The following is a 112,001-nucleotide window of genomic DNA, read 5'->3' as shown; positions in this document are numbered from 1 at the left end:
GCGGACATTGCCGGCAAGGCAGGCAGCGGCGGCAAAGCCAGCGCCACCAAGGGCAGCAAGGTCGCGCCGAAATACCGCAATCAGGCCACCGGTGAAACCTGGACCGGCCGCGGCCGTCAACCGAAATGGGTGGAGCAGGCCTTGGCCTCCGGCAAAAGCCTCGACCAACTGGCGATCTGAGCCCATCTGCTGCAGCCGCAGCGGTGGTTAAATGCCCGCCCTGTGCGGGCATTTGCATTTCTGCGAACCGATCGCACCGGGTACCCCCTTGCCGCCACACCGCGCAACGCCGACCGATACCCGTGCACCGGTGCGAATAACGGAGAATCCACGCCGCTTTCGCAAGGAAATGTGTGAATAAGCGGAGTGGCGTTGCTGCAAATAACCGCCGCCGCGCCGCCGCGCCGGCCCTGCATGATGGCGCGTCGGCTGAGGCACAATCGCCCCCCATATGTCCTTGCGTTCCTGGTCCACCCGCTGCGCCTTCTGGGCTGTCGCCGCATCGTTGCTGCTGAAGGCAGCGGTGCCGCTGCTGGCGGCTGCAGCGGCGCAGGTCCAGGGGCGCACGCTGGTCGAGATCTGTACCGTCTACGGCGTCAGGACGGTCGTGCAGGGGGAAGAGGCCGCCGCGCTCGATGCCGACGACGGCCAGGGCCATGACACCCGCACGCTGCACGGAGACAGCCACTGCGTCCTGACCGGCCTGCTCGCGCTGGCAGGCGCAACATCAGCAGAGGCGGCACTCGATGCGCCAGCGGCGGCCTCGCGGCCACGGCTGCCGGTGCTCGGGCCCCCGCTGGCCACGCTCGACAAGAATCTTCGATGGGTGATGCGGCTCAAACACGGCCCGCCAGCGCGCGCGTGAACGGCGCCACGTAGCCGCGCGCGTTCTGCCCCGCGTGTGCCGAGACTGCCTGCGTCTTGCGCCTGGCCTCCCCTGAACACCCTTGTCGCGTGCCTTCGCGCACGCCGCTCATACCGAATTCATCGCCGCACCCGACAGCCGCGCGCCCGGCTGCCCGATGCGACCCCGCTCATTTCGAAAGGATTTCCCCATGTCCCGCTTCTCTGCCCTGCTCGCCACCTCGCTTGCGGCCGTCGTCCTGCCCGTCGCCGCGCACAGCTACAAGGTCGGCGACCTGCACATCGGCCATCCATGGGCGCGCCCGACCGTCGCCGGGCAGACTGCCGGCGGTGCCTTCCTGAAGATCGAGAACCGCGGCCGGGCTGCCGACAAGCTGCTGTCGGCACGCTCGGACGTGGCCGCGTCCACCGAACTGCACAGCATGACGATGGACGGCCATGTGATGCGCATGCGCGAGATGGACGAGCTGCCGCTGCCGGCCGGCCAGACGGTCGAGCTGAAACCGGGCGGCCTGCACATCATGTTCACCGGCCTGAAGGCGCCGCTGAAGACCGGCGACCGTGTGCCGCTGATCCTGAAGTTCGAACGCGCCGGCGAGGTGACCGTCGAGGTGAAGGTCGAAACCCCGGCCGCACCGGCCGCCACGCCGGCACCCACCCCCGCCGGCCACGAGCACCACTGAGCCCTCAGCGCAGCAAGCCGTCGATGAAGCGGTCGACCTGCTCGGTGTAGCGCCCGGGCAGGCCGAGCTGCTGGTTGATCTCGCGGTGCGTCAAAGGCTGCTCCAAGACCACCGCTACGCCGCCCTGTGCGCGCAGCTTGCCGGCATGGTCGCGCGCCTGCGGACACACTTGCTCGCGGCGCGACGAGCACACCAGCAGCATCGGCCGCGGCGTGGCCTTCGACGCCGGCAGACGATGCGCCGGCGATGTCGCGATCCAGAAGTCGCGGTCGGTGCCGAAGGCCTCGTCGTACAGCTTCGGGTGCCGCCCTTCCATCGTTGCCACCACATCGAGCGCCGCACTGTCGAGCGAGACGGTGCCGAGCCACTCCTGCGCACCTTCGCCGCGCGGCAGCGCCGGGTCGGACGCGAGCAGCGCCACCAGATGGGCGCCCGCCGAATGCCCCATCACCACGAAGCGGCCGGCGTCGCCACCCCATGAGGCAGCTTGCCGCTGGGCGAACGCCAGCGCTCGCGCCACGTCGCGCGCCTGCTGCAGCGGGTCGGCTTCGGGCAGCATGCGGTAGTTGGTCGAGACGACCACGTGGCCGCGGGCTGTCCAATGTTCCACCTTGTGCTGCACCACCGCGGCGTGCGCCTTGTCGCCATGCCGCCAGCCGCCCCCATGCACGAGAAACAGCACCGGCGCCCCCTGCACGCCTGCGGGCACATAGGCGTCGATGCGCTGCGCCTTGTCCGGGCCGTAAGACAGGTCGCGGTGCAGCGTCACGCCGGTCGGCAAGGCGATGCCCTCGGCGTCCGCATGGCGGGCGGCCTCGCGCCGTTGCGCCAGGCGCTCGCGCAGCGGCCCGGCCGCAGCCGGCAGGCTGGTGGTGATCGCCAGCAGCACGACGGCGCAGGCTCTGAGTGTCCGGGAATTCATCGTGGCTCCTTCGCCGTTCTATCGACCGGCGTGCAGCGATTCTCGGCAGCGGTCTGCAAACCGACGCGGCCGCAACGTAAAGAAGCTCGAAGCAGGTGTTGCAAACGCCGTCCGCGGCCCGCGCGCAGCGCCTGGTTCCAAGCACAACCCGCCTGAACGGCACCTAAAAATTCGACCCTCCTACGTAGTTCCGCGAGCAGGACTATTCCTCTGGGGCGCAGCGGCACGCCTGCCTAGAATTTTTCCAGGCGCTGCGGCGCAGCGCCCGCGATGCTTCGCTCGCATCGACCACACCAACCACAGAGGAACACAGTACCCATGGAACGTCGCTCCTTCATTCGCAGTACCGGCCTGGCCGGCGTGCTCGCCGCTGGCGTCGCGCCCGCGGTGGTGCATGCGCAGGCCAGCCTGCGCTGGCGCATCGCCTCCAGCTTCCCGAAGACGCTCGACACCATCTACGGCGGCGCCGAGGTGTTCGCGCAGAAGGTCAACGAGATGAGCGGGGGCAAGTTCCAGATCACGGTGCATGCCGCCGGTGAGCTGATGCCCCCGTTCGGCGTCGTCGACGGCGTGCAGAACGGCACCGTCGAGATCGCCCACACGGCGCCCTACTACTTCTTCGGCAAGGACGACACCTTCGCGATCGGCGGCGCCATCCCCTTCGGCATGAATTCGCGCCAGATGACGGCCTGGATGCACGAAGGCAACGGCATGAAGCTGATGCGCGAGTTCTACGCGCAGTACAACATCATCAACTTCTCCGGCGGCAACACCGGTGCGCAGATGGGCGGCTGGTTCCGCAAGGAGATCAAGACGCTGGCCGACATGAAGGGCCTGAAGTTCCGCGTCGGCGGCTTCGCCGGCAAGGTGATCGAGCGCCTGGGTGGCGTGCCGCAGAACATTCCCGGCGGCGAGATCTACCAGGCGCTGGAAAAGGGCACCATCGACGCGGCCGAGTGGATCGGCCCGTACGACGACCTCAAGCTCGGCTTCTTCAAGGTTGCGCCCTACTACTACTACCCGGGCTGGTGGGAAGGCGGCCTGGAGCTCGCGTTCTACGTCAACACCAAGGCCCACGCCGGCCTGTCTGCCGAGTACAAGGCCATCATCGAAGCTGCGTCCTCTCATGCCCACCTCGACATGCAGGCCAAGTACGACGGCCGCAATCCGCAGGCGCTGAAGCAGCTGGTGGCGCAGAAGGTCAAGCTCACGGCCTTCCCGAAGGATGCGATGGATGCGGCCTTCAAGGAGTCGATGGCGCTGTACTCGGAGCTGTCCGCGAAGAACCCGTCGTGGAAGAAGATCTACAGCGACTACGCGGCCTTCCGCCGCGACCAGAACCTCTGGTTCCGCTTCACCGAAGCCCAGTTCGACCGCTACATGCAGGCAGCCCGCCTGTGATGCGGGCCGGTGCAGGTCGTCACTGACCGACGACCTCGCCGATCTCCACCTGCACCCCGCTCGCGCCCACCGCCACGGTGGGCGCTTTGCCTTGCAGGTCGCCCGCGCGCGGCATGGCGTCGCCGCTGCGCGAGATGCGAGCGCCGATCACCACGCGCGCCACGTTCGACAGACGGACCTCGGGCGACATCGCATGCCGGTCGTCGAGCGTGAACTGCAATGGCAGGTCCCGGACCTGCTTGCGCAGGACGGCCACCGGTGCGCCCGGCGGTCCGTCGACCGCGCGCGCATGGACGAACAGCGTGTCGTCGGGAGCGACCCGAGCGCGCAGCCCGGGCGCCAGTGTCACGACTCCGCTCACGTGCGCGCCGGTCGCGCCCCCGCCTGCGGCCCGCTGCTTCGCCTGCTCGACGCGCGCACGCACCTGCTGCGCGAGCACCGTGTCGTGCTGCTGCACGTCGGCCAGGCGCTCCCAGTGCCGGGCGGCGAGCTCGAACGCACCCCGGTCGAAAGCCGCCGCCCCGGCCAGTGCCAGCGCCTTGGGGTGATCCGGGTCGATCGCCAGCGCGCGCTCGAGCAGCCGGGTCGGCTCGCCGGCCAGGCTCGGCCCCTGCAGGCGCGCGATGAAGTCCGCGTGATCGGCCAACAGGCCGGCGTCCTGCGGGCGCAGCGCGGCCGCGCGCTCCAGCGCCTCGGCTGCCGGTCCTCCGCGGCCGAGCGCTGCCTGCGCGCGCGCCAGCAGCGCCCAGGTGCCGGCGTCGTCCGGGCGCTGCGCCAGCTGGCGTTGCAGGTCCTGGGCCGTCGCTTCCAGCTGCTCGCCGACCGGGCGCGCCTGCGCCGCCGCCGGTGCAGGCGCGGTGGCCACCAGCTGCGCGGGCGAGCCGATGGCGAGATAGCCGCCGACCGCGAGAGCGGTCACCGCCGCCCCCAGGCCGCAGAGCAGCAAGGCCGAGGGCCGCTCGGCCGGCACCGCCGACCAGCGCGGCCGCGCGAGCCCGCCGAGGGTCAGCAGGCCGAGCGCCACCGCTGCGACGATAAAACCCGTCATGGCGCTGCCCCCCGATCGTCGTCGGCCGGATCCGGCTCGAAGTGCTCGTCGCCCAGGCCTGCGCGCCGCTTCAGCATCGCGTACAGGCACCACCCGCCGCCGAACAGCAACACGAAGGGGCCGCACCACAGCACCAGCGTGCTCGCCTTCAACGGCGGACGATAGAGCACGAAATCGCCATAGCGCTCGGTCATGTACTGCACGATGTCCTCTTCGCTGCGGCCTTCGGCCAGCATGCGCCGCACCTGGGCGCGCAGATCCTGCGCAAGATCGGCACTCGACTCGGCGATCGACTCGTTCTGGCAGACCAGGCAGCGCAGTTGCGAGGCGATCTGCTTCACGCGCACCTCCACCGCAACGTCGCCGGCCACCGATGCGGCGTCGACAGCGCGCGCCGGCCCCGCCAGGCAAGCCGCAACGAGCAGCGCGACGCCCGGCCACCGTTCAAACATCGAGCTCTTTCAGCAGCGGCACGATGCGCGTGCGCAGCAACTCGGCCGTCAACGGGCCGACATGCTTGAAGCGGACCCGCCCTTCGCGGTCGATCACGAAGGTTTCGGGCACGCCGTAGACGCCGAAATCGATGCCGACGCGGCCGTCGGCATCGAACAGCGAGGCCTGGTACGGATTGCCGTGCCGACCCAGCCACGCCAGCGCCTCGCTGCGCCGGTCCTTGTAGTTCAGGCCGATCAGCGGCGCGCCGTTCATGCGCGAGAACTCGACCAGCAAGGCGTGCTCGCGCAGGCACTCCACGCACCACGAGGCCCACACGTTGAGCACCCACACGCGCCCGTGCAGGTCGTCGCGCCGCAGCGTCTGCGACGCATCGTCGAGCCGCGGCAACGTGAACGCCGGGGCCGGCCGGCCGATCAGCGGCGACGCCACGGCACGTGGGTCGAGTGCCAGGCCGCGCCACAAGAACACGGCCAGCAGCGCGAACAGCACCAGCGGCAGCACGAAGCGCAGCCGCTTCATGCGCCCGCCCCTTGCGTCGCCGCGAGGTCCTTGCGGCGCCGGTAGCGCCGGTCGCTCGCCGCCACGGCCCCCCCCAGCGCCATCAGCACGCAGCCGGCCCAGATCCAGTTGACGAACGGCTTGATGTAGATGCGCACGATCCACGCGGCGCCACCGTCGACCGGCTCGCCGAGCGAGACGTAAAGGTCGCGCGTGACGCCGCGGTCGATCGCCGCTTCGGTCATCGGACTGCGCTGCACGCGATAGACGCGTTTTTCGGGGGTCAGCTGCGCTTCGAGCCGGCCGCGGCGCGTGACGTCGATCAGTGCCTGCACGGCGCGGTAGTTCGGCCCGTGCACTTCGCGCACGCCGCGGAAGGTGAACACGTGGCCCGCGAGATCGGCGCTGTCGTCCATGCCGAGCCTGACGTCACGCTCCAGCTGGTAGGTCGAGACCGCAGACACACCGAAGGCGAACACCGCAACGCCAAGGTGCGCGAGCAGCATGCCGACCGTTGCGCGCGGCAGCTGCCGCCACGCGCCCGGCGAGCCGCCCAGCCGTTCCCACAGGTCGGTCGAGATCGACGCGACGATCCAGAAGCTCATCGTGAAGCCCAGCGTTGCGCCGAGCGTGACGAGCCCCGCGAGCCAGCCCGCCGCCAGGGCCGCGCCGACGCTCAGCGCCGCGGCCCAGCGCAGGCGCTGCAGCAGCTGCGGCAGGCTCGATTGTTTCCAGCGGGCCAGCGGCCCCAGGCCCAGCAGCAGCACGACCGGCACCATCAGCGGCACGAATACCGCCTCGAAGTACGGCGGCCCGACCGAGATCCTGCCCAGGCCCAGGGCGTCGAGCAACAGCGGGTACAGCGTGCCGAGCAGCACCGTCAGCGTCGCGACGACGAACAGCACGTTGTTGGCCAGCAGCATCGATTCGCGCGAGACGATGCCGAAGCGCGCCCCGAGCCCGACCCTCGGTGCGCGCCACGCATACAGGGCCAGAGAACCGCCGACCACCAGCACCAGGAAGCCCAGGATGAACAGCCCCCGCTCGGGGTCGGTCGCGAAGGCATGCACCGAAGACAGCACACCGGAGCGGACCAGGAAGGTGCCGAGCAAGGACAGCGAAAACACGAGGATCGCGAGCAGCACCGTCCACGCCTTGAACGCACCGCGCTTTTCTGTGACGGCCAGCGAGTGGATCAATGCCGTGCCGGCCAGCCACGGCATGAAAGACGCGTTCTCGACCGGGTCCCAGAACCACCAGCCGCCCCAGCCGAGCACGTAGTAGGCCCACATGCTGCCGGCCATGATGCCCAGCGTCAGGAAACACCAGGCCGCCGTCGTCCACGGCCGCGCCCAGCGGGCCCAGGCCGCGTCGAGCTGCCCGCCGAGCAGCGCCGCGACCGCAAACGCGAACGCCACCGAGTAGCCGACGTAGCCCATGTACAGCAGCGGCGGATGGACCACCATGCCGGGGTCCTGCAGCAGCGGGTTCAGGTCCTGCCCGTCGGCGGGCACCGGCGACAAGCGCTCGAACGGGTTGGAGGTCAGCAGCATGAACAGCAGGAAACCCGTACTGATCCACGCCATCACCGCGAGCAGGCGCGCGACCAGCAAGGGCGGCAGGTGGCGGCTGAAGCGCGCCACCGCGAAGGTCCACAGCGCCAGCATCAGTACCCACAACAGCAGCGAGCCTTCGTGGCCGCCCCAGGCGCCTGCCACCCGATAGGCCACCGGCAAGGCGCTGTTGGAGTGGTCCGCGACATAGGCCACCGAGAAATCGTTGCGCACGAAGGAAGCGACCAGGCAGCCGAACGCAACGGTGACCATCGCGCACTGCACGTCGGCCGCCGGGCGCGCCAGCGACATCCAGTCGCGCCGGCCGCGCCATGCACCAGCGAGCGGCAGGCTGCCCTGCACCAGCGCCACGGCGAGCGCGAGCAGCAGCGCCACCTGGCCGAGCTCGGGGATCATGGTTGCTCCTTCCCCGCACGCTGCAGCGCGTCGGCCGCTTCAGGCGGCATGTAGTTCTCGTCGTGCTTCGCCAGCACTTCCTGCGCCACGAAAACGCCGTCGGCTGCCAGGCGGCCCTGTGCGACCACACCCTTGCCTTCGCGGAACAGATCGGGCAGCAGGCCTTCGTAGCGCACCGGCAGCATCTGCACCGTGTCGGTGACCACGAAGCGCACCTGCAGGCCGTCGCGCCGCACGCTGCCCGGCGCCACCAGCCCGCCGACACGGAACGCCCGGCCGCCGGGCGCCTGCTGCGCGGCCACCTGCGACGGCGAATAGTAGAAGACCATGTTGCTGCGCAAGGCATCGATCACCAAGGCGGTCGCCGCGGCCAGCGCCGCCACGATGCCGAGCACGATCGCCACGCGACGCTGCCGGGGCGTCATCGCAGCCTTTCCTCGTCCTGCGCCTCGGTCGCCCGCCGCGCCGCCCGGCGGCGGCGACGCACCGCCAGCCAGGGCTCGACCGCCATCAGCACCACGGCCACGCCGTAGGCCCCCCAGACGTAGAGCCCATGGCCGTCCATGTCGAAGAACGCCGCTGCGCTGCCCCAGGTCATGCCCGTCCCTCCTTCGACAACGCGTCGCGCACCCACCCGGCGCGCGCCTCGCGTTCCAGCACGATGGCGCGTGCACGCGCCAGGGCCACCGCGATCGCGTAGGCCCAGAAGGCCGCCGTCATCAGCAGCATCGCGGCCAGCATCGTGGCCGCCATCTTCGGCGCCGCGTCGAAGCTGATGGTCGCGCCCTGGTGCAGCGTGTTCCACCACCGCACCGAAAAGTAGACGATGGGCACGTTGACGACGCCGACGATCGCCAGGATGGCACCCGCACGGTCACCGCGACGCGGGTCATCGTGTGCTTCGGTGAGCGCGATATAGCCGAGGTAGAGCAGCAACAGGATCAGCTCGGACGTGAGCCGCGCGTCCCAGACCCACCAGGTGCCCCAGGTCGGCTGGCCCCAGAACGCACCGGTCGCGAGCGCCAGCGCGGTGAACATCGCACCGGTGGGCGCCAACGCGCGCGCCAGCATGTCGGCCATGCGGGCATTCAGCATCCAGCCCACCGCGGCCCACCCCGCCATCACGACATAGATCAGCATCGACATCCAGGCCGCCGGCACGTGGATGAAGATGATGCGGTAGACCTCGCCCTGCTGAGCGTCGGTCGGCGCGACGAAAAAGCCGATGTACAGTCCCACGGCGCCGAGCACGGCGGCGGCGGCGCACAGCCAGGGCAGCAGTGCGCCGGCGAGCGCGTAGAAGCGCGGCGGTGCGGCAAAGGTGGACCAGCGCATGCGCGGTTACTCCATCGACAGCCGCAACGCTGCAGCGGTGGCAGGCACCGTCGTCAGCACAGCGGCGATCAGCAGCGCGCCCATCAGCGAGAAGTGCGCGCCGGGCGACTGCCCGCCGTCGGCGGCAGCGACGGCGCCCGTGCCGAACACCAGCGCCGGCACCGACAGCGGCAGCACCAGCAGCACCACCAGCAACGCCGCACCGCGCAGGCCCAGCGTCAGCGCGGCGGCAAGCGACCCCAGCAGACTCAGCACCGGGGTGCCGAGCAGCAGCGACAGCGCCAGCACCGGCAGCAGTTCGGCCGGCATGCCGAGCAGCCCCCCCACCAGCGGCGCCAGCAGCACCAGCGGCAGGCCGGCGACGCTCCAGTGCGCGGCCGCCTTTGCAGCGGCGATCACGGCCGCGCCCTGGCCGGCCAGCAGCATCTGCTCGAGCGAGCCGTCGGCATGGTCGCCGGCGTGCAGTTGCGTCACCGACAGCATGGAGGCCAGCAGCGCGCAGGCCCATACGACCCCGGGAGCCGTGCGCCGCAGCAGTTCCGGTTCGGGGCCGACGGCGAGCGGGAACAGGCTGGCCGCAGCCACCAGGAACACCAGCGGCAGCCCCAGGTCCGCGCGCCGGCGCAAGGCAAGGCGCAGGTCACGCAGGTACAGGGCGAGGAACAGCGCTCGCATCGGGTTCAGTGCAACCGGTAGGGCCTGTTAACACTACGCATCAGCCCTCCGTCGTGTTAACGGGCCCTAGATCGAGTTCGCGCGGCTGCAGGCGCTGGGTGTCCAGGCCCTGGTGGCCGGTCAGCAGGACGCTGCCGCCGCGTGCGCGATGCTGCAGGAGCAGGCCATTCAGCCGCTCGGCGCCCTCGACATCCAGTGCGTCGAACGGCTCGTCGAGCAGCCAGGGAGCCGGTTCCCGTTCAGCGGCGAGCCGCGCCAGCGCGACACGTCGGCGCTGCCCTTGCGACAAGCTGCGCACCGGCGCGTCGCGCCGGGCTGCCATGCCGAGGCGGTCGAGCGCCGCCTGCACGGCGCCGCTGTCGGCCGCAAGGCCGCGTAGTTGCAGCAGAAAGGCCAGCGCCTGCGCCACCGTGAGCTCGTCCTTCAGTGCGTTGGCATGGCCGACGAACACCAGCCGGCCGGCATGACGCCGCAGTTCGCCCGACTCGGGCGTGGCCAGGCCCGCTGCCAGCCGCAGCAGGCTGGTCTTGCCGCTGCCGTTGCGCCCACGCACCCAGATCAGTTCGCCGGCGCGCAGCTCGAAGTCGAGCGCGCCGAACAGCAGCCGCTGCCCGCGCCGGCATGCCAGCGCTCGCGCGCTCAGGTGCAGCTCGGGCGCGTTCGGCGGCGGCAGACCGGACATCACGACGGCAGGAAATCAACCGGCCAGGTGACCACCATCTGCTCGACGTCCTTCGCGCCGAAGTCGAACTGCCGCACGCGTGCGAGCAGCTTGCTTTCGAGTTCGGCGGCGTTCAGTTCGCTCGAGACGACGCGACAGTTCACCACCTCGCCGGCCGGCGAGATCGTCAGCTGCAGCACCACCTTGCCCTGCAGGCTTGGGTCTTCGCGCAGCGCGCGGTTGTAGATCGCGTAGATGGCGCCCTTGTGGCGCTCGAAGACCAGCTTGATCTCCTCGATCGAGCGCGAGGCCTTGCCGCTGCCGCTGCGCTGGACGGAGCCTCCGGCGCCACGGCCTGTGCCCGTGCCCGTACCGGTGCCGTCGCCTCGAACGCCGCCGACGCCCGGACCACCGCCGCCGCCGCCACCTGCCACGCCTTCCACCAGGGTCGTCGCGCGGCCCGCGAGGCCGCCGCCGCCGGTGTTGCGGCTGTAGGCCGCAGTGTTGATGCCGCCACTGCCGCCGGCCGCGTTGGAAGTGATCAGCGCGCGCGTCGGAACGCCCGGGTCGGTGCCGGCACCGACTCCGACTCCGACGCCTGTCCCCACGCCCTTGCCCGGCGTGATGTCCTGCTTCAGCTGCACCGCCACCGGTGCACCGCGCAGTTCAGCCAGATCGTTCTTCATCGCCAGCAGGCCGACCCCGGCCGCGCGACGACGCGCCTCGCCGACCTCACCCGGCGGCTTGCCGGCCTGCGGGTTGCGGGCCTCGACCACCGGGTTCTTCACGGTGGCGGGCTTGTTCGGCTCGGGCTTGCGGTCACGCGGCGCGGTGGTCGGCGCGGCCACCTCGGGTGCCGCGTCGCGCTTGGCGAGCGGCGGCGGAGGCGGCGGGGGAGCCAGCTCGCGCTCGAGCACCATCTTCGCGATGCGCGGCGGCAGGTCCTGCGGCTGCGTGCGGTCTTCCACCGGCCGCGGCCACAACAGGAACAGCAGGCACAGGATGGCACTGATGCCGAGCACGCTTTGCAGGATGCGGCGAAAGCGCGCCTGGTCCTCGGGCGAGATGGCCCAAGGCAGCACCGAGACGCGGAAGGACACGCTGGTGGCGGCGCTCATGATGCCTCGTACTTCTTGATCACCGCGAACGACACGTCGGTGAAGTCGGCGCGTGCGGCCGTGTACATCACCTTGCGCAGCAGGCGGTAGGGAATCTGCTTGTCGCCCATGATCGTGACGGCCTTGCTCAACGCCTCGTTCTCCTCGCGGATCACCTTGCGGCTGCTGCGCAGCACGTCCAGCTCGGCCTTCAGCGGCGCGATCAGGTCGCCTTCGGTGCCCATGACCTCGGACACGCCCGCGACGCGCCGGCCGTCGACCAGGATCTCGTCGGCACTGACCACGACGACGATGGTCTCGCGCGGCGCCGTCTCGGCGGTCGACTGCGGCAGTTTCACCGCCTTCGGGCTCGCCAGGATCTCGACGCCGGTGGCGCTGGACAGCAGGAAGAAGATCAGGATCGTGAAGATGTCGATCAGCGCGACCAGGTTCATGTCGACGTGCGACTGGTTGCGATCGCGCCGTTCGGCGCGCTTTTGCAGCGGTGTCAGTTTCATCGCGGCACCTATTTCCTCGAAACCGGTGCGTCGCCGATCGAGATGTCGGGGAACAGCTCCGTGGAGATCAGCTCCTTGCCCTGCGCCGTGTAGGCCGCGCGCGCTGCGTCCATCACCTGCACCAGCGCGTCATAGGGCGTGTCGGGGCCGGCCAGCACGGTGGCCGCCTTCGCGTCGGGAAAACGCTGCTTGATCTGCACCATCAGGCTGGACAAGGCTTGCACGTCGTAGCCGGTCTCGACATTGGGAATGCGCTGGATCAACCCGCCGATGCGGTCCCCCACCTCGAGCGCGTCGGGGCGGATCACGATCTCGAGCTTCAGGTCGTTGACCTTCAGCTGCTCGACGCCCGAAGACTGCGCGGGCAACGTGAGCTCGAGCACCGACAGCCGTGTGAAGACGGCCGTCGACAGCAGGAACGGCACCAGCACCACGATCAGGTTGATGAACGCGGTGACTTCCAGCGCGGCCGGGTGTTTGCGGAGGCGGCGAACGGCCATGGCAGTCACTTCGCCGGCGCGGTCTCGGCCTTGATGCGCTGCACGACGTTCAGGAAGCTGATCTTGGCCGCTTCGAGCCCGTCGACGATCTCGCTGGTGCGCGCCTGCAGGAAGGCATGGATCAGCAGGAACGGAATCGCCACCATCAGCGCGAAGGCGGTGTTGTTCATCGCGATCGAGATCGACGCCGACAGCATCTCGGCCTTCTCGGCCGGGTTGACCTGCGCCACCGCGGTGAAGCCCTTGATCAGGCCGACGATGGTGCCCAGCAGGCCGACCAGCGTGATGACGTTGGCGAAGGTGGCGATGTAGTGCGTGCGCTTCTCCAGCCGCGGCACGATCTCCATCATGCCCTCCTCCATGGCCGCATCGATGTCCTCACGGCGCGAGGGGCTCTGCATGCGCGACAACCCGTTGCTGACGATCTTGCCGATCGCCGCATCCGAGTCGGACGTCAGACTGTAGACGTCCTTGAACTTGCCGTTCTGCAGCATCGGCAGCACCTGTGTCCACAGTTTGCGGTTCTGGCTGCGCGCACGCTGCAGGAACACGTAGCGCTCGATCGCGATGGCCAGGCCCACCGCCATGATGAGGATACTGATGTAGATGAACATGCCGCTGTCCTGGACGAACTTGACGGCGAACTCGAAGACATTCATCGGCTACTCTCCTAAACGACGATGGTGTTGTGTTTACTTGATGGACGGGGACGGGGCTGCACTGCGGGCCCGGATCTGGGCGTCGTAGTGCACGTTGCGGCGGAACACGTCGCGGTCGACCGGCGCCAGCGCCTCGTCGAGCACGCTTTCGACCGGGCGCCCGGACAACTCGCCGGGCAGCGGCTTTTTCCAGGGCACGATGTAGAGCACCTTGGGCAGCTCGCGGTTGCCGATGATCTGGGTGCGGTCGATGTCGGCGCGGTCCTGCGCGGACACGGGCGCCGCCAGCAGCGGCAGCAGCATCAGCACGGCAGCGGGTCTCATTCCTTCTCCTTGCGGCTCACGGTGACCGGCGCCGGCTTGCGGTTCTTCAGTTCGACCACCCACTTCGCGACGGTGGCGTCGCCGCCCGACAGCGCCAGGTAGCGGTCGTACAGCTCCAGCGCCCGGGGGCCCTCGCCGAGGTACAGGTCGTGCAGGATGCCGAGGTTGAGGTGCGGGTCGGCATAGCCGGCGTTCAGCCCGATGGCCCGTTCGTAGGCTTCGCGTGCCTTGGCGAACGCGCCCTTGTGCCGGTAGGCGATGCCGAGCTGGTTGAAGTACACCGGCTGCTGCGGGCTCAGGCGCACGGCGGTTTCGAGTTCGGCCACCGCCTGGTCGAGCTTGCCGGCACGGCGGTAGATCAGGCCGAGATTCGCATGCGGGCCCCCCAGGTCGGGATGCGAACGGGTCAGCGCCCGGAAGCCCTGCTCGGCCTGCTCGGTGCGGCCGGCGGCCAGGGCACGGCGTGCTTCGTCGAACAGGCGCTGTGCCGCAGGGTCTGCCGCGGCGGGCTGAGCCTGCACGGTCGACGGGGCCGCCCCGGGAGCCGGCGAAGATGCCGCGGGTGCAGCGGGCGCCGCCGCCGGCTGCACCCCGGGTGTCCACATCGAGGCGCAACCCGACACGGCAGCCGCCCCCGCAAGCAGCAAGCCGACGAGTCGACGGTGTCCGACGCCATCAGCGGATCGCATCGATCACCCCTTCCGCGCGTTCGGCCTTGCCGTAGCGCACCGGTTGCAGTTGCGCCAGGGCCGTGAAGCTGCGCTGCACCCATTCGTCGTAGATGCCGGCCGCAGCGCGGCGGGCATTGACCTCGTGCAGCTCCATCGCCTTTTCCTCGAACGGATAGGCCTGTTCCTCGAGCATCACGTTGTATTGCTCCAGTTCGAGCTTGGACAAGCGCCTGGGCCGCTGCGACTTCAGCATGGCCTGGCCGAAGTCCTGGTAGATCGATGCGATGTGGAAGGTCGCGGCGGTGGTCACCTCCGCCACGCCGTAGTCGGCCGCCGCCGCATAGGCCTTCAGTGCCGTCTCCATCCTGGCCTTCTTCAGCTTGAGCTGCTTGGCCAGCGGCTCGACCAGCGCCACCTTGCGGTAGTCGTCGAAGGCCGGTTGCGCCAACGCGAGCGCCGCCATCGCACCGAGGGCTCGCGTGCGCGGCGTACGGGCCGCCCCGCCGTTCTGGTCGGCCTGCAACACCTCTTTCATCCACGACAGCTCGCGCGCGCCCTGCCCGTCGGCCTTGGCCAGTCGCGCCAGGCGCCAGCGTGCCTCGACGGCCGGCTCCAGCGGCTGAGGATGCTGCTTCAGGTAGCGCTCGTAGGCTTTGACGGCCCCGGCACGCGAGCCGGACTGCTCGGCCGCCTTCTCGTGCAGGCCGGCCGCCTGCCATTGCGCTTCGCGCGCAAGCGTCGCGTCCTTGTGGCTCGCGGCGATGCGCTCGAATTCGCCGGCCGCGGGTGCCCACTGCTGCTGCTCCAGATAGACCGCCGCCAGCTTGCCCGGCACGTCCGCCTGCAGCGGGTGATCGGGGTAGCGCCGGCGGAAGTCCTCCAGCGAACGTGCAGCGCCGCCCCAGTCCTTCAGCGCGATCAGCGACGCAGCCGCGTCGTACTGCGCCGTGGCCCGCACCGCCGATTCGGGCGCCACCGCGGCGATGCGCTCGAAGTGCGCCACGGCCTCGCGCGCCTGGCCGGCTTCGCGGGCCTGCTCGCCCTGCTTGTAGATCGCCGCGGCCTGGCGTTCGACCAGGTCCTTGCGTCCGGGCTCCTTGGCGGGCGTCAAGGCCAGCACCTGCGCATACGCCTGTTCGGCCACGCCGAAGCGCGAGCGCTCGAACGCGGTGTGCGCCACCACCGTCCAGGCGACGCGGCGCTGCGCGTCGGCCGCCGGCGGGTCGAGTGCCAGCACCTGTTGCGCAACTTCGGCGGCGCGCTCGCCGTCGTTCAGTGCATAGAGCTTCTCGGAAGCATCGGTCAGCACGACGCCGGTCCGCGTATCGGCCGGAAAAGCCTGGGCGAAACGCAGCGCGCTGTCGACGGCCGTGCGCTGCAGCGGCTGGCCTGCCGCTGCGCCGAGCTTCTTCTGCTGCGCGGCATAGCTGAGCAAGGCCGCGTAGCCGGCATCGGCGCTGCGTGCGTGGGACGGATAGTCGTAGGCGACCTTTTCGTACTCGACCGCCGCCTCGTCGTAGCGCGCATCTTCGTACAGCAGTTCGGCCAGCAGGAAATTGTTCTGCGGCGCATCGGGATCGGTCGGGAACGACGTCAGGTAGACGCGATACCACCGGATCGCCTCCTGGTAGTCGGCGCTGTTCTTGCTCTTCTGGGCACTCGCGTGGTAGTGGCGAGCCAGCTCGGAGAGATGCGTCTTCACCAGCGGCTGCGCCTTCTCCCAACCGGCCGGGTTGGCACGGCGGAACTCGCTGTCGACGCCGTAGTGGCCGACGTAGTCCTTCTTCGCTTCGAGCGCCAGGGTCGCGAAGCCGGTCTGCTCGTAGATGTCGATCACGCGCGCCTGCAGCACCGGCGCCTGCGCATGCAACGGGTGCCGCCGGGTGAACGCGCCCAGCGTATCGGCAGCGTCCTTGATGCGCTCCTGCCGAATGTAGAGCTCGCCGAGCTGCTGGTAGACGCGGAACTCGTACGAGCGCCGCGCGTCGGTGTCCATGTAGACAGGGATCGATTCGGCCCCCTGCAGGTTCTGCAGCGACAGGCTCGCCACGCGGAAGGTGTCTTCGACCAGTTCGCGGTCGGCGCGGCTCAGGCCTTCGACGCTTTCCAGTTCGACCTCGCCTTCGCGCCCGGCGATCTTCAGGTCGAGCACACCGAAGAACGACCGCAGCGACTCCTCGAGCTGGCCCTGCTTGAACAGCGACCAGCCATGCATGTAGAGCGCACGTTCACGATACGGCCCGTGCTCGTCGCCGGCCAGCACCGCCTGATAAGCAGTCTCCGCCTTCGGATAGGCACGCGCGGTGAACAGCAGCTCGCCGCGGCGGAAGTGGGCCTCGTCGCGGTAGGCCGTGTCGGGGTAGTCGGCCACCAGCCGGTCCAGTACCGCCAGCGCGGTCTCCAGCTCGCCGCTCTGCTCGTGGGCGCGGGCCAGTTGATACAGCACGCGGTCGTTGCCGGGGTCCTTCGGGTGGGCCTTGAGGTAGTCCTGGTAGCGCGCAACGGCGGCCCGATAGTCGGGTGCGCCTGTCGGCGTGGCCGCCTCGCCGGAGGCCGACCGGCTGTCGGCGAGGTCCATCTCCAGGTCACCGAGTCGCCGCATGGCCTCGGAGCGCTGGGGCGCATTCGGTGCCACTTCCAGGAACTTGCGATACGCGGCGATGGTCTGCTCTTCGTTCGCCTCTATGCCCGGGTCGGCGCCGATCTCGACCTGGCGCTCGGCCAGGCTCTTGAGCGTCGGCGCGTTGTCGGGCGTGCCCTTCTGGCGGCCGCCGAACGAGCAGGCGCCGAGCGTCAGCGCCGCGACCAGCAGCAGGCTACTTCCCGGCCGCATGATCGCCCTCCTGCTTGAGCTTGGCGTGGTCGTAGAGCTGCGCCACCGCGAAGCGCGCCTGTGTCGCGTAGGCCGCGAGCCTGTCCTTCTGGCGCGCCAGCTCGGCCACGGCCAGACCCTCGACGACCTGTTGCTGCTCCTGGGTCAGCGCCAGCACGCGCGGCGCCAGGGCGCGTATGCGCGCATCGAGCGTCGGGATGCGCGCCGCAAATTCGGCGAAGCGCTGCGGCTCGTCGCGCTGCGCCTGCGCCAGTGCGGCCTCGCGCTCGCGTGCCTGTTCGACCTGCGCAGCGATCTCGCGGAAGGCCTTCCTCGCCGCCCACAAGCGCGGCGTGAACTCCTGGGCCAGTTCCCAATCGAGCACCCCGGCAGCCAGGCGATAGCGCTCGCGCGCGGGCTGCGCTTCGGGCTCTGTTGCGAGACGATCAAGGGTTGCCCGCACGCGCTGCAGTCGCGCCAGCAGCTCCCGCTGCCGGGCATCGGCCAGCGCCCTGCCGTCGGCAGTGGTTTCCGCCTGCTGCAGCGCCGCCGCCAGCTCGTCATGCCGTTGCTGCAGCGCCTGCAGCCCGTTGCCAGTCTGCTGGGCACGCGCGAGGATCTGCGGCAGCCGCTCGGCATAGGCACGACTGCGGTGCTCGAGCATGTCGTGGAACACGCCGAGGTTGTCCTGCCAGGACTGCAGGTTGTTGGCCAGGAACTGCAGGTCGCGGTAGTTCTTGAAGGCTTCCTGGAAGTCGTGCTGCGCGAGCACCTGGGCCAGATGGCCGGCGTGCGGCATTTCGGGCAGTTCGCGCAGGCTCCAGAACCAGCCCATCTCTTCGCCGGGATTGTGTTCCATCAAGCCGTCGACCAGCTTGCCCGACCGGATCGCGGCGATCGATTCGTCCAGCGCAGCCGACTCGTGCTCGTAGGCCGCGATCGCCTCGTGGTAGCGCTGCAGCGCCTGGCCGTAAGCGCCGAGCTCGGCGTAGGCATACGGTACCGCGATCCTGGCTTCCAGCACCGCGGCGTCACTGCCATCGCGCCCCGCCAGTTCCGTCCACGGCACCAGCGCGAGCTTGGGCTCGTCCATCGCTGCCGCAGCCCAGCCGAAACCCAGCAGCGCCTTGTTGGCCTGGACGCTGTTCAGGCGCACACGCTCCAGGTAGGTCCGGGCCTGCTGCGGCCGGTTGTCCTGCAAGGCGGCGAAACCCAGCGCCACGTTCGCCCGGTCGCGCAGGCTGCGCATTTCCTCGTCGCGCGCAGGCGCCTTGCCCAGCGCATCGAGCCAGGCGCTGCCGGCGGCGGCGTCGCCGCCCTTGATCAGCGCCACGCCGAGGTTGTAGCGCGCGTACTCGCTGCCTTCGCGCCGCTGGCTCGCGCCGCGCAGCATCTCGGCGGCTCCGGCATGGTCAGCGCGCGCCATCTTCAGGTAGGCACCGAGCAGCACGCGGTCTTCCTCCAGCTCCGGCGGCAGGTGTTTCTCGACGCGGTCGAGCGCCTGTTGTGCGTCATCGATAAAGCCGCGCTGGTAGCGGATCTTCGCCAGGTAGTACCAGGCGCGGTCGCGCACCGCCGGCTGGGCGCCGCGCTCGATCAGTTGCTCGAAGATGCGGCCGGCCTCGCGGTGCAGGCCATACGACAGCAGCATGCCGCCGCGCAGGATCTCCGCCTCGTCTTCGTGGTGCGTGACGCGTTCGAAGTGCTGCGACACCATCAGCGTCGTCAGCGAGGTGAAGTAGCGGTCCTGGAAAAAGTAGAACACGCCGTCACCGTAGTGAGGCGCCTGAACCACCTTGGGCGGCGGTTGGTCCTTCGCGCACGCCGCCGTGCCGAGCAGGGCCGCGAGCGTTCCCACGGCCAGCCGGGTGGCCGCGAGACGTAGCAGTGGAGTCCTCCGGTGCATGTCCCGTCCGCGGCTACTGCCAGATCTTCACGTCGAACTCGGGCTGCAACTTGCCGGTCGAGTCCTTGATGCGCAGCTCGATGTACTTCGGCTCGTTGCCCTTCTCGAACCGGATCGTCGTGCCGCGCCGATAGTCGCGTTCATGCGGGCCGATGCCGGTGAAGAAGGCCACGATCTCGTGCTCGCCCGCCTTCAGGTTGCCGAGGTAGACGCGCTGCACGCCGCCGCGATGCAGCGCCGCCACCTCGGTCGGCGTGTAGAGGTAGTTGGTCACCACCTTGTCGTCGAGCTTCACCTGCACCGAGTCGAGCGCGAACATCTTGCCGACGTCCATCGACAGGAACACCGCCACCTGCGTGCTGGCGGGAAACAGCAGCTCTTCTTCCAGCACCAGCAGGTCGCGGTTGAGCTGGATGACGTCGTTCTTCAGGGCCTGGATGCGGTCGTCCAGGCCGCCCTGCTCGGGCGCCGCCGGTGCCGCGGCAGGAGCCGGCTCAGCGGGGATGGCCGCCACGGCGGTCGCCGGCGCGGCTGGCTCGCCGGCCGCTTGAGCAGCGGGCACCGCGACGTTGAAGAGCAGCATGGCAAGGGCAAGCGCCCGGCAGCATCGTGTGTACATGTAGATGCTTCCTCAATAGTTGGCCGACACGTAGATCTGGAAGATGTTCGCGTTGTGCGAATACTTCTTCCCGGTGCGGATGTCGGTGAAGTCGCTGAAGCTGAACCGCTTCAGTTCGTAGGCGGCGTGCGCCTTGACGTCGTACTTGCCCGGCTGGTGTGCGAAGCGGTACGAGACCTTCGCCCCCAGGCCCAGCGTGTTGAAGGTGCTGAGCTGCCGGTTGCGCGAGACGTAGGTGGACTCTTCGGTCGCGTTGTCGCTGTAGAACAGCGCCTTCGACTGCTTGTGGTAGCGCAGATACCAGTCGGCCAGCCACTTCTCGCCGAAGTAGCGGCTGTAGCCGAACTGCACCGTATGCGCCTTGATGTCCCAGTTGTCCCAGAAATAGCGATACTCGGCGTGCACCGAGCTGCCGGCCCACGGGGCGCCGACGACACGGAACTTCAGCGCGCGGCTGGAACGGGTGCGCGGGTTGCGTTCGGGCACCGCGGCGCCGAACACCCGTGCCACCCGGTACGGGTTGCCGAGATAGCCGCTGTCGGAGACCACCTCGACGTTGGCGCTCGCCAGCCAGGCCGGCGTCAGGATCTGTGTCGCGCCGAGCCGGTAGCGCCAGTGCTTGGCGTTGTCGAAAAAGCCGGTGTCGGAACGGCCCACTTCGTCGGAGCCGCGCGTGAAACCGAGATTGACCGTGGTCATGCCGCCGAACACGTCCTGCGAGACGTCGACGCTGAAGGCCTTGGCGACGTAGTCGGGTTCGCGGCTGTTGGACACCGAGACCGACATCAAGGTGTCGCGATAGACGTAGTCGGCACCGAAGCCGTATTCGTTGCGGCGCTCGTCGAACGGGCTGGCCGTGGTGACGACGTCGATGGACGCATTGCTGACCGCATCGACGTAGTAAGAGGCCGACAGCGAAACGCGATCGGCCATGCTCTTGCGCACCAGCAGGGCCGGGCCGGTCGCCTTGATGCCGCCGCCGTCGTACACGTGGTACAGCGCCTCGGCCTTGTCTTCGGGCAGGCTGACGGCATGAGCGCCGCCGGCCAGCATGCCGCCGACCACCCCCGCCATGCAGGCCGCGTGCGAGCGCAGCGGCCGCGCCGGCACCCACGCACCGGCGTGGCGCAAGGTGCGCAGCACACGCCGCCAGCGCAATGCCCACCCCGCGCGAGGCGTGTCGCAGCGATCAATTGCAGCCACAGCCGCCCCCCTGCACGCCGGTGGCTCCGCGAGCGCCTTCGCGCACGTCATGGATGTGTTCGAAGTGCTTGGCCGCGAGCGCATCGCGGTTGATGCTCATGATCGGGTCGGCCAGCCGTTCGCGCTCGTAGGGCTTGACCCACGGCTCGATCGCGCAGCCGGACAGCAGCGCCGCACCGGCGAGCGCCGGCAGCAGGCTTCGGGATACAGCACGCGGCATCGTTCTCATTCCTTCAGCAGCTCGCGGATCTGCTGGTCATAGGTGGTTTCGTAGCCGCTCAGATACCCGCGGTGCATGAACCGCACGCGGCCATCGCGGTCGATCAGCAGGGTCGAAGGCATGGCCTTCAGGTCGTACAGCTTGCTGACGGATTTTTCAGCGTCGAACAGCACCGGGAACCGGAGCCCGAGCTTGGAGGCCATCGTCATCGCGTTGCGCGCGTCGTCATCGATGTTGACGGCCAGCACGACGAAGCCCGACGAGCGGTACTTGTCGTACAGGCGGTTCAGGTGCGGCATCTCTTCGCGGCACGGCCCACACCAGGTGGCCCAGAAATTGACCATCACGACCTGGCCGCGCTGCTCTTTCAGGCGCAGGTTGGCGCCTTGCATCGTGCGCAGCGTGAAGTCGGGCGCAGACGACGCCGGCGTCAACGCTTCGCTGCGAAACGACGAGAACAACGCAGCCGCCAGGGCCGCCGCCACACAGAACGCTTTCAGGATCTTCATGCGGTACTCCTGCATGAGGTCAGAAGAAGAAGCTCAGGCCCATCGTCAGCTCGAGGTTGTGCGTGCTCTTGCGCTTGCCGAGCAGGTCGTACGAGAACATGTGGTCGCGCATGTCCACCTGCACCGACGCCCAGTCGGCCAGGAACACACGGGTGCCGAGCCCGAAGTTGATGGTCTGGTTGCTCTGGTCGGCGAGCTTGGTGCTGCCGATGCCGGCGATCAGGTACAGCGCCGAGGCCTTGGCCCGGTTGGCGCCGAGGAAGACCTCGCCGGGCAGGATGTTGTAGCCCACCGAGACGTTGTAGTAGGTCAGCGTCTCTTCCTCGCTGGTGAACACGCCACCGGGCAGGATCTGCCGGAACGACTCGTCGCTGACTTTGGTGCGCGCATAGGCCGCCTCGACGAAAAAGTCTTCGGTGATGTGATAGCCGACGCGCAAGCCGCCGACGATGCTGGAGCCGAAACTCTCGGTCGCGTAGACGCCGGTGAACAGTCCCACCACGAAATCGTTCGACGGGATGCGTGGCAGCTTGACGTCGCGGCGATCGATCTCCGGCACGACGACCTGCTCGTTGGCGGGTTTGGGCACCTGCTGCGCGACGGCGGCCAGCGGGGCTGCCACGCCGGCGGCGGTCAGCAGGGAAAGGACGTAGGACTTGAGGCGCATGGGGTGGACGTCGTCAGAAGAAGAAGGAGATGCCGGCGGTGACGGCGCGGTATTCGGTCGAGCGGGTGTCGGAGACGAACGCGGTGTAGATCGAGTAGTCGGCCGTCAGCATGAAGCGGTCGCTGAGGTAGTAGCGCACGCCCAGGCTGGCATTCGCCAGGTTGGCGTTGGTGCGGCGCGCACTGACGAGGCTGGCGTTCGGCACATTCTTGAAGCGGCCGACACCGACACCGAAGGTCGGCGACAGCCGCCGGTCGGACCACGGCTCGGAGACGATGTTCACGTGCCAGAAGTCGGTGCCCGAGAACACGCCCTGCACCTGGCCGATGGTGGCCTCGACACCCAGCACCGGCGAAAAGCGGTAGCCGCCCCACAGCTTGAGCATCGGCTCGCCGTCGAAACGTCCCCAGGCTCCACCCATCTGCACGCGGCGCTGCAGGTAGTCGTCGAGCAGCACGTCGCGGAAGGTCTTGTTGCCGCCGGCCGCGGTCAGCGTGGTCTCGAGCTGGCTTCGGTGCACCCAGCCGACCTTGCCGCCGGCCGTGCGCACCTTGAACCAGTCGGTGTGGCGCAGCAGGATCTCGACCCATTCGTGGCGCTCGGCGACGTGGAACACCGGGTAGCCGCGGCCGGCACCGGTGTGCATCTCGAGGTAGGGATCCGCGACCTGCACCCGCTCGAGCGGCTCGTCGTCGGCATGGGCGGGGTTCAGGGCCACCAGTCCCGCCAGCAAGGCGGCCTGGGCCAGGGCAAGCGCGCAACGTCCGCGCCGGGATACTGCAAGGGGCATCGGACGACTCATTCGGTATTGCAGGTGCCGGTCGCCGGGTCGGCGGGCGTGAACATGCTGTTGGCGGCCGCACTGAATTCGTCCTGATCGGCCGGCATCGGGCGGTTGATCCAGTACTCGATCAGCTTGACGTGCTCGTCCTCGGCGTCCTCGAAGATCAGACCGCCGCCGTGCAGCACGTTGAGCACCATCGGCTTGGTGAGCAGCCGGCTCTGGAACGGCGCGCCCGGCAGCACCTCGCCCTGTGCCGAATAGAAGTTCTTGTACATGTCGCTCTGGCGCACCACGTCGGGCGTGTTGGCCGGGTCGCTCAGGTCGACCTCCTGCGCATCGGGCTCGACGCGGAACGCACCGCCGGTGCCGCTGGTGTTGTCGTGGCAACCCGACCCGGCGCAGGTGTTGATGGACACCTCACCGTTCTGGTTGATCGGCAACTCGGCCAGGAAGATCGGGTTGATGCACTTCTGGAAGTAGACGTACGACAGCTTCCCGCCGGTGCCGCCGCCCGGGTTGCCGACCGGCGGCGGGTTGTCGAGCGGGTTGGAGCCCCCGCCCCCGCAGCCCGGGAGTGCCAGCAAGGCGGTGCAGGAGGCGGCGCCGAGGACCGCAAACACGCGGCGCCGCTTGGACACGATGCTCATGGGTTGCCGCAGCCTCCGGAGGCGATCCAGGCCGCGATCGCGTTGTAGCCGGCACTGCCCGCCTGCAGCACCGCGCCGGTGCCTGCACTCGGGTGCGGCGCCGTCGACGGGCGTGCCAGCAGCGGGTTGGCGGCAGGGTTGCACGTGTCGTTGATCATCGTCAGCGTGACGTTGAAGTCGCCTTCGGCATCGCCCGTCAGCACGTAGCGGTTGCCGCGGAAGTTGGTCCCTGTGGTCTGCCCCGCCTGGTGGCAGCCGGCGCAGTTGTTGAGCAGCGTCGGGTACACGTTCGCCTCGAAGGCCGCCAGGCTGAGCGTGGTGATCGTGCGCACACCGCTCGAAGCGTTGAACGGGTCGTTGTAGTACTGGCCGCCCAGGTCCATCCACTCGGCGAGCAGGCGCTTCTCGGCCGCGTTGAGCAGCGTCGAGTGGTCCGGCGCGCCCGCCGGTGGGTTCGGGTGGGCCTGCGTCGCCGCCGTGCCGGCGAGCAGCGTCTCGCCCCACAGGATTTCCGCGAGCCGGCTCTTGCGAGCAATACCCGCCGTGTTGGTCGAGCTCGAACTCGCGTTGACCAGCGGTGCATTGCGTTCGAGCATCGGCACGCCTTCGCGGATGCGGGTGACCGGTGCGCCGTTCGCGTCGAGCAGCGGATCACCGATCATCAGCTCTTCGTACGACGTCAGCCGCCCGGTGCCGCCGATGGTGGCGCGCAGGTCCAGGCGCGCGGTGTCGGTGTGGCAGTTCACGCAGGTGTTGGCACCGCGGTCGCGTGTCCACAGCGGCTGGACATGCTCGGGGTAGTTGATCACTCCATTGACCGGCACCGTGGTCGCCAGGTCGTCGGCGGGGTTGGCGTTGCCGGTGTAGCGCACCGTGATCGACGGCCGCGCCGTGATGCCGGTGCGCGAGGTGTCGGCCCACACGTCGCTGTACGACATGTCGGCCAGCAGCCTCAGCACGGTGGGGTCGAGCCGCGTGCGGGTCGAAGCCATGGTCTCGCCCGACAGATGCGCGCTCGACATGGCGGGGCGCAGCGCGGCCGGCATGGTGTCGACGATGGCGCCGGAGTTCAACGCACCACCACGGCGGGGGCTGTGGCAGCCGTCACAGGTGCGGCGTTCGCCGGGGCGCACCTGGATCCAGTTCGCGTGGGTCTGGAAGGCTCGGCCCTGGTTGTCGACGATGGCCAGCGCCAGCGGGATGTCGGCCGGCACCTGCAGCTTGAAAGAGCCGTCCGGTTCGATCGGCGCATAGCCCAGGATCTGCTGCTGCTCGAACTCGGTTTCGCCGATCGCCGAGCGCAGCCCCATCGTGCTCGACGGCGGCGGGATCGCCCGCGTGGCCCGCACGAAGCGCGCCGGCGCACAGTGGTAGGCGGGGTCGGCCGGATCCTTGATGCGCCGCAGGTCCGGCACCTGGGTGCGGGTGTCGCTGGCCTCGGTCGGCGTTGTCATCGCGATGACCGGGTTGCAGCCGTCGACGCGGTCAGCGGCGGTCATCATCATCTCGCCCATGCGGCCCAGGCCGTCGGTGTCGTAAACGCTGCGCACCTCGATCAGCGCCAGGCCTTGCGCTGCCAGCGTCGGGTCGACGTTGGTCGGTTCGGCCGCATGCGGCTGGGCGCGGGCCTGCAGCGGGATCGGGTCGGTATACATGAAGCCGCGCGGAGGTGTCGCGACGTTGCGCCAGGTCTGGTTCTGCGGGTTGAACATGTAGATCGCGTAGTTCGGCGGCACGTTGTCCTGCACCGAGTCGGCTGCCACATCCTCCATCGATCGCTCGCGGTCGCTCAGGCGCTCGATCTCGGCGGGGGTCAGCGTCGCACACGGCACCACGTCGCCGTCGCGCGTCACCTCGCAGGGCCGGTAGGCCACCAAAACGCGGTTGGTGCCGTCCCACAGCGGGTACGGGGTGGTCACGCGACCATGCAAAGACAGATCGCGATCGAGGCTCAGCTCATCGGCAGTCACCTGCCGCTGGCCGCCTTGCGCCGGCACCGTGCGGTTGGCCGGGGTGTTCTGTTCCGAGTAGTTGGCCGCGTCGATGAACATCAGTGCCCCGCCCTCGTCGGTGCCCGACAACGGCATCAGCGACGACGCCAGGTAGCCCGCATACCGCCCGTTCGGGTCCATGTCGCGCGGGTGCAGGAAGCTGTTGCCTGGGCTGTGCGCACCGTAGAACACGAACATGTCGGTGCCGTCGGGCTTGGTGCGGAAGATCGCGAAGCGGTTGCGGTCGCCCAGGTGCTCCCAGCGCGAGAACAGGATGTCGCCGTTCTGCCGCACCACCGGGTTGCGGTCGTGGCTCTGGTTGAACGTGATCTGCTGGATGTCGGTCCCGTCGGCCTTCATCGTGTGCAGGTTGAACACCCGTTCGCGCTCGTATTCGTCAAGCGCGTAGTAGGTGCGGCCCAACGCCTGGTTGATGCGCGACTTGGTCTGCCGGTTCGACGAAAACACGAAGCCGCGGCCGGCGGGCAGATAGGCCGGGTCGACGTCGTCGTCCTGCGTGGACTGCGTCAACCGCCGGAAGCTGCCCCCCGTGAGGCCGCCTGCGGTCATGTCGTATTCCCAGATGTTCCAGCGGCCGGTGCAGGCCGGCTGGCCGTCGACCGTCGCGGTGTTGGTCGTCGGGCAGCGCATCGCGAAGACGATCTTCTTGCCGTCATACGAGACCTCGGGGTCCGATGCATCGCCCTCGCCTTGCGTGAAGCGCGCCGTGAGGTTGTGTTCCCTGGCACTCGCCGACGAACGCTCGCGGACGAACAGGTCGCCACCGGCGGCGCTGGGGGCGCCGTTGGTGGGATTCATGTTCACCGAACTGGGGCGCATCACGTAGGCGATCGCCACGTCGCCTTCGACGGTGACCGTGTCTGAGCCGCTTTCGCTGCCGCTGCCGCAGGCGACCAGGCCCACGACCAACGCCGCACTCATGGCGGCGAGCCCGATGTTTCTCGTTCGTCTTGTCATCATCCCCTCCTGTGGGTGGCCCTGCTGCGGGCCCCGCTCAACTCACCGGTACTAGGCCGCCTCTTGCGACAGCAGGCCGGACGTGCAGTGCATAACTCCCTGTGCGTCGACCACCACCGCATCGACACCTGGCTGCGACTCGATCAGCCTCAGCCCCCGCTCGACCCCGAGCACGAACACCGTCTTCGACCAGCCTTCGCTGGTCAGCCCGTCGGGCGCGAGGATCGTCACGCTGCGCACCTCGCTGGGTGAGCGACCGCTGCGCGGGTCGATCAGGTGATGGAAACGCACGCCGTCGCGCTCGAAATACCGCTCGTAGTCGCCCGACGTCGAGATCGACACGTCTTCCAGCGGCAGCACGGCCACCACCTCGCCGGCCCGGCGTGGATGGCGGATCGCGATCGTCCAGGGCCGGCCGCGCCGGTCGCCCATCACGTGGCTGTCGCCACCCGCGCAGACCATCGCGTGGGCAAAGCCGCGGCGTTTGAGCAAGGCGATGCAGTTGTCGACGGCATGGCCCTTCGCGAAGCCGCCCAGGTCGATGCGCACGCCCTCGCGTGCGAAACGCACCGTGCGGTGCAGGCTGTCGAGCACCAGGTGGCGGTAGCCGACTGCGGCGCGTCCGCGCGCCAGCGCCTCCTCGTCAGGGCCGGTGCCGAGCCGGTAGTCATACAGGTGGCCGACGCTCGCGTAGGTGATGTCGAATGCCCCGTCCGAGAGCTCCGAGCAGGCCTGCGCCCGCTCGAGCAGCCGGAACATCTCTTCGCTCACGGGCACGGGCCGCGCGGCCGCTTCACGGTTGATGCGCGAGAGCTCCGAGCTTTCCTTGTAGGGGCTCATGGTCCGGTCGATGCGGTGCATCTCCGCCATCACTTCCGCCATCGCTTCTTCGGCGGCCGCACGGTCGGCGCTCCAGAGTTCGACGCGCACTGGCGTGCCCATGATGGGTTCCTGCCGCGCGTGCCAGCCGCTGGAAAGCGGTGCGCGCCGAGCCTCGTGGCGGAGGCCGGCGCGGGGTAAGGCTAGCTTGGTCAGGCCGATCGACATGCCCGTGTCCCGGTAATCATGGACGGGCTAGATGGCAAGGCCCATGCCACCGCGCGGCCGGTGCCAGAACGTTTCGAGCCGCATGCAGCGCCGTGCTCAGCGAAAACCCGTGGGCCGTATAGGGAAAAGGCCGTTCGAGGGAGCGCGTCCTGCTGTCGTTGCGGAAGCCGTTGCAGGACGTCGCCAGTCGGCGACGCATTTCATTCGGATACAAGTGCGACGCAGGTCGTAGCGAAACTGGGCAAGCTCGCTTTCAATTGGTCACAACCTCGACTGCAGATGTCGTCGAGGTTTGTAACAACAGCCCCTCTTGAACCGCCAAACGTACGCGCATCGGCCGGTTCAGCGCCCTCCGGAAGAAGGGTGATTTTCCCTTGCAAGTTTCGGGCGCACTTGTCTGCCGCTGAAGTGCAAAGGCTGCTTTACGCCATTCAGTCGCCGAGCCCGGTCGTCGAGGCAAAGCGATCTGGCTCGATGAACAACCGCAACGGTCTTGCGTTCGCGAGTGCGCAACGACGACTCCGCCGGCCGGCCTCCGCTTGAGCGCGGCCCTCCGAGGAATCCCGGTGCGCGCCATGATCCTGCGAACTCAGCGGCGACGGGCCGGTCCTCGGCCTGTACGGCTTTGGTGCGCCGGCGCAGTTCGCCGCGAACCCGGCCGGGCCACGCACGACGGCCGTCCGCAACGGCAGCCGGCGACCGCGGTCATGGGGTCCATGGCGCGGACGCGAAGGCAGCGGCGAAGCGATCGAGTGCCTGCCGCGGCAGCGCGTCGATGCCGCCGGCCCCGGCCCGGCCGGAGCCGCCAAAACGGGCACACAGCTCGGCCGCGCCTCCACGCGCCGTCAGCGGTGCTCGTACGCTCACGCGCAAGTCGCCGCGCGGCGTCGGCACGACGACGGCATGGGCCAGTCCCGGATGCCCCCGGGCGAGTTCATTGGCCAGGCACCCGCTGACGCGCCGAGCCCACGGTGCATCGGGCAGCAAGAAAATGCGGCCGGAGGCGTCGACCCGCCAAGCCGCCAGCGCACGTGCCTGCTGCAGGTCGGCCTCGCGACGCTCGTGCAGTTCGCGGCAGACCTTTTCGTGCGCCAGCAGCTCGAAGGGGTCCGCATAGGCCGCCAGCGTCCGGTACAGCTGCGCAGGAGGGACATGCACGTCGCGCTCGTCGTCCCCGTAGGCGTTGTAGTTGATCGATTCGCCGAGCGCGCGCAAGCGGTGCCGTTGCGGCAGCGACAGGCCCAACGCATCGGCCAGTTCGTCGGCCGGCTGCGCGAGGTTGTCGCCGAAGGCGCCTACCACGGCCCAGGCACGAAAGCGGCCGTGCAGGTGCCGGTCCATCAGCACACTGGTGCAGGCCCGAGGCGAAAGGTCGATGTGCACCTGCAGCCCGGGGTGCCGTGGCACCTCGCCGGTCGCGTGGTGGTCGAAGTAGCGCACGCGCACGCCGCAGGCCAGCAGGCGTTGCAACGCCGGCAGGTTGCGCTGCATCGAGACGTCGCATACCAGCACCTCGTCGCCCGCATCGGCCTGCAGCCGTCCCAGCAGATCGATCTCGCGCTTCAAACCGGTGACGAGGGTTGCCGGTTCCGGATGTGCAAGACGCCACTGCACCACCGCGCACAGGCCATCGGCGTCGCCGTTGCAGACATCGAAATACCGGGGCATCCGCCGCTGCCTTCCTGCGCTTGCTCAGCGCGCACGTTCTCAACCCTGGTCGAGCACCTCGCGCACCTTGCGCGCCAAATCGGCCAACCGGAACGGCTTGCCCAGCAGATGCACACCTCGGTCCAGGCGGCCATGATGGACGATGGCGTTTTCGGTGTAGCCCGACATATAGAGCACCTTGAGACCCGGCGAGCGCTGCCGCGCTTCACCCGCAACCTGCTTGCCCGACATGCCACCCGTCAGCACCATGTCGGTCAGCAACAGGTCGAACTGCGCCCCATTGTCCAGCAGCTCGAGCGCGGCACGGCCGCTGTCGCGTGCCGTGGCGGCATAGCCCAGCCGCTCCAGGCTGGCGACGGCCAGCATGCGGACGAACTCGTCATCCTCGACCACCAGCACGCGTTCGCTGCCGCCGACGACGGCACCCGGCTCGGGCCTGCGGTACTCGGCCTCGTCGGCTTCCTGATGCTCCCGAGGCAGGTACAGCTTCACCGTGGTGCCATGCTGCGGCTCGCTGTAGATCTTGGCGTGCCCGCCCGATTGCCGCACGAAGCCGTAGACCATCGACAATCCCAGCCCGGACCCCTTGCCGAGCGGCTTGGTCGTGAAGAATGGGTCGAAGGCCTTCGCCAGCGTCTCGCCGGACATGCCTTCCCCGGTGTCCGAGACGGCCACCAGGACGTACTGCCCCGGCGCCATCTGGTGCGCCAATCCGTAGGCATGATCCACCGACACGTTGGCCGTCTCGATCGTCAGGTGCCCGCCGTTCGGCATCGCGTCGCGCGCGTTGATCGCCAGATTCAGGATCGCGTTCTGCAGTTCATGCGGGTCGATCAGGGCCTTCCACAACCCGGCCCCGCGCACCAGTTCGACCTCGACCTGTTCGCCCAGCGTGCGGCGCAGCAGGTCCTCGAAGTCGGCCAGCAACTCGTTGACGTTGGTCAACCGCGGCTCGAGCGGCTGCTTGCGGGCGAACGCGAGCAATCGGTGCGTCAGCGCTGCGGCCCGCTCGCCGGCCTTGCGGATGATCTCGGCGTGTGCGCCGACCGCGCCGTCCTGCGCGCCCGCGTGTTCGACGATCTCGTCGGCCGCGCCGAGGATAACCGTCAGCAGGTTGTTGAAGTCATGCGCCACGCCGCCTGTCAGCTGCCCGATCGCGTCCATCTTCTGCGACTGCCGCAACCGCTCCTCGGTCTCGACGCGGGTGGTGATGTCGTGAAAGTAGACCGTGAGCCCGCCCTGTTCCTGAGGAAAGGCGCGCACCGAAAACCAGGACGCGAGCGGCGGGAAGAAGAACTCGAAGCTCACCGGCACCAGTTCGTCGCGGGCACGTCGGTAGTTCGGATAGAGCGCAGTGTCCTTCGCCCCGGGAAACTCGTCCCAGACGTTCTTGCCGAGCAGCTCGGCCTTCTTTCGCCCGAGCAGTCGCTGCGCTTGGTCGTTCAGGTAGACGAAGCGCCAGTCGCTGTCCAGCGCATAGACCGCATCCGAGATCGATGTGAACACTGTTTCGAGTTCTGCCTTCGCCCGGTTCGCCTCGGCCAGTGCCGCCTCGCGCTCGCGCAACGAGACCAGGTTTTCCAGCACCGCTGCAGCCACGCTGGCCAACTGGGTCGCCTCGCTGAGATCGTCCTCCGTGAACTGTCCGGACTGCTTGCCGCACAGCCTCAGCGAGCCCAGCGCGTGGCCGTCCTGGCTGCGCATCGGCACCGCGAGCCACTGGCGGGCGTCGCCTTGCGGTCCGTCGCGTTCCTGCAACCACTGCCATGCGGCATCCTGCTCGATCTGCGCCTGCGTCAGCAGCCATCGCCGGTCGCCCGGCGGCTGCGACCCGTGCATCGGGAGGCATCCCTGCGAGAAGCTGAGCGCGTGCAGCTCGCCGCCCGCCCCGCCGGTCCGGTGCAGCCGAGCGACGGCACCGTCGACCCCGAGCAGCTCGCGCGCAAGCTCGGCCGCACGCTGCAGCGCCCCTTCGACATCGGGAGACGAGACCAGTTCCGCTGACGCGCGCGCTCCCGCGCGCAGGCGCTGCGAGCGCTGTTCCTCCCACTGTCGCGTCTGGAGAAAGTGGCGCCAGACGATCCACGAAGCCACGGCGAGCAGTGCCATCGCCAGCAGGCCGATCGCCGACTGGAACAGCAAGCGCTTGCGCCACGGCGCCAGCATCTCGTCGGCGCCCAGCCCGACGTAGACCACCGCCTGCCGCTGCGCCACCCACTCGTGTGCCGACAGGCGCTGAATGCCGTCGGTGGCGTAGCTGCCCGCGAAGCGACCTTTCTCGGTGCGCCGGATCTGCCGCTCGAACCAGTCGGTGCCCGACATGTCGCGGCCGACGAAGGCCGCGTCGAACGGCGCGCGCACGATCAGCACGCCGTCACGGCTCATCAGCCCGAGCGCCCCCTCCTCGCCGATCGACAGCGCGCGATAGAAGTCGAGCAGGTAGTCCAACGACAGCGAGGCCGCCACGACGCCGCCGAAGCTGCCGTCCCCACGGTCGATGCGCCGGGTCAGATTGACGATCCACTTGTCTTCGGCGTAACCGACCCGGCCCTTGCGCGGAAAGCCGAGGAACAGCTCGACACCCGGCTGGCCATCGCGATGCACCGTGAACTCGGGATAGTCCGAAAGATCGACCCGCTGCGGTGACGGCACGCGCGAAGTCGCCAGCAGCCGGCCATGAGCGTCGAGCACGAAAAAAGCGAAGGTTGCCGTGGAGCCACGTTGACGGTTGGCCAGCACTTCGTGCAGCAGCGTCTGGTCGTGCGTGCTGGACGGGTCGCTGAGCCGCGCCGCTTCCACCACCGTGCGTAGGCCGAGGTCCAGGCCCTGCAGCGTCTGCCTCGTGTGCTCGGCGAGCACTTCGGTGAGGTTCTCGACATGCAGGTAGGCCGATTCGACGGTCGCGCGACGGTCGGAGGCTGCCTGTAGCCCGACGACGGTGGCGAGCACCAGCGCCATGACGACGTTGGCGGCGAGGATTGCGCTCTTCAGCCCGGCGGCCGAGCCGACGAGCGCCGACGTGCGACTGGCGTGAGTCGGGGCGTGCCGATCCCGTCGAAGAGGAGGTCTGTCGGTCAAGCCAGCCGTGTCCTGCGCTGATGCGGTTGCTGCAGATTACACGAGCCCGCCTGCCCGGCAAAGCGAGCGTACCTTGCCCTTGGCCATGGCTCGGAGTCGCGGCACGCCTCGGGCTTCACAGCTTTCGGTGATGCACAAAAGAAACACGGGCCACCGGGGCCCGTGTTCTTTGCGCTGTTGGCGGAGACGAAGGGATTCGAACCCTTGATGCAGCTCATCACCGCATACTCCCTTAGCAGGGGAGCACCTTCGGCCTCTCGGTCACGTCTCCATCCGTGAAATCGGCGGAAGCGGCATTCTAAACCGGAAATGTCCGCTTCCGATGAATGCTCAGCCCGCTTCCTGGTCCAGATCGAAAGACTTGTGCAGCGCGCGCACCGCGAGCTCCATGTACTTCTCGTCGATCACAACGCTGGTCTTGATCTCGCTGGTCGTGATCATCTGGATGTTGATGCCCTCTTCGCTCAGCGCGCGGAACATCGTCGCGGCCACGCCAGCATGCGAGCGCATGCCGATGCCGACGATCGAGACCTTGCAGATCTTGGTGTCGCCGACCAGCTTCTCGGCGCCCAGCGCTGGAATCACCTTGCTGTTGAGCAGATCGACGGTCTTCGCATAGTCGTTGCGGTGCACGGTGAACGAGAAGTCGGTCCTGCCGTCATGCGACACGTTCTGCAGGATCACGTCGACATCGATGTTCGCGTCCGCCACGGCGCCGAGGATCTGGTAGGCGATGCCGGGCTTGTCGGGGACGCCCATCACGGTGATCTTGGCTTCGTCGCGGTTGAAGGCGATGCCAGAGACAACGGCTTGTTCCATTTTCTCGTCTTCCTCAAAGGTGATCAGCGTTCCCGACTTGGCTTCCTCGTCGATCGGGATGTCCCAGGGCGTGAAGCTGGACAGCACACGCAGCGGCACGCGGTACTTGCCGGCGAATTCCACCGAGCGGATCTGCAGCACCTTGGAGCCCAGGCTCGCCATCTCGAGCATCTCTTCGAAGCTGATGGTGTGCAGGCGGCGCGCTTCGGGCACGATGCGCGGGTCGGTCGTGTAGACGCCGTCGACGTCGGTGTAGATCAGGCATTCGTCGGCTTTCATCGCGGCGGCGACCGCGACGGCCGAGGTGTCCGAACCGCCACGCCCCAGCGTCGTGATGTTGCCTGCCCCGTCGATGCCCTGGAAGCCGGTGATGATCACCACCTTGCCGGCCGCCAGGTCGGCACGCACCTTGACGTCGTCGATGCTTTCGATGCGGGCCTTCGTGTAGGCCGAATCGGTCTTGACCGGCACCTGCCAGCCGGCATAGCTGACGGCCTGCATGCCCTCGGCCTGCAGCGCGATCGACAGCAGGCCCACCGACACCTGTTCGCCGGTCGAGGCGATCATGTCGAGTTCGCGCGCGTACTCGTCGGTGTGGCTTGCAGGCGCCAGCTCTTTCGCAAGGCCGAGCAGGCGGTTGGTCTCGCCGCTCATGGCCGAGGGCACCACCACCATCTGGTGGCCGGCCCGCGCCCATTTGGCGACGCGTTTGGCGACGTTGCGGATACGCTCGGTGGAGCCCATCGAGGTGCCGCCGTATTTGTGAACGATCAGTGCCATCGGAGTTCGGTACTGGAGTTGGGTGCGCGGTGACGAATCAGGAAGTCGCGCCGCGGTCGCGAACCGGCGATTGTATCTCGCTGCAGCGCAGCATCCGGCGCCCGGCAGGGCTCAGCGGGGAACGTCCGGTTCCCAGCGCAGGCACCACTGCGGTTCGCCGGGTGCCGCGACCACGCGCGCATCGATGCCGAGCCCGGGCACGAAGACCAGGCGTTCACCGGCATAGAGCAGCGGGCCGCTGCGTGCCCAGGCCGGCAAGGCGGCATCCTGGAACTGCTTCTTCAGGCTGCGCGGCGGCCGTCCCGGCCCCCTCTGAAACTGCTCACCGCCCGCGCGAGGCACGGCGCGCAGGCTCTTCAGCAGTGCGGCCGGCGCGCCACCATTCGCGCAGCGCTCTACGTGAAGGACGCCGTCCCATCCGGGCGGCCGGTAACGCCCGGCACGCACGATCTTCAGCTCTGTCCCGGGCTGCGCGTTCGGGGCGGCGGTCGACACCGGCGCCGTCGCGTGACTCAGCACGCCGCGATAGCTGCGCAGTGTGCCGGACGGCATCTGCCACTGCGCCGAACGCCGCTGGGGCAGCTCGCTCCACAGCCGCTCCACCCAACTCGCCGGCAGTGGCTCACCGGCTGCGTCCCGGTACCAGGCGCGCAACGCATTGCGGGCCCGGGGCGCTCCCAGCGCCAGCCACGGCTCGAGCTTCAGCCCGGCCGGCGTCGCGACCGCGGCAAGGTCCAGAACGGCCAGCTCAGCCAGGCATGCGCTCGCATCACGAGCCCACGTACCGGCATCCGCCAATGCCGCCTCGGCGTGAGGGAACGCCTGCGCCAGCGCAGGCCAGACGGCCAGGCGCAGCCGGTTGCGGGCGAACCGTGCATCGTCGTTGCTGTCGTCGTCGATGTAGCGCAGGCGATGGCGGCGCACGTACGCCTCGACGGCTTCACGCGGGTGGTGCAACCAGGGGCGCATCCAGGTGATGCCATCGCGCACGACCGCCGCCGGCATGCCGGCCAGCCCTGCGACGCCGGCCCCCCGCAGCGCCTGCAGCAGAAAGGTTTCGGCTTGGTCGCGCCGGTGGTGGGCCAGCAGCACGACGTCTGCGCCATGCGCGGCGGCCAGGTCGTGCAAGGCGCGATATCGGGCCTTGCGGGCCACGGCCTCGACGCTCTCGCCCTTCTTCGGCCCCAGCGCCAGGCGGGTATGGGCCAGCTCGACCGGCCAACCCTTGCGCTGCCACGCCGCGCACTGCCGCTCGCAATGTGCCAGCCAGTCGTCTGCCTTGGCTTGCAGCCCGTGGTGAACATGCAGCGCCAGCACGCGCACGCCTTCATCGTGCGCGGCCTTCGCGGTGGCATGGAGCAGCGCGGTGGAGTCGCGCCCGCCGCTGTAGGCCACCGCCACGACCGGGCGAGCAGCCACCAGCGCAGGGCTCATCCGCGCTCTTTGGTGTCGGTGTAGCGGCCGTAGCTCTGCAGCCGCTCGTAGCGACGCTGCAGCAACTCCTTCGGCCGCAGATCGGACACCTGGCGCAATGCGTCGTTCAGCGCACGCTTGAGGTAGGCGGCCATCTGCTTGTGGTCGCGATGCGCCCCGCCGACCGGCTCGTTGACGATCTTGTCGACCAGGCTCAGCGCCTTCAGGCGATGGGCGGTGATGCCGAGCGCCTCGGCGGCCTCGGAGGCACGGTCGGCTGTCTTCCAGAGGATGGACGCGCAGCCTTCGGGCGAGATGACCGAATAGACCGAGTACTGCAGCATCAGCACCTGGTCGGCCACGCTGATCGCCAGTGCGCCGCCGGAGCCGCCTTCACCGATGATCGTCGTGACGATCGGCACTTCGAGCTGGGCCATCTCGAAGATGTTGCGACCGATGGCCTCGGACTGGCCGCGCTCTTCGGCACCGATGCCCGGATAGGCCCCCGGGGTATCGACGAAGGTGAACACCGGCAGGCCGAACTTCTCGGCCAGCTTCATCAGCCGCAGGGCCTTGCGATAGCCTTCCGGGCGCGACATGCCGAAATTGCGCGCGGCTCGCTCCTTCGTGTCGCGGCCCTTCTGGTGGCCGAGCACCATGCAGGCCTGCCCGTTGAAGCGCGCCAGGCCACCGACGATGGACTGGTCGTCGGAGAAATGGCGGTCGCCGTGCAGTTCCTGGAACTCGGTGAAGATCTCGTTGATGTAGTCCAGCGTGTAGGGACGCTGCGGGTGGCGCGCGATCTGCGTGACCTGCCAGGGCGTCAGGCTGGAGTAGATGTCCTTCGTGAGCTGCAGGCTCTTCTTGCCGAGCCGGTCGATCTCTTCGGAGATGTCGACCGCAGATTCGGTCTGTACGTAACGCAGCTCGTCGATCTTGGTTTCAAGCTCGGCAATAGGCTGCTCGAACTCGAGAAAGTGTCGTTTGCTCATCCCAAGTCACATCCGTCAAGTTGAGTCACGCGCCTCGGAGAATTGTTGTCAATATTCCACCGGAAGGGGGTCGAGGCTGCGCCAAATGTACCACGTGGCAACAGAGCGAAACGGCGCCCAGGCCTCGCTGACTTCGCGGGCTTCCGCCCTTGAAACGGGCTCCCCGCTGAAGTAGTTCACGCTGATGCCCTTCAGCAGTCCGAGGTCGTCCAGCGGCAGCACGTTGGGGCGCATCAGGTGGAAGATCAGGAACATCTCGGCGGTCCAGCGGCCGATGCCGCGGATGGCGATCAGCTCTTCGATGATGGCCTCGTCGTCCATCAACGCCCACTGACGCACGTGCACCGCGCCGCCATGGAAGTGGGCGGCCAGGTCGCGCAGGTACTCGACCTTGCGCGCCGACAAGCCGACGGCGCGCAACCCGTCTGCGGGCAATTCCAGCACCTCGGCCGGCGGAATGCGCGTCGACGGTCCGCTCACCATCTCGGCGAAGCGATCCCACACGGCTTGTGCCGCCTTCACCGAGATCTGCTGCCCGACGATGGAACGCGCCAGCGTCGTGAACGCATCGCCGCGGCTTTGCAGCCGCGCTTCGCCGAACTGGGGGATCAGCTTGCGCAACACGCGGTCGCGCTTGGACAGATGCTTGCAGGCATCGTCCCAGTAGTCAGGGGTGACGGACTTCGGCATCGCTCGCGCCGCCTTCAGGCCCTGACCCAGGTCGTGCCCTGCGGGGTGTCCTGCAGCACGATGCCTTGTTCGGCCAGCGCCTCGCGGATGCGATCGGCCTCTGCATAGTTCTTCGCCTTCTTGGCCGCGGCACGCGCGTCGATCTGCGCCTGGATGGCCGCTTCATCGAGCACGCTGCTGTGGCCGCCCTGCAGATATTCGCGCGGCGCCCCCTGCAACAGGCCCAGCGTGCCGCCCAGCGCCTTCAGCAGCCCGGCCACCTCGGCCGAGCGCGTGCGGTTCACCTCGGAAGCGAGTTCGAACAGCACCGCCACCGCTTCCGCGGTGTTGAAGTCGTCGTTCATCGCCGCACGGAACTTCGCGGCAGCCGGCTCGCTCCAGTCGATCGACACGTCGGCCGGCGCTACCGCGTCGAGCGCTGTGTACAGCCGGCGCAGCGAGTGGCGCGCATCTTCGAGATGTGCGTCGCTGTAGTTGAACTGGCTGCGATAGTGCGTGCGCAGCATGAAAAAGCGCAGCGTCTGCCCGTCGTAGCTCTTCAGCACGTCGCGGATCGTGAAGAAGTTGCCGAGCGATTTCGACATCTTTTCGTTGTCGACGTTCACGAAGCCGTTGTGCATCCAGACGTTGACGAACGGCTTGCCGGTCGCGCCTTCGCTTTGCGCGATCTCGTTCTCGTGATGAGGAAATTGCAGGTCCATGCCTCCGCCGTGGATGTCGAAATGCTCGCCGAGCAAGGCGCAGCTCATCGCCGAGCATTCGATATGCCAACCAGGCCGGCCCTTGCCGAAAGGCGCATCCCATTTCGCGTCGTCGGGCTCGCTCTCTTTCGCGGCCTTCCACAGCACGAAGTCGAGCGGATCTTCCTTGCCCTCAGAGACGGCAACGCGTTCGCCGGCGCGCAACTGGTCGAGCGACTTGCCGGACAGCTTGCCGTAGGCCGGGAAGCGTCGCACCGCATAGTTGACGTCGCCGCCGGCGGTGCGATAGGCCAGCCCCTTGTCTTCCAGCGCGTGGATCAGGCTCACCATCTGCGGCACGTACTCGGTCGCCCTCGGCTCCTGCGTCGGCGGCTCGATGCCGAGCGCGCCGATGTCTTCGTGCATCGCCTGCGCCATCTCCTCGGTCAGCTGACGGATCGTGATGCCGCGCTCCAGTGCGCGGCGGATGATCTTGTCGTCGATGTCGGTGATGTTGCGCACGTAGGTGACGCGATAGCCCAGCACCCTGAGCCAGCGCTGCACCACGTCGAAGGCCATCATCATCCGCGCATGCCCCACGTGGCAGTAGTCGTAGATCGTCATGCCGCACACATACATGCGCACATGATTCGGCTCGATCGGCGCGAACGGCTCCTGGCGTCGGGTCAGGGAGTTGTAGATGGACAGCGTCATGGGCGGGTCTGCGAATCGAATCGCCGGACTTCGGGGTGAGGGGTCAGCAAGCCGGAAGCCGGGCACCGGGGCCGAGGCCGGCGCGGCGACGCGTGATGGGTCGCGGGAATTTCAACACGGCGCCGAACCTTGAAGAAGGATGCAGGTTTGCAGAGATGGCCGCAGGGGGCACAGTAGAATCGGCCGAGTATAGCCGCAGCGTTGCAAGAGAATGTTCATGCGCCTTGGATTCCACCGCCGCCCGCTGCCCTGCCTGCTGCTGGCCCTCGCAGCCTTGGCCGGCCCTGCGTCAGCCGACGACGCCGGCCACGCGAAGGAGCTGTTGCGCGCCGGCAAGACGGCCGACGCGATGCTGAAGGTCGAACAGGCACTGGCGCGCCAACCTGCCGACCTGCAACTGCGTTTCCTGAAAGGGGTGGTGCTCGCCGAGCAGAAGAAGACCTCCGAAGCGATCGCCCAGTTCACCCGACTGATCCAGGACCACCCTTCACTGCCGGAGCCCTACAACAATCTCGCGGTGCTGTACTCCGAGCTGGGCCAGTACGACAAGGCGCGCGTCGCCCTCGAGATGGCGGTTCGTGCGCAGCCGAACTACGCGGCGGCCCACGAGAACCTCGGCGACGTGTACGCCAAGCTCGCGAGCGAGGCCTACGCCCGCGCGCTGCAGATCGACGCCGACAACCGGGCGGTGCCCCCGAAGCTCGCACTGATCCGCGAGCTGTTCGCCACACCGCCGGTTCGCTGAAAGCAGCGCTCGCCGCGGCAACCGCCCCGCCTGCAACACCGTTTCGTCCCTGGCGTCGATGCCGACGGGCGACGCATGACGCTGCCATCGAACGCGTTAGCAACGTGAAACCCGTCCATACGGCCAGGCACCCGGCGCGGGCCCCGGAAGGTGGACAATGGCAGATCTTCTACGAAGGAGCGATTGGATGACGATGAAGATGCGGACCGCTCTCGCGGCGCTTGCGCTCGCAGCCGGCCTCGGCACGACCGCCCAGGCGCAGACGGTCAAGATGACCACGTCGATGGGTGACATCGTGCTGCAACTCGATGCGGCTAAAGCGCCGAAAAGCGTCGAGAACTTTCTTCAGTATGTGAAGGAGGGCCACTACGACGGCACGGTCTTCCACCGCGTCATCGACGGCTTCATGATTCAGGGCGGCGGCTTCACGCCGGACATGAACCAGAAGCCCACGCGCGCGCCGATCCCGCTGGAGAGTCGCAACGGCCTGTCCAATCTGCGCGGCACCGTCGCGATGGCCCGCACGATGGATCCGAACTCCGCCACCGCGCAGTTCTTCATCAACCTCAAGGACAATGCCTTCCTCGACGCGGCCAACTCTCGCGACGGCAATGGCTATGCCGTGTTCGGCAAGGTCGTCGCCGGCATGGGCGTCGTCGACAAGATCAAGAGCGTGCCCACCACCAGCAAGGGCATGCACCAGAACGTCCCGGCCGAGCCGGTTCTCATCAAAAAAGTCACCGTGGAGAAATGAACATGGCCGTTGAACTGCACACCAATCATGGCGTCATCAAGATCGAACTCGATGCCGACAAGGCACCGAAGTCGGTCGAGAACTTTCTGTCCTACGTGCGCCAGGGCCACTACGACAACACCGTCTTCCACCGCGTGATCGACGGCTTCATGATCCAGGGCGGCGGCTTCGAGCCCGGCATGAACCAGAAGCCCACCGGCGAGCCGATCGAGAACGAGGCCAACAACGGACTGAAGAACGCCCGCTACACGCTGGCGATGGCACGCACGCAGGCGCCGCACTCGGCCACCGCCCAGTTCTTCATCAATGTGGCCGACAACGACTTCCTGAACTTCAAGTCCGAGAGCCTGCAAGGCTGGGGCTACGCCGTGTTCGGCAAGGTGGTCGAAGGCACCGAGGTGGTCGACAAGATCAAGGGCGTCAAGACCGGCCGCAAGGGCTTCCACGACGACGTGCCCCTCGAGGACGTCGTCATCAACAAGGCCGTCGAAGTCTGAGTGCCGCCGCGGGGCATGCCGTGAGCGTACGCGCCGAGCCTTCGTTGCCGACGCCGCACGAACTGCCCGCCCCGGCGAGCTGGCGCTGCGTCGACATCCTCTCCGACCTGCACCTGCAGGCAGAGCTGCCGCGCACCTTCGAAGCGTTCCGTACCCACCTGCTGCACACGCCGGCCGATGCCGTGCTGATCCTCGGCGACCTGTTCGAGGTCTGGGTGGGCGACGACGCCGCTGCCGACGGCTTCGAACACGCGTGTGCCGAAGCCCTGCGAGAGGCCGCGCGCCGCCGCTGGGTCGGCTTCATGGCGGGCAATCGCGACTTTCTGGTCGGGCCCCGCTTTCTGGAAAGCTGCGGCCTGCATGCCCTGCCCGACCCGACCGTGCTGTCGTTCGGGCCGCACCGCTACCTGCTGGCACACGGCGACGCGCTGTGCCTCGACGATGTCGACTACCAGCGCTTTCGCGCGCAGGTACGCCAGCCGGCCTGGGCCGAGCAGTTTCTCGCGCAGCCGCTGGCCGCGCGCCGCCACGTCGCCGCCCAGTTGCGCCAGGCCAGCGAGGAGCGCAAGCGCACGCAGGGCACGGAGTCGTACGGCGACATCGACCCGCCGACTGCGCTCGCGTGGCTGCGACATGCGCATGCCGATGTCTTCATTCACGGGCATACGCACAAGCCGGCCGACCATGCCATGGCGCCCGGCGTCGTGCGGCACGTGACAAGCGACTGGGATCTCGACGCCAACGACCCGGCACACCCGCATCGCGCCGAGGTGTTGCGCATCACGCTTGCGGGCGTGCAGCGCGTGCCGCCCGCCGGCCCCCTGCCCTGACGCTTCGGCCATGTGGTCGCAGTGGCTGTCGCGCTGGCGCAGCGCCCGTGAGGCGCAGCTGCTGCGCAAGCACGAAATCCCGGGAGACCTCTGGGCGCTGGTGATGGCCAGCTACCCCTTCCTCGCCTATCGCAGCACCGCCGACCAGGCCGAATTGCGCCGCATGGCGACATTGTTCCTGCGCCGCAAGGAGTTCACCGGTGCCGGTGGTTTCGCGATCACCGACGAGGTCGCGGTCGCGGTCGCCGCCCAGGCCTGCCTGCCGGTGCTCCAACTCGGCCTGGCGCTCTACGACGGCTTCGTCGGCATCGTGCTGCACGGCGACCAGGTCGTGGCCCGGCGCGAAGTGATGGACGAGGCCGGCGTCGTGCACCGCTACGACGAGGTGCTGGCCGGCGAAGCGATGGAGGGCGGCCCCGTCACCTTGTCCTGGCACGACGTGCAGCACGCCGGCGAGTCGGCCGAACTCGGCTACAACGTCGTGATCCACGAATTCGTCCACAAGCTCGACATGCTCGACGGCGAACCCGACGGCATACCGCCGTTGCCCGACCGGGCGCGCCGCGAGGCATGGATCACCACTCTCGACGCCGAGTACGAGCGCTTCTGCAGCGCCGTCGACGCCGGCGTCGACACCTTTCTGGACCCATACGGCGCGCAAGCCGTCGACGAGTTCTTCGCGGTGTCCGCCGAAGCGTTTTTCGTCGCGCCCCAAGATTTCAAACGTGAGCATCCGCGGCTGCACGCCTTGTTCTGCGGCTACTTTCGCCAGGACCCGGCCGCCTTTGTCGTGAAACAAGCATGAAAAAGGGCCCCGAAGGGCCCTTGCTCGAGCAACGCGAAGCCGGTCACTCGGCCGTCGCCGGCTCGGCCTTCGGCTTGTCGCTGCGGCGGCTCGGCTGGATGTCGAGCACCACCTCGTCCTTCTCGTCGAGGTCGACCGTCAAGCGGCCGCCGTCGACCAGCTGACCGAACAGCAGTTCGTCGCGGCCAACGCACGACGAATGGTGTCCTGGATCAGCCGCTGCATCGGGCGCGCGCCCATCAGCGGGTCGAAGCCCTTCTTCGCCAGGTGCTTGCGCAGCACGTCGGCGAAGGTCACCTCGACCTTCTTCTCGGCCAGCTGGCTTTCGAGCTGCAGCAGGAACTTGTCGACCACCCGCAGGATGATCTCCTCGTCCAGCGACTTGAAGCTCACCATCGCGTCGAGACGGTTACGGAACTCGGGAGTGAACAGCCGCTTGATGTCGGCCATCTCGTCGCCCTGCTCGCGGTGGCTGGTGAAACCGATCACCGCCTTCTGCATCGTCTCGGCGCCCGCGTTCGTCGTCATGATGATGATGACGTTGCGGAAGTCGGCCTTGCGCCCGTTGTTGTCGGTCAATGTGCCGTGGTCCATCACCTGCAGCAGCACGTTGAAGACGTCCGGATGGGCCTTCTCGATCTCGTCGAGCAGCAGCACCGCGTGCGGCTTCTTGGTCACCGCTTCGGTCAGCAACCCGCCCTGGTCGAAGCCCACGTAGCCTGGCGGTGCGCCGATCAGCCGGCTCACCGCATGGCGTTCCATGTATTCCGACATGTCGAAACGGATCAGCTCGATGCCGAGGATGTAGGCGAGCTGCTTGGCGACCTCGGTCTTGCCGACTCCCGTCGGCCCGCTGAACAGGAAGGAGCCGATCGGCTTGTCCGGCTTGCCGAGGCCCGAGCGGGCCATCTTGATCGCGGCGGCGAGCGCCTCGATCGCGGCGTCCTGACCGAACACGACACTCTTCAGGTCACGGTCGAGGTTGCGCAGCTTCGAACGGTCGTCATTACTGACACTCGCCGGAGGAATCCTGGCGATCTTCGCCACGATTTCTTCTACTTCTGCACGAGTGATCGTCTTTTTCTGCTTGCTCTTCGGCAGGATGCGCTGCGCCGCGCCCGCTTCGTCGATCACGTCGATCGCCTTGTCGGGCAGGTGGCGGTCGTTGATGAACTTGGCTGACAGTTCGGCCGCCGCCTGCAGGGCATTCAAGGCGTACTTGACGCTGTGGTGCTCCTCGAAGCGAGACTTCAGACCCTTCAGGATCTCGATCGTCTGCTCGACGGACGGCTCGACCACATCGATCTTCTGGAAGCGCCGCGACAGCGCCGCGTCCTTCTCGAAGATGCCGCGGTACTCGGTGAAGGTGGTCGCGCCGATGCACTTCAGCGTGCCCGAACTGAGCGCCGGCTTCAGCAGGTTGCTGGCGTCCAGCGTACCGCCCGACGCCGCACCGGCCCCGATCAGCGTGTGGATCTCGTCGATGAACAGCACGGCGTTCGGCTGGTCCTTCAACGCCTTCAGCACACCCTTCAGGCGCTGTTCGAAGTCGCCGCGGTACTTGGTGCCCGCCAGCAGCGCGCCCATGTCGAGCGCATAGACGGTCGAGTCGGCCAGCACCTCGGGCACGTCGCCCTCCGTGATGCGCCACGCCAGGCCTTCGGCAATCGCCGTCTTGCCGACACCCGCCTCGCCGACCAGCAGCGGGTTGTTCTTGCGCCGGCGGCACAGCACCTGGATCACGCGCTCGACTTCCAGCTCGCGGCCGATCAGCGGGTCGATCCGGCCTTCGCGCGCCGACTGGTTCAGGTTCTGGGTGAACTGCTCCAGCGGCGAGCCCTTGCCTTCACCCTCTTCCTTCTCGGCCTCGGCGCCGCCGCCCTCGCTGGGCTTGGCCGGCTCCGGCGGGTCGGATTTTTTGATGCCGTGAGCGATGTAGTTGACCACGTCCAGCCGCGTCACCCCCTGCTGGTGCAGGTAGTAGACCGCGTGGGAATCCTTCTCGCCGAAGATGGCGACCAGCACGTTGGCACCGGTCACTTCCTTCTTGCCGCTGCCGGTGGACTGCACGTGCATGATCGCGCGCTGGATCACCCGCTGGAAGCCGAGCGTCGGCTGGGTGTCGACCTCGTCCGTGCCCCCGACCGTCGGCGTGTTTTCCTTGATGAAGTGCGTCAGGCTCTTGCGCAGGTCATCGATGTTGGCCGAGCAGGCCCGCAGTACCTCGGCCGCCGACGGGTTGTCGAGCAGGGCCAGCAGCAGGTGCTCCACGGTAATGAACTCGTGGCGCTGCTGGCGCGCCTCGACGAACGCCATGTGCAGGCTGACTTCAAGTTCCTGGGCAATCATGCGGCCTCCATAATGCACTGCAAAGGATGCCCCGCGCGGCGCGCGGCGGCAAGCACCATTTCCACTTTTGTGGCGGCTACGTCCTTGGTGTAGACGCCACAGACGCCTCGGCCCTCGTGGTGGATCTTCAACATGATGTGGGTCGCAGTCTCCAGATCACGATGGAAGAACTGCTGCAGCACCATCACCACGAACTCCATCGGCGTGAAGTCGTCGTTCAGCATCACCACCTGGTACAGCCGGGGCGGCTCCACCTTCGATGACTGCCTTTCGGCGATGACAGTTCCCTCCCCGCCGTCCGGCAGCGTCGGCTGGGCGGGCGGTGGCGGCAACTTCGGGGTCTCGCTGGGCATGAAACGATTCTATCGAGTTGAACCCGCCGGGTTCGGTGACCGTTTGATTGGTTGTCCGGTCATAAAGGTCAAGCTGCGAATATGAACAGGGACGGACACGATCTCTCACCAGCGCGCTTGTTTCCGTCCTTGACACTACCAACCCTGCCGCCGAGAATTTTTCGCGGAATAGGAGCACTTACCCGGGGAGGAAGCAATGGGTACTCACGCAGGAATTGTGAAATGGTTCAATGACGCAAAAGGTTTCGGCTTCATTGAACCCGAAGAAGGCGGTGAAGACGTCTTCGCTCATTTCTCGGCCATCCTTATGGATGGTTTCAGGACACTGAAGCAAGGTTCAAAAGTCACGTTCGATCTGGTCCAGGGCCCGAAGGGCAAATTGGCACAAAACATCCAGCTGCTCGAACCACGAGCACCCCGCGGCGAACGGGCTCCGCGCCCACCCGCCACACCGGAAGCCGGCACCGCGCTCTACGCCGACTGAAATCAATATGTGCAGTGTGCTGCGATCTTCAAGATCGCAGCCATGAAAAAAGCCCGCTCATGCGGGCTTTTTGTTCTGAGCCAGCAAAAGCTCACATGTGATCGATCATCACCTGGCCAAAGCCGGAGCAGCTGACCTGGGTGGCACCGTCCAGCAGACGGGCGAAATCGTAGGTGACCTTCTTGCTCAGAATGGCCTTTTCCATCGAACTGATGACCAGGTCGGCGGCTTCGGTCCAGCCCATGTGGCGCAGCATCATCTCGGCGGACAGAATCTCGGAGCCCGGATTCACGTAGTCCTTGCCGGCGTACTTCGGCGCCGTGCCGTGCGTGGCTTCGAACATCGCGACCGAATCCGACATGTTGGCGCCCGGAGCGATGCCGATGCCGCCCACCTGTGCGGCCAGGGCGTCAGAGATGTAGTCGCCGTTCAGGTTCAGCGTGGCGATCACCGAGTATTCGGCCGGGCGCAGCAGGATTTGCTGCAGGAAGGCGTCGGCGATGGCGTCCTTGACGACGATTTCCTTGCCCGACTTCGGGCTCTTGAACTTGCACCACGGGCCGCCGTCGATGGGTTCGGCACCGAATTCCTTCTGTGCCAGCGCATAGCCCCAATCCCGGAAGCCACCCTCGGTGAACTTCATGATGTTGCCCTTGTGCACCAAAGTGACCGAGGGCTTGTCGTTGTCGATCGCGTACTGGATGGCCTTGCGCACCAGGCGTTCGGTGCCCTCCTTCGAGACCGGCTTGACGCCGATGCCGGACGTCTCGGGGAAGCGGATCTTCTTGACGCCGAACTCGTCCTGCAAAATCTTGATCAGCTTCTTGGCCTTGTCGCTCTGAGCCTCGAACTCGATGCCGGCGTAGATGTCTTCCGAGTTCTCGCGGAAGATGACCATGTCGGTCTTCTCGGGCTCCTTGACCGGCGAGGGCACGCCCTTGAAATAGCGCACCGGGCGCAGGCAGACGTACAGATCCAGTTCCTGGCGCAGCGCCACGTTCAGCGAGCGGATGCCGCCGCCGACCGGGGTGGTCAGCGGGCCCTTGATGGACACGACGTAGTCCTTCAGCACCTGCAGTGTTTCTTCCGGCAGCCAGACGTCGGGGCCGTAGACCTTGGTCGACTTCTCTCCGGCGTAGATCTCCATCCAGTGGATCTTGCGTTTGCCGCCGTAGGACTTGGCCACCGCTGCGTCGACCACCTTGATCATCACCGGGGTGATGTCGAAGCCGGTGCCGTCCCCCTCGATGTAGGGAATGATGGGTTGGTCGGGAACGTTGAGCGAGAAGTCCTGGTTGACCGTGATCTTCTTGCCGCCCTCGGGCACCTTGATGTGCTGGTACATGTGAGAAAGCTCCGCGCGAACGGGTTGGGGGGGATTCGTTTTAGACGGGCGATTCTAAGTCAGCCAGGCTGTCACCTGGCTTGCGCTGAACCTTGCGCCGGCAAGGGTTTGGGCGGTGCTCAGCAGATCGCCCGCGCTGTGCTGCGTCCCCAGACCCTGCCCGATGGCCCAGATCGATGCGCCAGCCAGCGCGGCACCCGCCAGGCGCACGGCCCACGCGCCGGAGACGGCCTGCCCGGAGGCCCGCCAACGCCGCCACAGTGCCGGACCGAAGTGCAGGCTGACGGCGGAGTCGGCGGCGAAGGCCGCCATCACGGCGCCAGGTGCGACAGCTCGATCGACTCGAACACCACGTGGCCCCGGCAGCTCGAAGTGGTCCATGCCGATGCAGTCGTGATTGTGCGCCAGTATGGTGACCGAGCGGGCCGAGCAGTACCTCCCGTCGACGGCACAAGCGGATTCCCCGGTGCGCGCGCCACCCTCGCCCTCATGCCAGCGAGCGAAGCGATTGCGCTGCTCGGGGTCGTCCCAGGCCGCAGCATCGGGGTGCCCGGGCCGGGAGCGACCTTGGGTAACAATGAGGCGCTTGCGTGCAGTGATGCCATGCGAAAGACTCAGGTTCACAACCGATGTCGTTGCACTGGCATCGGAACACCTTCACTCTAGGCCTGGCCCCTTCCTCGCGACATGACGTATATCAAGCCGACCGCTCCCCTCCTGCCCACCTTCGCACGCCGCGCCGGCGCGGTACTGCTCGCAGGCCTGTTGAGTGCTGCCGCCGTGGCCCAGGACGGGCCGCAGAAACTGGCGCCCGTACCGCTGAGAGCCGGCTTCCATGCGATACAGGCCGAAGTCGCGCGCACGCCCGAGCAACGCGCGGTCGGCCTGATGCACCGCAAGGAAATGGGCGCCAACGAGGGCATGCTGTTCGTCTTCGAGCGGCCGGCCGAGCAGTGCTTCTGGATGAAGAACACGCTGATCCCGCTGTCGATCGCCTTCCTGAACGAAGACGGCAGCGTCGTCAACATCGCCGACATGAAGCCGCAAAGCCTTGATTCGCACTGTTCCGAGAAGCCGGTGCGGTTTGCGCTCGAAATGAACCAGGGCTGGTTCGCGAAGCGCGGCATCAAGCCGGGCTTCCGGATCGAAGGGGCGCCCTTCCCGTCGCGCTGAGCCTGGACTCAGGCCGCCAGTTCGACGACGAAGCAGGTGCCGTCCACGTCGGGACGGCTGCGCACCGCGATGCGCCCGCCCATGCCGACCACGACTTCGCGCACGATCGCCAGGCCCAGCCCCGTGCCCTCGTGTTCGCGCAGGTCGGCTCGGTCGCCGCGCCAGAACGGCTCGAAGATCAGCTCGCGTTGCTCGGGCGGAATGCCCGGCCCGTTGTCGCACACCTCGATGGTCGCGGTCGACGGTCCGGCACGCACTTTCACCTCGATGTTCGAGCCGCCGTAGCGCAGCGCGTTGTCGAGCAGGTTGGAGACGACCTCGGACAGCCACACCGGGTGGGCACGTGCCATCGCCTGCCCCGGCGCCTCCAGCGACACCTGCTTGCCTTCCTGGTCGGCGCGCAGCACCAGCGGTTCGGCCGCTTCGCGGATCACCGGCAGCACGTCGATACGCGACAGCTCGCCGGACGCGAGGTTGTGCAGCGCCGCGTCCGAGCGCGCCAGGTTCAGCAGCTGCCCGATCAGCCGGCTCATGCGTTCGGTCGAGCCGACGAGCACGTGCAGCAGCGTCTGCGTGCCACCGTCCGCGCCCGCCCCGCGCAGTTCCTCCTGCAGCTGCTGCGCCAGCACGCGCACCCCCGCCACCGGCGTGCGCAGCTGATGCGCGGCGTCTGCCACGAAACGGCGCTGCAGCTCCACCGAACGCGTGACGTTGCCGAGCAGCGTGTTGATGCGCTCGATCAGCGGCACCGCCTCGGCCGGCACGCCTTCGAGCGGCAGAGGCCGCAGGTCGTGCGGATCGCGGCGTTCGACCTCGCCGGCAATGCGCCGCAGCGGGGCGACCCCGCGGCGTATGCCCCAGGCCAGCAGCAGGAAGGTCACGCTGCCGAGCAGCACCGTGGGCACCAGGATCGCGAGCTGCACCTCGCGCACGAGGTCGGAGCGCTTGCGCTTGGTCTCGACGACGACGATCGTGACGTAGGTCTCCAGCATCGGCGAGCGGATCGAATACATGGCGCCCCGCACCGGCTCCTTGGCGTAGACCGCGTCGAACACCTGCGGGCCGTCGAAGCTGTCGCTGCGGTCCTGCGGCATCGGCAGGTCGCCGACGCCGGCCAGGATGTGCCCGTCGGCGTCCGTGACCATGAAGGCATTGCGATCCGAGCTGTGGCGGGCGAGCAGCTGCTGCGCCTGCGTGCTGAGTTCGAGCAGCGGGCCGCGATCGGTCCAGTAGATCTGAGTGGCGATCGCCCCCGCCTCGTCCTGCAGGCTGCGGTCGTAGGCGGTATCGCCCGCATAGCTGGCCAGCCGGAAAGCGCCATAGGCTGCGAGCAACACGCCGAGCAGCCAGACCCACAGCAGCGGGCCCAGCAGCTGCGAGCGCAGGCTGGGGTTCATCGGGCGAGGCGGGTCAGGGGTGAGGGGGTGCGGGTGCGTCGCTCGAGGGCGGCGCCAGCTCCATCAGGTAGCCGAAGCCGCGCACCGTCTTGATCGCAACCCCCAGGTCGGCGAAACGCTTGCGCAGGCGGTGGATGTAGACCTCGACCGAGTTCTCGCTGAAGTCGGTCTCCCAGCTCGACAGCGTGGAGACGATGTGATCCTTCGGCACCACGCGTCCCGCGCGCGCCATCAGCAGCTCGGTCAGCGCCTGTTCGCGCGGGCTCAGGTGCACGCGCTCGCCGCGAAAGCGCAGCTCGCGGTGGCGCACGTCCAGCTCGAGCTCGCCGAGCACCAACCGGTCCTCGGCGCGGCCGGCGGAGCGGCGCAGCAGTGCGCGCAGCCGGGCCACCAGCTCCGGCAGGTCGAACGGCTTGACCAGGTAGTCGTCGGCGCCGCTGTCGAGTCCTTCGACGCGGTCGCCGAGCTCGTCGCGCGCGGTGAGGATGAGCACCGGCAGCCGGGCGCCGCGGCTGCGCCAGTGGCGCAGCACCTCCATGCCGTCGCGCCGGGGCAGGCCGAGGTCGAGCACCGCCAGGTCGTACTGCGCGATCAGCCCTTCAGCACTCGCCGACATGCCGTCGCCCAGGGTGTCGACCTGCCAGCCTTCGCGCTGCAGTGCGCGCGCCACGCCGAAACTGAGCGCGGGATCGTCTTCGACCAACAGGATTCTCATGGCTTGCCTGACTACTGCTTGCTGGGAACGGCAGGTATTGTGCCGCCGCCTCGTCGACGCCGCGGTTGCAGGAAACGCGTACGCGGTATTGCGGTATGCGCTATTGGACACCACCGCCAAGAAAGAAGCCGGCGCGGCGGCCGGCTTTCCGATCGGGAATCGACCCGGGCGTCAGGCGAAGTTGGCCTGTGCGAACTCCCAGTTCACGAGCGAGTTCAGGAAGGTCTCGACGAACTTCGGGCGCGCATTGCGATGGTCGATGTAGTAGGCATGCTCCCACACGTCGACGGTCAGCAGCGCCTTGTCGGCGGTGGTCAGCGGCGTGGCGGCATTGCTGGTGTTGACGAGGTCGACCGAGCCGTCCGGCTTCTTGACCAGCCAGGTCCAGCCCGAGCCGAAATTGCCGACGGCGCTCTTGGTGAAGGCTTCCCGGAAGGCGGCGTAGCTGCCCCACTTCTTGTTGATCGCCTCGGCCAGCGCACCGGTGGGCTCACCGCCGCCGTTGGGCTTCATGCAGTTCCAGAAGAAGGTGTGGTTCCACACCTGGCCCGAGTTGTTGAAGATGCCGCCGCTGGACTTCTTGACGATCTCCTCGAGCGACATGTTCTCGAACTCGGTGCCCTTGATCAGGTTGTTCAGGTTCACGACATAGGCGTTATGGTGCTTGTCGTGGTGAAACTCGAGCGTCTCCTTGCTCATGTGGGGCTGCAGCGCGTCGTGGGGGTACGGCAGCGGGGGCAGGCTGTGTTCCATCTCGTTGTTCCTTTCTTGGGTGGGGTGGACTGTGAATTCCGGCAGGGATTGTAGGCAGCAAGCGATGTCCCTTCAGGCCTCGTCGGCACGTACTTCCCGCACTTCGGCGGCCAGCCGCCCATCAGCCAGAACCGCCTGCACGGCATCGCCGGCACTCAAGCCCTGCACTGAAACGAGGGCCCTGCCCTGCGCGTCGGTCAGGTAGGCGTAGCCACGCTGCAGCACACGGTCGGGGTTCATGCCTTCCAGCCGAGCGGCCAACGTGTCGAGCCGGCCGCCCAGTTGTTGCCGGCGGTTCCCCGCAGCGCGCTCCAGGCGCTGCGCCCATCGCAGCTCGCGCTGGCGCGCCAGGTCGATGCCCCGTGCTGGTGCGGCCGCCAGCCGGTGCCCCAGCGCCTGGATCTCGCGCTGCATGCGCGACAGCACCTGGGCCGGCCGTGCCAGCCGCAGCGCAGCGTGGTCGAGCCGCTGCGCCTCGCGCTCCAGCCGGCGCTGCACACACCGCTGCATGCCGCCGGCCATGCCTTGCAGCCCGGCCAGGCAGTCATCGCGCTGGGGCGCGGCCAACTCGGCAGCCGCCGTCGGCGTAGGCGCACGCAAGTCGGCAGCGAAGTCCGAGATGGTGAAGTCAGTCTCATGGCCGACACCGCACAGGGTCGGCAACGGGCTGGCGCCGAGCGCCCGCACGACCCGCTCGTCGTTGAAGGCCCACAGGTCTTCGAGCGAGCCTCCGCCGCGGCAGACGATCAGCGTGTCGACCTCGCGGCGGGCACCGGCCAGCTCGATGGCGCGCACCAGTTCGGCAGGGGCCTCGCCACCCTGCACGCTGGCCGGATAGACGACCACCCTGACATGGGGTGCGCGCCGTTGCAGCGCACTCAGCACGTCGCGCAGTGCGGCGGCGTTCAGCGACGTCACGACACCGATCGCATGCGGGTGCGCCGGAATCGCTCGCTTGCGTGCGGCGTCGAACAAGCCCTCGGCCTCCAGTTTGGCCTTCAACCGCAGGAACTGCTCGTACAGGGCTCCTTGCCCGGCCGGCCGCATCGCCTCGACGACCAGTTGAAGGTCGCCGCGCGCACCGTAGACCGCCAACCGGCCCCGCACCTCGACCAACTGCCCCTCGCGCGGATCGAAATCGAGCATCGCCGCGGCCCGCCGGAACATCGCGCAGCGCACCAGCGCCGGCTCCAGCGCACGATCGTCCTTCAGCGAAAAATAGCAGTGGCCGCTCGGCGCGCGGCTGAAGCCCGACAGCTCGCCCTGCACGGTGACCGCGGAAAAGCGCGCCTGCAGTGCATCGGCCACCGCGTTGAGCAGCGCAGCGACGGAGAAGACCTGCCGTGCAGAACGCAGGCCGGTCGGCGGTGGGCTGGGTTGGAAGGATTCGATCATGCGCAAAGCAAGGCGGGGCGCGGGTTCAGAACTCCACAACCGCGCCGAATGGGCGCTGGCGGGCAGGTTTGACTGTCACAAGCGCGTCATATTCATGCAAGTGCTTGATTTTCAAGGAAATTCTCCTGCTCAATGATGCAGCAATTTATTCCGGGCCCCGGAAAACCGTGGCTTGCAGCCGCATCAGACCCGGTTGCCCACAAAGTTATCCACAGCAAAAGTGGATGGCCTTGCGACCCGCGCCTCGCTCTGTCGCGTCCCGCCGGGCTTTGCCGGAATCCGGGGAAGCCGGTGCGGCCTGGCGCTTGGTCGAGGTGCGCAGGGCGTCACGGCATTCGTGCCGCGCGCCGCACAGGATGTATCCCAGGCGATGGCATTCGCAGGCTTCGCGCCATAATCGCCCCCAGTTTTTGTCTGTGACTCCACGAGAGGGGACGTGATTGTTTTCGATCATACAAGCCGCCGGCTGGCCCATTTGGCCCCTGATCCTGTGTTCTGTCGTCGCGCTTGCGCTGATCATCGAACGGTTCTCGAGCCTGCGTGAGGCCCGCATCGCGCCGCCGAAGCTGCTCGATGAGGTCATCTCCGTGACCCGCTCCAGCCTGCCCGGTCCGGACGTGGTGGCCAAGCTGGCCGGCAACTCGCTGCTCGGCCGCGTGCTTGCGACCGGCGTGCGCGCGGTGATCAGCGAGCCGCGCATCACCGAGCACAACCTGCGCAACGCCTTCGAAGCCGCCGGCCGGGCCGCCGTGCACCACATGGAGCGCTACCTGAACACGCTGGGCACCATCGCGGCCGCAGCCCCCCTGCTCGGCCTGCTGGGCACGGTGATCGGCATGATCGAGATCTTCGCGTCGCAGGGCGGCAGCACGGGCGCCAACCCTCAGCAACTGGCGCACGGCATCTCGATCGCGCTGTACAACACGGCGTTCGCGTTGATGATCGCGATCCCCTCGCTGATGTTCTACCGCTACTTCCGCGGCAAGGTCGACGAATACATCCTCGACCTGGAGCAGGCCTCCGAGCGCATGGTGCCTCACCTGATGCGCTTCACCGTCCAGCAACGCTGAAGCCGGCGAAGGAGACCGCGATGGCGATGAACTTCCACCACCGCCGCAACGAGGAGCCGGAGATCAACCTGATCCCGTTCATCGACGTGTTGCTGGTGATCCTGATCTTCCTGATGCTGTCGACCACCTACTCGAAATTCACCGAACTGAAGGTGAACCTGCCGGTGGCCGATGCCGAGAAGTCGCGCGACTACCCGCGCGAGGTCATCGTCTCGGTCGCGGCCGACGGCCGCTATGTGGTCAATCGCAAGCCGGTCGACGGGCGCAGTGTGGAACTGCTGGCCGCCGAGATGCGCGCGGCCGCCGGCAACGGCAAGGACACCATCGTGATCGTCTCTGCCGACGCCACGGCCGCACACCAAAGCGTCATCAACGTGATGGACGCCGCCCGCCGCGCGGGCCTGAGCCAGCTCACCTTCGCGACGCAGTCCTCCAACGGCGGGCGCTGACATCCCGGCCGCTGCTGCCTCCGCTCCGACGCCGCCCGTGTCCTTGCAGCAACGCATCCAGGCCGCCTGGCTGCGCCGCGGGCTGCTGGCGTCGACGCTGCTGCCGCTGACGGCGGTCTATGCCGTCGTCGTGCGGCTGCGCAATCGCCTGTACCGCAGCGGGCTGCTGCAGCGCGAACGGCTGCCGGTGCCAGTGATCGTCGTCGGCAACGTCATTGCCGGCGGCGCCGGCAAGACGCCGACCGTCATCGCGCTCGTGCAGCACCTGAAGCAACGCGGCGAGCGGCCCGGCATCGTCTCGCGCGGTTATGGCGGCGGGCGGCAAGCCGGCTCCCGTCCAGTCGATGCGCGCAGCCGCGCCGGCGACGTCGGCGACGAACCGCTGCTGATGGCCTTGCGCACCGGCGTGCCGGTGGTCGTCGGCGCCGATCGGGTCGGCGCGGCCCGCACGCTGTTGCAGCAGCATCCTGACGTCAACGTCATCGTCAGCGACGACGGGTTGCAGCATCTGCGGCTGTGTCGCGATGTCGAGGTGATCGTGTTCGACGAACGCGGCGTCGGCAACGGCTGGTGGTTGCCGGCCGGCCCGCTGCGCGAAAGCGCGCGACGGCCCGCCGATCTCGTGCTCTACAACGCACCGGGCCCGTCCACGCCGCGGCCCGGATTCCTGGCCCGCCGAACGCTGGCCGACGCTGTGCCGCTGGCCGCCTGGCGGTCGGGCCGACGTGATGGCCTGCCGCTGGCGGCCTTCAAGGCACGTCGCGTGCTCGCGGTGGCTGCAGTGGCCCACCCGGAACGCTTCTTCGCGATGCTGGAAGCGCACGGGCTGACGATCGAGCGCCATGGCTTGCCGGACCACGACACCTACGATCGCCTGCCGTGGAACGGGTGGCACGGCGACGCGATCCTGGTGACTGAAAAAGACGCGGTGAAACTGGATGCTGCGACCGACCTGCGGGTGCACGTCGTGGCGCTAGACTTCGAGCCCGACGCCGCATTCTTCGCCGCGCTCGACCGGCTGCTGCCGTGTTGAGCGCCGCGCTCTCCTGATGAGGACACCGATGGACACCCGCCTGCTCGAACTGCTCGTCTGCCCTGTCTGCAAAGGCCCGCTGGAGCACCACCGCGAAGCACACGAATTGATCTGCCGGGCCGATCACCTGGCCTTCCCGGTGCGCGACGGCATCCCGGTGATGCTCGAGTCCGAAGCGCGCGATCTGGACGCGCCCCCCGCTGCGCCGTCCGCTTCGGGGGCTGCCGCATGACGTTCACGGTCCTCGTTCCCGCCCGCCTCGCGTCGACCCGTCTGCCGAACAAGCCGCTGGCCGACCTGGGCGGCCTGCCGATGGTGGTCCGCGTGGCCCAGCAGGCCCACAAGAGCCGTGCCCAACGGGTGGTCGTCGCCGCGGACGACGCTCGCACCGTCGACGTCTGCAAGACGCACGGCATCGAGGTCGTGCTGACACGCACCGACCACACCACCGGCAGCGACCGGCTCGCCGAGGCCTGCGAGCAACTGGGCCTCGACGGCGGCGAGGTCGTCGTCAACGTGCAGGGCGACGAGCCCATGATCGATCCGGCGCTGATCGATGCGTGCGCCGACGTCCTCGGCCGCTGCATCGGCTGCGTGATGAGCACCGCAGCCCACCCGATCGACGACATTGCCGAATTCACCAGCACCAACGTGGTGAAGGTGGTCTGCGACGCCACCGGCCGGGCGCTGTACTTTTCGCGCGCGCCGCTGCCATGGTGGCGCGACGGCTATGTGCAGGGCTTCGAGCGGCTCAGTGCGCCCGCGCCGCTGCGGCACATCGGCATCTACGGCTATCACGCCGGCTTCCTGCGGCGCTTTCCCACGCTGCAGCAAAGCCCGCTGGAGATCATCGAGTCGCTCGAACAGCTGCGCGTGCTGTGGCACGGCGAGCGCATCGCAGTGCACGTGACCAACACCAAGCCCGGCCCCGGCGTGGACACACCCGAGGATCTGGCCCGCGTCCAGGCCCACTTCGAGTCGCTGCGCACGTAAGTTGGGCGCAGGAATGCGCGTGGTATCCTCGCCCCGATCAGCCACGGGGCGACTGTGCTTTTGGCACGGCGACTCCTGCCGCAACACTTCTTCCAGAGGAACCCATGCGATTGATTCTGTTGGGCGCGCCAGGCGCTGGTAAAGGCACGCAGGCCGCGTACATCTGCCAGAAGTACGGCATCCCCCAGATTTCCACCGGTGACATGCTGCGCGCCGCCGTCAAGGCCGGCACGCCGCTGGGCCTCGAAGCCAAGAAGGTGATGGACGCCGGCGCACTCGTCAGCGACGACATCATCATCGGCCTCGTCAAGGAACGCATCGCCCAGCCCGACTGCACCAAGGGCTTTCTGTTCGACGGTTTCCCGCGCACCATCCCGCAGGCAGACGCGATGAAGGCCGCGGGTGTCAAGCTCGACATCGTGCTCGAGATCGACGTCCCCGACGAAGCCATCGTCGAGCGCATGAGCGGCCGCCGTGTGCATGTGGCGTCGGGCCGCACCTACCACGTCAAGTACAACCCGCCGAAGGTGGCCGGCAAGGACGACGTGACCGGCGAAGACCTGATCCAGCGCGACGACGACAAGGAAGACACCGTCAAGAAGCGTCTGGCCGTCTACCAGAGCCAGACGCGCCCGCTGGTCGACTACTACTCGCAGTGGGCTGCCACCGGCGATGCGAACGCACCGAAGTACCGCAAGATCAGCGGACTCGGTTCGGTCGAGGAAATCACCGCGCGGGCGCTGCAGGCACTGGACTGAATCGCTGCTGCGCCCTGCTCGCGCCTCGGCCGCCTGCGGGCGGCCGTTTTCATGGTCCGTCGGGAATCACCGCCGTCACCTCGATCTCGACCTTCGCGCGGTCCTCGATCAGGGCGGAAACTTCGACCGCCGTCATCGCCGCGTTGTAGCTGCCGATCAGCTCGCGAAACGCCGCACCGATCTCCTTGTTCTGAGCCAGGTACTCGCGCTTGTCGGTGACGTACCAGGTCATGCGCACGATGTGCTCCGGCCTGGCGCCCGCTTCTTCGAGCACGGCGACGACATTGTGCAAAGCCTGACGCGCCTGGCCGGCCATTTCATCGGTGTGGAACACGCCTTCGGCGTCCCAGCCCACCATGCCGGCGACGAAGACCATCTGGCCACGGGCCATCACGCCGTTCGAATAGCCGCGCGGGCGCGGCCAGCCGGGGGGAAGCAGAACTTTCGTCATCGGGGGTCTCCGGAATTCTCGGTGGGGTGCATGCGGCGGAAATGTTCCAGCGCCGTGCGCACGTCATCTGGCAGCGGGATCGCCCGGTGGGTTTCGAGCGAGGTGGCGACGAGCACCTGGCGCGCGCTCATGCGTGCCTGGTCGCCGAGACGGCAGCCGAGTTGCAGCGTGATCGAGGCGCCGCCGATGCGCTCGATCGTCAGGCCCAGCGCCACGGTTTCGCCCATGCGACTGGGGGCCGTGAACTCGCAGCTCAGGCTCACGGTCGGCAGGCCGATGCGGCGCGGACCGAGCAGGCCGGCGTAGGCGATCCCGAGACCTTCGGTGAACCAGTCCTCGACGAGATTGTTGAGCATCACCAGGTATTGCGGGAAGAACACGATCCCCGCCGGGTCGCAGTGCGAGAAGCGGATCATCAGTTCGCGTTCGAAGGGGTGTCGGGTGGCAGCGGTCATGGCTGTTCGCTCATACGCCGATGTAGCGCACCCACAGCCCTTCGTCGGCTGCGAGATGCTGCGAATCGCCCTCCCAGACCACACGCCCGCGCTCGATGATGGTGTGGCGCTCGGCCAGCCGCACGAGGCGCTTGACGTACTTGTCGATCACCAGGATGGCCTGGCCCTGCTCGCGCAGCGTCGCGAGACAGCGCCAGATCTCCTCTCGGATCAACGGTGCGAGGCCTTCGGTGGCTTCGTCGAGGATCAGCAGGTGCGGGTTGGTCATCAGCGCGCGGCCGATGGCGAGCATCTGCTGCTCACCGCCGGACAACTGATGGCCCATGTTGTTGCGGCGCTCCTGCAAGCGCGGGAACAGGCCGTAGACGCGATCGAGGCTCCAGGGCTCGTTCGCCTTGGCGCGGTTGGCGGCAAAGGCTTTCAGGTTCTCTTCCACCGAGAGATTGGGGAAGATCTGCCGGCCTTCGGGCACCAGCGCGAGGCCCATGCGGGCGATGCGGTCGGGCGGCAGATGGTCGATGCGCTCGCCGAGGAAGCGGACGGTGCCGGCCTTCGGCGGTGTGAGGCCGAGAATGGACCGGATGGTGGTGGTCTTGCCCATGCCGTTGCGGCCGAGGAGCGTCGCGACTTCGCGATCGTTGACCGCAAAGTCGATGTCGAACAGGACCTGGCTGGGGCCATAGGAGGTTTGGAGGCCGCGGACCTCGAGCAGGGGCGTCATGGGAGCGCCTCCTCGTCGCCCAGATAGGCCCTCCTCACCTCGGGATGAGCGCGTATCTCTTCCACCGCCCCGGTGGCGATCACCCGCCCCGCCACGAGCGTGGAGATCCGGTCTGCCAGCTTGAACACGGCATCCATGTCGTGTTCGACGAGCAGCAAGGTCACCTCGTCCCGCAGCCCCCGCAGCAACTGGACCATGCGTGCCGACTCGTCCGGCCCCATGCCTGCCATCGGTTCGTCGAGCAACATCAGCTGCGGCCGCGTCGCCAATGCCAGCCCCACCTCGAGCTGGCGCTGCTCGCCGTGAGCCAGCGTCCCGGCCAGCGCGTCGAGCCGATGGCCCAGGCCGATGCGCGCGCCGACTGCCGCAGCCTCGTCATGGCGGGCGCGTTCGCCGCGCACCGGCCGCCAGAACGAAAAGCTGCTGCCACTGCGCGCCTGCACCGCCAGCGCCAGGTTGTCCAGCACGCTCAGGCGCTTGAAGATGCTGGTGATCTGGTAGGAGCGTGCGAGTCCACGCAGTACGCGCTCATGCATCGGCAGGCGCGTGACGTCGACCCCACCGAACACGATGCGTCCGCCATCGGGCGCCAGCGCCCCGGAGATCTGGTGGATCAAGGTCGTCTTGCCTGCGCCGTTGGGCCCGATCAAGGCATGCACCTCGCCGGGCAGCACCTCGACGCGCGCGTGGTCGGTGGCGACCAGCCCGCCAAAGCGCTTGACCACGCCGTCGATCAGCAGCAGCGGTGTCGCGGCGCTCATGACCGGCTCCGACGGCGCAGCAGGCCGACCACGCCCTGCGGCGCGACAAGCACCACCAGCAGCAGCACGGCACCGACACCGAACTGCCAATGGATCGTGTAGCCGACGGCGATCTCCTCGAGCAGCAGCAGCACCAGTGCGCCGACGAAACCGCCGTACAAATGCCCCACTCCGCCCAGGATCACCATCACCATCAGCTGGCCGGACTGGCTCCAGTGCATCAGCGCCGGGCTGACGATGCCGCTCTGGTTGGCGGCCAACGCTCCCGCCAGGCCGGCGAGCGCGCCCGCCAGCGTGAAGGCGGCCAGCCGGTATCGATACACCGGGAAGCCGATCGCGGCCATGCGCGTCTCGTTCTCTCGTGCCGCCTGCAGCACCTGGCCGAAACGTGCATTCAGCAGCCGCTGGATGGCGACGAAGACCACGACGAAAAGGCCCAGCACGACGTAGTAGAAGGTGGTGTCGTCGCCGAGGTCGATGCCGGCGCCCACCGTCGAACGCGCCGGCAGCGAGAGCCCGTCCTCGCCGCCGTAGTCGCGCAGCGAGATCATCACGTAGTAGAGCATCTGCGCAAAGGCGAGCGTGATCATGATGAAGTACACGCCGCGCGTGCGCAGGCTGATCGCGCCGATGACGAAGGAGAACGCCGCCGCGGCCATCACCGCCGCCGGCCACGAGATCCAGGCGGACGCAATGCCCGACTGCATCAGGATGCCGACCGCATAGCCGCCGATGCCCAGGAACGCGGCGTGCCCGAAGCTCACCAGCCCGCCGAAGCCGAGGATCAGGTTCAGGCTGGTCGCGGCCAGCGCGAAGATCAGGATACGGCTGGCGAGGCTGATGTAGAAGCTCTCGTCCAGCGCTTGCGCAGCGATCGGAAAGACCACCAGCAACGCGAGCAGCACCAGTCCCCAGCGCAGGTGGAGCGCGTGGTCGAGCACGCCGCGCCGGAACGCGGGCGCCGCTGTGGCCACAGGCTCGCCGGAAGAAATCGAAGTCACGGCATCCATCGTCGCATCAACCCCGTGCAGGGAACAGGCCCTGCGGCTTCCAGAACAGCACCACCGCCATCAGCACGTAGATGAGGATGGACGCAAGCGCCGGCCCGGCACCGGACGCGGCCGAGGGCCCCAGCAAACCGCCGAGCGCCACCGGCACGAAGGTGCGGCCCACCGTGTCGACCATGCCGACCAGCAGCGAACCCATCAATGCACCACGGATCGAGCCGATGCCGCCGATCACGATGACGACGAAGGCAAGGATGAGGATGTTCTCGCCCATGCCGACCTGCACTGCGACCAGCGGCCCGAGCAAGCCGCCCGCCACGGCGCACAGCGCCGCGCCGAAGCCGAACACCAGTGTGAACAGCCGGCGGATGTCCGAACCCATCGCCAGCGCCATCTCGCGGTTCGACGCCCCTGCCCTCACCTGCATGCCCACACGCGTGCGGGCGACCAGCACGTACAGCAGAGCTGCCACCGCCAGCCCGACGCCGATGATCAGCAGACGAAAGGCCGGGTAGTAGAAGCCCGGCCACAGCTCGACCGGGCCGGCCAGCGCCGCGGGCGGGTTCAGCAAGATGGGCTGCGCCCCCCATATCATGCGCACGCCCTCGTTGCACATCAGCAGGATGGCGAACGTGCCGAGCACCTGGGCCAGGTGGTCGCGCTGGTACAAGCGACGCAGAACGCTCATCTCCAGTGCGATGCCGAACAACGCGGTGCCGACCATGCCGGCACCGATCCCGACCAGGAACGAGCCCGACGCCTGCGCCGCCGCCGCGGTGAGGTAGGCTCCCACCATGTAGAGCGAGCCGTGCGCGAGATTGATCATGTCCATGATGCCGAACACGAGTGTCAGGCCCGCGGCGAGCAGGAACAGCATCAGGCCGAACTGCAGCCCATTGAGGGCCTGTTCGAGGACGAGGGTGACCGACATCTCGCGCGCCGCTCACTGCATTTTGCAGGCGCCGACATAGGCGTCGGCGTGGTTCTTGAACACCGTGCCCAGCGTGCGGTTGGTGACGCGGCCTTGCCCGTCCTTGGAGACGACGCGCAGGTAGTAGTCCTGCACCGGGTAATGGTTGGTATTGAACTTGAAGGCTCCGCGCACCGACTTGAAGTTGGCGGCTTTCAAGGCGCGGCGCACGGCTTCCTTGTCCTCGATCTTGCCTTTGACGGCGCGCACGGCGGCATCGATGAGCATCGCCGCGTCGTAGCCCTGCGAGGCATACAGCGACGGCAGCCGACCGTACTCTTTCTGGAAATCGGCGACGAAGCGCTTGTTTTGGGCGTTGTCCATGTCATGCGCCCATTGCGATGTGTTGAACATGCCGAGCATCGGCTCGCCCACTGCGCGGATCACGTCCTCGTCGGCCGAGAAGCCGGGCCCGAACAAGGTCACGTCCTTCGAGAGACCCGAAGCGACGAACTGCTTGATGAAGTTGATGCCCATGCCGCCGGGCAGGAAGATGTACATGGCGTCCGGCTGCGAGGCCCTCACCTGCGCCAGTTCCGGCGCGTAGTCGAGCTGGCCCAGCCGGGTGTAGATCTCCTGCACCACCTCGCCCTTGTAATAGCGCTTGAACCCGGTCAGGGCGTCCTTGCCGGCGGGGTAGTTGGGCGCCAGCAGCGCCACCTTCTTGAAGCCCTTGTCGGCCACCGTCTTGCCGACCGCTTCATGCAGGTTGTCGTTCTGCCACGCGACGTTGAAGAAGTACGGGTTGCACTGCTCGCCGGCGTATTGCGAGGGCCCGGCATTGGCGCTGACATAGAACGTCTTCGACGCGAAGATGGGCTGGCCGACGGCAAGCATCACGTTCGAGAACACCACGCCGGTCATGAAATCGACCTTGTCGCGCTTGAGCAGGCGCTCGGTGGTCTGCCTCGCCGCGTCCGGGCTCTGCTGGTCGTCGGCGACGATCACCTCGGCCGGCAGGCCGCCAAGCTTGCCGCCGGTGTGCTTGAGCGCCAGGTTGAAGCCATCGCGTATGTCGATCCCCAAGCCGGCGCCAGGCCCCGACAGCGTACTGAGGAAGCCGATCTTCACGTTGTCGGCCGCGTGGGCACCGGCCACGGCTGTGGCGGCGGCGAGGGTCATTGCGAGACGACGCAGAGGCACGAACATCGAGAGTCTCCTTGGTGGCTGAACGAAAGGCGCAAGCATGCACGAAGTTGCGGTCACCCGATGACCGGGTTCACACCAAAGCGGCCTTCAACTTGAAGCGCTGCAGCTTGCCGGTTTCGGTGCGCGGCAGGACATCGCGGAACTCGATCGCGCGCGGGTACTTGTACGGCGCGATGCTGCGCTTGACGAAGGCTTGCAGCTCCTGCACCAGTTCCGCATCCGGGATGCGCTGATCGCGCAGAACGACAAAAGCCTTGACGATCTGGCCGCGCTCGTCGTCGGGCACGCCGATCACCGCGCATTCCGCCACTGCCGGGTGCAACAACAGCGCGTCCTCGACCTCCGGCGCGGCGATGTTGTAGCCGGCCGAGACGATCATGTCGTCGGTACGCGACTGGTAGTGGAAATAGCCCTCCGCATCCAGCACATAGGCGTCGCCGGTGTAGTTCCAGCCGTCCTTCACGTACTGGCGTTGGCGCTCGTCTGCCAGGTAGCGGCAGCCGGTCGGCCCCTTGACGGCGAGCTTGCCGATCACGCCGGCGGGCACCGGCTGGCCGTTGTCGTCCATCACGCAAGCCTGGTAGCCCGGCACGACGGTGCCGGTGGCACCCGGCAGCGCATGCTCCTCGTCGGCCGAGATAAAGATGTGCAGCATCTCGGTCGCACCGATGCCGTCGATCATCTCGATGCCGGTGGCTTCGGCCCACAGCGTGCGCGTCGCCGCCGGCAAGGCTTCGCCGGCGGACACGCATTTGCGCAGCGTGCCGCCGTGCGGCGCTGCGAGGCGCAGGCGCTGTGCCTCGGGTGCCATGGCGCGGTACGACGTCGGCGCGGTGAACAGCACCGTCGCACCGAACTCGCGGATCGCTTGCAGCAGCACCGGCGGCGAGGCCTTCTCCAGCAGCACGGTCGAAGCGCCGATGCTCATCGGAAACAGCAGCAAGCCGCCGAGGCCGAAGGTGAAGGCCAGCGGCGGGCTGCCGATGAAAACGTCGTCCGGTGCGGCCTTCAGCACATGTGGTGGCCAGCACGCGCAGGTCGCCATCACGTCCCGGTGGAAATGCATCGTGCCTTTGGGCTGGCCGGTGGTGCCCGACGTGAAAGCGATGATGCACGTGTCGTCCGCCGCGGTCTCGACGTTGTCGAACCACGCCGGGTGGCGCGCCATCGCGGCCTCGAGACCGTCGGCGGAGTCGTCATGGAAGTGCCGCACGTGCCGCAGCGCCGGGCATTGCCCCTGCGCGGTGCGCAGTTCATCGGCCAGGACGTGATCGCACAGCGCATGGCTGACCTCGGCCTTGTCGATGACCTGCTTCAGCTCCTTCGCGCGCAGCAGCGGCATCGTTGCGACGGCGATGCCGCCGACCTTCATGACCGCGAACCAGCAAGCCGCGAGCATCGGATTGTTGGGCGCGCGCAGCAGCACGCGATTGCCCGGCACCAGGTGCATGTCGTGCACCAGCACATGGGCGATCCGGTTGGCCTTGTCCTGCAGGTCTGCGTAGGTCCAGCGCACACCGCCCGGTGCCTGCAGGCACAGCCGATCCCCCTGGCCGGAGGCGACCCAGCGATCCAGCAGGTCGCCAGCGCAGTTCATGCGGGGCGGAAACTGCAACTCGGGCAGCGTGAACAGGAACTCGGGCTGCAGTTCCGGGGGCGGCAAGTGGTCGCGCGCAAAGGTGTCGAGATGGGCGGTGTACGGTTGCATCGCGGTCTCTCCTGTTCAGGAACGGACGTCCTTCAGCAGCTCGCGCGCGATGATGAGCTGCTGCACTTCGGTGGCGCCTTCGTAGATGCGCAGGGCGCGAATCTCGCGGTACAGGCGTTCGACCGGCTGTTCGCTGACAACCCCGAGCCCACCCCACATCTGCACCGCCGCGTCGATCACCTGCTGCGCGCCTTCGGTCGCGGCCATCTTCGCCATCGCCGCCTCGCGCGTCACACCCCGGCCCTGGTCGCGCATCCAGGCAGCGCGATACGTCAGCAGCGCGGCGCTGTCCACCGTGGTCGCCATCTGCGCGAGCTTGGCCTGCGTCAGCTGGAAGTCGGACAGCGTCTGGTTGAACATCTTGCGCGTCGTGGCACGCTGCAAGGCCTCGTCGAGCGCCCGCCGCGCGAAGCCGAGCGCGGCCGCGGCCACCGAGGTCCGGAACACGTCGAGCGTGCGCATCGCCAGCTTGAAGCCTTCGCCCGCCGGGCCGATGCGGTTGGCCGCCGGGATGCGGCAGCCGTCGAAGCGCAAGCGGGCCAGCGGGTGCGGCGCGATCACGGCGATGCGCTCGGCGATCTCGAAGCCCGGCGTGCCGGCCTCGACGATGAAGGCCGAGATGCCCCGCGCACCGGGCGCCTCGCCGCTGCGCGCGAAGACGACGTAGAGGTCGGCAATGCCGCCGTTGGAAATCCAGGTCTTCTCGCCGTCGAGCACCCAGCAGCCGCCCTCCTCCTTCGCGGTGCAGCGCATCGCCGCGACGTCGGAGCCGGCTTCGGGCTCGGACAGCGCAAACGCGCAAATGGCGTCGCCGCGCGCCACCCTGGGCAGCCAGGCGCTGCGCTGCTCGGGCGTGCCCTGCAAGCTGATGGCCCCCGAGCCGAGCCCCTGCATCGCGAAGGCGAAGTCGGCCAGGCCCGAATGGCGCGACAGGGTTTCGCGGATCAGGCAGATCGCGCGAGTGTCGATGGCCCGACCTTCGTCGGCTACCGCGTGGCGCAACCAGCCGCCTTGTCCCAGCGCCCGCACCAGCGCGCGGCAGGCGGCATCGACGTCCTCAGCGTGATCCTGCGGCACGTTGTCCACGGCCCAGGCGTCGAGCTCCTGCGCGAGCCGGCGATGCCGTTCCTCGAAGAAGGGCCAGTCCAGGTAGCGGGTATTGCTCATGCGCGGCTCCGTTCAGTTGCCCTCGAACGTGGGTCGGCGCTTCTCTACGAAGGCGTGATAGGCCCGCGAGAAGTCTTCGGTCAGCATGCACAACGCCTGCGCCTGGGCTTCCGCCTCGATGGCCTGGTCGATCCCCATGTCCCATTCCTGGTGCAGCATCGTCTTGGTGATGCCGTTCGCAAAAGTCGGGCCGTTGGCGATCTCACGTGCCAACGACTGCGCGTCCTGCAGCACGGCTTCAGGCGCGCACACGCGGTTGAAGAACCCCCACTGCTGCGCCTCGTCGCCGCTCATCGAACGACCGGTGTACAGCAACTCGCTGGCTCGCCCCTGCCCGATGATGCGCGGCAGCATCGCGCACGCGCCCATGTCGCAGCCGGCCAGCCCCACGCGGTTGAACAGGAAGGCCGTCTTGCTGCGGAGGGTGCCCACGCGCAGGTCCGAGGCCATTGCAATGATCGCCCCCGCACCGGCGCACACCCCGTCGATCGCCGCGACGACGGGCTGCGGGCAGTGCCGCATGGCTTTCACCAGGTCGCCGGTCATGCGCGTGAACATCAGCAGCTCGGGCGCCTTCAGCCGCACCAGCGGGCCGATGATCTCGTGCACGTCGCCGCCGGAGCAGAAGTTGTCGCCGGCACCTGCGACAACGATCGCTTTGACGTCGTCGGCATGCTTGAGCCTGCTGAACAAATCGCGCAATTCGGCGTAGGAGTCGAAGGTCAGCGGGTTCTTGCGCTCGGGCCGATTCAGCGTGATGGTGCCGACCCGGTCTTGCACCGACCAGGCGAAATGCCGGGCGGCGTAATCGGCCGCCGTGCAGCGGTTGCCCGCCAGCAGCGCCGGGTCGACGCGGGAGGAGTCGTCGGAAGTCATCGTCAAGCCACCTCTGTAGAGAGCGTCTGGCGCGTGGCCATGTGCACGCGCAACTGGCCGAGCAGCTCGTACAGCGTCTTGCGCTCGGGGAGTTTCAGGTCGGAGAACATCTCGATCACCCAGGCTTCATGCTCGGTCGCGATGCGCTCGAACACCTCGCGGCCTTGCCGCGTGAGCTTGAGCAGGAAGGAGCGACGGTCGTCGGGCACCGCCTCGCGCACCACCAACCCCTCCTTTTCCAGCTCGTCGGTCAGACCGGTGATGCTGCCGCCGGTGACCATCAGGTAGCGCGACAGCGCATTCATGCGCAACCCTTCCGGGTGCCGGTGCAGCTGCGCCAGGTAGTCGAAGCGCGCCAGCGTGATGCCGAAACGCACGCGCAACCGCTTGCGGATCTCGGTCTCGATCTGGGTGCTGCACGACAGCAGGCGCAGCCACAGCTTCAACGCCATGTGGTCGTCCGAAGCGACCCGGGCTTCCAGGCCGATGCGGTGGTCGTCCAGGGGAGACACGGGCTTGCGCTTCACATCACCTCCCCGCCGCACACCGACAGAGCCTGGCCGTTGATTGCTGCGGAGGTGTCGCGGCACAGCCAGCGCACCGCATCCGCCACTTCTTCAGGTTGGACGATGCGCCCCTGCGGGTTGCCGGCCGCGAACTGCGCGCGCACCTCGTCGGCGCTGCGACCGGTCTTCTCGACCACGTTGGCGATGCTCTCGCGCAGGATGTCGGTCTCGGTATAGCCCGGGCAGACGGCGTTGACGGTCACACCCTTGCGCGCCACTTCGAGCGCCAACGCGCGGGTCAGCCCCACGACACCGTGTTTCGCCGCGGTATACGCCGAGACGTACGCATAGCCCTTCAGGCCCGCCGTACTGGCGATGTTGACGATGCGGCCCCAGCCGGCCGTCAGCATGTCGGGCAGCGCCTGCTGCATACACAGAAAGCTGCCCGTCAGGTTGACCGCCAGCATGCGCTGCCACAGGTCGAGCGAGGTCTTGCCGAACGGTGCGCTCTCGGCCTGGCCGGCGTTGTTGACCAGGATGGCGACCGGGCCGAGCTGTTCCTGGGCGGCCGCAAACGCCGCGGCCACGGATGAAACGTCGGTCACATCGACCGCCAGGGCCGCATGCGGCCCGCCCGGCAAGGCCCGGGCAACCGCCAGCAGCACATCCTGCTTGCGACCCATCAGCGAAACGCGGGCGCCCTCTTCGGCCAGCGCGCGGGCGATCGCGGCGCCGATGCCGCGGGCGGCGCCGGTGACCACGGCGTGTCGGCCCTGCAGCGACAGCATCGGTGTGGCCATCACACCCCCAGCGCCCGGTTGGCTTGTTCGAGCGGCGACAGGCCGGCACCCTGCGCCGCTTGCGCGCGCTCGCGCTCGAGGTTGCGCTCGAGCTGGCTCTTGGCCGCGCGGTACTGCCTGGGCCACTCGACTTCGAGATAGCCGATGCGCGCCGCTTCGTTCAATGTCCAGGCGGGGTGCGCCAGGTGCGGGCGCGCGATCGCGCACAGGTCGGCGCGACCGGCGGCGATGATGCTGTTGACGTGGTCGGCCTCGGAAATCGCACCGACCGCGATCGTCGCAATGCCCGCCTCGTTGCGTATGCGGTCGGCGAACGGCGTCTGCCACATGCGGCCGTAGGTCGGGCTCTCCTGCTTGCTGACCTGGCCCGAGGAGCAGTCGATCAGATCGGCCCCCGCGGCCTTGAAGGCACGTGCGATCTCCACCGCATCGTCGGGCGTGATGCCGCCTTCGACCCAGTCGTGCGCCGAGATGCGCACAGACATCGGCAAGTGCTGCGGCCATGCCTTGCGCACCGCCCGGAACACTTCCAGCGGGTAGCGCAGCCGGTTCTCCAGCGAGCCGCCGTACTCGTCAGTGCGCTGGTTGGTCAACGGCGAGATGAAGGACGACAGCAGGTACCCGTGCGCGCAGTGCAGCTCCAACCAGTCGAAGCCCGCTTCCGCGGCCCAGCGGGCCGAACGCGCGAAGTCAGCCGTGACGCGGTCCATGTCTTCGCGCGTCATCGCGCGCGACCAGGCACTGACGCCGTCCAGATACTGCTGCGGCGATGCCGAGATCAAGGGCCATGCGCCCTGCTCCAGCGGCTGGTCGATGCCCTCCCAGGCCACCTTGGTCGCGCCCTTGGCACCGGCGTGGCCGAGCTGCACCGCGATCTTTGCGTCGGTGTTCGCATGCACGAAGCCGGCGATGCGCTTCCAGGCATCGCGCTGTTCGGCGGTATAGAGGCCGGGACAGGCGGGCGTGATGCGCGCATCAGCCGATACGCAGGTCATTTCGGCGAACACCAGGCCCGCCCCGCCCATCGCACGCGAGCCCAGGTGCACCAGGTGGTAGTCGCCGGGCACGCCGTCCACCGCCGAATACTGCGCCATCGGCGACACCACGACACGGTTCTTCAGTTGCACGCTGCGCACGGTGAACGGCGTGAACATGGGCGGAATCGAATGCCGCTGCGCCACGCGCGGCACGCCGCAGCGTTCGGCGATCCAGTCCTCGTAGCCCTCGACGTAGCGCGGGTCGCGCAGGCGCAGGTTTTCGTGCGAGATGCGCTGAGAGCGCGTCAGCAGCGAATAGGCGAACTGCTCCGGTGGCAGGTCGACGTAGCGCTTGACGTTCTCGAACCACTCGGTCGAATTGCGCGCGGCGTTCTGGATGCGCAGCACTTCGACGCTGCGCACCGTCTCGTAGTCGTGCAGCGCACCCGGCAGGTCGCCGGCGCGCCTGCCGATGCAGCGCGCCAGCTCGATCGCGTCCTCGAGCGCCAGCTTGGTGCCCGAGCCGATCGAGAAGTGCGCGGTGTGGGCGGCGTCGCCCATCAGCACGACCGGCGCACGCCCGTTGTGGTGCACCCAGGTCCTGCAGACGACCCGCGGGAAGCGGATCCACTGCGACGAGCCGCGCAGGTGGGCGGCGTTGGACATCAGCCTGTGTCCATCGAGGTGTTTCGCGAACAGCCGCTCGCAGAAGGCAATCGATTCCTCCTTCTCCATCTTGTCGAGGCCGGCGGCCTGCCAAACCTCTTCCGGGGTTTCGACGATGAAGGTCGAGGTATCGGCATCGAAACGGTAGGCGTGCGCCTGGAACCAGCCCCACTCGGTCTCTTCGAAGGCGAAGGTGAAGGCCTCGAACAGCTTGTGCGTGCCGAGCCAGACGAAGCGGCAGCGACGCAGGTCGACGTCCGGCCGGTAGGTGTCGGCATGGCGGCTGCGAATGCGGCTGTTCAGCCCGTCGGAGGCGATGATCAGGTCGGCATCGGGGAAGTCCGCGTCACTGACCACGTCGGTCTCGAACTGCAGCTTGACGCCCAGCTCCTCGCAGCGTTGCTGCAGGATGTTCAGCAGCCGCTTGCGACCGATGCCGCAGAAGCCGTGGCCGCCCGATCGCATCGTGCGACCCCGGATGTGGATCTCGATGTCGTCCCAATGGCTGAACGCGTCGAGGATGGCCGCGGCCGTCGGCGCATCGGCGGCCTGCAGGTTGCCAAGCGTCTGGTCCGAAAACACCACGCCCCAGCCGAAGGTGTCGTAGGGCCGGTTGCGTTCGACCACGGTGATGTCGCGCGACGGGTCGGCCTTCTTCATCAAAATGGCGAAGTACAGGCCGGCCGGGCCGCCGCCGATGCAGACGATCTTCATGACGAGATACTTTAGAACTCAAGTATTGAAGGGTCAACCAATTTTGAGTTGCGGCGACCTATGGTTTCTACCGAGGCTCGGCTGCCGCGCCAGCGGCAGCGCGACCGCAGAGTTCAGCCACAATTGACGTTTACGTCAACGTCACAACCTCCAGGAGAACGACATGGACATCCAAGGCAAGGTTTTCATCATCACCGGCGGCGCCTCGGGCCTCGGCGAAGGCACGGCGCGCATGCTGGCGCGCGAAGGCGGCAAGGTGGTCATCGCCGATCTGCAGGCCGACAAGGGCGAGTCGATCGCCGCCGAACTCGGCGGCGCCTTCGTCAAGTGCGACGTCTCGAGCGAGGACGACGGCCGGGCCGCTGTCGCAAAAGCCGCCTCGATGGGCAAGCTGATGGGCCTGGTCAACTGCGCCGGCATCGCGCCTGCAGCGAAAACGGTCGGCAAGGACGGCGCCCATGCGCTGTCGCTCTACACCAAGGTCATCACCGTCAACCTGATCGGCAGCTTCAACATGATCCGCCTGGCCGCCGAGGCGATGTGCAAGAACGAGCCGGAACCGACCGGCGAGCGCGGCGTGATGATCTCGACCGCCTCGGTCGCGGCCTACGACGGGCAGATCGGCCAGGCCGCGTACGCCGCATCCAAGGGCGGCGTGGTCGGCATGACACTGCCGATCGCGCGCGACCTGGCCCGCAACGGCATCCGCAACATGACGATCGCCCCGGGCATCTTCGGCACGCCGATGCTGTTCTCGATGCCGCAGGATGTGCAGGACGCGCTGGCCGCGAGCGTGCCCTTCCCGTCGCGCCTCGGCACGCCCGAGGACTACGCCAAGCTGGTGCACCAGATCGTCACCAATGACATGCTCAACGGCGAGGTGATCCGCCTCGACGGCGCGATCCGCCTCGCACCGCGCTGATCTACGAGAACACGTAACGCTTCGACACTCCGACAGGTTTTCGTGACGCCGTAAGATGCCCCGGCACTCCCCACTGCCCGGCTCGCGCCGGGCGGTGCCCTGAAAACCAACGAGGAGTCCCATGAAGCGTCTCGCCCTCGCCCCGCTGACCGCCGTCTTGCTGATCACCGGGTGCGTCACCGCCCCCGACTTCAAGTACACCCCGCCGGACCAGCCCGAAGCCGCCTCTGGCTACATCGAGAAGCCCGGCTGGGCAACGAAGACCTACGCAGTCGCCGCCGCCAACCCGCTGGCCACCGACGCGGGCCACCAGATCCTCAAGGCGGGCGGCTCGGCGGTCGACGCAGCGATCGCGGTGCAGATGGTGCTCACGCTCGTCGAACCGCAGTCCAGCGGCATCGGCGGCGGCGCCTTCCTGATGCACTGGGACGGCAAGCGCGTGGAAGCGTTCGACGGGCGCGAGATGGCGCCGGCCGCCGCCGACGAAAAATTGTTCCTCAAGCCGGATGGTCAACCGATGGCCTTCTACGAGGGTGTCGTCGGCGGCCGCTCGGTGGGCGTGCCCGGCACGCTGCGCATGCTGGAGATGGCACACAGGCAGCATGGCCGGCTCCCGTGGGCCCTGCTGTTCCGGCCCGCCATCGCACTGGCCGAAGACGGTTTCAAGGTCAGCCCGCGGCTGCACACGCTGCTGAAGAGCGAGCAGCACCTGAAAAAGGACGAGACCGCCGCGCGCTACTTCTACAAGCCCGACGGGGACCCGCGCGACGTCGGCATGGTCGTGCGCAACCCGGCGCTGGCCGAGGTGCTGCGCGACGTGGCCGCCAAGGGGCCTGACGCCTTCTACACCGGCCCGATCGCAAAGGACATCGCCGCCAAGGTGCAGAACCACCCGACCAATCCCGGCAAACTGACCGAGCAGGACCTGGCCAACTACCGGCCGAAAAAGCGCGACGCCATGTGCTCCGACTGGCAGCGCTATCGGCTGTGCGGCTTCCCGCCGCCGTCGTCCGGTCACATCGCCATTGCGCAGATCCTGGGCATCATGGAGCACGCCCCCAAGGTGACCCAGCCGCTGGACAACGGCCTGCCCAGCGTCGACCTGCTGCACACCTACACCGAGGCGGCCCGCCTGGCCTTCGCCGACCGCGCGCAATACGTCGGCGATCCCGATTTCGTGCCCGCTCCGGCCGGCTCGTGGCGCAGCCTGATCGACCCCGCCTACCTCAAGGAACGTGCCGCCGCCATCAGCCTGCAGTCGATGAAGACCGCCAAGCCGGGCGTGCCGCGCGGCGGTGCGGTCGCCTTCGCCCCGCAGCCCGAGCAGATCGAGCGCGGCACGTCGCACATCTCCATCGTCGACCGATACGGCAACGCGATCGCGATGACCACCACCATCGAGGACGCCTTTGGTGCGCGCCAGATGGTGCGTGGCTTCCTGCTCAACAACGAGCTGACCGACTTCTCGTTCGCTGCGGCCGGCGCCGACGGCAAGCCGATCGCGAACCGGGTGCAGCCGGGCAAGCGCCCGCGCTCCAGCATGAGCCCGACGCTGGTGTTCGACAAAGGCAGCAACCAGTTGGTGATGAGCGCGGGCTCGCCGGGGGGCGCGCTGATCATCCACTACACCGCGAAGACCTTGCTCGGCACCCTGGACTGGGGGCTCAACGCACAGCAGGCGATCAGCCTGCCGAACTTCGGCTCCACCAACGGCCCGACGCTGCTGGAGGAAAAGCGTTTCCCGGCGACCACACTCGACGCGCTGCGCGGCCGCGGCCATGAGATCCGCGAGACGAACATGACCAGCGGCCTGCAAGCCATCCAGCGCACGAAAGACGGTTGGTTCGGCGGCGCCGACCCGCGGCGCGAAGGCATCGTGATGGGCGACTGACTACGACTTGCCGCCGGCCGCCGCTTTGGCGGTCGCGGCACCACGTATCTGGCTGGCCGCAGCGTCCAGCGCGTCCTTCGGCGAACGTATGCCGGTGTTGATGTCGCGCAGCGCCGTCGACAGGTGCTGCCAGAACAGCGTCATTTCGCTGTTGCTGGGCATCGCACGGCCTGCGTAGATCGCGTCCATCGAGGTGCGGATGCGCGGGTCGGAGTACAGCTTCCAGAACATGCGCTTGGAGGCCGGCACGCCGATCGGCTTGGCTGCATTGATCTGCCCCAGGCCCCCAGGCTGCAGCAGGTGGTTTTCGATGAAGTCGGTCGCGATCGCCTGGTTGGGCCCCGCGGTCAGCATCGCGCCGAGCACGCCGACGAAGGGGCGCGCCGGCTTGCCGGCCAGCGACGGCAGCGGCGCGACGCTGAAGTCGATGCCAGCCTGCTTCAGCCCCTCCCAGGCCCACGGCCCGGTGATCCACATGGCCTGCCGGCCGTCCTGCATGTCGGCCTCGGCGTCCTGGTAGCTCAAGCCACCCTGGGGAATCACGCCGGCACTCATCAGCTTGACGACGTACTCGGCCCCTCGCACGGCGCCGGGGTGGTTGATGCCGGTGTCCTGCGGGTTGTAGGTGCCGTCGATCCTGCGCTGGAACACATAGCCGCCACCCGCCGCCATGAGCGGCCAGGTGAAATACGGGCTGCCGGTCTCCCAGCCGAGCGCACGGATGTTGCGGGCCTTCAACTTGTCGTGCAACGCAAGCACGTCCTCGAAACTCTTCGGCGGCACCGGCACGAGTTCGGTGTTGTAGACCAGTGCGACCGCCTCCACCGACAGCGGATAGCCCCAGGTCTTGCCCCCCATCATGAAACCGTCCCAGGCCACCTGCACGATGTCGGCGCGCACCGGCTCGCTGGGCTTCAGCGGCACGACCCAACCCTGCCGGACCCAGTCGCCCAGCCGGTCATGCGGCCAGATCCAGATGTCAGGAATTTCGCCCACCTGCCGGGCCTTCATCGCCGCCTCGAAACGGTCGACGGCATTGTCGAAGTGGCGCACCTCGACGCGGACGCCGGTCTTGCGCGTGTATTCCTCGCCCACCTTCTGCAGGCCGGCGTAGCCCTTGTCCGCGTTGATCCAGACCTCGAGCCGGCCCTTGTTCCAGGCGCGTACGTTTGCGACGCCGGCGCCCAGGGACATCGAAGTCACCATTGAAAGTAGTTTTACTACCTTGCGACGAGAAGAAGATGACATGTACGGTCTAGCCAAAACTCGGAAAGGGACCGGAGTGTCGCTAAATCCTGGCGAAATTGCGCTAGGGATGACCCTCAGAAGCGAACGGAGCGCCAGTCCACACTGATGTCGAGGTAACTACAAATCATGTAGTTAAACTACCTATTCGCCGCCTTAGTCCACTCTGCCCTTGCCACTGCCGGTCCCGGCACGCCGCTTGGGTAGACTCCGCCGGTGATCCCACCGAGCTTCAAACAAGACCTCCTCGCACGCGCCGACATCGTCGAGATCGTCGGCCGGTATGTGCAGCTCAAGAAGGCAGGCCTCAACTTCAAGGGCCTGTGCCCCTTCCATGGCGAAAAGACGCCCAGCTTCATCGTCAGCCCGACCCGCCAGACCTATCACTGCTTCGGCTGCGGCGTGCATGGCACGGCCATCGATTTCCTGATGGAGCACGGCGCGCTCGGCTACGTCGACGCCGTCAAAGAGCTCGCGCAACAGTACGGACTGCAGGTGCCCGAGGACGACAGCACGGCCGAACAACGCGCACTGGCCGCGCAGGCACGCGAGCGGCAAGCCACGCTGAGCGAGGTGCTTGCAAAAGCGGCCGAGCACTATCGCAAGCAGCTCAAAGGCAGCCCGCGCGCCGTGCAGTACCTGAAGGGCCGTGGCCTGACCGGGGAGATTGCCGCACGTTTCGGTCTCGGTTATGCCCCCGACGGATGGCGCGGACTGGCGAGCGTGTTCCCCCGCTACGACGACCCACTGCTCGAGGAAAGCGGGCTCGTCATCGCGCAAGGGGAAGGCGAGGATGCCAAGCGCTACGACCGCTTCCGCGACCGCGTGATGTTCCCCATCCGCAGCGTCAAGGGCGAGGTGATCGGTTTCGGTGGGCGGGTACTGGACCAGGGCGAACCGAAGTACCTCAATTCGCCTGAAACACCCGTTTTCGTGAAAGGGCGCGAACTTTACGGGCTGCACGAGGCGCGCGCCGCACTTCGCCAGAGGGGCTATGCGCTGGTGGTCGAGGGCTACATGGACGTGGTTGCGCTCGCACAACTCGGCTTCCCCAACGCGGTCGCCACGCTTGGCACCGCCTGTACCGCCGAGCACGTGCACAAGCTGTTTCGCTTCACCGATGCCGTGGTGTTCAGCTTCGACGGCGACGCCGCCGGGCGCCGGGCTGCCGGGCGCGCCCTGGAGGCTGCGTTGCCGCACGCAACCGACACGCGCAGCGTGCGGTTTCTGTTCCTGCCGCCCGAGCACGACCCGGACTCGTACGTGCGCGAATTTGGCACCGACGCGTTCGAGCGCTGCGTCGCCGACGCGGTGCCGCTGTCGCGCCAGTTGATCGAAGCTGCGCGCGACGGCTGCGACCTGTCGTCGGCGGAGGGCCGGGCACGCTTTCTCGCTCAGGCCAAGCCGCTGTGGCAGGCCCTGCCGGACGGACTGCTGCGCCGCCAGATCCTGGCGGACTTGGCGCAGTCGTCGGCGATGCCGGTCGAGGACTTGCAACAGGCTTGGCAGGGTGGCCCGGCCCCGCGCGCCAAACCGCCCCCCCCAGACGCAGCCCCCAGCCGCCGCGCCCCTGCGTCACGCCGGCTGTTGACCGGCACCGCGACGCTGCTCGACCGGGCCCTGTGGCTGCTCGTCTGCCGCATCGAGCTCTGGGACGAGCTGGGAACGGCCGCGCACGACCTGCTGGCCGAGCAGCCGGCCCCTTATGGGCCGGCGTTCCTCTGGATCGAGCGGCACCTGCACGAACACGGCCCCGAAAATGCCGAGACGGTGCTTCAGGGCCTGCTTGCACAACAGGAAGAACTGGGAGAACAAGGCGCTGCGCTGCTCCAGCGCGTCGCCTCCTTCCATGCCAACGATCCGGATGTGGATATCAAGCGACAGCTTCACATCGTGCTCGACCAGCTGACGCTGGCCGCCATCAAGGACGAGTGGAACCTGCTGTCGGAGTCGGGCGATTTCGACGGACAGGCGATCCAGCGCACCAAGGAATTGGCACGGCAATACGCCGAGCTGAAAAAGCGCCTCACCGAGACATAGAACCGGTTTGGGCGTGCATGCAACTGTATGCTTTGACGGCGCACGTTACATCGACGATAATTCTCGGTTTGTTGCGCGGCAAGAGTGACAGCAGCACCTCCGGGCCCCGGCCACCCGAGACACGGGTTACACACAGGCCACCCATTTCCCGCAAGGGCTGCCCTCGACAACAGTTCACGCCAGCTTGCCCCAGGAGCCGACGCTTGACCCCCGGCCGGATGACCCCATCTGCTGATCCGTCAAGCGAGTTCGGCTCTGCCCTGCCCGCCCGTTTTTCCGTTTTCGTCTCCGGGACATCCCCGGGGAAGACGCGGAGTTGCCGGCTGGCCGCCTGAGCCCTGATCCATCCGAGGAAGTTCATGACCGCGAAGAAAACCGCCCCCGCGAAAACCGCCGCCAAGGCCGGCAAGGCCACCGACACTGAAGAGAAGAAGGTGACCAAAGCGGTCGCGGCCAAGGAAGACAAGGCGAAGCCGGCTGCCAAAGCCGCCGCCAAGCCCGCGCGCGCCGCCAAGGCCGAAGCAGTCGACGACGGCAGCGCCAAGGGCAAGCGCGGCCGCAAGCCGAAGGCCGAGACCGCCACCACCAAGAAGGCCGGCGGCGCCGAACTCGATGCCGAAGAGGACTTCTCCGACGTCGAGGCCGACCTTGAGACGGAAGTCGAAACCGAGGTCGAGGAAGCCGTCGCCGAGGGCGACAGCAAGCCCAAGGCCAAGCCGCTGCGCATGAAGGTATCGCGCGCAAAGGAGCGCGCACTGATGCGCGAATTCGGCTTGGACGAGACGATGTTGACCGAAGAAGAGGTCAGCAAGCGCCGCTCGGAGCTGAAGACGCTCATCAAGATGGGCAAGACGCGTGGTTTCCTGACCCACTCGGAAATCAACGACCACATGCCCGAGAAGCTGGTCGAGACGGAGATCATGGACGCCATCGTGTCCATGCTCAACGACATGGGCATCGCGGTCTACGAACAGGCGCCGGACGCTGCCACGCTGCTGATCGCCGGGGGTACGACCACCACCGCCACTGAAGAAGAGGCCGAAGAGGAGGCCGAAGCTGCGCTGTCGACGGTCGACTCCGAGTTCGGCCGCACGACCGACCCCGTGCGCATGTACATGCGCGAAATGGGCACGGTCGAACTGCTCACGCGTGAAGGCGAGATCGAGATCGCCAAGCGCATCGAAGGCGGACTGCAGGCGATGATGCTGGCGATCTCAGCGTCGCCGACCACGATCGCCGAGATCCTGCTGCTGGCCGACAAGATACGCGCCGGTGAAATGCAGATCTCCGAAGCCGTGGACGGTTTTGTCTCCGAAGACGAGGCCGACGACTACGTGGCCGAGGAAGACGTCGACTTCTTCGACGACGAGGACGACGACGACGGCAACGGCGGCTCCAAGGCGTTGACCAAGAAGCTGGAAGAGCTGAAGAACGCCGCGCTGCAGCGCTTCGACGAACTCGCCGCGCACTTCGACAAGATGCGCAAGGCCTACGAGAAGGAAGGCTACAAGTCGCCGGCCTACAACAAGGCCCAGATGGCGGTGAGCGCCGAGATCATGGGCATCCGCTTCACGGTCAAGACGATTGAACGGCTGTGCGCCATCCTGCGGTCGCAGGTGGACGACGTTCGCCGCTACGAGCGTGAGCTGCGCAAGATCCTGGTCGACAAATGCGGCATGCCCCAGGAGTACTTCATCAAGACCTTCCCGTCCAACTCGCTGAACCTGAAGTGGGCCGAGAAGGAAGCGTCTGCCGGCAAACCCTACAGCGCCGTGATGACGCGCAACCTGCCGGCCATTCAGGAACTGCAGCAGAAGTTGATCGACCTGCAGGCCCGCGCCGTGGTGCCCATCGAGGACCTGAAGCAGATCAACAAGAAGATGAACGAAGGCGAGAAGGCCTCGCGCGACGCCAAGAAGGAAATGATCGAGGCCAACCTGCGCCTCGTGATCTCGATCGCGAAGAAGTACACCAACCGCGGCCTGCAGTTCCTCGACCTGATCCAGGAAGGCAACATCGGCCTGATGAAGGCGGTCGACAAGTTCGAATACCGCCGCGGCTACAAGTTCTCGACCTACGCGACGTGGTGGATCCGCCAGGCCATCACCCGCTCGATCGCGGACCAGGCGCGCACGATCCGCATCCCGGTGCACATGATCGAGACCATCAACAAGATGAACCGCATCTCGCGCCAGCACCTGCAGGAGTTCGGCTACGAGCCGGACGCGCCGACGCTGGCCGAGAAGATGGAGATGCCCGAGGACAAGATCCGCAAGATCATGAAGATCGCCAAGGAGCCGATCTCCATGGAAACGCCGATCGGCGACGACGACGATTCGCATCTGGGCGACTTCATCGAGGACACCAACAACACCGCACCGGTTGATGCCGCCATGCAGGCCGGCCTGCGCGATGTGGTCAAGGAGATCCTCGACAGCCTGACGCCGCGCGAGGCCAAAGTGCTGCGCATGCGCTTCGGCATCGAGATGTCGACCGACCACACGCTGGAAGAGGTAGGCAAGCAGTTCGACGTGACGCGCGAGCGCATCCGTCAGATCGAGGCCAAAGCGATCCGCAAACTGAAGCACCCGAGCCGCTCTGACAAGCTGCGGACGTACCTGGACAATCTCTGAGAGAGATTTCCTGGTACGAGCCACCGAAGGTGGCTGCGCCCGCATCGCGGGCGCACCGGGCCTGTGCCGCAGGCCCGGTCATCCTGTAAGGCTGGCGTAGGCAAAAGCCATGAAAGCCGCCGTTTCCTGGCAACTTGCTTCACATCTTCGTGTTTTGCACAACGGCCTTCCGCATTGAGTCGGAAGGCCGTTTTTCATTGACAAGGGCGCACGCTACACTCGGCGCGTTCGCCGCTTCGTGACGATTCCTGCCCCCCATGACAGACTCCGTGGCCCGCACCGTCCTGTTCGCCGACCTGCGCGGCAGCACGGCGCTGTTCGGTACCCTGGGCAACGCGCAGGCCGCGGCGATCGTCACGCAGACCATCGGCCTGTTGAGTCGCGTCGTCGCACAGAATGGCGGCAAGGTCGTCAAGACGCTCGGCGACGGCCTGATGGCACTGTTCGACGGTGCTCCCGCCGCAGTGCACGCGGCGCGCGAGATGCAGGACTCGATCGCGCGCATCATGGCCGAAGCCGACACCGGCGCCGCTGCGCTGCGCCTGTATGTCGCCATGGCGCATGGCGAGATCGTCGAGGTCGCCGGCGACAGCTTCGGTGACGCGGTCAACGTGGCGGCGCGGTTGCTCGATCACGCCGGCGACAACGAGGTGCTGATCACCCAGCAGGTGCACGAGCAGCTCGCCGCCGTCGAGCGCCAGCGCTTCAAGAGCCTGGAGCGTCTGCACCTGCGTGGCCGCAGCGAGCCCTGCCACGTCTATCGCCTCGAGTCCTGGTATGACGACGATGCGCCGCCATCGACGCTGTTTACCGACTTCACCGACACACCACTGGCCGACTGCATTCGGCTGGCGGTTTCAGGCGAAGCACAGCAGGTCTTCACGGCACAGCAGACGCCGATCGTCGTCGGCCGCAGCCCGGATTCGACGTTCTGCATCGACGACTCGCGCGTGTCACGGCTGCACGCACGCATCGAGTGGCATGGCGGCAACTTCCACCTGTCCGATCAAAGCAGCAACGGCAGCTTCGTGCGCTTCACTGGCGACACCGAAATCGTCGTGCTGCGCCGCGGCGTGTGCATGCTGCACGGCAACGGCGTGATCGGTCTGGGCGCGACGCCGGCCGACCCACGCGCCGCATGCCTGCACTTCGAGGTGTTCTCGTATGCGAGCCAGCTGCCCGGCACGGGAAGCTGAGACCGGGTCGAACCGGCTTCGCCCCTTCGTTCAGACGCCGATCCGGTCGGCCAATTCCGCAAGATCCCTGACGACGTGATGCGTGCCCGGCGGCGCCTCGCCAGGCGTCGGGTGCACCTGCGGTCGCACCACCCACGCCGCCTGCAAGCCGGCGGCCAAAGCGCCCTGCACGTCCAGCGCGAGGTCGTCGCCGATGTGCAGCACCTGCCCGGGCGCTGCGCCGGCCTGACGACACGCCTCGAGGAAGATGCGTGCGTCCGGCTTGCCGACGCCGAAGCTGCGCGCCGATACGGCCGCGCGGAACCAGCGCGCCAACCCCACCTGCTGCAGGTCCGCGTTGCCGTTGCTCAACGCGATCAGCTGGTAGCGCGACGCCAGCCTGTCCAGCGCCGGCAGCACATCGTCGAACAGATCGACACGCTGGCGCTCGGCGAAGAACACCGCAAACGCATCGTCGGCCAACGCCGGATCGTCACCACATTGCGTCAGTGCCAGGCGCAGGCTCTCCAGGCGGATGGCCGTCAGGTCGTGCGCCCACTGCGGACGCTCGCGCGCCACTTCGTCGCGCAGCAGGCGCAGCGAGGCGACATCGTGGCGGGCGGCAGTCGCCGGTGCACGTTCCGCCAGCCAGGCGTGCAATACGGCCTCGGCGCGTGCAATGGCGGGCCAGATCGGCCACAGCGTGTCGTCCAGATCCAGGGTCAGGGCAAGCAGGGGTTTCAAATCGGCAGTCCTCGGCAAACTGGGCACCCGCAAAAGGTAACGCAACTCAGGTGCGCCGCATTTTTGCCGATCTAAGGAGAAACCGTTGGTAAACGGCACCGCCGCATGTCCTATAGTGCGGCGGCCTGACCCGAGCCTTGCGAGTCCATGACCCCTGCCGCCCTCCCCGCCGACGAATCCGAGCGCCTGCGCATACTTCACGAATTGCGCATCCTCGATTCGGAACCCGAGGAATGCTTCGATGCGGCGGTTCGGTTGGTGACAAGGCTCATGAACTGCCCGATCGCGATGATCAGCCTGGTCGATGCCGAGCGCCAGTGGTTCAAGGCAGTACACGGCATGGAGACCCGCCAGACCCCCCGCGAGCACGCCTTCTGCGCGCACGCGATTCTCGGGGCGGACGTGCTGAAGATCGACCATCTGCCGGAAGACCCTCGATTCGCCGACGCCATGTTCGTCACCGGCGAGCCGCACGCACAGGCCTATGCAGGCATGCCGGTCGCCGTCGAAGGCCACCGGGTGGGCACGGTCTGCGTGATGGACATCAAGCCGCGCCGCTTCGGCGAGCCGGCGCTGGAGGCGCTGCGCGACGTTGCCCGCATGGTCAGCGACATGTTGCAGGCCCGCCTGAAGGAACAACGCTGGCGTCTGCAGGAAGCGAGGGTGCGCACGGCCAGCCGGGCCGGCACCGACTGGCTGTGGGAAACCGATGCCGACGGCCGCATCACCTGGGCGTCAGCGACGATGGAGACGCACACCGGGCTGCGCGTCGAGGACGAGCGGGGTCGCACCTCGGCAGAGATCCTGCTCAGGCGCGACGATCCGGAGCACGCCGCCTCCTATGAGGCTTATCTCGTGGCTCGCACGCGCCAGGAGCCCTTCTCCAATCTGATCGCCGATCGCATGACCCCGCGCGGCCGGGTCACGGTGTCCATCAGCGGCATCCCGGTGTTCGACTCGCTGAGCCGCTTCCGAGGCTATCGCGGCGCGACACGGGTGGTCACCGAGGAAGTCGAGGCGCAGCGCCGCTCGCGCGAGGCCCAAAGGCGGCGCGAAGCGCAGTTGCGCGAGTCCGAGGCCCGCACCGCGGCGGTGCTGCAGGCGCTGCCCGACCTGTGGTTCGTGATGGACGAAGAGGGCCGCTACTTGGAATGCGGCTCGGCGGCGCGCCATCTGCTGCATCTGCCGTTCGACGAGATCCGCGGCCGCGGCATCGAGGAAACGCTGCCGCCAGCAGTCGCGGTGCAGCACCGTGATGGATTGCGCCGGGCGCTCGCGACAGGCACGCTGCAGCGAGTGGAATACGACCTGTTGCCGCTGGGCGAATCGATGCGCACCTTCGAAGGTCGCTTCATGCCGATGTCGGAGACGCAGGTGCTGTTGATCGTGCGCGACCTGACCGAGCTGCGCACGATGGAGCGCGAGCTCCAGATCATGCAGCGTGCCATCGAGGCCGAGGCCTCGCTGCCGATCACCGTCGTCGACGTGCTCGCGCCCGGCCAGCCCGTGGTCTACGTCAACCCGGCCTTCGAGCGCCTCACCGGCTACAGCCGCGACGAGGTGCTCGGCCGCAACTGCCGCTTCCTGCAAGGCTCGGAAACCGACCAGCCGGCGCTGCAGACGCTGCGCGATGCGCTGCGCCGCGGCCGATCGGCCACCGCGGTGCTCAACAACTACCGCAAGGACGGCACCCGCTTCATCAACGAGTTGCACATCGCGCCGGTGCACGAGGCGAACGGCCGCGTGACGCATTTCATCGGCGTGCAGACCGACATCACCGAGCGCAGCATTGCCGCCGAACGGCTGCGGCTGAGCGAGGAGCTTTACCGCTCGGTCGCGCTGTCCATCAGCGACGGCCTGATGGTCGTCACGAGCGGAAGCTACGTCGTCGCGGTCAATCCGGCCGCCTGCCGCATCCTCGACGCGACGATGGAGGAGCTCGTAATGGCGCCGGGGCTGGAGCTGCTGACCGAGTCGCTGCAGCCGCTGCCTGCTGCCGAGCATCCCGTGGCGCGCACGCTGCAAAGCGGAGAGCCGGTGCCCGAACGGGTGTATGGTTTGCGCCGTCGCGACGGGCAGTTGCGTTGGCTCGGCGTGAGCGCGCAGCCGCTGCGGATGGCACCGCAGGACAAGCCGCTTTCTGCGGTGGTGACGTTCCGCGACATCACGCAGCAGCGCAGCGCCGAACAGGCCCTGTCGCTGAGCGAGCAGCGCTGGAAGTTCGCGCTCGAAGGCAGCGGCGACGGCGTCTGGGACTGGGACGCCGTGGCCGACCGCGTCTACTATTCGCGCCGCTGGAAGGAGATCCTCGGCTACGCCGAGCAAGAGCTGGGCGACTCGCCCCAGGAGTGGTCGTCGCGCGTGCATCCCGACGATCTGCCGCAGGTGCTCGAGAAGCTCGAACTGCACCTGAAGGACCACGTGTCGGTCTATCAGTCCGAGCACCGCATTCGGCACAAGAGCGGCCGCTACCTGTGGGTGTTCGAGCGCGGTCGCGTGGTGCAGCGCAACGAGCAGGGCCGCGCGCTGCGCATCGTCGGCACTTACTCGGACATCACGCGCCTGAAGGACGCCGAGAAGGCGCTGCGCGACAAGCAGGCCGCCGAGCTGGCGAGCCGCTCCAAGACCGAATTCCTTTCGCGCATGAGCCACGAGATGCGCACGCCGCTCAACGCCATGATCGGCTTCTCGCAGTTGCTCAAGCTCGGCGCGACCAGCACGCAACCTTCGTCGTCGCAGGTGCGTCATTACGCCGACCATATGCTGCAGGCGGGACAGCACCTGCTGGCGCTGATCAACGACGTGCTCGATCTGCAGCGGGTCGAGGCCGGTCAGTTGGCGATCACCATCGAGCCGATCTCTCTGCAGCGCACGGTCGAGCAAACGCTCGAGCTGCTGCAACCGCTGGCGTTGTCATCGGCAGTGGCACTCGACAACCGCATCGACGAGGACGTGCTGGTGCTGGCCGACGCGCAGCGGCTGCGCCAGGTGCTGCTCAACATCGTCTCCAACGCGATCAAGTACAACCGCGCCGACGGCATCGTGCGGCTGAGCCTGGGCGACCGCCAGAGCGATGCGATCGACATCCTGATCGAAGACAGCGGCGAGGGTCTGAGACCAGACCAGCTCGCACGGCTGTTCCAACCGTTCGAGCGGCTGGGCCGCGAGACTTCGCCGATCGAAGGCACCGGCCTCGGGCTCATCATCGCCAAGCGCTTGATCGACGAAATGCACGGCAGCATCGAAGTCAGCAGCGAGCCGGGTGGCGGCACCTGCGTGACGCTGATGGTGCGGCTGGCCCACCAGGCGTTGCCCGCAGCCGCGCCGGAAGTGTCGATCGCTCGAGAACAGGCGTCGATCGGTCCGTGCGAGCAGGTGCGCATGCTCTACGTCGAGGACAACCCGATCAACGCCTTGCTGTTCGAGGAGGCCATGAAGCTGTCCGGCCGCATCGATCTCATGATCGCGGAAGACGGGCCACAGGCCTTCGAGATCGTGGGTGACTGGCGGCCCGACGTCCTGGTGCTCGACGCGCACCTGCCGGGCATGACAGGGTTCGAGGTGCTGCAGCAACTGCGCGACGTGCATGGCCTGCGCGATGTGCCGGCCTTCATGTGTTCGGCCGATGCCATGCCGGAGGACATCCAGCGGGCACTCGACGCAGGCTTCCTCGGCTACTGGACCAAGCCGATCGAAGTGAAGAAGGTGATCGCCGACGTCGACCGGATCGCCCCACGGCTGGCGCGGATTGCGTAGGACCCGCTCGGGAATAATCGGCCACCATGAGCTTCAGATCCGAACCCGCGCACACCCACGGCGCGCCGGAAGCCACCGCGGTGCTGCTGTGCAACCTCGGCACACCGGACGCGCCAACAGCTCCGGCGCTGCGCCGCTACCTGGCGGAGTTCCTCGCTGATCCGCGCGTGGTCGAGATTCCGGCCTTCGCGTGGAAGCCCATCCTGCACGGCATCATCCTGCGCACGCGACCGACGAAGTCGGCCGCCAAGTACGCCAGCATCTGGATGCCGGAAGGCTCGCCGCTGAGGGTGTGGACCGAAAAACAGGCGAAGCTGCTGCGAGGCTACCTCGGCGAACGGGGTCAACCGGTGGCGGTGGACTTCGCAATGCGTTATGGCCAGCCGTCGATCGCTTCCCGCCTCGACGCGCTGAAGGCGCGCAACACCACCCGGGTTCTGATACTGCCGCTGTACCCGCAGTACTCGGGCACCACCACCGCAAGCGTCGTCGATGCCGTCCACAGTTGGGCGCGCGGCGTGCGCCGCCTGCCTGAATTCCGCTTCGTCAACCAATACCACGACCACCCGATGTACATCGACGCGCTCGCCCAGCGCATCGCGCACCACTGGATGGTGCACGGCCGGCCGGACCGACTGGTGATGAGTTTTCACGGCGTGCCCCGCCGCACCTTGACGCTCGGTGACCCCTACCACTGCCAGTGCCACAAGACCGCCCGGTTGCTGGCCGACCGGCTGGGGCTGGACGAATCGCAATACAAGGTCACGTTCCAGAGCCGCTTCGGCCGGGCCGAGTGGTTGCAGCCCTACACCGAGCCGACACTGCACGAACTCGGCAAAGCCGGCGTCAAGCGCGTCGACGCGATTTGCCCCGGCTTCGTCAGCGACTGCCTCGAGACACTGGAGGAAATCGCGATGGAAGGCCGCCAGGCCTTCCTGAACGCGGGCGGGCAGGAGTTTCGGTACATTCCCTGCCTCAACGACCAGCACGAGTGGATCGCCGCGCTGGCCGCGATCGCGCAACAGCATCTGGCCGGCTGGCCGGTGCCGGCTGCGGAGCCGGCAGCCCTGAAGGCACAGCGCGAGCGGGCACTGGCCCTCGGCGCGAAGAGCTGATCAGCGGCCCACGCCCTCCCCGGCGGCCAGTTGCTCCTGACGCAGTTGCTGCCGCAGCGCTCGCCGCCGCAGCAAGTGGGGCATCAGCAGCACCAGCACGCAGATCGCAAGGATCGTGGCCGACAGGGGCCGCTCGACGAACACGCTCCAGTGCCCCTCGCCGATCGACATCGCGTTGCGCAATTGCGCCTCGGCCATGGGCCCGAGGATCATGCCCACGATCACCGGTGCCGCCGGAAAGTCGAACCGTCGCATCAACACGCCCAGCAGACCGATGGCGTACAACAGCACGAGATCGAAGGCAGATTGCCGCATGCCATAGACGCCCACTGTCGCGAAAATCAGGATGCCGGCATACAACGCCGGCTTGGGCACCTTCAGCAGCTTGATCCACATGCCGACCAGCGGCAGGTTCAGCACCAGCAGCATCACGTTGCCGATGTACAACGACGCAATCAGCGCCCACACCAGCGTCGACGAGGTCTGGAACAGCGTCGGCCCCGGCTGGATGCCGTAGTTCTGAAAGGCCGACAGCATGATCGCCGCCGTGGTCGAGGTCGGAATGCCCAGCGTCAGCAGCGGCACCATCGCACCGGTCACTGCCGCGTTGTTGGCCGCCTCGGGGCCCGCGACTCCTTCGATGGCGCCGCAGGTGCCGAACTCTTCCTTGTGCTTGGACAGCTTCTTCTCCATGCCGTAGGAGATGAAGGTCGGGATCTCCGTGCCACCGGCCGGGATGGTGCCGAACGGGAAACCCAAGACCGTCCCGCGCAGCCAGGCCGGCAACGAGCGCCGCCAGTCGGCACGCGTCATCCACACGCGCGACATCGCGTTGCGCGTTTCGTGCTGCCGCCCCTGGTAGAGCACCAGGTACATCGCCTCGGCGACGGCAAACAGGCCCACCGCGACCAACACCACCTCGATGCCGTCGACCAGTTCCGCGACTCCGAGCACATAGCGGGCCTGCCCCGAGATCTGGTCGATGCCGATCAGCCCGATCGCCAACCCGAGGAACAGGCTCACCAGACCGCGCAGGGTGCTCTTGCCGAGCACCGACGAGACCGTCGTGAAGGCCAGCATCATCAAGGCGAAGTATTCGGGCGGGCCGAAGCGCAGCGCATACTCGGCAATGCCGGGCGCGAACAGGGTCACCAGCACCGTGGCGATCGAGCCAGCGACGAAGGAGCCGATGGCCGAGGTCGCAAGTGCCGCCCCGGCCCGGCCGCTCTTGGCCATCAGGTTGCCCTCGAGCGCCGTCACCATCGTACCGGTCTCGCCCGGCGTGTTGAGCAGGATGGAAGTGGTCGAGCCGCCGTACATCGCGCCGTAGTAGATGCCGGCGAACATGATCATGGAGGCGGTCGGTTCGAGGTGGGCGGTCAGCGGCAGCAGCATCGCGACCGTCAGCGCAGGGCCGATGCCCGGCAGCACGCCCACCGCAGTGCCGACGAAGCAGCCGATGAAGGCCCACATCAGGTTGATCGGAGTCGCTGCGGTCGAGAAGCCGCCGAGCAGGTGTTGCCAGAGTTCCATGAGATGCGGCTCGCGTCAGATCCAGCCGGTCCGGGTGAGCCCCGGCAGCGTCAGGCCGAGGGCCTTCGTGAAGAGCCAGTAGGCAGGCGCAGAGATCACGAGGCCCATCGCGGCATCGCTCAGCATGCGGCGCGCCGGCACGTCTTGCCCCATTGACAGGCGAAACCCGCGCGCCGCCAGCACGAACAGCAGCGCGCACGACAACACGAAGCCGATGTGCGTGATCAGCAAGGCGTTGAGCAGCAGTCCGGCCGACACCCACGCCATGCAGCGCCAGTTGGCCGCGGTTTCGTCGTTTGGCGCCTCGAGCGCGCGGAAACCTCCGCTGCGCGCTTCGTAGACCAGCCAGCCGCCGCACACCAGCAGTGCCGTGGCGACAAGCCAGGGCAGAAAGTCGGCGCCGACGCCGGCGTAGCCAGCGTCGGACGGAATGGAAATGGCACCAGCGGCCAGCAAGCCGCCGAGTGCCATGCAGCCGATGCCCACGGCTTGTTGTTCAGGGTACTTCATGTATGTATCGAATGTCGGATGCACCGTCGCCAGCAGCGCCGGCGCACCCGCGGCGAAGACTCAGAGCATGCCGACCTTCACCATCAACGCCCGCAGGCGAGCGTGCTCCTCTTCGACGAACTTGGCGAAGTCGTCGCCCGTCAGCAGCGCCGGGCTCCAGTTGTTGGCCGCCAGTGCTTCGGCCCAGGCCTTGGTCTTGGTGCCCTTGGCGACATTGTCGATCAGCTTCTGACGCTGCTGCGGCGTGATGCCGGGCGCGCCGTACACGCCGCGCCAGTTGCCGATCGAGACGTTGATGCCCTGCTCGACCAGCGTGGGCACCGCACTGCCGCGCAAGCGCGAAGGTGCGGTCACGCCGAGCGCACGCATCTTGCCCGTCTTGATGAACTCTTCCAGCTCGGCGTAACCGCTGGTACCTACGGTGACATGCCCGCCGAGGATGGCTGCGGTGGCTTCACCACCGCCCTTGAACGGCACGTAGTTGACCTTCGCGACGTCCACGCCGGCTTCGCGGGCGATCATCGCCACGCTGACGTGATCGACCGACCCCTTGGAACCACCGCCCCACTTGACGCTGGCCGGGTCCTTCTTCAGCTGCTCCATCACGTCCTTCATGCTCTTGAGCGGCGAGTCGGCCGGCACGACGAACACGTTGTACTCGGCCAGCAGCCGGGCGATCGGCGTCGCATTGTCCAACGTGACCGGCGGCTTGTTCTGCACCACCGCGCCCACCATCACCGCGCCGGTGACGATCAACGCATTCGGGTCGCCCTTGCTCGCATTGACGAACTGCGCCAGGCCGATCGTACCGCCGGCGCCGCCCTTGTTTTCATAGGTCACGGAACCGGCCACGCCGGCCTCCTGCATCGCCTTGCCGATGCCGCGGCCCGTCTGGTCGTAGCCGCCGCCAGGGTTGGCGCCGATCATGATCTTGAAGTTGTCCTGTGCCAGGACAGCGGGAGCCGACAGGGCCACCAGGGACCCGAGAACACCGGCCGCCGCCGTGCGACCGATTCTTTGCAGGAAATCTCGACGCATTGCAGTCTCCTCTTCAGTGTGGCGTTGAGCGATGGAGCAATCCTCGTGCGTCCTCCCGCCGGCGGGGATCAGGGCAAGCCCCTAGGTGCGGCACCGAACTGTCACGGCGCTGTCGAAAGCGCGAGCAGCGCCTGTCAAAAAACTGTCGCGGGCCTCCTGGGAAGTGCCAGGGTGCAAACCGTGGCCGGCGGTGCACACTGGCGGGCATGAAACTCCTGCTGGTCGAAGACGACGAATCGATGTCCCGCGCGCTGCGCCTGGCATTGGAACGCCGCGGCTTCGAGGTCGAAGTCGCGGCCAACGGCAACGACGCGCTGCAGCGCCTGCGCTTCGCCACGCCGGACCTGACGCTGCTCGACCTCACCATTCCGGGCATGGACGGGCTGGCCGTGCTGCAGAAGGCGCGCTCGCACGGCGTCGCCGCGCCCATTCTCGTATTGACGGCACGTGGGGCGGTGGGCGATCGCATCCAGGGGCTCAACGCCGGTGCCGACGACTACCTGGCCAAACCCTTCGACCTGGACGAGCTCGAGGCCCGCATCCGCGCCCTGCTGCGCCGCGCCCAAGGTGAACCGGAGGCGGCGTTGCAATGCGGCCCGTTGCGCCTGGAGCGCGAGTCCGGTGCGTTCTACCTGGGTGACGAGATTCTCGAGGTGACTCCGCGGGAGCAGGCCTTGCTGAAAGCGCTGATGGCCAAGCCCGGCCATGCGGTGCCCAAGGAACGGTTGTTCCGGCTGGTGTTCCCGATGGAAAGCACGATCCAGTTCGAGGCCATCGAAGTGGTGGCGTACCGCCTGCGCAAGAAGCTCGCTGGTTCCGGCGTCGCACTGGTAACACTGCGAGGGCTGGGCTACTTGCTGCGCGCCGAACCGGCCGGCCCCTGATGCCGCTTCGTGCCCCGCAGTCGCTGCGCCGCTACCTGCTGGCGTGGATCATCACGCCGATTGCCCTGTTCGTGCTGGTCGACACGGTCAGTCTCTATCGGGGTGCACTGCGTTCGATCAACACGGCCTACGACCGCTCGCTGCTCGCATCCGCGCGATCGATCGGCGAGCTGCTGCAGATCGACGGCAACGAATTGCGCGTCGAGGTGCCGTACGCGGCCCTGGAGATCTTCGAGGCGTCCAACAACAGCCGCATGTACTACCGGATCGACGGATTCGAGGGCGAGTTCGTGTCCGGCTACGAAGATCTGCCGGTCTACCGCGGCAGGATCCCGCAGAAGACCGCCTACCCGGCGCTGGTCGATTTCTACGACGTGGAGTTCCGTGGCGAGACGGTACGCATGGCCGCGCTGTACCAGCCGGTCGCAGCGGAAGGCTCTCGCGGCATGGCATTGATCCAGGTGGCCGAAACGCTGGAAGTACGGCAGAAGCTGGCGCGAGAGATCCTCCTCGACACGCTGCTGCGGCAGGCCATGCTGATCGCCGTCGTCGCGCTGGTCGTCTGGGTGGTCGTCGCGCGCGCGCTGGTACCGGTCGAGACGCTGCGCCGGCAGCTGCTGTCACGCAGCGGGGAAGACCTCTCCCCTCTCCGCGCGGAGCAGGCGCCGCGCGAACTCCAGCCGATGGTGACTGCGCTGAACACGCTGATGCAGCGGCTGCAACGCTTGGTCGGCCACCAGCTTCGCTTCGTGCGCGACGCCTCGCATCAACTGCGCACGCCGCTGGCCGTCTTGAAGACGCAGGTGCAGAATGCCCTGGCCGGACCGCCGGCGCCCGACGCCTTGCAGGCCATGAACGCCACCGTCGACCGCGCCATCGCGCTGGCGAACCAGATGTTGGCGCTGGCCAAGGTGGAACAGGTCCACGGCGAAGCACAACGCGAGACGCTGAACCTGGCCGAGATTGCGAGCGACGTGGCAGTGGACCTCTCGCCGTTGATCGCCGACAAGCACCTCGACTTCGAGCTCGACGCGCACGACGCCTACCTGCGCGGCCATCCCTGGATGCTGCGCGAACTGCTGCGCAACCTGCTACACAACGCCATTCGCGAAACACCGCCGCGTGGTGCCCTGAGCGTGCTCGTCGTGCCGGGCAGCACCAGCGTCCGACTGGTGGTACGCGACAGCGGCCCGGGTCTGGCGGCCTCGCAGCGCGAACACCTGTTCGAGCCTTTCCACACCGGCCACCCGAACACCGGCAGCGGCCTTGGCCTCGCGATCTGTCGCGAGATCTGCCAGTCGCTCGGCGCGACGATCGACTTGGTCAACCGCACGGAACAGGGCCGCGTCGCGGGCTTGGATGCAGTCGTGGTCTTCCCAGCCGCCGCCGCGCCGACCGCGCGACAATAGCGGCATGGACGGTGTCAGGCTCGACAAATGGCTGTGGGCTGCGCGCTTCTTCAAGACGCGCAGCCTCGCCACGGATGAAATCGACAAAGGCCGCGTGCAGGTCAACGACCAAGCGGCGAAACCGTCACGCGAGGTGCGTGTCGGCGACCGGCTGCTGGTGAGGCAGGGACAGATCCCTCGCACGGTGATCGTGCGGGGTCTGAGCGAGGTGCGCGGGCCCGCCCCGGTGGCGCAGCAGCTCTACGAAGAAACGGCGGAAAGCATCGCCGCGCGCGAGGAATTCGCGCGCAACCGGCGCTTCCTGGCCGATCCGTCACAGGCGCTGGAGCACGGCCGCCCCACCAAGCGCGACCGGCGCCAGTTGGCCGACTGGCAACGCTGGAGCGCCAGCGCCGACGACGTCAGCGGCAAGCGCTGAATCGCAGGCGGCACCGCAGCGCCACCCGCACCTTCATGGCGTCGTGACACAAGACAGTTTCGTCGCTCGCACGACCGACCCGCTGCTGCCGCCAGCGCGAATTTCGCCTTCCACTTCGACCCGGCGGCCGTTTGCCAACGGCTGCGACCCGCAGCCAGGGCGCGCGTTGACGCCGCTCGCATCGACTTCGATGCCGCGAACCAGGAAGGACGCATCGCTGGCGTAGTCGGAGATCGCGCCCTCGAGCCGCACCTCGAGATCGTCGTCGTCCTGCGAAGGCCGGCGCAGCTTGACGTGGTCCGCCACGAAGCTGCCGTCGTCGGCGTAGCGGCCACGCACCAGAACATAAGCGCCATTCTCCAGCGGCCGAACCGGAGGGGTCACCTGGGCTCCGTCATATGTCACCGTCACACCGGCCACATCGAACGTCTTTGCCCCCGTGTCGAGCCGCCCGACGACGCCGCCCAGCCGTGCGGGAGCGCTGCTGCTGCCTTCTTCGCGCACGATGACGCGAATGCCGGTCGCCTGCAGGCTGCCGCTCACCGGTGCGGCCGCAGTCCACACGATCACCCGGCGGCCATTTTCGAGCGCTTGCCCGGACGGCAGGACCGAAGCACCGGCCGCGTCGATCGTCAGGCCGCCGAGAGTGAACGTGGGACCGGAGGCGCCGGTCTGCAGGCCCTGCACGACGCCGCTCAGACGGTAGGCCGACAGCGCCGCCGTCAGCTTCTCGATACGCCCCGCCTGAACGTCGTAGCGGCTGGTCTGGGCATTCCAGCGCGGGACGCCGTGTACCTCGACGAGGTCACCGGCGGCCAGATCCGACAACCCGCTGACGCCCGCAAACACCGTGACCGGGCCTGTCGCCGGCGAGGTGTTGACGACAACCGTCAGGCCGAGGGCCTGCAGGGTTTGCGCGTCGGCGTCGACGCTGTCGACCGGCCCGGCCACGGCCGCGTCCAGACGAATGCTGCGGGCGCGCAGCACGGAGCCGTCGCGGTCGAAACCGATCTCTGCGAAGTGGCCGAGCCTGGCGGTCGTGGCGGTCAACTGGCCCCATGTGAGCTCGGTCATCGGCGTCACGCCGTCGTCTTCGTACTCCTCGCCGTCGACGATCACACTGGCGAATCCGGTCACGGTGCCGGAGCCGGCGCTCATCGCCTGCCCGGTGCCTCCGGAACCGACGCCGCCACCGCCACCGCCGCAGGCGGCCAACCCGGTCAATAGCGCCCCCAGGCAGACGGCAAGAAGTTTGTACAAGGTGGTCGCCTTCATAGCGTTGCGTTCAGGTGCCCGTCGCCGCCGTCTCGTCGCCGGCCGGTTCGCTGTAGTAATAGACGCCGAATCGCATGCGATGCGGCGCCGGGTGTTCGCGGTCCGCCTCGTAGCGCGTCTGTGCCTCGGCCACCATGCGTTGGAAAGCCTCGGCCCATAGTTCCCGGGCAAGTTGACTCAGTTCGCGCACCGATTCTGCACTCAAGCCGTCGGCGAACACGCTCTGCTCCAGGAAGCGCGGCTGGCGCGTCGTCAGATTGTGCACGGCGGCGGACAGGTGATCGCCGGTGTTGGCGGCCAGCAGGCCGGCCAGCTCCTCGTAGTCGTCGGCCGGAACGAATGCGGCCGTCAACAGCTCGACGTGCTCGTCCTCGAGCTTCACGAGACGCAGCCGCGCCAGTTCGTCCAGCACGGTACGGGGATGCACGTCGGTCGAGATCTCGCGCGCCAGCGCTTCGAAGGAGTTCTGGTCGCCCAGCCGGGCCAGACGTCGCGGCGCCCCGTCCGGATGGCGGTAGCGGGCATCCGTGACCCAGCGCGTGAAAACCTGCGAGACCAGCGACACCGACTTCGGCTTGAGGTCCCGCGGCGCATCTGCCCCGGTCAATGCCCGGACGTCCTTGCGGTGCACCCCCGACAGGATGCTCAGCGCCGAATCGGTCGCCTTGCGGCCGCTGCCCTCGATTTCCTCGCGCGCAATCTGCAGGAACACCGCTTTCAATGCGGAGGTGAAAGCCCCATATTGCACACCGTTGCGGATCAGCCAGCGGGTGACAGGCACCATCAGCGCCATGCTGGCGCGCAGCGCCACTTCCGCATGCTGATCGCTGGGAACGACGGCCGATGCCGGCGCACCGCCGCCAGGGAGGGCCTTGTCAGTACCAGTGGACTTCTGCATGCGGGGATCGAAGGTGGTGGGGCGGGAAAGTGACCCATTCTGTGCGGCCGTCGTTCCGAACGGCAGCAGCAGGGGCCGAACGGCATCCTGCGCCGCTCGAACGGCGATTTTTTCCCACAAGCGTGCATGGTATCGAAAACGGACATGACCGTTTGTCGCAAACGTCTCCTGACTTTACCGTCGCACGCCGCCACGATCGGGGGCGTTTTTTGCATCGCACCCTCTTGAAGCCGAGGCGGCCACCCCCATTTCCTGCGCTTTGACGGGACCGCATGTGATGACAGAACCTCAAAATACCCAAGCGAATCAAGCAGTTGACGCCCCCACGGAAGCGTCCACACAGGCCGCCGGCGCGACGCCGGAGCAGCGGCTGGCTGAACTCGAGGCCAAGCATGCCGAGATGGCCGACGCCTTCCTGCGTGCCAAGGCCGAGGCCGAGAACACTCGACGTCGCGCTGAGGAGGAAATCTCCAAGGCTCGGAAGTTCGCCGTTGAAGGCTTCGCTGAAAGCCTGTTGCCGGTGAAGGACAGCCTCGAGGCCGCACTGGCGGCCCAGGGCGGCACCCCGGAGCAACTGCGCGAAGGCGTTCATGCGACGTTGCGTCAGCTGTCCCAGGCACTCGAACGCAACAAGGTGCTGGAGATCCATCCCGCCACGGGCGACAAGTTCGACCCGCACCATCACCAGGCAATCAGCATGGTGCCCGCCGAGCAGGAAGCCAACACCGTCGTGGCCGTGCTGCAAAAGGGCTATCTGATTGCCGAGCGCGTGCTGCGCCCGGCGCTGGTCACTGTGGCCGCCCCCAAGTAAACGCGAGGCCCGGGTGGACGATTTCTTCGATCGCTTCAGCATGCAGCCCGTCAGCGCGGCGACGTTCGACGGCGCGCTGACCGCCGCCGGCGAGGCGCTCGTGGGGGTCTACTTCTGGGGCGACCACTGTTTCAACTGCGAGCAGTTCAAGCAAGCCGCGGTACTGAAGGAAGCCGAGCTGAAGGCCCAAGGCGTGCACTGGCTGCAGGCCAACGTCTACGAAGACCGCGAGCTGGGCCTCCGCTTCAGCCTGCATGGCGTGCCGACCTTCTATTTCTTCCACAAGGGCAAGAAGCTCGGGCGCATCACCAGTTGGCCGGGCCTGCCCCAGTTCCAGCAAGCGGTCGCGGGTCTGCGCGAGCGCATTTCAGCCGCCTCGGCGACTTGAAACCACTGCAGTTATCCACAATTAGACGACAACCGAATTTCTGATTTCAAGGAGTCATCGACATGGCAAAGATCATCGGCATCGACCTGGGCACCACGAACTCGTGCGTTGCCATCATGGAAGGCAATACCACCAAGGTCATCGAGAACAGCGAAGGCGCCCGCACCACGCCCTCGATCATTGCCTACCAGGAAGACGGCGAAATCCTCGTCGGCGCGTCGGCCAAGCGCCAGGCCGTCACCAATCCGAGAAACACGCTGTATGCCGTCAAGCGCCTGATCGGCCGCAAGTTCACCGAAAAGGAAGTGCAGAAGGACATCGACTTGATGCCCTACAGCATCACGGCCGCCGACAACGGTGACGCCTGGGTGGAAGTGCGTGGCAAGAAACTGGCGCCGCCGCAGGTCAGCGCCGAAGTGCTGCGCAAGATGAAGAAGACCGCCGAGGACTATCTCGGCGAGCCGGTCACCGAGGCGGTGATCACCGTACCGGCCTATTTCAACGACAGCCAGCGCCAGGCCACCAAGGACGCAGGCCGCATCGCCGGCCTGGAAGTCAAGCGCATCATCAACGAGCCGACGGCAGCCGCTCTCGCCTTCGGTCTCGACAAGACCGACAAGCGCGACCGCAAGATCGCCGTGTACGACCTCGGCGGCGGCACCTTCGACATCTCGATCATCGAGATCGCCGATGTCGACGGTGAAAAACAGTTCGAAGTGCTGTCGACCAACGGCGACACCTTCCTGGGCGGCGAAGACTTCGACCAGCGCATCATCGACTACATCATTGCCGAGTTCAAGAAGGAGCAGGGCGTCGATCTGAGCAAGGACGTGCTCGCGCTGCAACGTCTGAAGGAAGCCGCGGAGAAGGCCAAGATCGAGTTGTCGAACAGCTCGCAGACCGACATCAACCTGCCGTACATCACGGCCGATGCGTCGGGCCCGAAGCACCTGAACCTCAAGCTCACACGTGCCAAGCTCGAGGCGCTGGTCGAAGAACTCATCGAGCGCACCATCGAGCCTTGCCGCACGGCGATCAAGGACGCGGGCGTCAAGGTCGGCGAGATCGACGACGTGATCCTGGTCGGTGGCATGACGCGCATGCCCAAGGTGCAGGAGAAGGTCAAGGAATTCTTCGGCAAGGAGCCGCGCAAGGACGTGAACCCCGACGAGGCCGTGGCCGTGGGCGCCGCGATCCAGGGTCAGGTGCTGGCTGGCGACCGCAAGGACGTGCTGCTGCTCGACGTGACCCCGCTCTCGCTCGGCATCGAGACGCTCGGCGGCGTGATGACGAAGATGATCACGAAGAACACCACGATCCCGACCAAGTTCGCGCAGACCTTCTCGACGGCCGACGACAACCAGCCGGCCGTGACGATCAAGGTGTTCCAGGGCGAGCGCGAGATGGCTTCGGGCAACAAGCTGCTCGGCGAGTTCAATCTCGAAGGCATTCCACCGGCACCGCGTGGCGTGCCGCAGATCGAGGTGACTTTCGACATCGACGCCAACGGCATCCTGCATGTCAGCGCCAAGGACAAGGGCACCGGCAAGGAAAACAAGATCACCATCAAGGCCAACTCGGGTCTGTCCGAGGAAGAGATCCAGAAGATGGTGAAGGACGCCGAGCTGAACGCGGCCGAGGACAAGCTCAAGCTCGAGCTGGTGCAGGCCAAGAATCAGGCCGACGCGCTGGTGCACAGCGTGCGCAAATCGCTGACCGAACACGGCGAGAAGCTCGAAGGCGGCGAGAAGGAAAAGATCGAAACAGCGCTCAAGGACGTCGAGGAAGCGCTGAAGGGCGAGGACAAGGCGACGATCGAAACCAAGACGGAAGCGCTGATGGCCGCCAGCCAGAAGCTGGGCGAGAAGATGTACGCCGATGCTCAGGCCGCGGCAGGCGCGGCAGGTGCCGCAGATGCAGCGGCCGGCGGCGCAGCGCCTGGGGCAGGTCCCGAGCCCGCTGCGAAGCCGGCGGACGACAATGTCGTCGACGCGGAGTTCACCGAAGTGAAGGACAAGAAGTAATCATCCCGATCGACGGCCCACTTCCGAGGAAACTTCGGCCCCCGAAGTTTCCTTGGCCCCCTCGGCCAGGCTGGATACAGCCTGGCCCGGAGGCGCTCAGTAAGCACCCCCGTGGGCAGCTCCACTGCACGCGGGGGCTTTGCGTTTGTACGGCAGACGACTGACCCATCATGGCAAAGCGTGACTACTACGAGATCCTCGGCGTCGCGAAGAACGCGACCGAGGACGACATCAAGAAGGCCTACCGCAAGCTGGCCATGAAACACCACCCGGACCGCAACCAGGGTGAGACGGCCAAGGACGCCGAAGAGAAGTTCAAGGAGGCCAAGGAAGCCTACGAGATGCTTTCCGACGCAAAGAAGCGTGCGGCCTACGACCAGTACGGCCATGCGGGCGTCGACCCCAATATGGGGGGCGCTGGCGGCTTCCGCGGTGGCCCGGAAGGCTTCGGCGGTTTTGCCGAGGCCTTCGGCGACATCTTCGGCGACATCTTCGGCGGCCAGGGCGGTCAAGGCGGCGGTCGGCGCGGCGGCCCGCAGGTCTATCGCGGCAGCGACCTGTCGTATGCGATGGAGATCACCCTTGACGAAGCCGCGCACGGCAAGGAAGCGCAGATCCGCATCCCCAGTTGGGAAGAGTGCGACACCTGCCACGGCACCGGCGCAAAGCCGGGCACCAGCGCGAAGACCTGCCCCACCTGCGGCGGCGGCGGCACCGTGCACCTGCGCCAGGGTTTCTTCAGCATTCAGCAGACGTGCCCTCACTGCCATGGCACCGGCAAGATCATCCCCGAACCCTGCATCGCCTGCAGCGGCCAGGGCAAGATCAAGAAGACCAAGACCCTGGAAGTCAAGATCCCTGCCGGCATCGATGAAGGCATGCGTATTCGCTCGGCCGGCAATGGCGAGCCAGGGACCAACGGCGGGCCTGCGGGCGACCTTTACATCGAAATCCGGCTGAAGAAGCACGACATCTTCGAGCGCGACGGCGACGACCTGCACTGCACCGTGCCGATCAGCATCACGACCGCTGCGCTGGGCGGCGCGATTGAAGTGCCCACGCTCGGCGGCAAGGCGGAAATCGAGCTGCCGGAAGGCACGCAAAGCGGCAAGACCTTCCGGTTGCGCGGCAAGGGCATCAAGGGGGTGCGCTCGACGTACCCGGGCGACCTGTACTGCCACATCGCGGTCGAGACGCCCGTCAAGCTTACCGAGCACCAGCGCAAGTTGCTGAAGGAGCTGGACGAATCGCTGCGCAAGGGTGGCGACCGGCACTCACCGAACTCGAAAACCTGGACCGACCGGGTCAAGGACTTGTTCAAGTAAGCGCGGCCCTCACGGCGACAGCGGCCACTCCGGTGGCCGTTGTCGTTTCCGGTGCGTCAGAACAAGCTTCCCTGCCCCGCCTGCTGCGGCGGCCTGAACGCCCCCTCGTCCAGCGGTGCGACGTGCCGCGTCAATCCGGCCCGGCCTACGGCCTTGTCGATGCGCTGAGCGATCAATTGCGCCCACACGCCTTCGCCCTTCATGCGCGAGCCGAAGTCCGCCTTGTAGTCCTGGCCGCCGTGCATTTCCTGCACACGGGCCATGACACGTTCGGCGCGCTCCGGAAAATGCTGATGCAGCCATTGCCGGAACAGCGGGCTCACCTCCCATGGCAGCCTCAGCACCGTGTAGTGGATCGACTTGGCGCCCGCCTGAGCCGCGGACTCGACGATGCGTTCGATCTCGGGCTCGTTGATGAAGGGGATGATCGGCGCGACGTTGACGCCGACCGGCACGCCTGCTTGCGCCAATGCGGCAACGGTCTGCATCCGACGGTGTGGCGCGGCTGCCCGCGGCTCCAGCACGCGGGCGAGCGGCCCGTCGAGGGTCGTCACGCTGATCGATACCCAGGCCCGTCCCGCACGCGCAGCGGGGCCGATCAGGTCGAGGTCGCGCTCGATGCCCGAGGACTTGGTCACGATCGAGAACGCATGCTCGCACCGCGCCAGCACCTCCAGCACGCCGCGCGTGATGCGCAGGCGCCGCTCGATCGGTTGATATGCATCGGTCGCACCGCCGATGTGGATGGTCGACGCCCGGTACTTCGGCCGCGCGAGCTCTTCCTCGAGCCGTTCAGCGGCATTGATCTTCGCAACGATCTTGGTTTCGAAGTCGAGTCCGGGCGAGAGATTGAGGTAGCTGTGCGTCGGCCTGGCATAGCAGTAGATGCAGCCATGCTCGCAGCCGCGGTACGGATTGAGCGATTGGCCGAAGGGAATGTCGGGAGAGTCGTTCGACGCAACGACCGACTTTGCGCGTTCCTCGATGACCGTGGTGGCGGGCAACAGTCGCTCTTCCTGCGCGTCCTGGTCCAGCGTGCCCCAGCCGTCGTCGAAGCCTGCACGCAGGTCGCGCTCGAACCGATGGGCGATGCGCACGGCGGTGCCTCGGCCCTTGATCGGGGAAGCTTGAGGCAGCTTGTCGTTCATTGCAAAACTACTGTATTTATATACAGTATAGTGGCACGAACGTTTTTGCATCAAGCCATCGTGCGCTTGTCGCGTCCATGTTGCAGCGCTTACGGTGGGTTGCACGAGCCACCCCCAATGGGGATGTTCCAGGCAGCGCGAAGCGCCAACACTTCGTGCTCGCACCAGGAGAGCCCTATCGATGACGTCAGCACCGTCCCGCCTCAAACGCCCTCGGCATCCGATGCCCGGCTTCGTGCAGCAAGCGCTCGAAGCGCGCAGTCTGACCACCGCCTACGAAGGCCGTCCGCCATACCAGCGCAACGACTACATCGGCTGGATCATGCGGGCAGCGACGGAGGAGACGCAGTTGAAACGGCTCGAGCAGATGCTCGACGAACTGCGGCGCGGAGACGTCTACATGAAGATGGCCTGGCGTCCGCCCGGCCAGCGTTGACGTCCGGTCAACAAAAAAGCCGCGCACCTCGCGGCGGCGGCCTTTCCCCAGGCAGCACGGGCCGTCAGGCGCAAAGATGCTGTTTGGCCTCGCTGTATTCCCGCCGCAGTCGCTCGATCAGCACGCGCGCCGGCACCACGTCCTTCACGGCGCCGATGCCCTGGCCGCAGCCCCAGATGTCCTTCCACGCCTTCTTGGCACCTTCACCGCCACCGAAGTCCATCTTGCTCGGATCGCTTTCCGGCAGGTGGTCCGGATCCAGCCCCGCGTTGACGATGGAACCACGCAGGTAGTTGCCGTGCACCCCGGTGAACAAGCTCGAGTAAACGATGTCCTGGCTCGTGCTGCGCGTGATCATCTGCTTGTAGCCTTCGTTCGCACGGGCTTCCTCCGTCGCGATGAAGGCCGAGCCCACATACGCGAAGTCGGCGCCCATGGCCTGTGCGGCCAGCACCGCCCGTCCGGATGCAATGGCGCCCGACAGCGCCAGCGGGCCATCGAACCATTCGCGGATTTCCTGCACCAGCGCGAACGGGCTGGTCGTGCCGGCATGGCCGCCGGCGCCGGCCGCCACCGCGATCAAGCCGTCGGCCCCCTTCTCGATCGCCTTGCGGGCAAAGCTGTTGTTGATGATGTCGTGCAGCACCACGCCGCCGTAGCCGTGCACCGCGTCGTTGACATCGGTGCGCGCGCCCAGCGACGTGATGATGATCGGCACTTTGTACTTCACGCACAGTTGCAGGTCGTGCTCGAGTCGGTCGTTGGACTTGTGCACGATCTGGTTGATTGCGAAAGGTGCCGCTGGCTGCTGAGGATGGTCGCGGTTGTGGGCCGCCAGCGTCTCGGTGATCTCGGCCAGCCACTCGTCGAGCTGCGATGCAGGTCGCGCATTGAGCGCCGGCATCGAGCCGACCACGCCGGCCTTGCACTGCTCGATGACCAGCCGAGGATTGCTGATGATGAACAGCGGCGAACCGATGATGGGCAGCGGCAGCTTCTGCAAAACGGGAGGCAAAGGCACATCGGTCTCCTGGGTTGGTGCAGCGCTGCTGCACCGTCGATTCAATCAGTGTCCGGTGGTACGGCCCGGCGCCCTATCACCTGGGTGACAGGACGCGCGAGTGTCAGAACGCGTCGAGCGCAAGCGCGGTGACGCTGTCGCCGCCCTCGAGAATGCTGTCACGCATGCCGGGGGCCTTCGACAACAGGTGCTCAGCGTAGAACCGCGCCGTCGTTACCTTGGCCTGCATGAAAGCGACGTCCTCGCCGGCGGCGGCCTTGTCCTCGGCCACCATCAGTGCGCGCGCCATCTGCCAACCGGCAACCACGTTGCCAGCCAGCATCAGGTAGGGCACGCTGCCGGCGAACACGGCATTCGGCGAGCCCTTGGTATTGCCGGCGACGAAATCCACCACATCCATGAAAGCAGCGCGTGCAGCCTTGAGGCGCTTGAGCATCGAACGGGCCGCAACGCTGCCACGCCCAGCCAGCTGCGTCTCGGTGGCTTCGATCTGCGCGGCAATGGCCTTGGCCGTCTGCCCGCCGTCGCGCGCGGTCTTGCGTCCGACCAGGTCGTTGGCCTGGATCGCGGTCGTGCCTTCGTAGATCGTCAAGATCTTCGCGTCGCGGTAGTACTGCGCCGCGCCGGTCTCCTCGATGAAGCCCATGCCGCCGTGCACCTGCACACCCAGGCTGGTCACGTCCAGGCTCATCTCGGTGCTGTAGCCTTTCACGAGCGGCACCATGAATTCGTAGAAGGCCTGGTTCTGTTTGCGCACCTCGGCATCGGGGTGGTGGTGCGCTGCATCGTAGGCCGCAGCCGCAACGGTCGCCATCGCGCGACAGCCCTCGGTGTACGCACGCATCGTCATCAGCATGCGCCGCACGTCGGGGTGGTGGATGATGGGCGCCGCCGCAGGCAGCGAGCCGTCGACCGGACGCGACTGGACGCGGTCCTTCGCATACTGAACCGCCTTCTGGTAGGCCCGCTCGGCCACCGCGATGCCCTGCACGCCCACGGCGAAGCGGGCCGCGTTCATCATGATGAACATGTACTCGAGGCCGCGGTTCTCCTGGCCCACGAGGTAGCCGATCGCGCCCGGGCCGACCTCGCCCTTGTCATCGCCGTAAACCAGCACCGCGGTCGGGCTCGCCTTGATGCCCATCTTGTGCTCGATCGATGCACAGTACACATCGTTGCGGCTGCCGAGCGAACCGTCGGCATTCACCATGAACTTCGGCACGATGAACAGCGAGATCCCCTTCACGCCGTCGGGTGCGTCGGGCGTGCGGGCCAGCACGAGGTGGACGATGTTGTCCGCCATGTCGTGCTCGCCGTAGGTGATGAAGATTTTCTGACCGCTGACGCGGTAGGAACCGTCCCCCTGCGGAACCGCCTTCGTGCGCACCAGCGCCAGGTCGGAGCCGGCCTGCGGTTCCGTCAGGTTCATCGTGCCGGTCCACTCGCCTGACAGCATCTTCGGGATGTAGAGCCGTTGCTGCTCAGACGTGCCTGCCGTCAGCAAAGCTTCGACTGCGCCGTCGGTCAGCAGCGGGCACAGCGCGAAGCTCAGGTTGGCGCTGTTGAGGATCTCGCCGCAGGCCGCACCGATCGTCTTCGGCAGCCCCTGACCACCAAACTCGGTCGGGTGCTGCAGGCCTTGCCACCCGCCTTCGGCGTACTGTCTGAAGGCCTCCTTGAAGCCGGGTGCCGTCGTGACGCGGCCATTGTTCCAGCCACCCGGGTTCTTGTCGCCTTCCCAGTTCAGCGGAGCGACCACACCTTCGTTGAACTTGGCACACTCCTCCAGCACCGCCTGCGCAGTCTCGACGCCCGACTCCTCGAAGCCGGGAATCTTGGCAACCTCTTCCAGGCCGGCCAGTTCCTTCATGCAGAACAGCATGTCTTTCACGGGCGCTTGGTAACTCACGACGTCTCCTTCGTTCTGAAATGCAGGACCAATAGATCAGGGGCGGAAAAAAACCCGCTGCCCAACGTCGGGGCGAACGGGCTCTTTCCTGTGGCGCCGGCCTCAGAGCGACTTCACCAGCTCCGGCACGGCAGTGAAGATGTCCGCTTCGAGGCCGTAGTCGGCGACGCTGAAGATCGGCGCTTCAGGGTCCTTGTTGATCGCGACGATCACCTTGGAATCCTTCATGCCGGCCAGGTGCTGGATCGCCCCCGAAATGCCGCATGCCACATACAGCTGCGGCGCCACGATCTTGCCGGTCTGGCCGACCTGCCAGTCGTTGGGCGCGTAGCCCGCATCCACCGCGGCACGGCTGGCGCCCAGCGCCGCACCGAGCTTGTCGGCCAGCGGCGTCAGCAGCTCGGTGAATTTTTCGCTGGAGCCCAGTGCGCGACCACCGGACACGATGATCTTCGCCGCGGTCAGCTCGGGGCGGTCGCTCTTGGTCACCTCACGGCCGACAAAGCTGGAAGTGCCGGCATCGGCAGCCGCCGCCACACTCACGACGCCGGCCGAGCCACCGGTCGCCGCAGCAGCGTCGAAGCCGGTCGTGCGCACCGTGATCACCTTGACCTTGTCGGCGCTCTGTACCGTGGCCATCGCGTTGCCCGCGTAGATCGGGCGCTCGAAGGTATCCGCACTCTCGACCTTGGTGATGTCGGAGATCTGAGCGACGTCGAGCTTGGCGGCCACGCGCGGCGCGACGTTCTTGCCCGAGGCGGTCGACGGGAACAGGATGTGGGTGTACTCGGCGGCCATCGCGAGCACCTGGGCCGCGATGTTCTCCGCCAGGCCTTCACCAAGGTGCGCCGCATCAGCGTGCAGCACCTTGGCGACGCCTGCGATCTGTGCCGCTTGCTTGGCAGCCTCGGCGGCGCCCGAGCCCGCCACGAGCACGTGCACGTCGCCGCCGCATTTCGCAGCAGCCGCGACCGTGTTGAGCGTGGCGCCCTTGATGGCGTGGTTGTCGTGTTCGGCAATCACCAGTGCAGTCATCTCATCCACTCCTTCAGATCACCTTGGCTTCGTTCTTGAGCTTGTTCACCAGCGTGGCCACATCGGGCACCTTCACGCCGGCACCGCGCTTGGGTGGCTCGCTGACCTTCAGCGTCTTGATGCGCGGGGCCACGTCCACACCCAGGTCGGCCGGCTTCACCGTCTCGAGGGGCTTCTTCTTGGCCTTCATGATGTTGGGCAGCGTGACGTAGCGCGGCTCGTTCAGTCGCAGGTCGGTGGTCACCACGGCTGGCAGCTTGAGCTTGACGGTCTCCAAGCCGCCGTCGACCTCACGGGTGACCAGGGCAAAACCGTCAGCCACTTCCACCTTGGACGCGAAGGTGGCCTGCGGCAGGTCCAGCAACGCCGCCAGCATCTGGCCGGTCTGGTTGCAATCGTCGTCGATGGCTTGCTTGCCCAGGATGATCAGTTCGGGCTTTTCCTTGTCGACCAACGCCTTCAGCAGCTTGGCCACGGCCAGCGGCTGGAGTTCCTCCGCGGTCTCGACCAGGATGCCCCGGTCGGCGCCGATGGCCATCGCGGTGCGCAGCGTCTCCTGGCACTGCGTGACGCCGCACGAGACAGCGACCACTTCGCTCAGCACACCCTTTTCCTTCAGGCGCGTCGCCTCTTCGACCGCAATCTCGTCGAAGGGATTCATGCTCATCTTGACGTTGGCGATATCGACGCCCGTGCCGTCCGACTTCACGCGTACTTTCACGTTGTAGTCGACGACGCGCTTGACCGCGACCAGTGCCTTCATGCGACGTTCTCCTTTGATTGACGTAAACGTTAATTCTGGATTCTATGGTGCGGTGCACATGGGTGGCTGCCGCGCAGGCGACTTTGCGCCACCCGGATGGAGCGGCCCCATCAAAAACGAACGTTCGTTCTATTTTTAGGATTCTAACGGCAACCCCGGGGGGGCCGTCCAGCCCCTCCGACCGCCCATCTCTAGAGCGCCCCCTCGACCGCACGGCGTCTGCTTGCAAGAAGCGCGCCCCTGCTAGACTGCCGACCGCCCATCTCCTGCACCCCGCTGCCTCGTCGATGAACACCGTCCCCTCAGCTTCCCCGGTTGCGGTGGGGGTGTTCGATTCCGGCGTCGGCGGGCTCTCGGTGTTGCGCGCATTGCGACGTCGCCTGCCCGGCGCCGCACTGGTCTACGTGGCCGATTCTCGCTATGCACCGTATGGCGAACGAGACGACGCCTACGTGATCGAGCGCTCGCGTGTCATCTGCGACTTTCTGCTGCAGCAAGGGGCGCAGGTGCTGGTGATGGCCTGCAACACGGCCACCGCCGCCGCGGCAGCGTGGCTCAGGCAGGCGCACCCCGACGTCCCGATCGTCGGCGTCGAACCCGGCGTGAAGCCGGCTGTCCTGCGCAGTGCCCGGCGCAGAATCGGCGTACTCGCCACCAGCGGTACGCTCGCCAGTGCAAAGTTCCAGGCCTTGCTCGAGACGGTGCGGCACCAGGCCGAGATCCACCTGCAGCCGTGCCCGGGCCTGGCGCACGCCATCGAGCAGGGGGATCCACAGGCGCCGGAGGTGATGGGGCTGGTGCAACGCTACTGCGCTCCGCTGCGCGATGCAGGCGTCGACACCGTGGTGCTCGGCTGCACGCACTATCCGTTTGTCGTCGACGCGATCCGGCAGGCGCTGGGGCCCGAGGTGTCGCTGATCGACACCGCTGACGCCGTTGCACGGCACACGGCCACGCAGGTGCTGAACAAGGCCTCCGCGCTCCAGCCTGGCGTGGTGTCTGCCGGGGCGGTCGCTGCCTATACGAGCGGCGACGCCGCCAGACTCGAAGCGATCACCGCGCGGTGGCTCGACTTCCCCGTGCGCGTGGCACCGCTGCCCTGATCATTCAGAGGCCTGCGCCGCGCGGCGGCCTCTGGCGACGTCGACGGGCCTGAGCAACAGCAGGCCCAGCACGAAAAACATGCCGGTCGACAGGATTGCCAGCCGATGGTTGCCGGCGGTCCACCACGTGACCAGTCCATAGGTGATCGGCCCAATGATCGCCGCCAGGCGAACGGCGAAGGTCCACAAGCCATAGAACTCGGCGAGATGCCTTGGCGGCGCGAACACGCCGGTCAAGGCACGTCCTGCCGACTGGCTGGCGCCCATGCACAAACCGGCAATCACTGCAGCCACCCAGAACAGCGGGGCACTCGTCGCCAGATAGGCCAACGTCACCATGAGGATCCAGCCGGCAAGCGTGAGGCCCAGTGCGCGCTTGTGCCCCGCATGGTCTTGCAGATAGCCGAAGCCGAAAGCGCCGAGCGCCGACGCAACGTTGACGAGAAACACCAGCGCCATCGTCTGCGCCTGCTTGAAGCCCAGCACTTGCTCGGCATACACGGCCGCCAGCGCGATCACGACAGCTATACCGGCCTGGTAGCTCGCCGTGCACGCCAGCAACCAGACGAAATCTCTGTAGCGTCGCGCGTTGCGCCAAGTCTCGCTCAACCGGCTCAATGAAGCGCGCAGACCGCCCGCGGTCAGGGTGGTCGGATGCGGTGTCGCCCTCTCCTTCAGCATTGCAAAGGTGACCAGAGATGCACCTCCGTAGACGCAGGCGGTGATGAGCATCGTCACCGGCACGAACTCTGCCGCGGGTATGCCTGCCCCTTGTGCCCACAGCACGTAGGCGAGGCTGAGTCCGAGCGACAGCATGCCGCCGAAGTAGCCGAAGCTCCAACCCCACCCCGACACCCGCCCCAGAGCCTCGTTGCGTGCCAACTCAGGCAAGAAGGCAGCGATCAGCGATTCGCCGTAGGCATAGCAGCTGTTCGACAGGATGATGGCGATCACCGCGAACGTGACGTCGCCACTGCCCACCAGAGCCAACGCCAGCGTGCTCAGCACGCAGCCAGCAGTCGTGAAGGCGAGCAACCGCTTCTTTGCGGCGCGCAGGTCCGCATAGGCACCCAGCGTCGGTATCGTCAGCATCACCAGGGCGCACGACACTGCAAGCGACCCGGTCCATGCCAGCGTGGCCCATTCGGCATTGCCGGCCACGACCCCGACGAAGTAGGCGTTGAACACCGCCGTCAGCACCACCGTGGTGTAGCCCGAATTGGCGAAGTCGTACATCGCCCACGCGAACACCTCGCGCTTGCGCACCCCCTCGTTGAGTGCGGCTTGGGGGAACCAGCTCATGCTCGTGTGTCTCCTCGCCGGACGGGTGCCGGCCTGGCGGAGGATGATGCCAGACGAGGTGCGGCGCGGCGATGACAGCGGCGCCTGAGGTGGTGCCCGGAACCGGAATCGAACCGGTACGCTGCCTTTCAGCAAGCGGCGGATTTTAAGTCCGCTGTGTCTACCTATTTCACCACCCGGGCAGACGTGCAAGCCGGTCAGTTTACCGGGCCGCGCCGCCGGCGCCTCCGTGCCACATGCTCAGCTGACGCGGTACTTGAATTGCCCGTCCTTGGACGCCGTGACCTTGATCTTGGCGAAAGCGGCGCCTTCCGCCATGCGGGCCAGCACGGTTTCCGCGATCTCGGGCAGCAGCGTGCCGTTGAGAATGTGATCGACGTTGCGAGCGCCGGTGTCCACTTCGGTGCAGCGCGCGAGCACGGCCTCGACCAGGCCATCGTCGTACTCGAACCGGGCCTGGTGGTTCTCGCCAACGCGCTGTGCGATGCGATCGAGCTTGAGGCGGATGATGCGCTCGAGCATCTCGTCGGACAGCGGGTAGTACGGCACCACCTTCAGCCGGCCGAGAAAGGCCGGCTTGAAGACCTTGTAGAGCTGCGGGCGCAGCATCTCGGTCAGCGTGTCCGCCACGGGGATCTCCTCGGCCGGCTTGTTCAGGCAGGCCTGCATGATGGCCGAGGAGCCTACGTTCGAGGTCAGGATGATGACCGTGTTGCGGAAGTCGATCTCACGACCTTCTGCGTCGTCCATCAGGCCCTTGTCGAAGACCTGGAAGAACAGCTCCATCACGTCCGGATGGGCCTTCTCGACCTCGTCGAGCAGCACCACGCTATAAGGTTTGCGCCGAACCGCTTCGGTCAGCACGCCGCCTTCGCCGTAACCGACGTAGCCCGGGGGCGAGCCCTTCAACGCGGAGACGGTATGCGCCTCCTGGTACTCGCTCATGTTGATCGTGATGATGTTGCGCTCACCGCCGTACAGGATGTCAGCCAACGCCAGCGCCGTCTCGGTCTTGCCGACGCCGCTCGGGCCGACGAACAGGAACACGCCTTTGGGCTTGTTCGGGTCTTCGAGCTGTGCCCGCGCGGTGCGCACGCGTTGCGACACCGCGTGCAGCGCGTGCGGTTGGCCGATCACGCGCTCTTCGAGGGCCGGCTGCAGGCGCAGCACGGTCTTGATCTCGTCCTTGACCATCTTGCCCAGCGGAATGCCGGTCCAGGCAGCGACGATTTCGGCCACGACATGGGCGTCCACCTGCATGGGCACCAGCGGTGCCTCGCCCTGCAGCGTGGCGAGTTCGTCGAGCTTGCGCTGCAGCTCGGGGGGCACTGCGGCGGCCGACGCGGGCTTCCTCCGGCCCTTGGGCTCGGGCTTGCTTTCGGTGGCTGCAGGCGCGGGTGCACGCTCGAGTTCGGTGCGCATGCGCAGGATGTCCTGCACGAGCGACTTCTCTTGTTCCCAACGCGCTTCGTCTTCGGCCAGCGTCGATTCGATCGCCTCGCGCCGGGCACGCAACTCATTCAGCCTGGCGCTGTTCACCACGCCAACGGCCGCCTCGCGCTCCAGCGCACCGGCCTCCAGGACAAGCTGTTCCAGCTGCTTGCGCGCGTCTTCGATCGCCGCCGGCGTCGCGCTCTGTCCCAAAGCGACTTTTGCACAGGCGGTGTCGAGCACGCTGATCGCCTTGTCCGGCAGTTGACGCCCGCTGATGTAGCGCGCCGACAGGCGAACCGCCTCGGTGATCGCCTCCTCGAAGATGCGTACCTTGAAGTGCTGCTCCATCAAGTGGGCCATGGCGCGCAGCATTGCGGCCGCGACCGGTTCGCTGGGCTCCTCGACCTTGACGACCTGAAAGCGGCGAGCGAGCGCGGCGTCCTTCTCGAAGTACTTCTTGTACTCGCTCCACGTGGTCGCCGCGATCGTGCGCAGTTCACCGCGCGCCAGCGCTGGCTTCAGCAGGTTGGCGGCGTCGTTCTGCCCGGCCTGCCCGCCCGCGCCGATCATCGTGTGTGCCTCGTCGATGAAGAGAATGATCGGGTGGGGGCTGCGCTTGACCTCGTCGATCACGTTCTTCAGCCGGCTCTCGAACTCGCCCTTGACCGACGCGCCCGCCTGCAACAGGCCCATGTCGAGCACGTGAAGCTCGACGCCCTGCAGAGGCGGCGGCACATCGGCCCGCGCGATACGCAACGCCAGCCCTTCGACGACCGCCGTCTTGCCGACGCCCGGCTCGCCGGTGAGGATCGGGTTGTTCTGCCGCCGACGCATCAGGATGTCGATCATCTGCCGAATCTCGGCGTCGCGGCCGATCACCGGATCCACCTTCCCGTCCTTGGCGCGTTGCGTCAGGTTGGTCGTGAACTGGTCGAGCGCCGGGGTCTTGCCGGCCCCGGGCACGACAGGTTCGTCGGCAGCCACCTCCGGCGCGCTGGTCGCGCCTGCCGCATCGGCGGTTTCTTCCGATCCCTGCGTCAGCTCGGCCAGTCGGTGCTTCAGGTCCTCAGGCAGGAACTTCGAGAACAGGCTGGAGCCGCGCAGCGCCAGCTGGCTCAACCCCGGTTCGGTCAACAGCGCCAGCAGCAGATGGCCGCTGCGCACGCGCGCCGTGTGCGAATCGAGTGAAGCGATCAGCCAGCCGTGCTCGAACAGCACCGGCAGGTGCGCCGAGAACACCGGGGTGCGAGCGTTGCCCGTCTTGAACTGCCCCAATTCATGTTCCAGATCGCGCTGCAGCTGAGTCGCCGACACCTCGAAGCGCCGGCACAGGATGGCGAAGTCCGAACGCGGTTCTTCGAGCAGCGCGAGAAACAGGTGTTCGAGATCGACCTCATAGTGCCCGCGCGACATGCACAGATTGGCCGCGCGCTCGGCGGCGCGGCGGGTGGTCGAATTCAGCTTGGAGATCAGCGTCTTGAGATGGGTCGACATGGTGATGACAGCGTGTAAGTTCTGATGATCGGTGGGCGGCGTCAGCGCGACGGGCTCAGGCAGCGGCGTGGATTTCGTAGGCCACGTCTTCCCGGTCGGCCTGTACCGGACGTGTCTTGAGGAAGACGCTCCAGCCCAGCCGACCGGCCGAGCCATCGTTGGCGGCTGCCGGCCCGCGCGTGCTCAGCTGCAGGCCGTGCACGTCCTCCTTGCGCAGGCGCAGCCGGACCTCGTATTCGAGCGTCACACCGGTCAGCAGCGTCAGCAGTTTCTGCAACGCTCTGGCGCCCGGTGCCCCAGGCAGAAAGCGCTGAAACGCAGCGCGGTCGAGCGGGCCTAACACCACGCGCACGCGCAGGTCGCGTTGCCACACGCGCTCGCCCATCACCGCGTTCATGCCCAGCACGCCGTTGAGTGCGCCCAGACGGGTGACCCCGGCCTCGGGCAAGGCGTACCAGCGCCCCACGAACTGCTCGACTTCTGCCCGGACGTTGAAATACTCGCCGAGCAGCTTCTGCAGCTGCCGAGCAGACACCGGGCGTTGCTGCAGCGTGCCGGCGAAGTAGGCGAGCGACTCGTCGTGGACGCCGTCACCTTCTTGATGCAACCGGTCGCGCAAAGCCTTCTGCCCCAGACCGGCGATCGCGAGCACCGCCGGCAGGAATCGGTTCTGACGGTCCGTCTCGTATTGCAGCGCCAATCGATGTTTCTTCCAGCCCTGGTAGAACAGGCTGACCGCGCGCTGCTGGAAGACGTCGAGAAACGCGCGTGCCGCGGTGTCTTTCTGGAACAGTTCGCGACGCGCCAGCGTCTCGGTGTAATACAGCGGCAGCGTGCCACCGTTGCCGAGCAGGCCCATGAAGGCAGGCGTGATCTCGACGCGCTCGATCCCGTCAAGCGCGTCCTGCCCGCCAGGCGCGCCCTCTCCTGCTGCGCGCCGGTGCACTGTCAACTGTTCGATTTCGCTGGGCGGGAAAGACAGTGACACCGAGTTGCGGAACTGCAACCTGCGGCCGAGCGCCTGCGTCGACGACTCTCCCGAGTTCTGCTCGAACCATCGCTCCAGCAGCCGCACGGCCTGGAAAAACTGGAAGCGGTGCGGGTCGGCCAGCAGCCGGTCGACTACACCAACAATCTGTCGCCGTTGCGGGGCGGGCATCTGAAGATCTCTTCCTGGGTGCGCGCAGACACCAGCGTCAGTTGCGTGAAACTGTTGGCGTGCACGTACAGACCGAAGAAATGGTCGAGCACCTCCGCAAGCAACCGAAGGCCCGTTCCAACGTAATTCTCTTCGTCCACCGTGAGGCGCACTTCGCTGCCTCTGACAAAGGTGGCAAAGGGATTTCCCTGCAGCCACGCTGTGGCTGGGCGGTATTCGATCGCGACGATGCCGTCGATCTGGCGCTGGTTCGCTGCGCTGTTCGGCAGGTCGTACAAGCGCATCATCTCTTTCAGTGCGTCGATGCCACCGGCCGTCAGCGACAAGTGGTTCAGCGACAGGTGCGAGATCAGGCGCCACAGCGCGCCGCGACCGCGCTCGAAACGATAGGTCGGCGAGGGTTTGCGCAGCATGCGGATCTCGCGCGCCAAGCCGCCGCCCTCGAGGAACAGGTCGCCGCCCGGGTTGCCGACCGACAGCAGGGTGGGCAGATCGCGGTTGGTCGCCGTGACCTCGATCGACAGCGTGTCGGTCTGCGGCGCCACCGGATCAAAGTCGACATCGACGATCGAGAGCTCCATCTCGTAGCCCGGGCTGTGTTCGGCCACCACGGCGTCACGGTGCGTGTACCAGTAACGCCCCCCCACGCCGCTTGCGCCATCGGGGGCAAGGTCGTCGTGGCGCAGCGAGTAGAAGGGCCGGAACTCTTCGACCGATTCACCGTGCGGCGTCTGGCGCACACGGAACACTCGGCTCACCGCCGAGACTTCGTAGGCGTAGGCGCGCCGGCCGTCGGTAAGCAGTGGGTAGCTCGTGCTGGTGTGCGTCACGCGTATCGGGTCGGCGTTCTGCTCGAACAAATTGACCACCGGCGTGCAACCAAGCTGGAAATTTTGCGGGCCGATGGTTTCGAGCAGGCGGGCCTCGTCGGAATCCGAGCGTATGCCGGCCAGCATCAAGTGCAGTGTGATGCTGCGCCCCGCACCCATCACGGCGGCTGCGCCGGGCAGAGGAACGTCGATGAAGTTGAACTTCTCCGGAAACGCAAAATACTCCGTCAGCAGCCGATAGGCAGGATGCGAGCGCGCGTCGTAGTCGATCAGCGCTTCATCGTCCCGGAAACCGGCCATTGCCATCGGTTGCCGATGCGGCCCATGCCAGGGGCCGGTCGGTGCCGCCTGCACCATCATGCCCACGACGCGAGAGCACAGCACTTCCCTCAGCACGCTGACCTGCGACGCCTCGCCGTCCAGGTACACGCGCAGGGCGCGTCCGGCCAGGGCCTCGAAGGACATCTGAGGCGACAGCAGCTCGAGCTGCACCGAGAGCATCGATGTCGCTCGTGGCGGCACACGGGTGCCGTCTGGTGCCGAGAACGCCAACTTGAAACCGGCCGCCGGAATACGCAACGGCAGCAGGTCGACGGCAGCCGCTGTACGGAACTTGCACGAGACGCCGCGCACCGGGCGTGTCGTCAAGGCCGTGTGACGCTCGATACGGCCCGGGGTGCTCATCTGGGCAGCACTTGCCCCCAGTTGGAATTGCGCGATCGAGCAGGATGGAAAGGGCCGCAGATAGTGCGGGTACAACACCTCGAGCAGCGTTTCGGTGAACAGCGGAAAATCGTCGTCCAGCCGCTTGTGGACCCGTGCCGCCAGCAGCGCGAATGATTCGATCAGACGCTCGACATGGGGGTCCTCGGAAACGTCGCCGGACATCATCAACCGGCTGGCGATCTTCGGATAACGCTGCGCGAAGTCCTTCGCATGCCCTCGCAGGAAGGCAAGCTCGCGTTCGTAGTGAGGCAGCAGCTCTTCCATGCGTGCTCCTCAGGCCGT

General features: G+C 67.2%; 104 protein-coding genes, 2 tRNA genes and 1 pseudogene (2 of these 107 cut by a window edge). 33 read left to right on the top strand and 74 right to left on the bottom strand.

The annotated features are described in order from the left end of the window. From M8A51_RS10265 to M8A51_RS10255, 3 genes are all read left to right on the top strand, one after another. A protein-coding gene (locus M8A51_RS10265) for an H-NS histone family protein (RefSeq protein WP_251778121.1) crosses the window boundary here: on the top strand, window positions 1-180 show its 3' portion. 132 nt of this gene lie to the left of the window's left edge; the window shows 180 of its 312 coding nt (coding positions 133-312); its start codon lies off the left edge, out of view; it ends in the stop codon at window positions 178-180. Window positions 181-451: 271 nt separating this feature from the next. Then, window positions 452-865, top strand: a complete 414-nt coding sequence (locus M8A51_RS10260) for a DUF2946 family protein (protein ID WP_251778120.1) — start codon at window positions 452-454, stop codon at window positions 863-865. A gap of 190 nt (window positions 866-1,055) precedes the next feature. After that, window positions 1,056-1,547 carry a copper chaperone PCu(A)C gene (locus M8A51_RS10255; RefSeq protein WP_251778119.1) on the top strand — a complete coding sequence of 164 codons (492 nt, stop codon included), beginning with the start codon at window positions 1,056-1,058 and terminating at the stop codon, window positions 1,545-1,547. 4 nt (window positions 1,548-1,551) lie between these two features. Here the strand turns inward: M8A51_RS10255 and M8A51_RS10250 are convergent, their stop codons facing one another. Next, window positions 1,552-2,469 (bottom strand): alpha/beta hydrolase, encoded by a 918-nt coding sequence (locus tag M8A51_RS10250; RefSeq protein WP_251778118.1) that lies wholly within the window; start codon window positions 2,467-2,469, stop codon window positions 1,552-1,554. 318 nt (window positions 2,470-2,787) lie between these two features. On the opposite strand from M8A51_RS10250, the gene M8A51_RS10245 reads away from it, so the two are divergent. After that, a complete protein-coding gene (locus M8A51_RS10245; protein WP_251778117.1) occupies window positions 2,788-3,870 on the top strand; it encodes a TRAP transporter substrate-binding protein in 1,083 nt (360 codons plus the stop codon). A gap of 19 nt (window positions 3,871-3,889) precedes the next feature. Here the strand turns inward: M8A51_RS10245 and M8A51_RS10240 are convergent, their stop codons facing one another. The 34 genes from M8A51_RS10240 to cysS form a co-directional block, all read right to left on the bottom strand. Continuing rightward, on the bottom strand, window positions 3,890-4,918 hold the full coding sequence (locus M8A51_RS10240) for a tetratricopeptide repeat protein (RefSeq protein WP_251778116.1): 1,029 nt from the start codon (window positions 4,916-4,918) through the stop codon (window positions 3,890-3,892). Further along, a complete protein-coding gene (locus M8A51_RS10235; RefSeq protein ID WP_251778115.1) occupies window positions 4,915-5,370 on the bottom strand; it encodes a cytochrome c-type biogenesis protein in 456 nt (151 codons plus the stop codon). Before M8A51_RS10235 ends, M8A51_RS10240 begins: the two co-directional genes overlap by 4 nt. Further along, window positions 5,363-5,893: a DsbE family thiol:disulfide interchange protein gene (locus M8A51_RS10230; protein ID WP_251778114.1), complete on the bottom strand. Its 531-nt coding sequence runs from the start codon at window positions 5,891-5,893 to the stop codon at window positions 5,363-5,365. Before M8A51_RS10230 ends, M8A51_RS10235 begins: the two co-directional genes overlap by 8 nt. Next, entirely contained in the window at window positions 5,890-7,842 is a 1,953-nt protein-coding gene (locus M8A51_RS10225; RefSeq protein ID WP_251778113.1) for a heme lyase CcmF/NrfE family subunit, read from the bottom strand. The genes M8A51_RS10230 and M8A51_RS10225 overlap by 4 nt, the downstream gene beginning before the upstream one ends. Continuing rightward, on the bottom strand, window positions 7,839-8,267 hold the full coding sequence (gene ccmE / locus M8A51_RS10220; protein ID WP_251778112.1) for a cytochrome c maturation protein CcmE: 429 nt from the start codon (window positions 8,265-8,267) through the stop codon (window positions 7,839-7,841). Before ccmE ends, M8A51_RS10225 begins: the two co-directional genes overlap by 4 nt. Beyond that, window positions 8,264-8,440, bottom strand: coding sequence for a heme exporter protein CcmD (ccmD, locus tag M8A51_RS10215; RefSeq protein WP_251778111.1), 177 nt, complete (start codon window positions 8,438-8,440; stop codon window positions 8,264-8,266). Before ccmD ends, ccmE begins: the two co-directional genes overlap by 4 nt. Beyond that, entirely contained in the window at window positions 8,437-9,177 is a 741-nt protein-coding gene (gene ccmC, locus M8A51_RS10210) for a heme ABC transporter permease CcmC (RefSeq protein ID WP_251778110.1), read from the bottom strand. Before ccmC ends, ccmD begins: the two co-directional genes overlap by 4 nt. 6 nt (window positions 9,178-9,183) lie before the next feature. Next, entirely contained in the window at window positions 9,184-9,852 is a 669-nt protein-coding gene (ccmB, locus tag M8A51_RS10205; RefSeq protein ID WP_251778109.1) for a heme exporter protein CcmB, read from the bottom strand. Between the two features lie 40 nt (window positions 9,853-9,892). Then, window positions 9,893-10,534 (bottom strand): heme ABC exporter ATP-binding protein CcmA, encoded by a 642-nt coding sequence (gene ccmA, locus M8A51_RS10200; RefSeq protein ID WP_251778108.1) that lies wholly within the window; start codon window positions 10,532-10,534, stop codon window positions 9,893-9,895. Next, on the bottom strand, window positions 10,534-11,631 hold the full coding sequence (locus M8A51_RS10195; protein ID WP_251778107.1) for an AgmX/PglI C-terminal domain-containing protein: 1,098 nt from the start codon (window positions 11,629-11,631) through the stop codon (window positions 10,534-10,536). Before M8A51_RS10195 ends, ccmA begins: the two co-directional genes overlap by 1 nt. After that, window positions 11,628-12,128, bottom strand: a complete 501-nt coding sequence (locus M8A51_RS10190; protein WP_251778106.1) for an ExbD/TolR family protein — start codon at window positions 12,126-12,128, stop codon at window positions 11,628-11,630. Before M8A51_RS10190 ends, M8A51_RS10195 begins: the two co-directional genes overlap by 4 nt. Before the next feature lie 8 nt (window positions 12,129-12,136). Further along, entirely contained in the window at window positions 12,137-12,628 is a 492-nt protein-coding gene (locus tag M8A51_RS10185; RefSeq protein ID WP_251778105.1) for an ExbD/TolR family protein, read from the bottom strand. Between the two features lie 5 nt (window positions 12,629-12,633). Then, the gene (locus tag M8A51_RS10180; RefSeq protein ID WP_251778104.1) at window positions 12,634-13,287 is read right to left on the bottom strand and encodes a MotA/TolQ/ExbB proton channel family protein; all 654 of its coding nucleotides are present in this window, start codon (window positions 13,285-13,287) and stop codon (window positions 12,634-12,636) included. 33 nt (window positions 13,288-13,320) lie between these two features. After that, the gene (locus M8A51_RS10175; protein WP_251778103.1) at window positions 13,321-13,611 is read right to left on the bottom strand and encodes a hypothetical protein; all 291 of its coding nucleotides are present in this window, start codon (window positions 13,609-13,611) and stop codon (window positions 13,321-13,323) included. Then, window positions 13,608-14,300, bottom strand: a complete 693-nt coding sequence (locus M8A51_RS10170; RefSeq protein ID WP_251778102.1) for a tetratricopeptide repeat protein — start codon at window positions 14,298-14,300, stop codon at window positions 13,608-13,610. Before M8A51_RS10170 ends, M8A51_RS10175 begins: the two co-directional genes overlap by 4 nt. Then, entirely contained in the window at window positions 14,287-17,115 is a 2,829-nt protein-coding gene (locus M8A51_RS10165) for a tetratricopeptide repeat protein (protein WP_251778101.1), read from the bottom strand. The genes M8A51_RS10170 and M8A51_RS10165 overlap by 14 nt, the downstream gene beginning before the upstream one ends. After that, on the bottom strand, window positions 17,099-19,000 hold the full coding sequence (locus M8A51_RS10160) for a tetratricopeptide repeat protein (RefSeq protein WP_251778100.1): 1,902 nt from the start codon (window positions 18,998-19,000) through the stop codon (window positions 17,099-17,101). Before M8A51_RS10160 ends, M8A51_RS10165 begins: the two co-directional genes overlap by 17 nt. Before the next feature lie 13 nt (window positions 19,001-19,013). Then, on the bottom strand, window positions 19,014-19,619 hold the full coding sequence (locus M8A51_RS10155; protein WP_251778099.1) for an AraC family transcriptional regulator: 606 nt from the start codon (window positions 19,617-19,619) through the stop codon (window positions 19,014-19,016). 12 nt (window positions 19,620-19,631) lie between these two features. Next, complete coding sequence (locus M8A51_RS10150; RefSeq protein WP_251778098.1) at window positions 19,632-20,822, bottom strand: DUF3570 domain-containing protein; 1,191 nt, start codon at window positions 20,820-20,822, stop codon at window positions 19,632-19,634. After that, complete coding sequence (locus M8A51_RS10145; RefSeq protein WP_251778097.1) at window positions 20,809-21,042, bottom strand: DUF4266 domain-containing protein; 234 nt, start codon at window positions 21,040-21,042, stop codon at window positions 20,809-20,811. The genes M8A51_RS10150 and M8A51_RS10145 overlap by 14 nt, the downstream gene beginning before the upstream one ends. A 5-nt stretch (window positions 21,043-21,047) precedes the next feature. Beyond that, window positions 21,048-21,551: a TlpA family protein disulfide reductase gene (locus tag M8A51_RS10140; protein ID WP_251778096.1), complete on the bottom strand. Its 504-nt coding sequence runs from the start codon at window positions 21,549-21,551 to the stop codon at window positions 21,048-21,050. A 19-nt stretch (window positions 21,552-21,570) separates the two neighbouring features. After that, window positions 21,571-22,218 carry an outer membrane beta-barrel domain-containing protein gene (locus tag M8A51_RS10135; RefSeq protein WP_251778095.1) on the bottom strand — a complete coding sequence of 216 codons (648 nt, stop codon included), beginning with the start codon at window positions 22,216-22,218 and terminating at the stop codon, window positions 21,571-21,573. Window positions 22,219-22,231: 13 nt separating this feature from the next. Continuing rightward, the gene (locus tag M8A51_RS10130) at window positions 22,232-23,008 is read right to left on the bottom strand and encodes an SH3 domain-containing protein (protein ID WP_251778094.1); all 777 of its coding nucleotides are present in this window, start codon (window positions 23,006-23,008) and stop codon (window positions 22,232-22,234) included. An 8-nt stretch (window positions 23,009-23,016) separates the two neighbouring features. After that, window positions 23,017-23,649 (bottom strand): hypothetical protein, encoded by a 633-nt coding sequence (locus M8A51_RS10125; protein ID WP_251778093.1) that lies wholly within the window; start codon window positions 23,647-23,649, stop codon window positions 23,017-23,019. After that, on the bottom strand, window positions 23,646-26,618 hold the full coding sequence (locus tag M8A51_RS10120; RefSeq protein WP_251778092.1) for an HzsA-related protein: 2,973 nt from the start codon (window positions 26,616-26,618) through the stop codon (window positions 23,646-23,648). Before M8A51_RS10120 ends, M8A51_RS10125 begins: the two co-directional genes overlap by 4 nt. Window positions 26,619-26,669: 51 nt before the next feature. Beyond that, a complete protein-coding gene (locus M8A51_RS10115) occupies window positions 26,670-27,560 on the bottom strand; it encodes an FAD:protein FMN transferase (protein WP_251778091.1) in 891 nt (296 codons plus the stop codon). An 810-nt stretch (window positions 27,561-28,370) separates the two neighbouring features. Continuing rightward, on the bottom strand, window positions 28,371-29,333 hold the full coding sequence (locus tag M8A51_RS10110) for a hypothetical protein (RefSeq protein ID WP_251778090.1): 963 nt from the start codon (window positions 29,331-29,333) through the stop codon (window positions 28,371-28,373). A gap of 39 nt (window positions 29,334-29,372) precedes the next feature. Then, window positions 29,373-32,411, bottom strand: a complete 3,039-nt coding sequence (locus M8A51_RS10105) for an ATP-binding protein (RefSeq protein WP_251778089.1) — start codon at window positions 32,409-32,411, stop codon at window positions 29,373-29,375. Between the two features lie 178 nt (window positions 32,412-32,589). Then, window positions 32,590-32,682 (bottom strand) — tRNA-Ser (locus M8A51_RS10100). A gap of 59 nt (window positions 32,683-32,741) precedes the next feature. Next, the gene (locus M8A51_RS10095; RefSeq protein WP_251778088.1) at window positions 32,742-34,010 is read right to left on the bottom strand and encodes an aspartate kinase; all 1,269 of its coding nucleotides are present in this window, start codon (window positions 34,008-34,010) and stop codon (window positions 32,742-32,744) included. 111 nt (window positions 34,011-34,121) lie between these two features. Next, the gene (gene tilS / locus M8A51_RS10090) at window positions 34,122-35,444 is read right to left on the bottom strand and encodes a tRNA lysidine(34) synthetase TilS (protein WP_251778087.1); all 1,323 of its coding nucleotides are present in this window, start codon (window positions 35,442-35,444) and stop codon (window positions 34,122-34,124) included. After that, window positions 35,441-36,415 (bottom strand): acetyl-CoA carboxylase carboxyltransferase subunit alpha, encoded by a 975-nt coding sequence (locus tag M8A51_RS10085; protein ID WP_251778086.1) that lies wholly within the window; start codon window positions 36,413-36,415, stop codon window positions 35,441-35,443. The genes tilS and M8A51_RS10085 overlap by 4 nt, the downstream gene beginning before the upstream one ends. Before the next feature lie 48 nt (window positions 36,416-36,463). Then, complete coding sequence (locus tag M8A51_RS10080; protein WP_251778085.1) at window positions 36,464-37,105, bottom strand: DNA-3-methyladenine glycosylase family protein; 642 nt, start codon at window positions 37,103-37,105, stop codon at window positions 36,464-36,466. A gap of 14 nt (window positions 37,106-37,119) precedes the next feature. Beyond that, a complete protein-coding gene (gene cysS, locus M8A51_RS10075; RefSeq protein ID WP_251778084.1) occupies window positions 37,120-38,499 on the bottom strand; it encodes a cysteine--tRNA ligase in 1,380 nt (459 codons plus the stop codon). A gap of 217 nt (window positions 38,500-38,716) precedes the next feature. Here cysS and M8A51_RS10070 point away from each other — a divergent pair, with 217 nt between their 5' ends. From M8A51_RS10070 to M8A51_RS10050, 5 genes are all read left to right on the top strand, one after another. After that, complete coding sequence (locus tag M8A51_RS10070; RefSeq protein WP_251778083.1) at window positions 38,717-39,244, top strand: tetratricopeptide repeat protein; 528 nt, start codon at window positions 38,717-38,719, stop codon at window positions 39,242-39,244. A 193-nt stretch (window positions 39,245-39,437) separates the two neighbouring features. Further along, window positions 39,438-39,998, top strand: coding sequence for a peptidylprolyl isomerase (locus M8A51_RS10065; protein ID WP_407062220.1), 561 nt, complete (start codon window positions 39,438-39,440; stop codon window positions 39,996-39,998). A 2-nt stretch (window positions 39,999-40,000) separates the two neighbouring features. Further along, window positions 40,001-40,495 carry a peptidylprolyl isomerase gene (locus M8A51_RS10060; protein WP_251778082.1) on the top strand — a complete coding sequence of 165 codons (495 nt, stop codon included), beginning with the start codon at window positions 40,001-40,003 and terminating at the stop codon, window positions 40,493-40,495. A gap of 20 nt (window positions 40,496-40,515) precedes the next feature. Beyond that, the gene (locus M8A51_RS10055; protein WP_251778081.1) at window positions 40,516-41,325 is read left to right on the top strand and encodes a UDP-2,3-diacylglucosamine diphosphatase; all 810 of its coding nucleotides are present in this window, start codon (window positions 40,516-40,518) and stop codon (window positions 41,323-41,325) included. A 10-nt stretch (window positions 41,326-41,335) separates the two neighbouring features. Continuing rightward, window positions 41,336-42,130 carry a M90 family metallopeptidase gene (locus M8A51_RS10050; protein WP_251778080.1) on the top strand — a complete coding sequence of 265 codons (795 nt, stop codon included), beginning with the start codon at window positions 41,336-41,338 and terminating at the stop codon, window positions 42,128-42,130. Between the two features lie 43 nt (window positions 42,131-42,173). Here M8A51_RS10050 and clpA read toward each other — a convergent pair. Next, a pseudogene (clpA, locus tag M8A51_RS10045) lies at window positions 42,174-44,479 on the bottom strand (ATP-dependent Clp protease ATP-binding subunit ClpA). Continuing rightward, complete coding sequence (clpS, locus tag M8A51_RS10040) at window positions 44,476-44,832, bottom strand: ATP-dependent Clp protease adapter ClpS (RefSeq protein WP_251778079.1); 357 nt, start codon at window positions 44,830-44,832, stop codon at window positions 44,476-44,478. The pseudogene clpA and the gene clpS overlap by 4 nt, the downstream one beginning before the upstream one ends. 196 nt (window positions 44,833-45,028) lie before the next feature. Here clpS and M8A51_RS10035 point away from each other — a divergent pair, with 196 nt between their 5' ends. Next, window positions 45,029-45,316 (top strand): cold-shock protein, encoded by a 288-nt coding sequence (locus tag M8A51_RS10035; RefSeq protein ID WP_251778078.1) that lies wholly within the window; start codon window positions 45,029-45,031, stop codon window positions 45,314-45,316. A 91-nt stretch (window positions 45,317-45,407) separates the two neighbouring features. Here the strand turns inward: M8A51_RS10035 and icd are convergent, their stop codons facing one another. After that, window positions 45,408-46,661, bottom strand: a complete 1,254-nt coding sequence (gene icd, locus M8A51_RS10030; protein ID WP_251778077.1) for an NADP-dependent isocitrate dehydrogenase — start codon at window positions 46,659-46,661, stop codon at window positions 45,408-45,410. A 54-nt stretch (window positions 46,662-46,715) separates the two neighbouring features. After that, on the bottom strand, window positions 46,716-47,042 hold the full coding sequence (locus tag M8A51_RS10025) for a hypothetical protein (RefSeq protein WP_251778076.1): 327 nt from the start codon (window positions 47,040-47,042) through the stop codon (window positions 46,716-46,718). A 306-nt stretch (window positions 47,043-47,348) separates the two neighbouring features. Between M8A51_RS10025 and M8A51_RS10020 the strand changes: the two genes are divergently transcribed. Beyond that, window positions 47,349-47,834, top strand: coding sequence for a DUF192 domain-containing protein (locus M8A51_RS10020; RefSeq protein WP_251778075.1), 486 nt, complete (start codon window positions 47,349-47,351; stop codon window positions 47,832-47,834). Window positions 47,835-47,842: 8 nt separating this feature from the next. Here M8A51_RS10020 and M8A51_RS10015 read toward each other — a convergent pair whose 3' ends face one another. The 4 genes from M8A51_RS10015 to xseA all read right to left on the bottom strand — a co-directional run bounded on the left by M8A51_RS10015 (window position 47,843) and on the right by xseA (window position 52,094). Further along, window positions 47,843-49,231, bottom strand: coding sequence for a sensor histidine kinase (locus tag M8A51_RS10015; RefSeq protein ID WP_251778074.1), 1,389 nt, complete (start codon window positions 49,229-49,231; stop codon window positions 47,843-47,845). A gap of 13 nt (window positions 49,232-49,244) precedes the next feature. Further along, complete coding sequence (locus tag M8A51_RS10010) at window positions 49,245-49,946, bottom strand: response regulator (RefSeq protein WP_251778073.1); 702 nt, start codon at window positions 49,944-49,946, stop codon at window positions 49,245-49,247. A 171-nt stretch (window positions 49,947-50,117) separates the two neighbouring features. Further along, a complete protein-coding gene (locus M8A51_RS10005; protein WP_251778072.1) occupies window positions 50,118-50,699 on the bottom strand; it encodes a superoxide dismutase in 582 nt (193 codons plus the stop codon). Between the two features lie 72 nt (window positions 50,700-50,771). Beyond that, complete coding sequence (xseA, locus tag M8A51_RS10000) at window positions 50,772-52,094, bottom strand: exodeoxyribonuclease VII large subunit (RefSeq protein WP_251778071.1); 1,323 nt, start codon at window positions 52,092-52,094, stop codon at window positions 50,772-50,774. Between the two features lie 440 nt (window positions 52,095-52,534). Between xseA and M8A51_RS09995 the strand changes: the two genes are divergently transcribed. From M8A51_RS09995 to adk, 6 genes are all read left to right on the top strand, one after another. Beyond that, window positions 52,535-53,164 (top strand): MotA/TolQ/ExbB proton channel family protein, encoded by a 630-nt coding sequence (locus M8A51_RS09995; RefSeq protein ID WP_251778070.1) that lies wholly within the window; start codon window positions 52,535-52,537, stop codon window positions 53,162-53,164. Between the two features lie 26 nt (window positions 53,165-53,190). Continuing rightward, the gene (locus tag M8A51_RS09990) at window positions 53,191-53,613 is read left to right on the top strand and encodes an ExbD/TolR family protein (protein WP_251778444.1); all 423 of its coding nucleotides are present in this window, start codon (window positions 53,191-53,193) and stop codon (window positions 53,611-53,613) included. Between the two features lie 37 nt (window positions 53,614-53,650). Continuing rightward, entirely contained in the window at window positions 53,651-54,646 is a 996-nt protein-coding gene (lpxK, locus tag M8A51_RS09985) for a tetraacyldisaccharide 4'-kinase (protein ID WP_251778069.1), read from the top strand. Window positions 54,647-54,674: 28 nt separating this feature from the next. Next, entirely contained in the window at window positions 54,675-54,878 is a 204-nt protein-coding gene (locus M8A51_RS09980) for a Trm112 family protein (protein ID WP_251778068.1), read from the top strand. After that, window positions 54,875-55,639, top strand: a complete 765-nt coding sequence (kdsB, locus tag M8A51_RS09975) for a 3-deoxy-manno-octulosonate cytidylyltransferase (RefSeq protein ID WP_251778067.1) — start codon at window positions 54,875-54,877, stop codon at window positions 55,637-55,639. Before M8A51_RS09980 ends, kdsB begins: the two co-directional genes overlap by 4 nt. Window positions 55,640-55,743: 104 nt before the next feature. Next, entirely contained in the window at window positions 55,744-56,397 is a 654-nt protein-coding gene (gene adk / locus M8A51_RS09970) for an adenylate kinase (protein WP_251778066.1), read from the top strand. A gap of 49 nt (window positions 56,398-56,446) precedes the next feature. Here the strand turns inward: adk and M8A51_RS09965 are convergent, their stop codons facing one another. The 13 genes from M8A51_RS09965 to M8A51_RS09905 all read right to left on the bottom strand — a co-directional run bounded on the left by M8A51_RS09965 (window position 56,447) and on the right by M8A51_RS09905 (window position 69,325). Then, window positions 56,447-56,848 carry a RidA family protein gene (locus M8A51_RS09965; RefSeq protein WP_251778065.1) on the bottom strand — a complete coding sequence of 134 codons (402 nt, stop codon included), beginning with the start codon at window positions 56,846-56,848 and terminating at the stop codon, window positions 56,447-56,449. Continuing rightward, window positions 56,845-57,303: an acyl-CoA thioesterase gene (locus M8A51_RS09960; RefSeq protein WP_251778064.1), complete on the bottom strand. Its 459-nt coding sequence runs from the start codon at window positions 57,301-57,303 to the stop codon at window positions 56,845-56,847. The genes M8A51_RS09965 and M8A51_RS09960 overlap by 4 nt, the downstream gene beginning before the upstream one ends. Before the next feature lie 10 nt (window positions 57,304-57,313). Further along, a complete protein-coding gene (locus M8A51_RS09955) occupies window positions 57,314-58,024 on the bottom strand; it encodes an ABC transporter ATP-binding protein (RefSeq protein WP_251778063.1) in 711 nt (236 codons plus the stop codon). Next, window positions 58,021-58,785: an ABC transporter ATP-binding protein gene (locus tag M8A51_RS09950; protein WP_251778062.1), complete on the bottom strand. Its 765-nt coding sequence runs from the start codon at window positions 58,783-58,785 to the stop codon at window positions 58,021-58,023. Before M8A51_RS09950 ends, M8A51_RS09955 begins: the two co-directional genes overlap by 4 nt. Next, window positions 58,782-59,777 (bottom strand): branched-chain amino acid ABC transporter permease, encoded by a 996-nt coding sequence (locus tag M8A51_RS09945; RefSeq protein WP_407062219.1) that lies wholly within the window; start codon window positions 59,775-59,777, stop codon window positions 58,782-58,784. The genes M8A51_RS09950 and M8A51_RS09945 overlap by 4 nt, the downstream gene beginning before the upstream one ends. A 25-nt stretch (window positions 59,778-59,802) precedes the next feature. After that, a complete protein-coding gene (locus M8A51_RS09940) occupies window positions 59,803-60,723 on the bottom strand; it encodes a branched-chain amino acid ABC transporter permease (RefSeq protein ID WP_251778060.1) in 921 nt (306 codons plus the stop codon). A gap of 12 nt (window positions 60,724-60,735) precedes the next feature. After that, on the bottom strand, window positions 60,736-61,911 hold the full coding sequence (locus tag M8A51_RS09935; protein ID WP_407062217.1) for an ABC transporter substrate-binding protein: 1,176 nt from the start codon (window positions 61,909-61,911) through the stop codon (window positions 60,736-60,738). A 70-nt stretch (window positions 61,912-61,981) separates the two neighbouring features. Further along, window positions 61,982-63,619, bottom strand: coding sequence for an AMP-binding protein (locus M8A51_RS09930; RefSeq protein WP_251778059.1), 1,638 nt, complete (start codon window positions 63,617-63,619; stop codon window positions 61,982-61,984). Between the two features lie 15 nt (window positions 63,620-63,634). Beyond that, complete coding sequence (locus M8A51_RS09925) at window positions 63,635-64,786, bottom strand: acyl-CoA dehydrogenase family protein (RefSeq protein WP_251778058.1); 1,152 nt, start codon at window positions 64,784-64,786, stop codon at window positions 63,635-63,637. 12 nt (window positions 64,787-64,798) lie between these two features. Further along, on the bottom strand, window positions 64,799-65,662 hold the full coding sequence (locus M8A51_RS09920) for an enoyl-CoA hydratase family protein (RefSeq protein ID WP_251778057.1): 864 nt from the start codon (window positions 65,660-65,662) through the stop codon (window positions 64,799-64,801). Window positions 65,663-65,664: 2 nt separating this feature from the next. Beyond that, window positions 65,665-66,114, bottom strand: coding sequence for a MarR family winged helix-turn-helix transcriptional regulator (locus M8A51_RS09915; protein ID WP_251778440.1), 450 nt, complete (start codon window positions 66,112-66,114; stop codon window positions 65,665-65,667). Window positions 66,115-66,185: 71 nt separating this feature from the next. Further along, window positions 66,186-66,968: an SDR family NAD(P)-dependent oxidoreductase gene (locus M8A51_RS09910; RefSeq protein WP_251778056.1), complete on the bottom strand. Its 783-nt coding sequence runs from the start codon at window positions 66,966-66,968 to the stop codon at window positions 66,186-66,188. Next, window positions 66,968-69,325, bottom strand: a complete 2,358-nt coding sequence (locus M8A51_RS09905) for a bifunctional salicylyl-CoA 5-hydroxylase/oxidoreductase (RefSeq protein ID WP_251778055.1) — start codon at window positions 69,323-69,325, stop codon at window positions 66,968-66,970. Before M8A51_RS09905 ends, M8A51_RS09910 begins: the two co-directional genes overlap by 1 nt. A 163-nt stretch (window positions 69,326-69,488) precedes the next feature. Between M8A51_RS09905 and M8A51_RS09900 the strand changes: the two genes are divergently transcribed. Beyond that, window positions 69,489-70,247 carry a 3-hydroxyacyl-CoA dehydrogenase gene (locus M8A51_RS09900; RefSeq protein ID WP_251778054.1) on the top strand — a complete coding sequence of 253 codons (759 nt, stop codon included), beginning with the start codon at window positions 69,489-69,491 and terminating at the stop codon, window positions 70,245-70,247. A 121-nt stretch (window positions 70,248-70,368) separates the two neighbouring features. Further along, the gene (gene ggt / locus M8A51_RS09895; RefSeq protein WP_251778053.1) at window positions 70,369-72,138 is read left to right on the top strand and encodes a gamma-glutamyltransferase; all 1,770 of its coding nucleotides are present in this window, start codon (window positions 70,369-70,371) and stop codon (window positions 72,136-72,138) included. On the opposite strand, the gene malE is transcribed toward ggt, so the two are convergent. After that, a complete protein-coding gene (malE, locus tag M8A51_RS09890; protein WP_259371940.1) occupies window positions 72,139-73,386 on the bottom strand; it encodes a maltose/maltodextrin ABC transporter substrate-binding protein MalE in 1,248 nt (415 codons plus the stop codon). Window positions 73,387-73,599: 213 nt separating this feature from the next. Here malE and dnaG point away from each other — a divergent pair, with 213 nt between their 5' ends. The 3 genes from dnaG to M8A51_RS09875 all read left to right on the top strand — a co-directional run bounded on the left by dnaG (window position 73,600) and on the right by M8A51_RS09875 (window position 79,252). Beyond that, on the top strand, window positions 73,600-75,423 hold the full coding sequence (gene dnaG, locus M8A51_RS09885; protein ID WP_251778051.1) for a DNA primase: 1,824 nt from the start codon (window positions 73,600-73,602) through the stop codon (window positions 75,421-75,423). 359 nt (window positions 75,424-75,782) lie between these two features. Further along, window positions 75,783-78,056, top strand: coding sequence for an RNA polymerase sigma factor RpoD (gene rpoD, locus M8A51_RS09880; protein WP_251778050.1), 2,274 nt, complete (start codon window positions 75,783-75,785; stop codon window positions 78,054-78,056). Between the two features lie 269 nt (window positions 78,057-78,325). Further along, complete coding sequence (locus tag M8A51_RS09875; RefSeq protein ID WP_251778049.1) at window positions 78,326-79,252, top strand: adenylate/guanylate cyclase domain-containing protein; 927 nt, start codon at window positions 78,326-78,328, stop codon at window positions 79,250-79,252. A 30-nt stretch (window positions 79,253-79,282) separates the two neighbouring features. On the opposite strand, the gene M8A51_RS09870 is transcribed toward M8A51_RS09875, so the two are convergent. Continuing rightward, complete coding sequence (locus M8A51_RS09870; protein ID WP_251778048.1) at window positions 79,283-79,975, bottom strand: HAD family hydrolase; 693 nt, start codon at window positions 79,973-79,975, stop codon at window positions 79,283-79,285. A gap of 147 nt (window positions 79,976-80,122) precedes the next feature. Here M8A51_RS09870 and M8A51_RS09865 point away from each other — a divergent pair, with 147 nt between their 5' ends. Both M8A51_RS09865 and hemH read left to right on the top strand, forming a co-directional pair. Then, the gene (locus M8A51_RS09865; RefSeq protein WP_251778047.1) at window positions 80,123-83,731 is read left to right on the top strand and encodes a PAS domain S-box protein; all 3,609 of its coding nucleotides are present in this window, start codon (window positions 80,123-80,125) and stop codon (window positions 83,729-83,731) included. A gap of 26 nt (window positions 83,732-83,757) precedes the next feature. Then, entirely contained in the window at window positions 83,758-84,846 is a 1,089-nt protein-coding gene (hemH, locus tag M8A51_RS09860) for a ferrochelatase (RefSeq protein WP_251778046.1), read from the top strand. On the opposite strand, the gene M8A51_RS09855 is transcribed toward hemH, so the two are convergent. The 3 genes from M8A51_RS09855 to M8A51_RS09845 are packed head-to-tail and all read right to left on the bottom strand — an operon-like array spanning window position 84,847 to window position 87,927. Beyond that, entirely contained in the window at window positions 84,847-86,379 is a 1,533-nt protein-coding gene (locus M8A51_RS09855) for a tripartite tricarboxylate transporter permease (RefSeq protein WP_251778045.1), read from the bottom strand. A gap of 15 nt (window positions 86,380-86,394) precedes the next feature. Further along, window positions 86,395-86,889, bottom strand: a complete 495-nt coding sequence (locus M8A51_RS09850) for a tripartite tricarboxylate transporter TctB family protein (protein WP_251778044.1) — start codon at window positions 86,887-86,889, stop codon at window positions 86,395-86,397. 60 nt (window positions 86,890-86,949) lie between these two features. After that, the gene (locus M8A51_RS09845; protein WP_251778043.1) at window positions 86,950-87,927 is read right to left on the bottom strand and encodes a Bug family tripartite tricarboxylate transporter substrate binding protein; all 978 of its coding nucleotides are present in this window, start codon (window positions 87,925-87,927) and stop codon (window positions 86,950-86,952) included. A gap of 206 nt (window positions 87,928-88,133) precedes the next feature. Here M8A51_RS09845 and M8A51_RS09840 point away from each other — a divergent pair, with 206 nt between their 5' ends. The 3 genes from M8A51_RS09840 to M8A51_RS09830 are packed head-to-tail and all read left to right on the top strand — an operon-like array spanning window position 88,134 to window position 90,638. Further along, window positions 88,134-88,811, top strand: a complete 678-nt coding sequence (locus M8A51_RS09840) for a response regulator (protein WP_251778042.1) — start codon at window positions 88,134-88,136, stop codon at window positions 88,809-88,811. After that, complete coding sequence (locus M8A51_RS09835; RefSeq protein WP_251778041.1) at window positions 88,811-90,220, top strand: sensor histidine kinase; 1,410 nt, start codon at window positions 88,811-88,813, stop codon at window positions 90,218-90,220. Before M8A51_RS09840 ends, M8A51_RS09835 begins: the two co-directional genes overlap by 1 nt. A 4-nt stretch (window positions 90,221-90,224) precedes the next feature. After that, entirely contained in the window at window positions 90,225-90,638 is a 414-nt protein-coding gene (locus M8A51_RS09830; protein WP_251778040.1) for an RNA-binding S4 domain-containing protein, read from the top strand. Between the two features lie 33 nt (window positions 90,639-90,671). Here the strand turns inward: M8A51_RS09830 and M8A51_RS09825 are convergent, their stop codons facing one another. Both M8A51_RS09825 and M8A51_RS09820 read right to left on the bottom strand, forming a co-directional pair. Then, window positions 90,672-91,757, bottom strand: coding sequence for a DUF5666 domain-containing protein (locus tag M8A51_RS09825; protein ID WP_251778039.1), 1,086 nt, complete (start codon window positions 91,755-91,757; stop codon window positions 90,672-90,674). Window positions 91,758-91,923: 166 nt separating this feature from the next. Then, window positions 91,924-92,811, bottom strand: coding sequence for a DUF6502 family protein (locus M8A51_RS09820; RefSeq protein WP_251778038.1), 888 nt, complete (start codon window positions 92,809-92,811; stop codon window positions 91,924-91,926). Window positions 92,812-93,088: 277 nt separating this feature from the next. On the opposite strand from M8A51_RS09820, the gene grpE reads away from it, so the two are divergent. From grpE to dnaJ, 4 genes are all read left to right on the top strand, one after another. Next, a complete protein-coding gene (gene grpE, locus M8A51_RS09815) occupies window positions 93,089-93,622 on the top strand; it encodes a nucleotide exchange factor GrpE (RefSeq protein WP_251778437.1) in 534 nt (177 codons plus the stop codon). A gap of 40 nt (window positions 93,623-93,662) precedes the next feature. Further along, complete coding sequence (locus M8A51_RS09810; RefSeq protein WP_251778435.1) at window positions 93,663-94,010, top strand: thioredoxin family protein; 348 nt, start codon at window positions 93,663-93,665, stop codon at window positions 94,008-94,010. 62 nt (window positions 94,011-94,072) lie between these two features. Next, window positions 94,073-96,034 (top strand): molecular chaperone DnaK, encoded by a 1,962-nt coding sequence (dnaK, locus tag M8A51_RS09805; RefSeq protein WP_251778037.1) that lies wholly within the window; start codon window positions 94,073-94,075, stop codon window positions 96,032-96,034. Window positions 96,035-96,204: 170 nt separating this feature from the next. Beyond that, window positions 96,205-97,359, top strand: coding sequence for a molecular chaperone DnaJ (dnaJ, locus tag M8A51_RS09800; protein WP_251778036.1), 1,155 nt, complete (start codon window positions 96,205-96,207; stop codon window positions 97,357-97,359). Window positions 97,360-97,415: 56 nt separating this feature from the next. Here the strand turns inward: dnaJ and M8A51_RS09795 are convergent, their stop codons facing one another. Beyond that, window positions 97,416-98,507 carry a PA0069 family radical SAM protein gene (locus tag M8A51_RS09795; protein ID WP_251778035.1) on the bottom strand — a complete coding sequence of 364 codons (1,092 nt, stop codon included), beginning with the start codon at window positions 98,505-98,507 and terminating at the stop codon, window positions 97,416-97,418. 181 nt (window positions 98,508-98,688) lie between these two features. On the opposite strand from M8A51_RS09795, the gene M8A51_RS09790 reads away from it, so the two are divergent. Next, complete coding sequence (locus tag M8A51_RS09790) at window positions 98,689-98,943, top strand: YdeI/OmpD-associated family protein (protein ID WP_251778034.1); 255 nt, start codon at window positions 98,689-98,691, stop codon at window positions 98,941-98,943. Between the two features lie 64 nt (window positions 98,944-99,007). Here the strand turns inward: M8A51_RS09790 and M8A51_RS09785 are convergent, their stop codons facing one another. From M8A51_RS09785 to M8A51_RS09770, 4 genes are all read right to left on the bottom strand, one after another. Next, window positions 99,008-99,964, bottom strand: coding sequence for an NAD(P)H-dependent flavin oxidoreductase (locus M8A51_RS09785; RefSeq protein WP_251778033.1), 957 nt, complete (start codon window positions 99,962-99,964; stop codon window positions 99,008-99,010). Between the two features lie 103 nt (window positions 99,965-100,067). Next, window positions 100,068-101,873, bottom strand: a complete 1,806-nt coding sequence (locus tag M8A51_RS09780; RefSeq protein ID WP_251778032.1) for an acyl-CoA dehydrogenase — start codon at window positions 101,871-101,873, stop codon at window positions 100,068-100,070. Window positions 101,874-101,975: 102 nt separating this feature from the next. Then, complete coding sequence (locus M8A51_RS09775; protein ID WP_251778031.1) at window positions 101,976-102,908, bottom strand: electron transfer flavoprotein subunit alpha/FixB family protein; 933 nt, start codon at window positions 102,906-102,908, stop codon at window positions 101,976-101,978. 13 nt (window positions 102,909-102,921) lie between these two features. After that, entirely contained in the window at window positions 102,922-103,671 is a 750-nt protein-coding gene (locus tag M8A51_RS09770; protein ID WP_251778030.1) for an electron transfer flavoprotein subunit beta/FixA family protein, read from the bottom strand. Window positions 103,672-103,958: 287 nt separating this feature from the next. On the opposite strand from M8A51_RS09770, the gene murI reads away from it, so the two are divergent. Next, window positions 103,959-104,774 (top strand): glutamate racemase, encoded by an 816-nt coding sequence (gene murI, locus M8A51_RS09765; protein WP_251778029.1) that lies wholly within the window; start codon window positions 103,959-103,961, stop codon window positions 104,772-104,774. Here murI and M8A51_RS09760 read toward each other — a convergent pair whose 3' ends face one another. From M8A51_RS09760 to tssE, 6 genes are all read right to left on the bottom strand, one after another. Further along, window positions 104,775-106,076: an MFS transporter gene (locus M8A51_RS09760; protein WP_251778028.1), complete on the bottom strand. Its 1,302-nt coding sequence runs from the start codon at window positions 106,074-106,076 to the stop codon at window positions 104,775-104,777. Window positions 106,077-106,166: 90 nt separating this feature from the next. Beyond that, window positions 106,167-106,258, bottom strand: a tRNA-Leu gene (locus M8A51_RS09755). A gap of 58 nt (window positions 106,259-106,316) precedes the next feature. Continuing rightward, window positions 106,317-109,004, bottom strand: a complete 2,688-nt coding sequence (tssH, locus tag M8A51_RS09750; RefSeq protein ID WP_251778027.1) for a type VI secretion system ATPase TssH — start codon at window positions 109,002-109,004, stop codon at window positions 106,317-106,319. Between the two features lie 55 nt (window positions 109,005-109,059). Then, window positions 109,060-110,163 (bottom strand): type VI secretion system baseplate subunit TssG, encoded by a 1,104-nt coding sequence (gene tssG, locus M8A51_RS09745; protein ID WP_251778026.1) that lies wholly within the window; start codon window positions 110,161-110,163, stop codon window positions 109,060-109,062. After that, window positions 110,127-111,983 (bottom strand): type VI secretion system baseplate subunit TssF, encoded by a 1,857-nt coding sequence (gene tssF, locus M8A51_RS09740; RefSeq protein ID WP_251778025.1) that lies wholly within the window; start codon window positions 111,981-111,983, stop codon window positions 110,127-110,129. The genes tssG and tssF overlap by 37 nt, the downstream gene beginning before the upstream one ends. 9 nt (window positions 111,984-111,992) lie before the next feature. Then, window positions 111,993-112,001, bottom strand: the final stretch of a protein-coding gene (tssE, locus tag M8A51_RS09735; RefSeq protein WP_251778024.1) for a type VI secretion system baseplate subunit TssE. It continues 480 nt past the right edge of the window; 9 of the gene's 489 nt are visible here — the last part of the coding sequence; the start codon falls outside the window, past its right edge; the stop codon is at window positions 111,993-111,995.

The organism is Caldimonas mangrovi (assembly GCF_023721835.1).
Taxonomy (GTDB): domain Bacteria; phylum Pseudomonadota; class Gammaproteobacteria; order Burkholderiales; family Burkholderiaceae_C; genus Caldimonas; species Caldimonas mangrovi.
The sequence above is the reverse complement of the archived record's forward strand: the minus strand, read 5'-3'. Positions and strand labels throughout refer to the sequence as shown.

What these genes read in the sequence shown, in the direction of transcription:
- M8A51_RS10145 (WP_251778097.1), bottom strand. Translation starts at nt 21,042, where the DNA reads ATGCCGCGTGCTGTATCCCGAAGCCTGCTGCCGGCGCTCGCCGGTGCG.
- tssH (WP_251778027.1), bottom strand. Translation starts at nt 109,004, where the DNA reads ATGTCGACCCATCTCAAGACGCTGATCTCCAAGCTGAATTCGACCACC.
- M8A51_RS09790 (WP_251778034.1), top strand. Translation starts at nt 98,689, where the DNA reads ATGACGTCAGCACCGTCCCGCCTCAAACGCCCTCGGCATCCGATGCCC.
- ccmD (WP_251778111.1), bottom strand. Translation starts at nt 8,440, where the DNA reads ATGACCTGGGGCAGCGCAGCGGCGTTCTTCGACATGGACGGCCATGGG.
- M8A51_RS09960 (WP_251778064.1), bottom strand. Translation starts at nt 57,303, where the DNA reads ATGACCGCTGCCACCCGACACCCCTTCGAACGCGAACTGATGATCCGC.
- M8A51_RS10235 (WP_251778115.1), bottom strand. Translation starts at nt 5,370, where the DNA reads ATGTTTGAACGGTGGCCGGGCGTCGCGCTGCTCGTTGCGGCTTGCCTG.
- M8A51_RS10110 (WP_251778090.1), bottom strand. Translation starts at nt 29,333, where the DNA reads ATGCCCCGGTATTTCGATGTCTGCAACGGCGACGCCGATGGCCTGTGC.
- M8A51_RS09760 (WP_251778028.1), bottom strand. Translation starts at nt 106,076, where the DNA reads ATGAGCTGGTTCCCCCAAGCCGCACTCAACGAGGGGGTGCGCAAGCGC.
- M8A51_RS09900 (WP_251778054.1), top strand. Translation starts at nt 69,489, where the DNA reads ATGGACATCCAAGGCAAGGTTTTCATCATCACCGGCGGCGCCTCGGGC.
- M8A51_RS09965 (WP_251778065.1), bottom strand. Translation starts at nt 56,848, where the DNA reads ATGACGAAAGTTCTGCTTCCCCCCGGCTGGCCGCGCCCGCGCGGCTAT.
- grpE (WP_251778437.1), top strand. Translation starts at nt 93,089, where the DNA reads ATGACAGAACCTCAAAATACCCAAGCGAATCAAGCAGTTGACGCCCCC.
- M8A51_RS10015 (WP_251778074.1), bottom strand. Translation starts at nt 49,231, where the DNA reads ATGAACCCCAGCCTGCGCTCGCAGCTGCTGGGCCCGCTGCTGTGGGTC.
- M8A51_RS09980 (WP_251778068.1), top strand. Translation starts at nt 54,675, where the DNA reads ATGGACACCCGCCTGCTCGAACTGCTCGTCTGCCCTGTCTGCAAAGGC.
- M8A51_RS10135 (WP_251778095.1), bottom strand. Translation starts at nt 22,218, where the DNA reads ATGCGCCTCAAGTCCTACGTCCTTTCCCTGCTGACCGCCGCCGGCGTG.
- ggt (WP_251778053.1), top strand. Translation starts at nt 70,369, where the DNA reads ATGAAGCGTCTCGCCCTCGCCCCGCTGACCGCCGTCTTGCTGATCACC.
- M8A51_RS10230 (WP_251778114.1), bottom strand. Translation starts at nt 5,893, where the DNA reads ATGAAGCGGCTGCGCTTCGTGCTGCCGCTGGTGCTGTTCGCGCTGCTG.
- M8A51_RS10195 (WP_251778107.1), bottom strand. Translation starts at nt 11,631, where the DNA reads ATGAGCGCCGCCACCAGCGTGTCCTTCCGCGTCTCGGTGCTGCCTTGG.
- M8A51_RS09795 (WP_251778035.1), bottom strand. Translation starts at nt 98,507, where the DNA reads ATGAACGACAAGCTGCCTCAAGCTTCCCCGATCAAGGGCCGAGGCACC.
- M8A51_RS10050 (WP_251778080.1), top strand. Translation starts at nt 41,336, where the DNA reads ATGTGGTCGCAGTGGCTGTCGCGCTGGCGCAGCGCCCGTGAGGCGCAG.
- M8A51_RS10120 (WP_251778092.1), bottom strand. Translation starts at nt 26,618, where the DNA reads ATGACAAGACGAACGAGAAACATCGGGCTCGCCGCCATGAGTGCGGCG.
- tssG (WP_251778026.1), bottom strand. Translation starts at nt 110,163, where the DNA reads ATGCCCGCCCCGCAACGGCGACAGATTGTTGGTGTAGTCGACCGGCTG.
- adk (WP_251778066.1), top strand. Translation starts at nt 55,744, where the DNA reads ATGCGATTGATTCTGTTGGGCGCGCCAGGCGCTGGTAAAGGCACGCAG.
- rpoD (WP_251778050.1), top strand. Translation starts at nt 75,783, where the DNA reads ATGACCGCGAAGAAAACCGCCCCCGCGAAAACCGCCGCCAAGGCCGGC.
- M8A51_RS09850 (WP_251778044.1), bottom strand. Translation starts at nt 86,889, where the DNA reads ATGAAGTACCCTGAACAACAAGCCGTGGGCATCGGCTGCATGGCACTC.
- M8A51_RS10185 (WP_251778105.1), bottom strand. Translation starts at nt 12,628, where the DNA reads ATGGCCGTTCGCCGCCTCCGCAAACACCCGGCCGCGCTGGAAGTCACC.
- M8A51_RS10225 (WP_251778113.1), bottom strand. Translation starts at nt 7,842, where the DNA reads ATGATCCCCGAGCTCGGCCAGGTGGCGCTGCTGCTCGCGCTCGCCGTG.
- M8A51_RS10070 (WP_251778083.1), top strand. Translation starts at nt 38,717, where the DNA reads ATGCGCCTTGGATTCCACCGCCGCCCGCTGCCCTGCCTGCTGCTGGCC.
- M8A51_RS09915 (WP_251778440.1), bottom strand. Translation starts at nt 66,114, where the DNA reads ATGGCGTTGAAGCTGTGGCTGCGCCTGCTGTCGTGCAGCACCCAGATC.
- M8A51_RS09840 (WP_251778042.1), top strand. Translation starts at nt 88,134, where the DNA reads ATGAAACTCCTGCTGGTCGAAGACGACGAATCGATGTCCCGCGCGCTG.
- M8A51_RS10245 (WP_251778117.1), top strand. Translation starts at nt 2,788, where the DNA reads ATGGAACGTCGCTCCTTCATTCGCAGTACCGGCCTGGCCGGCGTGCTC.
- ccmB (WP_251778109.1), bottom strand. Translation starts at nt 9,852, where the DNA reads ATGCGAGCGCTGTTCCTCGCCCTGTACCTGCGTGACCTGCGCCTTGCC.
- M8A51_RS10125 (WP_251778093.1), bottom strand. Translation starts at nt 23,649, where the DNA reads ATGAGCATCGTGTCCAAGCGGCGCCGCGTGTTTGCGGTCCTCGGCGCC.
- M8A51_RS09905 (WP_251778055.1), bottom strand. Translation starts at nt 69,325, where the DNA reads ATGAAGATCGTCTGCATCGGCGGCGGCCCGGCCGGCCTGTACTTCGCC.
- M8A51_RS09955 (WP_251778063.1), bottom strand. Translation starts at nt 58,024, where the DNA reads ATGACGCCCCTGCTCGAGGTCCGCGGCCTCCAAACCTCCTATGGCCCC.
- icd (WP_251778077.1), bottom strand. Translation starts at nt 46,661, where the DNA reads ATGTACCAGCACATCAAGGTGCCCGAGGGCGGCAAGAAGATCACGGTC.
- M8A51_RS10160 (WP_251778100.1), bottom strand. Translation starts at nt 19,000, where the DNA reads ATGCACCGGAGGACTCCACTGCTACGTCTCGCGGCCACCCGGCTGGCC.
- M8A51_RS09775 (WP_251778031.1), bottom strand. Translation starts at nt 102,908, where the DNA reads ATGACTGCACTGGTGATTGCCGAACACGACAACCACGCCATCAAGGGC.
- M8A51_RS09930 (WP_251778059.1), bottom strand. Translation starts at nt 63,619, where the DNA reads ATGCAACCGTACACCGCCCATCTCGACACCTTTGCGCGCGACCACTTG.
- M8A51_RS09830 (WP_251778040.1), top strand. Translation starts at nt 90,225, where the DNA reads ATGGACGGTGTCAGGCTCGACAAATGGCTGTGGGCTGCGCGCTTCTTC.
- M8A51_RS10190 (WP_251778106.1), bottom strand. Translation starts at nt 12,128, where the DNA reads ATGAAACTGACACCGCTGCAAAAGCGCGCCGAACGGCGCGATCGCAAC.
- M8A51_RS09820 (WP_251778038.1), bottom strand. Translation starts at nt 92,811, where the DNA reads ATGCAGAAGTCCACTGGTACTGACAAGGCCCTCCCTGGCGGCGGTGCG.
- M8A51_RS10260 (WP_251778120.1), top strand. Translation starts at nt 452, where the DNA reads ATGTCCTTGCGTTCCTGGTCCACCCGCTGCGCCTTCTGGGCTGTCGCC.
- M8A51_RS10170 (WP_251778102.1), bottom strand. Translation starts at nt 14,300, where the DNA reads ATGCGATCCGCTGATGGCGTCGGACACCGTCGACTCGTCGGCTTGCTG.
- M8A51_RS10255 (WP_251778119.1), top strand. Translation starts at nt 1,056, where the DNA reads ATGTCCCGCTTCTCTGCCCTGCTCGCCACCTCGCTTGCGGCCGTCGTC.
- M8A51_RS09770 (WP_251778030.1), bottom strand. Translation starts at nt 103,671, where the DNA reads ATGAAGGCACTGGTCGCGGTCAAGCGCGTCGTCGACTACAACGTGAAA.
- M8A51_RS09935 (WP_407062217.1), bottom strand. Translation starts at nt 61,911, where the DNA reads ATGTTCGTGCCTCTGCGTCGTCTCGCAATGACCCTCGCCGCCGCCACA.
- M8A51_RS09835 (WP_251778041.1), top strand. Translation starts at nt 88,811, where the DNA reads ATGCCGCTTCGTGCCCCGCAGTCGCTGCGCCGCTACCTGCTGGCGTGG.
- ccmE (WP_251778112.1), bottom strand. Translation starts at nt 8,267, where the DNA reads ATGACGCCCCGGCAGCGTCGCGTGGCGATCGTGCTCGGCATCGTGGCG.
- M8A51_RS10165 (WP_251778101.1), bottom strand. Translation starts at nt 17,115, where the DNA reads ATGCGGCCGGGAAGTAGCCTGCTGCTGGTCGCGGCGCTGACGCTCGGC.
- M8A51_RS10080 (WP_251778085.1), bottom strand. Translation starts at nt 37,105, where the DNA reads ATGCCGAAGTCCGTCACCCCTGACTACTGGGACGATGCCTGCAAGCAT.
- M8A51_RS10175 (WP_251778103.1), bottom strand. Translation starts at nt 13,611, where the DNA reads ATGAGACCCGCTGCCGTGCTGATGCTGCTGCCGCTGCTGGCGGCGCCC.
- M8A51_RS09855 (WP_251778045.1), bottom strand. Translation starts at nt 86,379, where the DNA reads ATGGAACTCTGGCAACACCTGCTCGGCGGCTTCTCGACCGCAGCGACT.
- M8A51_RS10035 (WP_251778078.1), top strand. Translation starts at nt 45,029, where the DNA reads ATGGGTACTCACGCAGGAATTGTGAAATGGTTCAATGACGCAAAAGGT.
- clpS (WP_251778079.1), bottom strand. Translation starts at nt 44,832, where the DNA reads ATGCCCAGCGAGACCCCGAAGTTGCCGCCACCGCCCGCCCAGCCGACG.
- M8A51_RS10155 (WP_251778099.1), bottom strand. Translation starts at nt 19,619, where the DNA reads ATGTACACACGATGCTGCCGGGCGCTTGCCCTTGCCATGCTGCTCTTC.
- M8A51_RS09845 (WP_251778043.1), bottom strand. Translation starts at nt 87,927, where the DNA reads ATGCGTCGAGATTTCCTGCAAAGAATCGGTCGCACGGCGGCGGCCGGT.
- M8A51_RS09950 (WP_251778062.1), bottom strand. Translation starts at nt 58,785, where the DNA reads ATGAGCGCCGCGACACCGCTGCTGCTGATCGACGGCGTGGTCAAGCGC.
- M8A51_RS09925 (WP_251778058.1), bottom strand. Translation starts at nt 64,786, where the DNA reads ATGAGCAATACCCGCTACCTGGACTGGCCCTTCTTCGAGGAACGGCAT.
- ccmA (WP_251778108.1), bottom strand. Translation starts at nt 10,534, where the DNA reads ATGTCCGGTCTGCCGCCGCCGAACGCGCCCGAGCTGCACCTGAGCGCG.
- M8A51_RS10020 (WP_251778075.1), top strand. Translation starts at nt 47,349, where the DNA reads ATGACGTATATCAAGCCGACCGCTCCCCTCCTGCCCACCTTCGCACGC.
- M8A51_RS10115 (WP_251778091.1), bottom strand. Translation starts at nt 27,560, where the DNA reads ATGGGCACGCCAGTGCGCGTCGAACTCTGGAGCGCCGACCGTGCGGCC.
- M8A51_RS10240 (WP_251778116.1), bottom strand. Translation starts at nt 4,918, where the DNA reads ATGACGGGTTTTATCGTCGCAGCGGTGGCGCTCGGCCTGCTGACCCTC.
- M8A51_RS10140 (WP_251778096.1), bottom strand. Translation starts at nt 21,551, where the DNA reads ATGAAGATCCTGAAAGCGTTCTGTGTGGCGGCGGCCCTGGCGGCTGCG.
- M8A51_RS10085 (WP_251778086.1), bottom strand. Translation starts at nt 36,415, where the DNA reads ATGAGCAAACGACACTTTCTCGAGTTCGAGCAGCCTATTGCCGAGCTT.
- M8A51_RS10130 (WP_251778094.1), bottom strand. Translation starts at nt 23,008, where the DNA reads ATGCCCCTTGCAGTATCCCGGCGCGGACGTTGCGCGCTTGCCCTGGCC.
- M8A51_RS10180 (WP_251778104.1), bottom strand. Translation starts at nt 13,287, where the DNA reads ATGAATGTCTTCGAGTTCGCCGTCAAGTTCGTCCAGGACAGCGGCATG.
- M8A51_RS10005 (WP_251778072.1), bottom strand. Translation starts at nt 50,699, where the DNA reads ATGGAACACAGCCTGCCCCCGCTGCCGTACCCCCACGACGCGCTGCAG.
- M8A51_RS09920 (WP_251778057.1), bottom strand. Translation starts at nt 65,662, where the DNA reads ATGACTTCCGACGACTCCTCCCGCGTCGACCCGGCGCTGCTGGCGGGC.
- M8A51_RS09810 (WP_251778435.1), top strand. Translation starts at nt 93,663, where the DNA reads ATGCAGCCCGTCAGCGCGGCGACGTTCGACGGCGCGCTGACCGCCGCC.
- dnaJ (WP_251778036.1), top strand. Translation starts at nt 96,205, where the DNA reads ATGGCAAAGCGTGACTACTACGAGATCCTCGGCGTCGCGAAGAACGCG.
- murI (WP_251778029.1), top strand. Translation starts at nt 103,959, where the DNA reads ATGAACACCGTCCCCTCAGCTTCCCCGGTTGCGGTGGGGGTGTTCGAT.
- M8A51_RS10065 (WP_407062220.1), top strand. Translation starts at nt 39,438, where the DNA reads ATGAAGATGCGGACCGCTCTCGCGGCGCTTGCGCTCGCAGCCGGCCTC.
- tilS (WP_251778087.1), bottom strand. Translation starts at nt 35,444, where the DNA reads ATGAGCCCTGCGCTGGTGGCTGCTCGCCCGGTCGTGGCGGTGGCCTAC.
- kdsB (WP_251778067.1), top strand. Translation starts at nt 54,875, where the DNA reads ATGACGTTCACGGTCCTCGTTCCCGCCCGCCTCGCGTCGACCCGTCTG.
- dnaK (WP_251778037.1), top strand. Translation starts at nt 94,073, where the DNA reads ATGGCAAAGATCATCGGCATCGACCTGGGCACCACGAACTCGTGCGTT.
- cysS (WP_251778084.1), bottom strand. Translation starts at nt 38,499, where the DNA reads ATGACGCTGTCCATCTACAACTCCCTGACCCGACGCCAGGAGCCGTTC.
- M8A51_RS10250 (WP_251778118.1), bottom strand. Translation starts at nt 2,469, where the DNA reads ATGAATTCCCGGACACTCAGAGCCTGCGCCGTCGTGCTGCTGGCGATC.
- M8A51_RS09990 (WP_251778444.1), top strand. Translation starts at nt 53,191, where the DNA reads ATGAACTTCCACCACCGCCGCAACGAGGAGCCGGAGATCAACCTGATC.
- M8A51_RS10025 (WP_251778076.1), bottom strand. Translation starts at nt 47,042, where the DNA reads ATGGACCACTTCGAGCTGCCGGGGCCACGTGGTGTTCGAGTCGATCGA.
- M8A51_RS09865 (WP_251778047.1), top strand. Translation starts at nt 80,123, where the DNA reads ATGACCCCTGCCGCCCTCCCCGCCGACGAATCCGAGCGCCTGCGCATA.
- M8A51_RS10010 (WP_251778073.1), bottom strand. Translation starts at nt 49,946, where the DNA reads ATGAGAATCCTGTTGGTCGAAGACGATCCCGCGCTCAGTTTCGGCGTG.
- M8A51_RS09940 (WP_251778060.1), bottom strand. Translation starts at nt 60,723, where the DNA reads ATGTCGGTCACCCTCGTCCTCGAACAGGCCCTCAATGGGCTGCAGTTC.
- hemH (WP_251778046.1), top strand. Translation starts at nt 83,758, where the DNA reads ATGAGCTTCAGATCCGAACCCGCGCACACCCACGGCGCGCCGGAAGCC.
- tssF (WP_251778025.1), bottom strand. Translation starts at nt 111,983, where the DNA reads ATGGAAGAGCTGCTGCCTCACTACGAACGCGAGCTTGCCTTCCTGCGA.
- M8A51_RS09910 (WP_251778056.1), bottom strand. Translation starts at nt 66,968, where the DNA reads ATGGCCACACCGATGCTGTCGCTGCAGGGCCGACACGCCGTGGTCACC.
- xseA (WP_251778071.1), bottom strand. Translation starts at nt 52,094, where the DNA reads ATGATCGAATCCTTCCAACCCAGCCCACCGCCGACCGGCCTGCGTTCT.
- M8A51_RS10060 (WP_251778082.1), top strand. Translation starts at nt 40,001, where the DNA reads ATGGCCGTTGAACTGCACACCAATCATGGCGTCATCAAGATCGAACTC.
- ccmC (WP_251778110.1), bottom strand. Translation starts at nt 9,177, where the DNA reads ATGCGCTGGTCCACCTTTGCCGCACCGCCGCGCTTCTACGCGCTCGCC.
- malE (WP_259371940.1), bottom strand. Translation starts at nt 73,386, where the DNA reads ATGTCATCTTCTTCTCGTCGCAAGGTAGTAAAACTACTTTCAATGGTG.
- M8A51_RS10095 (WP_251778088.1), bottom strand. Translation starts at nt 34,010, where the DNA reads ATGGCACTGATCGTTCACAAATACGGCGGCACCTCGATGGGCTCCACC.